Source organism: Sinorhizobium prairiense, from assembly GCF_029201645.2.
GTDB classification, from domain to species: domain Bacteria; phylum Pseudomonadota; class Alphaproteobacteria; order Rhizobiales; family Rhizobiaceae; genus Sinorhizobium; species Sinorhizobium meliloti_A.
In genome coordinates, this window is sequence record NZ_CP104133.1 from 911,113 (window position 1) to 1,025,419 (window position 114,307).

Below are 114,307 nucleotides of genomic sequence, written 5' to 3' on the forward strand. Positions count from 1 at the left end.
AACCGTTGCGCATGAAGGTGCCGCCGGCCTCCAGCAGGTTTTCGACCATCTGTCCGACGAAGGCCGGCTTGACATAGTTGTTGGCGCCGAGCCCGGTCACGTGGTTGCGAATGGTGCGCGAACCATCGAGCGCGAGCGCCTTGCCGTTGAGACGCGCGCCGAGGCCGAGTGCCGCCGCGTAGAGTTCACCGTGACATGGTGCGGCGATGACCCCCACCACCGGTATGCCGGCATGAACGAGAGCGATGGAGACGCACCAGTTGGGCATGCCGTTGACGAAGGGGCTCGTCCCGTCGATCGGATCGACCGCCCATGTGAAGCCTGAGCGGCCGGGAACGAGACCGTATTCTTCGCCGAGCACGCCGTCGTCCGGGTAGGCCTCCGCGATCCGATCGCGGATGAGATTTTCGACTTCGCGGTCAGCGATGGAAACCAGATCCTGCGGGTCGCGCTTCGTTTCGATGATCAGCGTTTCGCGGCGCGCGAAAAAATCGAGCGCCATGGCGCCGGCCTCGCGCCCGATGGTTTCGGCCAGTGCCAGGCGGGCTTCGAGCCCGGGACGACGTGAGATGTCATTACGGAATCCTTGGTTGCAAATTGCCGGGGCTAACCGTTGATGAGGGCAATGCCGCGCTCCTTGAAGGCGATTGCCACATTCGTTTGGGGCGCAAGTGCCCGCTCCACCGCCGGGTCGACCACGAAGAGCGTCCCGGCGGCCGTCTTGACCTCGTACTCCACGTGATCGCCGAGATACGCCGTATGGGTGATCTCGCCTGAAAAACTGCCGGCTGCGGACGGCTCAAGCGTGATCGCGTTCGGGCGCACCGCAAGCTTCGCCGGTCCGGGGCGCATTCCGCGGCCGCTCACGCGATGCGTCAGCCGTTCCACACGGATCGTGGCCTCGTGACCGTCGACGTCGATCACGTCGCAGGCAACGACATTGGCTTCGCCCATGAAGTCGGCGATGAAGGCGGAGGTCGGCGTTTCGTAGAGTTCGCGCGGGGCGCCCTCCTGGGCTATGCTCCCGTCCTTCATCACGATGATGCGGTCGGAGACGGCAAGGGCTTCGTCCTGATCGTGCGTGACATAGACCGCGGTGAAACCGAGCCGCTGCTGCAGTTCGCGGATTTCGGTCCGGACGCGGCGCCTCAGCCTTGCATCGAGATTTGACAGCGGCTCGTCGAGGAGAAGAACCTGGGGCTCCAGCACCAGTGCACGGGCGACCGCGACGCGCTGCTGCTGCCCGCCGGAGAGCTCGGCCGGCAGGCGCTGGCCCATGCCGGGCAGGCCGACCAGGGCCAGTCCTTCCTCGGCTCTTTCGCGCGCTTCCTTGCGCTTCATGCCTGACGACTCCAGGCCGTAGGCCACGTTGTCGAGGGCGTTCATGTGTGGGAAGAGAGCATAGGACTGGAAGACCATCGAGACGTCGCGCTCGTTTGCGGGCAGCATCGTCACGTCCTTGCCGCCGATCAGGATGCGGCCGGATGTCGGATGTTCGAGACCGGCCAGCATTCGAAGCGTCGTCGTCTTGCCGCAGCCGGAGGGTCCGAGCAAGGTGACGAGCGTGCCTGGTTCGATGGTCAGCGACAGGTCGGGAATGGCGGTGAAGGCACCGAACTTCTTGCATATGTTCCGGAAGACGACGGAACCGGGAGCCACGACGGTCATGCGGTTTTCTCCTGGGGAAGGGGTGCGGGCGCGCGGGCAACGGCCTGGATGCGGTTTTCGCGCCGAAGCCTGCGTTCGCCGACGACAAGCTGGAAGCCGGCGATGACCGATATCATCACCACGATCAGCATGGAGGAATAGGCGATCGCCACGCCGTATTCGCCGTTTTCGACCAGCCCGACGATATAGGCCGTCGCCATGTTGTACTCGGCGCTGACCAGAAAGATGACGGCGCTGATCGAAGTGATCGCGCGCACGAAGGAGTAGACGAGGGCGGCCGTGATCGCCGGCCGCAAAAGCGGCAGAATGACCTTGCGGATGGTGCGGAAGCTATTGGCCCGGAGCGTCAGAGATGCCTCGTCGAGGCTTCGGTCGAGCTGGCTCATCGCCGCCACCCCGCCGCGCACGCCGACGGGCATGTTGCGGAAGACGAAACAGGCAACGAGGATCAGAGCGCTGCCGGTCATTTCGAGCGGCGGCAGGTTGAAGGCCATGATGTAGCTGATGCCGATGACAGTCCCCGGAATGGCGAAGCTCATCATCAGGGCGAACTCGAAGAGTTCGCGGCCGGCGAACCTCTGGCGCACGATCAGATAGGCGGTCAGGAGCCCGACGGCTGCCGTGAGCGGTGCCGATATCAGGGCAATCTCCATCGTCGTCCAGAAGGAGTTCCACGCAACGCCCGTCCAGGCGATGCTGCCGTCGCGGAACTCGACGGAGAATGCCTTGACGTAGTGGGTGAGCGTCAGCGAGTTGTCCAGCCCCCAGGTCTTCACGAAGCCGCCGACGAGGATCATGCCGTAAACGACGAGCGTGAAGAGCGCCCAGGGGATGACCAGGGCATGGACCGCGATTGAAACAGTGCGCGGCAGGGCGGCGTGACTGCCGCTGTCGCCCTTTCCTGTAACCGTCGCGAAGCTCTTTCCCGAAAGCCAGAAGCGCTGCGCCAAAAAGGCCGTCAGCGTGAAACACAGGAGAATGATGGCGAGCACGGCGGCGCGGGAGGGATCGTTCTGCGAGCCGACGACGGCGAAGAAAATTTCCGTCGAAAGAACGCCATGGCTGCCGCCCAGCACCAGCGGATTTCCGAAATCGGCCATGCTTTCGATGAAGCCGATGAGGAATGCATTGGCAAGCCCCGGCTTCATCAGCGGCAGCGAGATGCGCCAGAAAGTGCGCCAGCGGTCCGCCCTCAGCGTCTGCGACGCCTCCTCCATTGACGGGCTGACGCCTTCGACGACTCCGATCAGCACAAGGAAGGAGATGGGCGTAAAGGAAAGGACCTGCGCAATCCAGATGCCGGTGAGGCCATAGAGCCAGCGGCCGGGCTCGACGCCGATCAGCGTGGACAGGGCTTCGGTGATGACGCCGGAACGACCGAAGAGCAGGGTGAGCGCGAGGCCGACCACGAAGGGCGGCGTGATGATCGGCAGCACCGTCAACAGCCGGAGGCTCCGTTTGTAACGGAAGCCGGTACGGGTCGCGACGAGGGCGAAGGCAAGGCCGAGGATGGTCGAGCCGCCCGCGGTCATCACCGCCAGCCAGAAAGTCCGCCAGGCGATCCCGCAGCGCCCGCGGCCGACGACGCAGTCGAGACTCCAGATCGACGGATCCACGATATTGCGGGTGAAGCCTTCCGGATTGAAGGAGCCGTCGAAATCCTGGAAGGCGCCGACCAGCATGCTCCCGACAGGATAGAAGACGAAGACGGCGACGAGAAAGACAAGCATCGAGATGGCCGAGACGACGAAGGCGTCGCCCTTCATCACGCCGCGTTCGGCCAGCCCGAAGGCGAAAAGGAGGACGAAGACGAGCGCCGCGAGCACCGCCCCCGCGCCCATCGAGGGCTGGCCGTCCGCAAGCGCGCCGAACAGCGCTTCGCTGATCGTCCAGTTCCAGCCGGAAAAGCCGATGGCGAGGCCCTGAAGGGCCAGAACGGCGATGCCGCCTGCGCCAGTCCAGGCAAGGAAGCTTCCTCGCCGCGCGGGATCGCCGATGAGGCGAGCAGCGGCGGCGACCATCATGGCCAGCGCCGGAAGTATCAGCCACCATTTACCGAAGGAAGCGATCTGAAGGAGACCCGGCGCTGCGGCCGGTTCTTCCGGAAAGGCGGAAAGCCAGCCGAAGCCGAAGAAACCGCCGTCGATCCTGTACCAGGGAAGGAGGACGAAGGCGGCAAGCCCGAGAGCCAGCGCGATATCCAGTCTGCGGTTGTGGGTTTTCATGGATGGGCTGTCCGTGCCGCCGTGTCACGATGAGTTGTTCCGAATACAAGCGACATCGCTGCCGTTAGAAAAGAACGCGATGCGAGCGGAACAGCTCATCTGGCCGAGATTGCCGGAGTCGAGCCGACGGTTTCCCGACGGCTCGAATCCGTTTGAAAGGCGCGTTGCGCGATCAGTTCGCGGCTGCGCCGATCTCCCGGTCCCAGCGCTCCAGGAGCTCTTTGCGTTTGGCCGGATCGCCGTAGGTCTTGAAGTCGTAATCGATCAGCTTGATGTCCTCGAACTTAGGCGCCTCTTCCGGCACCTTGGCCGTCTTGTTGGAAGGAAGCTGGAACGATTTTGCCTCCTTCATACTAGACTGCACGTCGGCGGAGAGCGCCCAGTCATACCACTTTTTGGCGCTCTCGAGGTTCTTTGCGCCCTTGATGATCGACATCGAGCCGATTTCATAGCCGGTGCCTTCGCAGGGCGCCACGGACTTCACCGGGAAGCCTTCCACCGTCTGCGCCACCGCATCGTGCATGAACACGATGCCGATTGCCGTTTCCCCCCGCGCCGCGGCCTTCACCGGTGCGGACCCGGACTTCGTGTATTGCGACACGTTTGCGTTCAGCTTCTTCAGATAGTCGAAAGCCTCGTCCTCGCCCATGATCTGAACGAGCGTTGCGAGCGCGGTATAGGCGGTGCCGGAAGAATTGGGATTGGCAATCTGGACTTCACCCTTGAAGGACGGATCGAGCAGGTCCGCCCAGCACTTCGGCTCCTTCAGGTTCTTCTGCTTGAAGATCTCCGTGTTGTAGCCCCAGCCAAGCGCGCCGGCATAGACGCCGACCGTGCGGTAGTCGGCACTCTCGGCCTGCTTGACGGCCCATTCGTGCAATTCGCCGAGCATCGGCGACTTGTATTCGAGCGTCAGTCCCTCGGAGGCGGCCTGCAGATGCGGGTCGCCGGTGCCCGCCCACCAGATGTCCGTCTTGGGGTTGCGCGCCTCGGCCCGGATCTTCGCATAGGTTTCGCCGGAAGACAGACGAACCATGTTGACGGAGATGCCGGTCTTCTTTTCGAAGGCGCCCTTCATCTGCTCGCAGATCACCACGTCGGCCGAGCAGATCAGATTGAGATTTCCGTCGGCCTGCGCGGAAAAGGCAAAGAACGTCGCACCCGCGGCGAGCGCTGCCGCGGCCAGTTTAACCAAACCCATCGGTTTCCTCCCAGATTGTGCCGGCGCCTCCGTGCCGGACGCCTTTTGCAAGCGCGTGCAAATGCTGCACGAGGATACAGGGAGTGTCAATAAATTTGTTCGATGTTGCCCAATATGACGGCGTTGCACGCAATTGCAAAATAGTGCAATTCTGCGTGCAGGAGCGAGGAGAGGTCGTGAATGCCGCCGAAGCCGTTTGTCAGCGCCCAGGAAGTCGCAGAGCGGGCGGGCGTCTCACGCTCAGCCGTCTCCCGTACGTTTACGCCGGGCGCGAGCGTCTCGCCCGAAACCCGGCGAAGGGTGGTGGAGGCGGCGGAAGCGCTCGGCTATCACGTCAACCATCTCGCGCGCGGACTGATGCGCAACGAGAGTGGCATCGTCTGCCTTATCGTATCCGAGATGAGCACGCCCTACCGCGCCAACCTGATCCGGGCGATGACGCAGCAATTGCAGAACGCCGGCAAGGTCGCCATGCTGATCAACACGGACCGCTCGGACGGCAGTGTCGATCTCGCGTTGCGGCAGGCAATCCGGTACCGCGCAGATGCATCGATCATCCTGTCCGGAATGCCCGACCGGTCGATTACCCAGCTCTGCCTCAAGAACGGCCAGCGCCTCGTCCTCATCAACCGCGACGACGACCAGCAGGGCCCTCTTCGTATCAATCTCGATGACGCGGAGGCGGCGGGGCGGGTCGTCACCGCTTTCGTGCGCGCCGGTTGCCGGCGTCTTGCCTTCGCGAATTCGCAAGCCGGCACCCCGAGCCTGATGGCGCGCGAACACGGCTTCGTGGCGGCGGCAAAAGCATCGGGCCTCCCGGTTCTGGTCGAGCGTCACGGGCCGACAAATTACGAAAGCGGCCGCGTTCTGGCGCAGCGGCTGCTGACACTCGGCGAGCGTCCCGATGCGGTCTTCTGTGCCACGGATCTCCTTGCATGCGGCTTCATGGATGCCGCGCGCCACCAGTTCCGTGTCTCTATCCCCGATCAGCTCTGTGTCGCGGGTTTCGACGACATTGAACAGGCCGCCTGGTCCTCCTATGACCTGACCACTTTCGCGCAACCCGTGGACAGGATAGCCCAGGAGGCGGTTGCTTGGCTCGTCAACGAGAGGCAGGAGCCGGTCGACCAATCGGTTCGCTTCCGGCCTGACCTCATTTGGCGCTCATCCGTCCGGGGAGGGTAACTCCGGTTCGACTCAGCACAGATGGTATTCACGAGCCGATTTAATGCGAATACCCCCAATTTGTTACTGGTTATAGTAATACGTTTGTGTAATATCCCACTTGCACCGACACATCTTCTTGCATCGCTATGGCTTGTAATGGGCTGTGCTGGAGACCGTATTGCCGTGTCCGTGCTCTCTTATTGAGCTGGTGGGAAATGAATGGGGCCCTGGCCGATAACGGTCAGGGCCTTTCGCTCGGGTAAGCCCTGATTCCGCCAGGACGTCGAGCTTCGAACCCATCCGGATTGCCGGCGTGCTGTGCCCCAGCCCCCGGCGAGGCCAGTCGCTGAAGCGCCAGGCCTCTGACCGTCTTCCCCCGTCCGAGACGGCTGACGAAGGACTAGCACGCATAATGCTTCGGCTCCACTGACCCATCAGGGCTATCGCCGGTGAATATCGGGGATATCCGGAGCACTTCCAGGAAAAGTGCGCAGCGGTTTTCCGTCCGGAAGTGCGAAGCTTAAAGGGGTTAGCGCACTTCCAGCAAAAGTGCGCAGCGGTTTTCCGTCCGGAAGTGCGAAGCTTCAAGGATTAGCGCACTTCCAGGAAAAGTGCGCAGCGGTTTTCCGTCCGGAAGTATGCGGCTTCAAGGAGCTAGACGGAAGCTTTCAGAAATGCGCGCGAAAAGCCCGGTTCCGTTACTTCGATCGTCCCCTCGGGGATCTTCAGCAATCTTTCGACAGCCATCCCGTAGGTGCGCATCCAGCCATCCAGCGTCCGCGCCGCGCCGTCCAGGTCGCCGGCTTCGGTCTGCTGCAGCGCCCGATGCATCGTCTTGGCGACGCCAAGCCGCAAATACAACAGCATCGGCGCGAGGGCTTCAGGATCGGGTGCGTCGAGGCTCCCCTCCTTGTGACCGCGCCTCAGAAGTTCGGTAAGAAAGGGGAGTGTCACAGCGCTGACCGCGACGTCGATGCGATGATAGAGGACGACGTTCTCCGGCTTGAAAAGTGCGTTGAATGTATTCTTCAATTGCGGCGCCATGTCCACTTTCAGGCGGCGCGAACCCGCGAAAAGGGCATTCAGCTGGCCGACCGCGTCGAGGGAGGGATCCTCGAATACCGTTTGCAGTTCCTTCAGGCTTTGGCGGGCCATGCGCGCGGCGACCGCCTCCAGCAGTGCCTCCTTCGAAACGAAGTAGTGATAGAACGCCCCCTTGGAAACATTCGCTTCCCGGATCACGTCGTTAACGGTCGTGTTTTCGTATCCCTGCTCGAAGAACAGGCGTTCAGCGCAGCCGATGATCTCATTCGTTCTGACGTCAGGCGATTTCTTGATTCGTGGCATAGACTTGTCCTGAACCGGAGAACTACGTTCTACACGTGTTACCAGGATGCGCGAAGTCCTGTGTGCGATTATAGACCGACGGTCGGTCTAATGCTATCCTGACAGTCTATACGGGTGAGTTTCAGGAGTGGTTCGTGCAGCTTATGCGGCAGATGAGGCGCTACGCGGCGGGTATTGCGATAGCCGCCGCAGTCGGTGCCGTTGCCTTCTGGTATGCGACCCGGGCGGTGCCCGTTTCGGTCGTGACGCCGAAGCGCGGTGATGCGGCGGAGATCGTCTATGCCAGCGGCGTCGTGGAGCCGCGCGTTTGGGCAAAGGTCACTTCGACAGTGCGCGAGCGGATCGTCGAGCAGTGCAACTGCGAGGGCGAACGAGTGGAAAAGGGTGCCGCGCTCGCGCGCCTGGACGATACGGAGGCGCGGGCGATTTCTGAGCGAGCTGCAGGCGCGCCTGTCGCTTGCCCAGGAAGAATACCGCCGCAAGCTCGCCTTGGCCGAAAGAAATACGATAAGCGAGCAGACTGTGGACAGGGCCCGCACCGACGTCGCTCAATTGGAGGCATTGATCGCGGGGCAGGAGGCGCGCCTTGCGGCCTATGTGCTGCGCGCGCCCAGCGACGGGCGGGTGCTTCGGCAGGATGGAGAGATCGGCGAGGTGGCCGAGCCGGGGACCGTGCTCTTCTGGGTCGGAGAGCCGCGACCGCTGATCGTGGAGGCGGAGGTGAACGAAGAGGACATTCCGCGGGTCGAAGTGGGCCAGAATGCCTACCTTCGGTCGGATGCGTTTCCAGAGCGCGCGCTCGAGGCGGTTGTCGACAGCATCACGCCGAAGGGCGATCCCGTTACGAAAACTTACCGCGTTCGCCTTCGGCTGCCGGAGGACACGCCGCTCAGAATCGGCATGTCCACAGACGTGAACATCGTGGTCCGCGTGTCGCGCAACGCCCTGGTCATTCCCGCGGCAGCGGTCAGCGGGACTAGAGTTCGCGGTGGTTGAAGGCGGGACGGCGAAACTGCGCAAGATCAAGACCGGCATCCGCGGCGCGAACGGTGTAGAGGTCCTTTCCGGCCTGGAGGAAACCGCACGCATAATCTCGCCCTTGCCCCCCGATCTAACGGACGGGACCCGGGTGGATGTGGTTGAAACAACGACGAATTGAACGCCATGCGCCTGATCCTCGACATCGCCCTAACGCATGTCGCCGGCCGGGGCCGCCAGACCCTCGTCGCGGTCGTCGGTGTCGCTGTCGGCGTCGGCTTCTCGATCGCCATGGCGGCGCTGATGCAGGGCGGGCAGGACGACTTCGTTCGCCAGCTCGTCGACACGATGCCGCATGTCGATGTGACCGATGAGCAGCGCTCGGCGCGGCGGCAGCCGCCGGAAGACCTCTTCGAAGCCGTCGCCATATCCGGGCTGAGGCCGCGGGACGACCGGCGCGGCATCATCAATCCGACCAAGGCGGTCTCCTGGCTGGAAGAATGGATGCCCGGCAGGCTTGCCGCGGTTCTGAACGTTCAAGGCGTGATCCGCTACTCGGGCCGCGAAGTCGGCGCCGTGGTGATCGGGATCGAGCCGGTGAAGGAGGTGAGGGTCTCGCCCATCGTAGAGGACTTCGAGTCCGGCAGCTTCGGCGCGCTTGCGGCCGGCGGCAACAACGTCGTGATAGGCGATACCATGGCGTCGAGGCTGGGTGCCGGGCTCGGCGATACAATTACCGCCGTGTCTTCGGAAGGCCTTGCCCGCAACTTCAAGATCGTCGGCCTGTTTCATACCGGCACCACGGCGCGTGACGAAGGCGAAGCCTATGTGCTGCTGAAGAACGCCCAGATCCTGTCCAACAGGCCGAATGCAATCAACGAGATCCGCATCAAGCTCGACGACCCGAACGCCGCGCCCACCGTGGCGCGTCGCGTGGAGGCCGAACTCGGCTACAAGGCGGTCGCGTGGCAGGAGGCGAACGAGTCCATTCTCGAAGCGCTCGTCGTGCGCAACGTCATCATGTACACGGTCGTCGCCGCGATCATGCTGGTAGCGGGTTTCGGCATCTTCAACATCGTTTCCACCATCACGCACGAGAAGGCGCGCGACATCGCCATCATGAAGTCGCTGGGCTTTTCGCAAGCCGACATGCGCCGTCTGTTCGTGATCGAGGGGCTGGCGATCGGCATAGCGGGTTCCCTTCTCGGCTGGGCGCTCGGTTTTGCGATCACCTACGCCCTTTCCCGGGTACGGTTCGAAATTGCCGCGACCGGCCAGGAAATGACCAGGCTGCCGATCGCGTGGAGCATTCTTCACTATGCCGTAGCGACAGCCTTCGCCCTGTCCTCGGCAGCGGTCGCCGGTTATCTGCCTGCCCGCCGGGCAGCACGCGTCAATCCGGTGGACATCATAAGGGGTGCGACATGAGCCCGCTGATCGAGGCGCGCGGCCTCACGCGTATATTGCATGAGACCGTTCCGGTAACGCTGGTGAAGGACATCGACCTCATCATCGACGAGGGCGAGTTCGTGGCCGTTACCGGCCCCTCGGGATCGGGAAAGTCGTCGCTGCTCTATCTGCTGGGGCTGCTCGACCAGCCGACGCAAGGCATGCTCCGCGTCCGCGGACGCGATACGGAGCCCATGAGTGAGAAGGAGCGGGCGGAGACCCGCCTCGCCACAATGGGGTTCGTCTTCCAGTTCCATTTCCTCCTGCCGGAATTTACCGCGCGTGAGAACGTCGAAATCCCGATGCGCAAGCTTGCCCGCCTCGGCCGCGACGCGATGCGGGCCCGGGCGACCGAATTGCTGTCCTCGCTCGGCCTCGCCGATCATCTCGACAAGCGGCCGGATCAGCTCTCGGGCGGCCAGCGCCAGCGCGTGGCGGTCGCACGGGCGCTTGCCAACGATCCGCCGCTGATCCTGGCCGACGAGCCGACCGGAAGCCTCGACAGCAGGAGTTCGGAGCAGGTATTCGCAATTCTCGACGGACTTGTCCGCGAGCGCGGCAAGACGGTCGTCGCGGTGACGCACGACCTGGGCATGGCTGCCCGCATGGATCGTCGCATCCACCTCGTGGATGGCGAGGTCAGCAAGGAAGAATAGATGCGCGAGTTTCGCCGAACGGCGCGGAGCCGGCCGGCGAATGCTCAGCGCTGCTCGTCCATTTCGGCGAGCTTGCGCACCCGGCGCCGGAAATCCTCGTCGGTGGAGAATTCGGCGGCGAGGTAGGCTGCAACGAGATCCCTTGCCAACCATGCGCCGACGATCTGGGCGCCGATGCACATGACGTTGACGTCGTCATGCTCCACCGACTGATGGGCGGAATGCACGTCATGGCAGACCGCGGCGCGGATGCCCTTCACCTTGTTGGCCGCGATCGAGGCGCCGACGCCGGTGCCGCAGACCATCAGCCCGCGATCCGCCTTGCCCTCGATGATCGAGGAAGTGACCGTCTTTGCGATGTCGGGGAAGTCTACCGGGTTCGCATCGTACGAGCCTGCGTCATACACCTCGTGGCCGAGCGAGGTGACGTGGTCGATGATCGTGGCCTTGAGGTGAAAGCCAGCATGGTCGGAACCGATGACGATACGCATATTGGTGTCTCCTGGAGAAAAGATTACTGGGCGATCAGGCGGGGCAGCCACAGCGTGAAGTCCTTCGCTAAAGTGAGGATGACAAGCGTGGAAACCAGCGGAATGTAAAAGGGCACAAGCGCTCGCAGGAGCTGCCGGATGGACACCTTGGCGATGTCCGACACGAGGAACAGCGACAAACCCATCGGCGGCGTCAGCAGTCCGAGCATCAGGTTGAAGATCGTCACGATGCCGAGTTGAACGGGGTCGACACCGGCCATCACGAGTGGCGGGGCGATGATGGGAACGAGAAGCAGCGTTGCGGTCGTCGAGTCGAGGAACATGCCGGCGACGAAGAAGATCAGGTTTGCGATGATCAGCAGCATCAGCGGGTCCTTCGACCAGCCGAGCAGCGTCGCCGCAAAGGTCTGAGGCACCTGCTCGACCGCCAGAATCCAGCCGAAAAGCGCGGCCGAGGCGACGATGATGAGGATCGCGCTGGAGCTGCGGGCCGTCAGAACCGCCGAATGCCACAGATGCGCCAGCGTCAGTTCACGGTACAGGACGCCGCTGATGAAGATGACATAGACGGCCGTTATCGCGGCCGCCTCGGTCGGTGTGAAGGCGCCGGCCGTCATGCCGCCGACCATGAGCGCCGGAGCAAGAATGGCCGGTAGCGCCGGCACCAGCGTGCCGACCAGCTCGCCTGCCGTCGGCCAGCGCTCCGCGCGCGCATGGCCGTGTCGGATGGCCACGACCAGCACCGTGAGCATCAGCAGGGCGGTACACAGCACGGCGGGCATGATGCCGGCTACGAGGAGCTGGACGATCGAGACGCTCGTGACCGAGCCGTAGACGATGAGCGGGATGGAAGGCGGGAAAATCGGCCCGAGCGTCGCGGAAGCGGCAGTTACCGCGCCGGCGAAGGATGGATCGAAGCCGCGCTTCTTCATGGCGTCGATCTCGATGCGCCCCAGACCCCCGATGTCAGCCAGCGCCGCCCCGGACATTCCGGAAAAGATCAGGCTTCCGAAGACGTTGACCTGCGCCAGGCCACCCGGCATTCGCCCGACGAGCGTATAGGCGAAGCGGAAGATGCGATCGGTGATGCCGGAAAGGTTCATGAGGTTGCCGACGAAGATGAAGAGAGGCACGGCCACCAGCGGAAACGAATCCAGCGCGTAGGTGATACGCTGGGCAAGCAGCCCGAACGGCAAGCCCTCGACAAGTACGTAGAGAATTGACGGCAGCAGGATGGCGTAGACCACCGGGAAGCCAAGCATGAACAGACCGAGGAAGGCCGCAACGACCAGAAAACCCATGAACCAACCTTTCAGACTGCGACGTTCTTATCCGCCTGCGGCGGCTTGCGCAGATGCAGAAGATGGACGAGCGCCGCACCCGCGAAACCGAAGAGCGTGGCACCCAGAAATATCCAGAACGGGATGCCGAGGGTCGGCGTGGCGTTGGTCAGGTTCCGGGTGATGTTCATGGCCGTGACCCAGCCGATGAACCCCGTTACGCCGATCGCACAGGCCGAGATCGCGACATTCACGATCGCGCGCGCCCTCCTCGACATTGCCGCCTTGAACTCGCCCATGACGATATTTTCGCCGTGCCCGACCACGAGTGGATAGGCGAGGAACACCAGGCAGATGAGCAGGAAGCGGGTCAGTTCCTCCGCACCGATGAAAGGCAGGCCGAAGACGCTGCGCATGACGACCTGAGCCGTCGGAACGATGACCAGTCCCGCCATCACGGCAACCACGACAATCGTCAGGACACGTTCGGGCAGATGCATCTTCTCCCCTCCCATTCTGGCTGAAAAATACGGGCGCTGCAGGGACAAGGGACATTGGCTTGCCCCTGCAGCTGCTCGGTCTATTTCACCGCTTCGATCTGCTCGATGAGCGGTGCGAAATTCGGGAAGTCCTGCCGGATCTGGGCGCCGACCTTTTCACGGAATGCCGCGACGTCCAGCCCTTCGGCCTCTGTGATGACGGTCATGCCGCGGCCCTTGAGTTCCTTCACCAGATCGGCCTCGGATTCGGTCGCCATCTTCAGCGATTTCTGAGCCTCCTCGTCGAGGACTTTCGTCAGAGCCGTCCGCTGCTCTTCGCTCAATCCCTGCCAGACGTCCTCATTGATGAAGACGGCGAGCACGGCGCGCATGTGACCCGTCATCGACAGATGCGATTGCACCTCGTTGAGATTGTTGGAGGCGATCATGGTGAGCGGATTTTCCTGGCCGACGACCACGCCCGTCATCAGCGCTGTCGGGAGTTCGGCAACCTCGACCGGGGTGGGAATGGCGCCGAAGCCCTTGACCATGGAAACCCATAGCTCCAGCGGGACCGCTCGGAAAGGCTTGCCGGCAAGGTCCGCCGGCGTCTTTACCGGGAAGTTGGAGGAGATGTGGCGGTCGCCGCGATAGATGCGCCCGATGATCCGCACGCCCTGTGCGATGAGCTTTTCGTTGATCGCCTGGAGGGCGGGCGACGACTGCGGGTCCGTCGCAGCGAGCGCATGGGCGCCGTCGCGGTAGATGAAAGGCGCGTTGAAGACGGCGACCTCAGGCACCAGTCGTGCGAGGGAAGCGAAATCATGATGGCCCATGGAGATCGAACCCATGCGCACGCCGTCCACCATTTCCGCAACCCCGCCGAGCTGGCTGGCGGGATAGACAGTGACGGTGATTTCGCCGCCGGTCGCGGCCGCAATGCCCTCCGCCGCCTGTGCCGCATAGACCGTTTGGATGTCCCCTTCTGCGCCGACATGCGCATAGCGCAATTCGGTTGCGGAAGCGGCTCCGGCAAACAATGCGGCTCCCAGCACGGCGCCGGCCATCCGGCCATGTTTCAGAAAGTTCAGCATGCTCTCCTCCTCCCTGGATAAAACTAGCTGTCTGCTTCTTTTTCCTCTTCTTGCGGCGCGCCCTTCCTGGTGAAGGCAGCTATGTAGCTTTTGCGCCGAAGCTCGTCGCCGATGGCGAAATGTTCGCGCAGCATCCTGTCGGCCTTGTCCGGATCGCGCGCGAGAATGGACAGAAAGACCTCCCGATGGGCCTCCACGAGATAGTCGGTGATGCCGGGCGCGTCGCTTGTCTCGGCGCGCCGCTGGACATGGCTGCGCTTCAGAAGGTCGGATATCGAGCGGTAAACCGTGACGAGCGCGGGACTGCGGCTGGCCTCGACGATCGCCATGTGAAAGGCGAAGTCCGCAGCGCCCCCGTCTTCGGCGTCGTGAAGTGTGTCCATCAGCCGTGTCAGCAGGCCGCCGATGCGTGAGAGGTCGCTATCCGTCGCGCGGATGCAGGCAAGACGGATAGCCTGGCATTCGATCGCGACACGAGCCTGCATGATGTCGTCGAGCATATCGGGCTGCTGGGCGAGGCAGAACGTCAGGAAATCGCCGAAGACGCCCACGTCGGCCTTGCGCACGAAGGCGCCCTTGCCATGGCGGATATCGAGGAAGCCCAGATTGGCGAGCGACCGCAAAGCCTCCCTCAGCACCGGCCGCGATACGCCGAGAGCGAGGCAAAGCTCCCTCTCGCCCAACAGCCTGTCGCCCGCCTTGAGCGCACCGGACAACAGCTGCTCCCGGAAGAAGGAGAGCACCTTTTCCGTTCCCGCAAGTTCGTCGGCGCCTTCGGATAGCACAGGGTTCATGGAAATGGTCCCAACTGGTATTACCAGTAAGCACCACATGCGCCTGCCGGTCAAGTCGCGCTGCTTGAATTCTCGGAAATTTGTTGAGAATGGCCCGCCTGCCCGCCCGACCAGGCCGCGAGGTCGCAAGAATCTCAAATGCGGCGAAGGACTCCGTTGCAGCAGCAACGCGTGCAGCGGGCTTGACCTGTCGCTTGAACTGCTCAATCCGGGGAGCAGACCGCAGTGGCGAGGATTTCCAGGCGGATGCCGGGTGAAAGGAGCTCCGTGACGACTGTCGCCCGCACGGGAAAGGGAGGCGCGAAGAATTCGCGGTATATCTTGTTCATGCCCGGGGCATCGGCTCGGTCGACCAGATAGACCTGTATCTGCACGACAGCGGCAAGCGTGCTTCCGGCGGCTTCAAGCGCCTGCCGGAGGTTGGAGAATACCTGTCGCGCCTGGTACTCGATGTCCCCGGTGACGAGTTCGCCGGTCGCCGGGTTCTTTGCTATGTGAGCCGATCTCACGATCCGGCCCGCCTTCACGGTACCGCTCAAGGGAGCGCGGGATGCGGCAATTCCGGTTTCGACTTTCTCGAACATTCGTGTTTCTCACGCCTTGCTGAATTCGGGCCGTGCGCTGCGATCAAGCACCCTCGAGCACCGCATGGGCAAGGACCTCGATGCGCAGGCCCGGGGTGATGAGCTCCTTGACGACCACGGTCGCGCGCACCGGATAGGGCTCCCTGAAGAACTCGGTATAGACCCTGTTCATGCCGGGAGCGTCGGCTCTTTCAGTGAGGAACACCTGCATCTGCACGACATTTGCGACGGAGCCGCCGGCGGCCTTGATCGCGATTTCCAGATTCTGCAGCGTGCGGCGCGCCTGCGTTTCGATGTCGCCAAAGACCGGCTCGCCGGTGACCGGGTCCTCCGAGATGTGCACCGACCAGAAAAGATCGCCGGCGCGAACCGCTTCGCTGACCGGAACATCCGACGGATCGGCGCCGGTATCGATGACTTCAAACATGCTCTTCTCGCTCGTTTCGTCTGTCGGATAGGTTCACTGCGGGACTTGGTCGAAACGGGTGACGAACTTCGCATTCAGATAGCCGTCGAAAGTCTCCAAGCCTCCCTCGCTGCCGTAGCCGCTGTCGTTGATTCCTCCGAAGGGGGTCTCCGGCAGCGCCAGGCCGAAATGGTTGATGCTCACCATTCCAGCTGCAAGGGCGCGTGCGGCATGCCGTGCGCGGCTGCTCGAGCCGGTGAACACATAGGACGCAAGACCGAAGGGCAGGCTGTTGGCGCGACGGATCACCTCGTCGAACTCGCCGAAGGGCGTAACGACGGCGATCGGTCCGAAGGGCTCCTCCTTCATCAGGCGCAGTTCGTCGGTGCCGCCGGCGACCACGGTTGGCGCGTAGAAAAATCCCGCATTCCCAACGCGCTCGCCGCCGGTGACGATCTCGGCACCCTGCTCGCGCGCGTCCTGAACGAAACCCTCCATGGCAGCGACGCGTCGGGCGTGGCAGAGCGGTCCCATCTGTACGCTCTCCTCGAAACCGTTGCCGACCCTTGTCGAAGCGATCTTCTCGGCAAAGCGTGCCAGGAAACGGTCGTGCCCTTTCGCCTGCACGTAAAACCGTGTCGGAGAGATGCAGACCTGGCCCGCATTACGCACCTTCTGGCCGGCAAGCGCGTCGGCTGCCGCATCGATGTCGGCGTCGTCGAAGACGATCACCGGCGCATGACCCCCGAGCTCCATCGTGGATCGCTTCATGTACCTGCCCGCAAGGCTCGCGAGATGCTTCCCGACCTCGACCGAACCCGTGAAGGAGATCTTTCTGACTTCCGGCGCCGCCAGCAGCGTCTCCGACAGGTGGGCCGGGTCGCCCCAGAGAATGTTGAGACAGCCGTCCGGCAGTCCGGCCTCCTGCATCAGCCGGCCGATCGCGACCGTGGAGGAGGGGATTCTCCAGGTCCCTTGAGGATCACGGTGCAGCCGCTTGCAAGCGCCGCCACCACCTTGCGCAGCGCCTGGCTGAAGGGGAAATTCCAAGGGGTGAAGGCGATACAGACCCCCACCGGTTCGCGAAGGACCATCTGCTGTACGCGCGGATCGCGCGCGGGAATGACCCGTCCGTAGATGCGGCGCGCTTCCTCTGCGTGCCAATCGGCATGGTCGGCGGCGAAACGGACTTCGCCGATCGCCTCGCCGAGCGGCTTGCCCTGGTCGCGCGTCATGTTGCGGGCGATCTCGTCGGCATGCTTGCGGGCGAGGTCCGCGAAGCGGCGCAGGATCTGGCCCCGCTCGAGCGGGGAGCGATCCTTCCAGCTCTCGAATGCGCGCTGCGAGGAGGCGACGGCTTCGGCAATCTCGCCATCGGTCGCCAAAGGCAGCTGAGCAATCGTCTGGCCCGTGGCGGGATCCACCACGTCGGTGCTCCGCTCCGTCTCGTAGATCCAGCGGCCATCGATCAGCATGCCGAGGCGCTCATAGGGGACTGCAGTGGTTTCCGGATTCATGATCTTCCCTCAGGCGACATGTCCCTCGGCGCGTGCCCAGGCCAGCGTATCGTCAAGCGCCAGCCCCATGCGCGTCATCAGGTCGTAGATCTGCTCGTCATCGATGATCATCGCGGGGCAGAGGCTCACCATGTCGCCGAGGCCGCGTGTCAGGACGCCGCGGGCGGTCGCGAACTTGCCGGCCTGGTTTGCCACCTGCAGGGCGGGCGCAAAATTCTCCTTGGTCGCTTTGTCCTTGACGAATTCGAGACCGGCAACGAGACCGACGCCGCGCGCTTCTCCGATCAGCGGGTGCTCGCCGAGCTTACGCACACGTTCCTGGAAGGCGGGGGCGACGGAGCGCACATGGCCGACGATGTCGATTTCCTCGTAGATCGTCAGCGCTTCCAGCGCCACGGCGGCTGCAACCGGATGGCCGCCATAGGTGAAACCGTGCGAGAAGGTGCCGATCTTCCGGCTCTGGTCCACCAGTGCGTCCGCGATCGTCTCGTTGATCATCAGGGCGGAGATCGGCATATAGGCCGCCGACAGCTGCTTGGCGCAGCTGATCATGTCCGGCTTGAGCCCGTAGGTTTCCGAGCCGAACATGTTGCCCGTGCGGCCAAAGCCGCAGATCACCTCGTCGGCGACGAGCAGGATATCGTATTTGCGGAGGACCGCCTGGACCTTTTCGAAATAGCCTTTCGGCGGGGTGATGACGCCGCCCGAGACCATGACGGGCTCGGCGAAGAAGGCGGCGATCGTTTCCGGACCCTCTTCGAGGATCATCGCTTCGAGGTTGTCGGCCATGCGCGTGGCGAAGTCTTCCTCCGTCTCCCCGATCTCGGCGAAGCGCCAGTAGTGCGGGCAATCGGTATGGAGAATGTTGGCGATCGGCAGGTCGAAATCGCGGTGATTGAACGGCAGACCGGTGAGGCTCGCGGTTGCTACGGTGACGCCGTGATAGGCCTTGCGGCGCGAGATGATCTTCTTCTTCCCGGGACGCCCGAGAGCGTTGTTGTAGTACCAGATGAGCTTGATCGCCGTGTCGTTCGCTTCCGACCCGGAGCCGGCGAAGAACACCTTCGACATCGGGACCGGCGCGATCGCCACGAGCTTCTCCGCCAGCCTGATGCCCGGCTCCGTCGATTTGTGCGCGAAGGAGTGATAGAAGGGCATCGTCTTGAGCTGTCGCGTCGCGGCCTCCACGAGGCGCTGCTCGCTGAAGCCGAGACCGGCGCAGAACAGGCCCGCCAATCCCTCGATGTAGCGTTTTCCTTCGTCGTCGACGACATAGATGCCGTCGCCGCCGGTGATCACGTGCGGCCCGGTTTCCTGATGCACGGCCAGGTTCGTGTAGGGGTGGACGAGGCTCTGCTTGTCGAGAGCGTGGAGGGAATTCGGACGGTCGTTCATGTGCGGCTCCATCGGCAACCGGAGTTCGGATCAGGCGATGACGTGGACATCCTCGGCGCGCCAGGTCACGTGGCATTCGGAAATGCCCTCGATCCTGCGCGCATCGGCGCCGGGGACCCGCATGCGGATTGGCTGCGTGCCGAGCTTCCCGATGACGAGCAGGTTGTCGCCGTAGTTGATCGTGCTGTCGATCTTCAGCGGCTGGCGTCCGCCCTGTGAGGTTTCGGCGATGCGGATCATTTCAGGTCTGAGCAGCAGATCGGCCCGCCGGTTGCGCTCCGCTTGCCTGCTCCGCGCCTCGACAATGCCGACCGGCGTGTCGAATCTTCCGTCGCCGAGCGACGAGCCCTCGATGAGGTTGCTGTCACCGATGAAGGATGCGACGAAGCGGGTCTTCGGCGCGCGGTAGATCTCGTTCGGCGTGCCGACCTGTTCGATCCGGCCCTGATTGAAGACGGCGATCCGGTCTGACATGGTCATGGCCTCCGACTGGTCGTGGGTGACGTAGACCATGGTGACGCCGAGGTCCTTGTGGATGCGCTTCAATTCCACCTGCATATGTTCGCGCAGTGCCTTGTCGAGCGCGCCGAGCGGCTCGTCGAGCAGAATGATGTCCGGTTCGAAGACAAGAGCACGGGCAAGCGCCACGCGCTGCTGTTGGCCGCCGGAAAGCTCGGAGGGCTCTCGCGTTTCGAAACCCTGAAGCCCGACCTTGGCCAGTGCCTCGCGGGAACGGCGCTCCTTGTCTTGCTTGGCGACGCCGCGCATGCGCAGGGGGAAGCCCACATTGTCGGCGACCGTCATGTGCGGGAAGAGCGCATAGTTCTGGAACACCATGCCGATATTGCGCCTGTGCGGCGGCAGGTTGTCGATTGCGCGCTCGCCGAGCCGGATCTCGCCGCTGGTCGGACGCTGGAAACCGGCGATCATCATCAGCGTCGTCGTCTTGCCGGAGCCGGACGGGCCGAGGAAGGAGACGAACTCGCCGGCCTTGATGTCGAGCGAAACGTCGTCGGCAGCCATATGCCTGCCGTCATAGGACTTTGTAACGTTGCGAAGGGTGAGGGAACGGGCATTCATGGCTTTGCTCCAAAATCAGGATGCTGCGGCGGCCGGCTCGACGGCGCCGTTGCCGTCCGTCTGGTCCAGCACGCGGGTGCGGCGGCGCACGAGTTGCGGCGCAAGCCAGATGCAGACGCCGGCGAGAACGAGCAGGAACAGGAAGGACGAGGCGGCCGAAATTGTCGGATCCGCCTCCTGGCGGACGGCGTTGAACATCTGGCGCGGCAAGGTCGCCTTGTCGCGGCCGGAGATGAAGAGGGCGATGACGGCCTCATCGAAGGATGCGATGAAGGCGAAGAGCCCGGCGACGGTGAAGGCCGGCCGCAGGATCGGAAAGGTGATAAGCCGGAAGGTCGTGAGCGGCGAAGCCCCCAGATTCATCGCGGCGCGTTCCACCGAGCGGTCGAAGCCCTTGAGCGCCGCCGTCAGGATCAGCGTCGACATCGGCAGGGCGATGCAGCTATGGGCGAGGATCACGCCGAGATAGCTCTGAACCAGCCGGAGCTGCCCGAAATAGATGTAGTAGCCGAGCGCCATGACGATGGTGGGCACGATCATCGGCAGCATGATCAGAAGGTTGAAGACCGTGCGCCCGATGAACACGTGCCGCACCAGGGCGAAAGAGGCCGGAACGGCGACGAGCATCGTCACGCAGACCGTGCCGAGGCCGATCAGCAGGCTGTTGGTCAGCGGCTGCGTCCAGTTCGGGTCGGAGAAGAAGTTGACGTAGTTCTGAAGCGTATAGCCGGGCGGCGGGAAGGCGAGCGATGCCGCCGAGCTGAAGGACATCGGAATGACGATGAACATCGGCGCCGCGACGAAGGCGGCGATCAGAATTGCCAGAGAACGTACCCAGAGGCTCATCGGTCACCTCCTGCCCAAAGGCGGTCGAGACCGAAGAAGCGGTTGTAGAGCGCATAGACCGCGAGCGTCAGCGCCAACAGCACGATCGAAATCGCCGAGCCGAGGCCGAAGTCGAGGGTCTGCTCGATCTGGTCTCCGATGATGCCGGCGATCATCTGGTCGCGTGGGCTCCCGAGCAGGACGGGCATGACGTAGAAGCCGAGGCAGGTGATGAAGACGAGGGTGCAGCCGTTGACGATGCCGGGCGCGCTCAGCGGCAGATAGACGGAGACGAAGGCGCGAAGCGGGTGCGCGCCGAGGTTTTCCGCAGCGCGGACATAGAGCGGGTCGATCCGTTTCATCACGGCGAAGAGCGACATGGTCATGAAGGGAATAAGGGCGTGGGTCATGGCGAGCGTTGCGCTGAAGGTGGTGAACAGGATCTTCGGCGCGGGTCCCAACCGAACCATGAGAGGAGCGCCGTCACCGGCCCCTGATTGCCGAGGATGACCATCCAGGCATAGGTGCGCACCAGATAGCTGGTCCAGAACGAGAGGGCGACGACCGTCAACAGGAAAGTCGCAAAGCGCTTCGAGCCGTTCGCCGCGGCATAGGCGAGCGGATAGGCGAAGAGAAGGCTCAGCAGCGTTACCAGGAGCGCCGTCTTGAACGTGTTGTAGAGGACCGAGGCGAACAGACTGGAATTCAGCAGCCGGCCGAAATTCTGCAATCCGATCACGGGCTGCGACACGCTCATCCAGACCACATAGCCAAGCGGAACGAGAAAGAAGAGCGCAAGGAAGATCACCGCCGGAGCCATCAGCGGCATGGGCCCTTCCACGAGGATCGGGGACGTCCGGAGTTTCATGACATTGCTCCTTTACCCTCGGATAGGGTCTCCGTCGCGGACGGCGGGTACCGGCGCAGGCATCGCCGGCACCCTATCCGATGCATTGCATTTTCCGGCCGCACTTACCGGGACCGGAAGCGCAGCTTAGATGCCGACCCAGCTTTCGAAGCGGGTGGACAGCTCGTCGAGTTGGGGCAGCAGCTTCGCCCCGTCCAGCATGACGGCCCGGGCCAGATGCTCCGGATGGGTCGGCATTCTGGCCGCGACCTCGGTGGGAATGAAATCGAAGGATTTCGGGTTCATCGGGCCGTTCTGGTCGGCGATGCAGAACTTCGCGAGCCCCTCCGCGTTCTGGCCGATATGGCTGATCAGCTTGAAGCCGTTTTCGGCGCGCGGGCTGTCCTTGGCGACGATCCAGCAGGCCTTGTCGACGACGGCCTGGTCCCAGACGATCTCGATCGGATCCTTCGATGCCTCCTTGGCGCCGAAGGCGTCGCTGTCCCAGAGGCCTGCCATGTCCACCTCGCCGTCGGTCAGTATCTGTCGCGCCTGTGGCCCGGCGGTCCACCAGACGCGGACGTGGTCCTTGATCCGGTCGAGCGAGGCGAAAGCGCGGTCGAGGTCATAGGGAAAGAGCTGGTCGGCCGGAACGCCGTCGGCTAGCAGCGCGATCGCCAGGACGCGGGCGGCGTGACGCTGCAGACTGCGGTTGCCCGGAAACTTCTCGGCATTGAAGAAGTCGGACCAGCTCTTCAACCCTTCCGGGAATTTCGCGGCATTGTAGGCCATCTGCGTGGCAAAGCCATGCGTCGACAGCCCGTTTTGGTAGATGGCGCCCTCCCAAAGCTTGGAGGTGTCGACGTGACCTTCCAGCGCCTCGAGGAGGCCAGCGCCATTGGCGCGCGCGACATCGGCGACGCCGAGCGTGGTCACGTCGAATTCGTAGACGCCCGTGGTCTTCTGCGCAGCGAGCTTGGCGAAGGATATCGGCGAGACGGTCCGGATCTCTATTCCCGTATCCGCCGTGAAGGGTTCGAACAGGAACTTTTTGACCGATGCCTCCCAGTCGCCGCCCCAGGTGTTTACGTAGAGGACGTTTTCCTCCGCGCTGGCGCGCCGGATGTAGGGGGAGGCCAGCATTGCGGCCCCGAAAAGACCGGCGCCGAGAACGGTACGTCGCGACAGCGGCGTGGCTGATGCTTTCTTGAACATTTCCATTCGTGGTTCTCCTTGATGTCGAATGGTCGTCTGTCTGCTATTCCCGTGGCCGCTCGCCCAAAGCGGCGGCTCTTCTTGTTCTTTGAATCGGTTTTTGGATCCGGTCAGTCCGGGCGGAAGACCTCCGCGTAGAGGCGGAGCCAGTTGCCGCGGAGGATCTTGTTCGCCTCCTCCTGATTGAAACCGGCGCGCAGCAGGGCCGGGGCGACGTCCTGCAGGTTCTGCGGCTTGAGCAGCCATTCCGGTTTCGCCACGGCTCCGGGCCGCTGAGGCGAGCCGGCACCGTACTGGACCGAGCGGGTCCAGCGGCCCTTGCGCATCCAGTCGTAGTCGCGTGGGGTGTGGTTATGCGAAATGTCGGTGCCGATGCCGACATGGTCGATGCCGGCGATGTCGACGGTGCGGGCAACCATCTCGCACCAGCCGTCGACGGTGGCGCAGGCAGCGTCGGGCGTGATGTTGCGATAGGCGACGCAGCCGATGACGCCGCCGCGCTCGGAAAGGGCTTTGATCACCTTGTCGGACTTATTGCGCTTATGCGCGAAGAGCGAAGCGGCATTGGCATGGGTGATCGCCACGGGCTTCTCCGACCACTCGATCGTGTCGAGGGTGGTCCGGTCGCCGACATGGGAAAGATCGACCAGCATGCCGACGCGGTTCATTTCCCGCACGACATCGCGGCCGAAGCGGGCAAGCCCGCTGTCGTTTTCCTCGTAGCAGGAGCCGCCGAGCTCGTTCTGGTTATTGTAGGTCAGTTGCACGACGCGCACGCCGAGTTCGGCGAAAAACTCGACGAATGCGATGCGGTCCTCGAAGAGGTTGGAATTCTGGTAGCCGAGCACCACCGCCAGCTTTCCCTCCCTTTCGGCGCGCTCGATATCGGCGGCCGTTCTGGCGATAAGGATGAGGTCGGCGTTGTCACGCTCCAGGTCTCGCCAGCGGGCAAGCGAGTCGAGAGACTCCATCGTCCCTTCCCAGAAACCGAGCGTCGGCGTCACCGCGCTGTAGCCGCCCTGCCTCAGCGCCTCGAAGGACTCGCGGTTGAAATGACCGCATTGAAGTGCATCGATGATCATGGTCGTTCCATCTCAGTTATTGATTGCCGTCGTGCCGTGGTCCGCGGCGCCGGCGATGAGCAGGGACAGGTCCGTCTCGTCCTCGTCCTGCCGACCGATGACCTTGCCGTCGGCCTCGACGATGATCGGCCCGGCGTGGCGGCGCGACAGGTAGGAATCGGGCGCGAGCGCTTCGGCGGACCGGTGGAACAGCTGCCACCAGAGAGCCGCATCGACGGTCAGCCCGTCGCGCCTGATTCTTCGAGAACCGTGGCATCCATTGCCTTCGGGGCGGGCGAGACGACGATCTCGGCAGAGCCGGCGGTCTCGTCGATCGCGACCTCGGCCTGCAGTCCAAAACGCTGCGCAAGAGCCTCGACGATCCTCAGTTCGCCGATCTCGGTGGCGTTACGGACCTCGACCGCCCCCGAGCCCTGCGTGCGCAGACGCTCCGCTGCGAGATCGAGCACCGCATCGGCGGCGATCCATGTGTGCTGCCCGCCGCAGTCGACAATGAGGCGCTCGGCGTCCGCTGTTAGGCTCAGCGCATGCGGATTTGCCGATCGCACCGCCTCGAGGTTGTGAGCCAGCCGGGCGAAGCCGCCGAGGCCGAGCGCTGCGGAATAAAGTGCGCAATCCCTTAGCGAGGGTACGAGACCCGCATCGAGCCGCGTGACCTGTATCAGCCGCTCGAAGACCATTCGCAGTTCGCGAAGGCTTACGGTGAGGGTCGAAGGAAGGTTGGACTGGCGGGAACTCATAGGCACGGCTCCGAAGGGTAGAACCACAGGTCGTCGGCGCTGCCGGCAGCAATGTCCTCCGGAACGGGCGCGCCGTGGAACAGAACGCCGCGCAGGTTGCGGTCGAGAAAATCGCGGGTCTTGTCGATGCCGTGGATGCCGACATTGAGAAGGCGGGTGATATGGGCGGGGGTGAAGGCCCCGCTCATGATGTCGGCATGCGGCGAGTGGAGGCCGGTGCCGGCAAGCGCCTGCACGCGCGTGGCGATCGCCCGGTGTTCGGGATGCGCAAGCAGGAAGCGGGCCGTGCTGAGGGTCAGATCGGCGGCAGCGAGGTCGCGGTCGAGGGCAACCACGAGCCGTGGCAGGTCGAGGCCGAGATTGACGACATTCTCGCCGACTTCCGCAGCGGGGCCGCGGCGCGGCTCCTCGGCGGAAACCGATTTGTACCAGACGTATCGCTTTCCGGGCTCGATATCGAGATCGAGTCCGAAAGCCCAGGCGTAGTCATTTCTCAGGATCTCGCGCAGCCGGGCGACCGGCATTTCCGGCCGGCCCGTCAGCTCTTCATCGATGACCAGACCTTCCACAAGCTGGTCGGCCTCTTCGCCAACGAGCTCTATGAGGAGGGAATGGAGGGTTTCCATGGCTTCCGCATGGACGCGGCACTCGAGGGATGCAGCAAGCTCGGCAAAGGGCTCGCTTTCGAAGCGGCTGCCGCTCTGCCAGCGGGTAAGCAAATTCGCAACGGCGTCGCGGATCACGCCGAGTTCCCGCGCCACGACCTCGGAGCGCGTGACGTTCTCGTACTGCACGCGGTCCTCGGACCGGAAGGTGATCGCTTTATCGACAAGGCTCAGCAGCTTGGCGATCTCCGAGCCTGCTTCGTCCGGCGTGAGCGCCTTGGCGCGCGCGATCGCCTCCTCGCGGATGAAGAGCCAGCGCTCGATCAGGCGCGGGTGGTTGTTGACGAAGAGCATCAGGCCAAGCGCCGAGCCGTTGCCGACCCCGAGGAAGCGGCGGAGCTCGATCGCCATCTGCGGGGCTGCAGGGGCTTCAAGCCGGACGAGATGGGCAAGGAGATCCTGGGCAAAGACGCGCATCATATAGGCGCAGAGCATCTGGGCGGCGAGCGACCAGCGGAGCGGGTGATCGCCCCCATAGGCGAGGAAGGACTTGGTCCCGAAGGTACCGTTGCCGTCGAGGCCGGTATTGCGCATCAGATAGCAGGTCTGAGCGAGCTCGGCGACGTTGGGCTGGCGGCCGGCCTGGAGCGCAGCCTTCGCGCCTTCGAAGAACCGGCCGCTGCGGTTGGAGCGGCACCAGATCAGCGTTCCTGGCGTGGCGCGGCCCTCATAGAGCTTCGGAAGCTCGGTTCGGGTCGTTTCGAAATCCCGCTCGCTCATGTCGCCTTCGACCAGAGCGCCCATCATATCCCAGGCCCGGCCGATGATGCGGCCCGTACGGCCGTGCGGCGAGGGCTCGAATGAATAGACGGGAAAGCTGAAGCGCCAGCCGCCGATGTCGATGCGGTATTCGGCGACGCCGTTGCCCTTGGCGTCGATGTCGAAGCGCTTGCACAGGATCTGCCAGCGCTGACCGACGGCGCGGCTCATCAGCGCGCGCGATGCGCTGATGCGCGACGGCTGGATGGCGGCGAGCCTTTCCGGCTTCATGATGTCGGCCGGCGAACGCATCAGCCGCGCGATGCGGTGAGCCTCCGACTCCGGCGCGGGTTTCTTCAGGGCGCTCATTTCATTGTTCTCCTCGCAGGCGCGCGGCGCTTGCCGCCGCGGCTGCGACGACGATCCGGGCGCACTTGTCAGTGTCGAAACCTGTGAACGGGCCGGAAAGCGCGAGCGCGCCGATGCATTCGTTCTGCGCATCGATGATCGGGGCGGCGACGGCCGATACGGTCCGTGGCCCTTCGACCTCCGAAATGGCGTAGCCGCACCGGCGCACCTCGGCGACGATCTGGTCATCCGGCAGTTCGACGCCCTGCGCCCGTAGCCGGTCGACTATTTCCGGACGCGAGAACGATACGAGCACCCGGCCGAAGGCGGTGCGATCGAGACGGAGCTGCGTTCCGATCCGAAGGTCCGCGCGAAGAACGCCTCGCGACTCCACCCGCCGAACGATGACCGCGGATTTTCCGTCGAGAACGGCGAGCGAGGCGGTCTCACCACTCTGAGTGACCATCTCTTCCAGAACGCCTGCAAAGCGCGCGCCGAGATTGGATTGTTCGAGCGCCATTGCCGCATGCCCGACGATGCGAAGCGTCAAACGATACCGGCCGTCGGGCGTCTGCTCGATCCATCCGGCTTCCACGAGGGTAACGAGGCGCTGATGGGCCGCACCCCGCGCTTCGCCAAGTTGGCGCGCGATATCGACGAGGCGCAGCGGCTCCGGTGCAGCGGCGATGCACTCGAACGCTGCGAGGGTCTTGAGCACCGATGATAAGGGTCGAACCGACATTTTAAAAAATTCCACAGAGCCTATTGTCTTCTAATAGAAGACAGCGTATATATATGTTGGACATAGATTCGCCCTCTGTCAACTTCGTTCTGCGCGATCGACGTGGATTTTTTCCGCGCCGAGTCGGCGCTCGCTTCCTGAAAAGAAAAACCGAAGGACTTCAGCGGCTTGCAGCGTCAGGCTTGCATCGCCACCGACGAAGCCATGTCGCGCCCGTGCTCGATTGCCGGGCCGCGAACTCAATGCGCCACATTTTCAGGAATTGCAGGCGAGAGGCTTTTAGAACACTTCCACGATTGTACGTGTGAGCCGAACGGTTCGAACGTCGGCCCCGATACGGACGCACCACCCGGCCTCCGGGGCCGCGGTTTTCATCGGGCCTTGCCGCGGCCTACCGAGCGAGAGAAACGACGACGTTGCCGACCGGTTTCCCGCTCTCGACCGCCTCGTGGGCTGCGGCGATGTCGTCCAGCGCGAATGTTTCGGCGATATGATGTCTGAGAAGCCCGGATGCCAGCTGCCCTTGCAGCGCGCCGACGGTCTGCTCGCGCACTTCCGGCGACATCTCATAGACGATGAAGAACCGCGCCGCAGCGCCGGCGAGGATCATCGGAAAGAACTCGAATGAGATTTCCGGCTTGCTGGAGCCGTATATTACGCAAAGCCCGTCCCGCGCTATGATGCCTGGCAGCATCTCGACATTCGTGGCGGCGTCCACCTCTATGACTCGGTCGACGCCGCGCCCGTTGGTGATGCCCCCTATCCGGTCGACGACATCTTCCGTTTTATAGTTGATCGTGTGGTCGGCTCCCAGCCGCGTGCAGATTTCGGCCTTTCCCGACGAACTGACGGTCGTGACGATGCGCGCCGCGCCATAAAGCCTGGCGAACTGAACGGCGTAAGCGCCGACTGCGCCCGCACCGCCGGTGACCAGCACGGTTTTTCCAAATACGGCTCCGTCCGTGGTCACCGCGCGAAGTGCCGTCAGCGCTGGAATGCCGAGGCAGGCGCCCTCCTCGAAAGATACGTTATCGGGCAGGTGAACCGCCTGATCCTGCGGAAGGACCACATATTCGGCAGCCGTACCGTTCGAACGCCGCCAGGCGGCATTCCAGGTCCATACCCGCTCGCCGATGCGCTCGCCTGCGACGCCCGTTCCCACGGCGTCGATAAAGCCCGCGCCATCACTGTGCGGGATCATTCTCCCGGCAATGAGGGGCCGTCCCGCCCTGGCCTTCACGTCGGACGGATTGACGCCGGACGCATGTATGCGGACGCGGACCTCTCCGGGGCCGGGGATAGGCTCGGGAAGGCTGCCAACCTCCAGGACATCGCGGGCGGCGCCATTCTTCTCGTACCATGCAGCTCTCATTGTCGTTGCCTTTCCGTCAGGCGTCGAGGACGACGAAACGGTCGCGACCGTCACGCTTTGCCGCGTAGAGAGCCCTGTCGCAGCTGTTCAGCAGCTCCGCTCGTTGCTGCCCGTTCGACGGGGCGAGGGCGCCGCCGATGCTGATGCGTGCGAGGACCGCCTTGCCGTCTACCTGGAAGGGTTCGCGAAAGGCTGCGACCAGCCGCTGCGAAACCGCTGCGAGCGCCGGCGCATTGGGCGGATTTGGAATGAAAACGGCGAATTCGTCGCCGCCCATGCGGATCGCGATGTCGCCTGCTCTGATGACCGAGCGAATCCGGTTGGCGGCCTCGTACAGAACCTCGTCGCCGGCGTGATGGCCAAGCTCGTCGTTGATCGCCTTGAATCCATCCATGTCGAGATAAAGAGCCCCGAAGGTCTGACCCGCCGCAATCGCGTGGTGGAGAGCCCCGTCGACGATAGACGAGAGGGCCGAGCGGTTGAACAGGCCCGTCAACGGATCGGTGATGGCCGCATTCTGTAATTGGTTATGGGCGAGGCCCATGACGAGATTCGCCTTCTGCAGGCTCAAAAGCGCACTGGCGACCGCCGCAAATCGGCGCAGGTTCTGCGCCTGCTCGTCGGAAAGATCCCTGGGCCGGCCATCGAGGATGCAGAAGCTGCCGACGGGCAGGTTCTCGAGATAGACGGGCGCGCCGGCGTAAAACCGGAAGTGCGGGCTTCCGACCACATACGGTCTCGTTTTCAGTTCACGGTCTTCCGCCAGATCCGGGATAATGAGGAGTTCGTCCGCGAAGACGACCCGCGTGCATATGGACATCTCGCGCGAGCATTCGCCGATCCTCAAGCCCGCCTGACCGGCGATCCGCTGCCAGTCTTCGTCGATGATGTTTATGGCGGCGTAGGAAACGTCGAAGATGCCCTTGGCAAGCTCGGCCAGGGTTGCGAGTTCGGGCGTGGGAGCGCTGCCGATTGAATTGAGCGAACGGACTGCGAGCAACCTTTGACGCTCGTTCGTGGGGATTCGTACGGCTTGTCCCATTTCTGTCTCCGTCGTTCGTGAAAGAAGGCGATCCGGGCGACCCGTCCCTTGTTAGGGGAAGCCCGGCGGCGTTCCGACCTATCGCAAAAAAACGTCGGCGCGCTATCCTTAAACCTTAGAGTAATGCGGGCACTCTCCGTCACTCGCCGAAGTTTTGCGCAGTTCACCACGGAAACATGCAAATTTGAGGGTTGCTCAGCAAAGAATACCATTCAATCGTGACGGGATGCGGCGAGGCGGACTTGAGTTCGGGCGCGGCGTCGCGAGAAGAGTTGCAGCAGCGTATCAGCCGAACCGGCTGACCCCAGTGAGTAATTTGACATGATCCTCAATCATCGGCTCACACGTATTACCGTCGGCATCCTCCTCCTGGCGCTTGCAATTGCCGTCCTGCTGCCCGGGTTGACTGGCTACAGCAGCCTGGATGGGACGGTAAACGCACGCCTTGCCGTGATAAATGCGCCGATCGACGGCGAGATCGAGAAACCGGCGCCTCGGATCGGAACGCCGGTGGCAGAGGGTGAAACGCTCGCGACGATCCGTAACCAGCGTGTCAACAGAGCGATCCTGGCGTCGCTGCGCACCGATCATCGAACCGCCGTCGAGCGCGTTGCGGCGCTGCGGCGGGAGCGGGATGAACTCGCGCGATTGCGGGATGATCTTGCCGGGCGGCTCGACATCTTCAGGAACGCGACCATCGCCAGCCTGGAGCGCGAGGTTCAGATCCTGCAGAAGAGGGTCGAAGTGTCGCGCGCGCAGGACGTCGTGGCGAGGGTCGACCTCGTCCGGCGGCAGGACCTCGAGGCCAAGGGGATATTCACCCGCAAGATGGTGGAGGCGGCGGAAGCCGCCGGTGCGGCCGCCGGCGGCGAACTCGAGATCAGCAATTTGACCGTGGAATTGCTGCAGCAACGCCTCAAAGCCGTGCGTCAGGGCATATTCATCGTCGGCGACGGCCAGAACGACGTGCCTTATTCCAGGCAGCGCCAGGACGAGGTGATCGTCCGCATCCACGATCTCAATACGCGGATCGCGGAGAACGAGGCACGGGCAAAACAGACGGACCAGCAGATAGCCGAGGAGGAGAGGCGGGTTCTCAGTCTCGAAGCCGCGACGATTCCGTCGCCCTTCGATGGCGTCGTGTGGAGCCGCAACGTGGTCAGCGGTTCCAATGTCGTTCTGAACAACGAGATGATGCGCATCCTCGACTGCCGCGAGCTGTTCGTCGACATTCTGGTTCCTGAAGTCGATTATGACGAGATCTATCCCGGCCGCGAGGCGGAGGTCCGGCTCTTCGGTCGCGGAGATGTCTTCCAAGGCCGCGTGCAGGCAGTCAAGGGATCGTCCGCGGTCGCGGAAAAGGACACGCTGGCCGCCAACGAGCCGGAGACAGAGGAGCGAAATGCCCGCATCCGCGTCACGCTCGCTCCGTCGGCACTCAACACCGATTTCGCGAATTTCTGTCAGGTCGGGCGAACGGCCCAGGTCCGTTTCTCCAAGCGCAGCCTTCACCTGGCCCAGTGGGTTCAAAGCTTGTGGTTCAGTCTCTTCTAGCGCTGGCGCCGACCTTACTCGTCATCGCCTTTTTTCTCCTCGGGCCTTTCAACTGGCCGCGCCACAGGAGCTGGTCGCGCGCGGTCACCTGCGCGGTCGTCGCTGCCTTCGCGCTGCGTTACCTGATCTGGCGGTTCACCGAAACCGTTCTGCCCTATCCGAACGACGGTGCCAATTTCTATTGGGTCTGGTTCGTCTTCATCGTCGAGTTCCTCGCCTTTGCGGAGGTGGTGCTCTTCCTCATCCTGATGAGCCGCTACGTCGACCGCAGTGCCGAGGGGGATCGGCTGGAGCGGCAGTTTTTTGAGCGGGATGAACGGGAACTTCCCACGGTCGACGTCTTCATACCAACCTATAATGAGCCGCTCGACGTACTGGAACGGACGATCGTCGGGGCGCTTGCGCTCGATCATCCCAAGGACAAGCTGAAGGTTTATGTGCTCGATGACGGCCGGCGCGACTGGCTCAGGACGTTCTGCGAGGGGCGCGGGGCGATCCATGTCACGCGCAGCGACAACGCGCATGCCAAGGCCGGCAACATGAACAACGGATTGCGCGTCAGCTCAGGCGATTTCATCGCCGTCTTCGATGCCGATTTCGTGCCCTATCGCAGTTTCCTCCGGCGCACCTTGCCTTTCTTCATGGACGACACGATCGGCATCGTGCAGACGCCGCAGCACTTCTTCAACGTCGATCCGATCCAGTCCAATCTCGGACTGGAGAACCTATGGCCCGATGAGCAACGCTTGTTTTTCGACGAGATCGCCCCCAGCCGCGACGGCTGGGACGTCAGCTTCTGCTGCGGCTCCTGTTCGATCGCAAGGCGCAAGGCCGTAGACGCCATCGGCGGATTTCCGACCGAGTCGATCACCGAGGACCTGCTAACGACGTTGTCGATGCTCAACAGGGGTTTCAAGACGCGCTATCTCAACGAGCGCCTTTCGATGGGTCTGGCGGCCGAGAATCTCACCGGCTATTTCGTCCAGCGCGAGCGCTGGTGCCAAGGCGGTATCCAGACGCTCTACCTGCACAACGGCCCCTTGCGCGGGCCGGGTCTCTCGCTCTTTCAGCGCGTCATGTTCCTGCCCATGTCGTGGCTGGTGCAATATCTGGTCCGCTTCATCGTGCTTCTCATTCCCATAATCTATCTGTGGTTCGGCGCCCTGCCGCTCTATTTCACGGATGTCGCCGACTATGTCTCGAACCAGGTGCCCCTGCTCGCGGCCTATTTCCTGCTGATGTTCTGGCTCACGCCGACGCGCTACCTTCCGGTGGTTTCCACCGCCGTCGGCACCTTCTCGACCTTCCGCATGCTGCCGACCGTCCTTTCGAGCCTGGTCAGGCCCTTCGGCAAGCCATTCAAGGTGACGCCGAAGGGCAGCAGCAACGAGGAGAACGTTTTCGACGCCTATACTTTCACCTGGATCGCCGCGTTCATCGTGGTTACCGCGCTGGGCCTCCTGATCAACATCGTTCCGGAGACGGCGCGGGTAGAGGGTTCGTTCTCGGCGATTGCTGCGCTTTGGTCGGGCATCAACATCGTGGTGCTGATCATCGCCTCGCTTATCTGCTTCGAGAAGCCGCGGCGCCTGCTGCAGGCGTTCAAGCTCGACGAGCCGGTGGATGTGGATGGCGTCGAAGGACGCCTCGTGAGCCTATCGCTCGACAAGGCGGTGGTGGCGGTTTCGACGGAAACGCGGTTCAAATCGACCAAGGTCAGGTTGAACATCGAAGGCTTCGCGCCGCTCGAAGCGGATCTGAAGCAGGTAACGCAGCGGCGCGGGGACATCACCCGCACCGGCGACAAGCAGCGTTACTACCTTCATCTTCACTACGACCTGCGTGGATTCGAGCGGGACAAGATGATCATCAAGCTCTACACCGGGCGCTACTCCCGGGACGTTCCGGATATCGACAAGATCGCGGTTTCGGTGAATTTGCTGTTGCGCGCTTTCGGTCGCACGCGAACCGCCTGATCAGCGGTTCTGCAGCCGGGCGAGAAGCTTTCGGTCCTACCTGCCCTTCGGGGCATAGAGCGTGCGGGAGCGCTCGAGGTGTCTGATCATCGCCTGCTCGGCTTCGTCCGGATTTCCGCGGCGGATACAATCGATGATTTCCTCGTGTTCCGTGAGGGTCACGTTCTCCCGGCCGGTCCAGATCAGCATTTCCGTATGATACTCTTTGAGCCAGCCGAGCATCGCCTCGCTGACGGCGGTATATATCGGATTGCCGGAAATCTGGGCAATGCGGGTGTGGAACGCCATGTCCGCGGCAATGAAGGCATCGGGATCTTCGAGTGCCGCCTGCTGCCGCTTCAAGGTCTCCTCCAGCGCCGCGATATCGCCGGCTTCGGCCCTGCTTGCCGCCTCCCGCGCCATGCCGCGTTCGAAGAAGATGCGCGCGCTCTTCAGGTGTTCCAGCGAATCCGAGGAGGCCGCAAGCATGATCTTGGCCGCGGCATCCACCTGCCGAAGCAGCGACCGCGCCGTCGGCTGCAGCACCTTGGCCCGCTCGCCATGCGAAATCTCGATCAGCCCCATATTGGCAAGCGCCTGCAGAGCCTCGCGAATGGCCGGGCGTCCCACCTGGAAGCGCTCCATCAGCATCCGCTCGGAGGGCATTTCGTCTCCCGGTTGCAGCTCGCCGGTTTCGATCAACGCCTTCAGCCGGGCAAACACCTCGTCGGAAAGTTTCCTGCGGATGATGGGCTCGGATTGCATGACCATGTGAACTCCAGCAGCTTGCGGATCATTCTCTATAGGCAGGTTTCTTCCGGCAGGCGAGATTTCTCTTGCCTAACTCAGATACTCATTATACCAGTTGCGCGAGAGAAGCTACTGAATCCAATGCAAAGAGCGCTGCCGTGATACGCATCACCTACCGCATCGAGACCCCGGGGATGTCGAAGTCCTGGCGAGAAAGATCGCAAGCGACCAGTCGACCGGAACGTTCGTGCCGGTGCCGGGCGAAAGCGAAGAGCTGAAGGCGCGGGCGGCCGCGCGCGTAGTGGCTATCCGCCACCTCGAACCCGCCGATCGAGCCTCATGGCCGGACGAGGCGGGAGGTGCCACGCGCTTCAACCGGGCCGATGCGGAGATTGCCTTCCCGCTCGATGCGGTGGGAACGGATCTTTCCGCCTTGATGACCATTGCGATCGGCGGCGTCTATTCCATCAAGGGAATGACCGGCATCCGCATCGTGGATATGAAGCTGCCGCCGGAGTTCGCGGCGGCGCATCCGGGGCCGCAGTTCGGTGTTGCCGGCAGCCGGCGCCTGACCGGTGTCGAAGGCCGTCCGATCATCGGGACGATCGTCAAGCCGGCGCTGGGTTTGCGGCCGAGGAAACGGCGATGCTCGTCGGCGACCTGCTTTCCTCCGGGGTGGATTTCATCAAGGATGACGAGAAGCTGATGAGCCCGGCCTATTCGCCGCTGAGCGCGCGCATTGCAGCCATCATGCCGCGAATCCTCGACCACGAGCAGAAGACCGGCAAGAAGGTGATGTATGCCTTCGGCATATCCCATACCGATCCGGATGAGATGATGCGAAACCACGATCTGGTGGTCGCGGCCGGCGGCAATGCGGCGGTCGTCAACATCAATTCCGTCGGAATGGGCGGCGTCGCTTTCCTGCGCAAGCGCTCCGGCCTCGTTCTCCACGCCCATCGCAACGGCTGGGACATTCTCACGCGTCATGTCGGCCTGGGAATGGAGTTTTCGGTCTGGCAGCAATTCTGGCGCCTCCTCGGGGTGGACCAGTTCCAGATCAACGGCATCCGCATCAAATACTGGGAACCTGACGAGAGCTTCGTGAGGTCCTTCGAGGCCGTGAGCACGCCGCTCTTTTCCAAGGAGGATTGTCCGCTGCCGGTCGTAGCGTCGGGTCAATGGGGCGGACAGGCGCCCGAGACCTATGCACGGACCGGGCGTACGACCGATCTGCTCTATCTCTGCGGCGGCGGCATAGTCAGCCATCCGGGCGGACCCGGCGCCGGCGTCAGGGCCGTATGCCAGGCCTGGGAGGCGGCAGTCGCCGGGATCCCGTTGGCAGATTATGCCAGGGATCACCCCGAATTGGCGCAATCGCTCGAGAAATTCGCCGACGGCAAGGGCGCCTGACTTCCGCGCGACCGGAGACCCCAATGCACATTCCCTTGCTCAGCTACTACGGCGACGATCTGACCGGCTCGACCGACGTGATGGAGGCACTCTCCTCGCACGGGGTCGAAACCGCGTTGTTTCTCAAGGTGCCTGAGCCTTCGCTCTTCGAGCGCTTCGGCCATTGCCGGGCCTTTGGGCTCGCGGGCACCAGCCGCAGCCAGACGCCGGGCTGGATGGCGGAAAACCTTGCTCCGGCCTTTCTGTGGCTGAAGGCGCTGAAGGCGGAGATCGCCCATTACAAGGTTTGCTCGACCTTCGATTCGAGCCCCAATGTCGGCAACATAGGCAAGGCGATCGAGATCGGGCGGGATGTCTTCGGCGCAGCGCCGGTACCGCTGGTCATCGGCGCACCGCAGATCCGCCGTTACACCGCCTTCGGCAATCTGTTCGCCGCCTTTCGCGGCGAAACCTACCGCATAGACCGCCATCCGGTGATGAGCAGGCATCCGGTAACCCCGATGAACGAGGCGGATATCCGCCTTCACCTTTCGCGTCAGACATCGCTCAGCGCGGCTCTTGTGGACCTCGTGCAACTCGCATCGCCGGACGTGGACGCGTTCGCCGACAGGGCTTTCGCGGATCACCAACTCGTCCTTCTCGATGTCGCGGATGAGGGGAGCCAGGCCGTCGTCGGGCGCCAGCTCTGGCGGACGCGAGCGGCGGAAGGGCAATTCGTCTGCGGCTCGTCCGGCATCGAATATGCGCTCGTTCGCGAATGGCGTCGCCTTGGCCTGCTCGGCGAAGCGCCGGCATTCGCGCCGCCCGGACCGGTCGACCGGATCGCGGTGGTTTCGGGCAGCGTCTCTCCGACCACGGAGCGGCAAATCCGTCATGCGATGGAGAACGGTTTCGAGGGGATAGGGCTCGATGCAGTCGCACTCGCGGCGACGGATGCCGGCTCGGCATTCGAGGATGCCGTTGCGCGGGGGCTTGCCTGTCTGGAGAAGGGCCGGAGTATCATTCTCTATACCGCACTCGGCCCCTCTGCCGATCGGGGCGAAGCCATTCCTCTGGAGGATGGCTCGCGTCACCGGATCGGCGAACGGCTCGGATCGCTGCTGAGAGAACTGGTGACGCGGGCCGGGCTCCGCCGCGCTGTGATCGCCGGGGGCGATACGTCGAGCCACGCCCTTGGCCAGCTTTCTGTCAACGCGCTTACATTGCGGCTGCCGCTTCCGCAGTCGCCGGGATCGCCTCTCTGCACCGCGCATAGCGCCGATCCGAGGGTGGACGGCATGGAGGTCGCTCTGAAGGGCGGCCAGGTCGGGTTCGACGACTATTTTTCGATGATCCGGGATGGACGGGGCTAAGGCTCTTCCGAGGAAAAGTGCGTCGTTCCGAAAGCGCTCTCATAGCAGCTTGTCGAGCGTTATCGGCAGATCGCGAATGCGTTTTCCCGTCGCGTGAAAGATGGCATTCGCAATTGCCGCAGCTGCGCCCGTTATGCCGATTTCGCCGACCCCGTGTGCGCCAAGCGGCGTATGTTCGTCGGGAATGTCGTTGTAGATGACCTCGATATGCGGCACGTCGAGATGCACCGGAACATGATATTCGGCGAGTGACGGATTCATGATCCGCCCGCGGCGCGTGTCGAGCAAGGTTTCCTCCGCGAGAGCCATGCCGATCCCCATGACGATCCCGCCGCGAAGCTGGCTGACGGCCGTTTTCGGATTGAGGATCCGGCCGCAATCGAAGGAGCCGAGCCAGCGCGAGATCCGCACTTCGCCAGTTTCCCGGTTGACGCGAGCTTCGCAGAATTGCGCGCCGTAGGAGGCCATGGAGTACTTCATCACCTCGAACGGCATTCCCGACGTCTCTTGCACTTCAATGAAATCACGGCCGGCGCGCTTCAGGATCGAGGCATAGGTCTCGCCCTTGCTTCCCTCGCCGGACAGGAAAAGCCCGCCGTCGCGTGCCTCTATCTCTACGTTTGCACCTGCCAACGGCGAGCCGTTACCGGCGAGCTTGATGAGTTCGCGATGGATCTTTTCGACGGCCACCTGCACCGCCGCGGCGATGCTGCCGGTCTGGCTCGAGCCGCCGGCGATGATCGGCGAGTCCGGCAGGGCGGAGTCTCCATAGCGGAATGAAACCATCTCCAGCGGCAGGCCGAGACGGTCGGCTGCGTGCTGAATCTGCACCGTCGCGGTTCCCATGCCCATTTCGTTCGCCGCCGCTTGCACGAGTGCGCTGCCATCGGCGGAAATGCGAAGGCGAACTGCGGCGGGAAAGCGGAAGACCGGGTAATAGGCCGTCGCCACGCCTTGTCCGATCAGCCAATTTCCATCGCGCTGCGAACACGGCTCGGCCGGCCGCCGGCTCCAGCCGAACCTTTCCGCGCCGCGCCGATAGGCCTCGACGAGATGACGGCTCGAAAATTCCGTGCCTTTCGTGGGATCCTTTTCGGGCTCGTTCAAGCGGCGAAGTTCGACCGGATCGATCTTCATCGCGTAGGCGAGTTCGTCTATGGCCGATTCCAGAGCGAAAGTGCCGATCGATTCCCCCGGCGCGCGCATCCATGTGTTGGCGACGGTATCGAGATCGACGACCTTCTGACCGACGGACATTGTCTGCGAGGCGTAGAGATGCCGCGGAGTCAATGAAAATTGTTCGGGATACTTGGCGTGGGTCGTCGTCGCCGTCACCCCGGTGTGAATGATCGCCGCGAATTTTCCATCCTCATCGGCGCCGAGCGCGACGCGCTGTTCCGAAGGCGTGCGGCCGCCGATGAGGCGGAAAACGTCTTCGCGAGCGAGCGCCATTTTGACGGGGCGATTGGCGACTTTGGCCGCCGCCGCACAGAGCGCGGTGTGATTCCACAAGGCGGCCTTGCCGCCGAAGCCCCCGCCGACGAATGGCGCGATGACGCGCACGTCGTCCCCCTTGAGGCCAAACATGCCGGCGAGTGCGTGCTTGCAGCCGTTTACGAATTGGGTCGAATCGAAAACCGTCAACCGGCCGTCTTCGTCCCAGGCGGCGATCGTCGCATGCGGCTCTATGGCGTTGTGGTTGTAGTGCGGTGTCCGGTAGAGATTGTCGACCTTGAATGCCGCCGCCGCGAAAGCCTTCTCAGGGTCGCCGATCTCGAGTTCGGGATCTTCGCCCAGGACGGCGGACGGCACGGTCGCTTCCGCCTTGAGGTCCGCGAACGAAACCCGCGCTGCTTTCTCATCATAGTCGACGCGCACGAGCGAAGCCGCATGCTCCGCCTGTTCGAGCGTTTCGGCAACGACAACCGCGACGGGCTGCCCATTCCAACTGATCTCGTCGTCCTGCAGAACAGCGAGATCACTGGCCGCGAACCCCTTGTCCATGTGCCTTACGTCCATGAGTGGCGGTCGTTTCATCTTCGGGGCGTTTTCGGCGGTGACGATCGTTATGACGCCTGGACTCCTCTCGGCATCGGAGGCGTCGATTCCGACAATCCGCCCCTTGGCGATCGTGCTGCAGACCGGAACGGCATAAGCCAGATTTTCGATCTCGAATTCCGCGGCGAAGCGCGCTTCACCCTTCACCTTCCGTTGCCCGTCAACGCGGCTGACGGGCGTGCCGAGGTAACCGTGTTTGTGGATGAGCGGGTCCGGCGCCTTGTCGGGCATGAACTGGACGACGGTTTCCATAAGCTTCTGCAGGACGCTCATCTTACCCTCCGGCCAATTCGCCCAACACGCCGACGATCGTGCGCTTCGCCAATTCGACCTTGAAGGCGTTATGGGCGAGGCCTCTTGCCGGCGCGAGTTCGGCTTCCGCCGCCTGTCTGAAGCTCTCGGCACCAGCGTTCGCTCCCGCCAGGACGCGCTCGGCTTCGGTAGCCCGCCACGGCTTGTGCGCCACGCCCCCGAGCGCCAGGCGGACGTTCCTGACCTTGCCGCTGTCGATCTCCAGAGCTGCGGCCACGCTGACCAGGGCAAAAGCATAGCTCGCGCGGTCCCGGACCTTCCGGTAGAGCGAGCGCCTGGCGAAGCCGAGCGGCGGGATCTCGATGCCGGTGATAAGTTCGCCGGGCTGCAGGTCGGTCTCGATATGGGGGGTATGCTCCGGCAAACGGTGGAAGTCCTCGAAGGCAATCGTGCGCGCGCCGCTGGGCCCGACGACGTTCACCTTCGCATCGAGAGCCGCCAGGGCGACGCACATATCGGACGGATGCGTGGCGATGCAGCTGTCCGAGGCTCCGAGGATCGCGTGCATCCGATTGAAGCCCCCGATCGCATCGCATCCCGCTCCCGGTGCACGCTTGTTGCAGCGCGCCGCGTGGTCGTAGAAATAGAGGCAACGCGTTCGCTGCATGAGGTTGCCCGCAACGGTCGCCATGTTGCGGATCTGGCCCGATGCTCCGAACACGATCGCCTGGGCCAGAAACGGATAGCGGTCCCGCACGACCGGATGACCGGCGACCGCCGTGTTCCGCACCGTCGCACCGATAGCAAGGCTGCCATCCGGCCGCTCCTCGATCCGGTCCAGAGGCAGCCCGGTCACATCCACCAGCGCGTCCGGCTGTTCGATGTTCTCGCGCATCAGGTCCACAAGGTTGGTGCCGCCGCCGAGCAACTTCGCATTCGGGGTCTTGGAGAGGAGCTGCACGGCGGTTTCCAGATCAGTCGCTCTCGCATAGGCGAAGCTCTTCATTTCGCCACCTCGCGGTCAAATGCGCCGTGGATCGCCTCGCAGATGCCGACATAAGCCCCGCAACGACAGAGGTTTCCGCTCATGCGTTCCTTGATCTCGGCGTCCGAGAATTCGATCGTAGCCGCGGCCATGTCCCCGGTCACGGCGCTCGGCAAGCCGCTTTGAAATTCTTGGAACATTCCGATCGCCGAACAGATCTGCCCGGGGTGCAATAACCGCATTGGAAACCGTCATGCTCTATGAATGCGGCCTGAAGCGGGTGAAGCTCGCCATTGGCAATGCCTTCGATCGTGGTGATCTCCCGGCCTTCAAGCTGAAGCGCCAGCGACAGGCAGGACAGGACGCGCTGACCGTCCACCAAAACCGTGCAGGCGCCGCAGGCGCCCTGGTTGCATCCCTTCTTGGGGCCGGTAACGCTCAAATGCTCGCGCAGAACGTCCAGCAGAGAGGTGCGTGGGTCGATCGACAGGGAATGGTCGACGCCGTTGATCTTCAGCAGGATCAGCGCTGAGCCGGCAGGCGGGATGGGTGCCGCCTTAGGCGTTCGGTGGGGCGATGGCATGAGCACACCCTCTCGATTTGCATCAGCCGCGGCATCTCGCGCCGGAGCGGGGCAGGTCAGTCGCGCGAGGCGGCAGGGGTTGCCAGAACCCGGCAATCGGATGAATGTTCCGAAGATTGTTCGCATGCGGCGCGACCGCGGCGGCCGGGCAGGGACAGCGATTGGCGAGATGATCTATTTCACGGGCGACACGCATTACGACGATCCGCGTGTGCTTCGCATCGACCGCCGCCCGTTTTCCAATATGGCCGAACATGATGCCGCCCTGATCGCCAATTGGAACGAAACCGTCTCGCCGCAGGACGACGTCTGGCACCTTGGCGACTTCGCGGCAAAGAGAACCGGGCTTGCCGAAGATCTGCTGTCCCATCTGAACGGCCGCAAGCACCTCATCGTAGGCAACAACGACCCGATCGACACGACCGGGGCGAGCGGCTGGCACAGCGTGCAGCATTACGCGGAGCTGATGGTCGATGGGCGGCTGCTCGTCCTTTGCCATTATCCGTTCCGGACATGGAACCAGATGGGAAAGAAGTCGATCAATCTGCACGGGCACTCCCATGGCAGGCTGAAGCCGATCCCGCGGCAGTTCGATGTGGGCGTGGATGCGAGAGGCCTGCGTCCGGTCCGGCTGGTTGATATTTTCCCCAGGCCGGGCGGTAAACTCCCGCTTGGCGCTTCGGGGAACGTGCGAGCCTTCCGAATGTTCTCCAATATCGGTGGCAGGCTTGCGTCCCGAATGCGAGGTGCTTCAATGCAAGGAGACCTATTCGGAAACCCGCCCGGCAATCTGCCCGAGGGCTTCCGCTACCAGGCGGGTATCGTTCCGCAGAAGCTCCAGGAGGTACTTTTGAAGGCGCTGCCGGCGCTTCCCTTCAAGCCTTTCGACTTTCACGGCTACGAGGGCAGGCGGCGTGTGGTTTCATTCGGCTGGAAGTACGACTTCGACACCGAGGCGGTCCGGAAGATCGATGCCATTCCCCCGCTGCTTCTGCCGCTCAGGCAGCTGGCGGCCGACTTTTCCGGACTGCCGGCGGAGGGACTCCAGCAGGCACTGGTCACCGAATATGATGTCGGGGCCCCGATCGGCTGGCACAGGGACAAGGCGGTGTTCGGCGATGTCGTCGGGATATCGCTGCTGGCTTCCTGCACATTCAGGTTGCGCCGAAAGCGGATCGGCAAATGGGAGCGGGCTTCCGTCATTCTCGAGCCGGGCTCGGCATATCTCCTCTCCGGCAGTGCGAGATCCGAATGGGAGCATTCCATCCCGCCGGTAGAGCGCCTGCGCTATTCGATCACCTTCCGGGAGCTGCGCTCAGGGATTACCGCCGGCGGCCGTGCGTGACTCTGTCGATATCAGCCGATCAACGTGCCCCAGGACGGGTCCCATTCGACGTCCTCCACGAGCTCGACATAGATCGGGGCCGACGCTTCGCTGTGGCTTGCCGCCAACCTGAAGGCCGACTCGGCCTCCATTTCTTCTCCGGGAAAGATGACGTCATCCTCGGCGGGGTCGGTGACCTTTCGCACATATCCCCGCACGGCGTCGCCGGAGTGGTAGAGTTTCACGACCATGGCGCCCGGCACGGGTCTTTCCGGAAGCCGCTGATAGACGGACATCGGGACCTCCCTCAGTCGCGGCAAAAGCTAATTCCGGCCATCGTTCGGCCTTGCCTTGTCGCCCCTCTTCTTCACCGTCGTCGCTGTCTTGGCATCCGGCTCCTGTCCGTAATAGGTGCCACCCAAATGGCCCCCGGCGCTCGTCTTCTCGGCCTGTTTTCGTGCGTCCTTCTGGGCTTGCTCGACATTGGTCTTGCTCATCTTGGGAACTCCTCTGATTGCGGCTGTGTAACCACAGGCGAGCGCTTCTGTTCCGGGGCAGCGTTTACGTCGGGCAAACGTCAAAGCCGCTTGGAACCCATCGGCAATTGCGGCGTTTCCCCCAATCGGCGGAGATTCCCGATGCGAGCTTTGAGGGTGGCGATCGGCATCGCGGCGGTCATCTTTGTGGCTGTTGCTGGTTTCCTTTTATTTGCGTGGCGTTCGGAGTTACCCGAAGACACCGCGGCAGCGGAGGCGCGCTTTGCTTCGGAGCTAGTTGCCAAGGGCGCGCAACTGGCGGCGCTCGGCAATTGCATCGCCTGCCACACCGTGCCTGGGAGACCGGCATTTGCCGGCGGCCTTGCATTGCCCACCCCCTTCGGCACGATCTACTCAACCAACATCACCCCTGATCGCGAAACGGGCATCGGCGGCTGGAGCGAGGCGGCCTTCGAGCGCGCCATGAGGGAAGGTGTCGACCGGGAGGGAAGTCACCTCTATCCGGCGTTCCCCTATGAGCACTTCACGCGTGTTTCGGCAGACGACAATCGCGCCCTCTACGCATTCCTCATGACGCGTGTCGCGGTGAAAGCCGAGGCGCCGGAAAACGACCTTCCGCTTCCCCTGCAGTTCCGGCCCCTGCTTGCCGGCTGGAAGCTGCTTTTCCTCGACGGCGGCGAGCGGGAGCCGGATCCCGGCCAGAGCGAGGCCTGGAACCGCGGGCGTTATCTTGTCGAGGGCCTCGGCCACTGTGGGGCCTGCCATACGCCGCGCAACCCATTTGGCGCCGAAGACCGCGACCGGCATTTCGGCGGCGGCGAAGCGGAAGGCTGGCAGGCCTATGCGATCAACACGGAGTCGAAGGCGCCGATCCCCTGGGACGAGCAAAGCCTCGCCTTCTATCTTCGCAACGGCTGGCACGAATTCCATGGCGTTTCGCGCGGGCCCATGGCCGAGGTGACGGGCAATCTCGCTTTCCTGCCGGACAGCGATATCGCGGCGATCGCCACCTATTTAATGTCGATCATGGGCGCCCCAACGCCGGAACGCGAGCAGAGGGCGGCACAGTTGCGCGAGGCTTTTGGAGGGCAGCGCCCGGAGCAGGCGGCGGACAGCCAGCGTTCACCGGCCAGTGGGGCAGGCGGCCAGCCCGGCGAAGCAATTTATCTTGCCGCCTGTGCAAGCTGTCACGAGAGCGAGCGGCGTCAGCCCTTCGGGGGGCTGAATTTCCAACTCAGCACCGCCGTCAATGCGCCGAACCCGCAAAACATCGTCAACGTGGTGCTGTTCGGCCTTCCGCCGGCCGATGGCGAAGCGAGCGCAGTGATGCCGGCTTTCCGCCATCTGCTCAACGATCAGCAGGTGGCCGATCTCCTTGCCTACATGCGCGAGCGGTTCTCGCAGGAGCCACCCTGGGCCGGGCTCGTCGAGCAGACGGCCAGAACCCGTTCCGGGACCTACAAGGTGGCAATCCGGCCCTCTGACGGCATTGAAAGGGCGCCGCACCATGTCGGCGCCGAGGAGGATTGAAGATGGTATCGCTGACAGTCAACGGCAGCCCGCATCAGATCGAGGCAGATCCGGCGACGCCGCTGCTTTACGTCCTGCGTGACGAGCTGGCGCTCAACGGGGCCAAATACGGCTGCGGACTTGGGCAGTGCGGCTCCTGCACCGTCGTCGTCGATGGCGAGGCGGTGCTTTCCTGCATGGTGCCTATCATGCTGCTGGACGGGCGGGAGATCACCACCATCGAGGGCTTGGGAACGATCGACGCGCCGGGGCCGCTGCAGGAGGCGTTCATCGAGCTGCAGGCGGCGCAATGCGGCTATTGCATCCCGGGCATGATGATGAGCGCGCATGCGCTCTTGCGCCGCAACGCGCAGCCGAGCGAAGAGGACATCCGCGAGGCGCTTGCGACCAATCTTTGTCGTTGCGGCACCCATATGCGGATTCTCGCGGCGATCCGGCGCGCCGGCGAACTGATGCAGGCCGCCTCGCTGCGTGCCACTGATCAGGGGAGGGCCGGCTGATGGGCCTGCTTCAGGAAGAAATCACCCGCCGCAGCGTCATCGCAGGCGCCGGCGGGCTCGTCGTCGGTTTCTCGCTCGGCCATGCATTTGCCCAGGAGCTTCCGCCGGCAATGCCGCCGGCTGCGCCGGTGTCCCTGCCGGGCAGCCTTGACGACGAGCGTTTCCTCGATTCATGGATACGCATCGATCCCGACAATTCGGTCACGGTCTTCACCGGCAAGGCGGAACTCGGGCAGGGCATTCGAACGGCCCTGTTGCAGGTTGCCGCCGAGGAGCTCGAAGTCGACCCCGCGGAGATCCGGCTGATAACGGCCGACACCGGCCGAACCCCGAATGAAGGGTTCACGGCCGGCAGCCAGTCGATGCAAAACAGCGGTACCGCCATCAGGAACGCTGCAGCGCAGGTGCGGGCCCTGCTTCTGGCCGAAGCTGCCAGGCGCTTCGGCATGGCGGCGACGGAACTCAGGGCGGAAAACAAGGCGGTGCTGGCAAAAGACGGACGGCGGGCGACCTACGGCGAACTCGTTTCCGGACAGATGCTGCACGTGGAAGCCCAGCCGCAATCGGCATTGAAGCCGCCTGGCACTTTCCGCGTGATCGGCAAAACACTGCCGCGCGTCGACATCCCGGGCAAGGTGACGGGCGAGGCGGCCTATGTTCATGATCTTCGCCTGGAGGGCATGCTGCATGCGCGCGTCGTGCGCCCGCCGAGCCCGGCTGCCAGACTATCGGAGGTGGATGCGAGCGCCGCCGAGGCGCTGCCGGGAGTCGTGTCGGTCGTGCGCGACGGCAATTTCCTGGCGGTGGTGGCCTCGAAAGAGTTCCAGGCGGTGAACGCCATGCGGGCGCTGGCGGCGGCCGCGCGGTGGCAGGAAAGCGAGACGCTCCCCGACCAGACCGACCTGCCGGCGGAATTGCAAAGACTCGAGAGCGAGGTGGGGACGGTCGCCGAGGCCGGCTTGCTTTCGTCGGATGGCAAGATCTTCGAGGCGACGTTTAGCCGGCCCTATCAGATCCACGGCTCGATCGGCCCGTCTTGCGCCGTCGCGCGGATGAACGCGGACGGGGCGTTGGAGGTCTGGTCCCACACGCAGGGTGTCTTTCCCGATCGGGCGGCGATCGCCGAGATGCTGGCCATGCCGGAAGACAAGGTCCACGTCGTCCATATGGAAGGATCGGGCTGTTACGGCCACAATGGCGCCGATGACGCGGCTGCGGATGCGGCCCTCATCGCCAGCAAACTGCCGGGCAAGCCGATCCGGGTCCAGTGGATGCGGGAGCAGGAGCACAGCTGGGAGCCCTATGGTCCTGCAATGCTCATGAAGATCAGTGCAGCACTGGACGACCAGGGCAGGATCGCCAGCTGGGCCTATGACCTTTGGAGCAATACCCACTCCACCCGTCCGGGCGGAGCCGGTGCGCTCCTGGCGGCGCGCCACAAGGCCGAAGCCTTCCAGCCGAAGGCTGCCAAGCTCAATATCAGCCCGTCCGGCAACGGCGACCGAAATGCCAATCCGCTCTATGTGATCCCGAACAAGCGCGTGCTCTGGCATTTCCTGGCCGAAATGCCGCTTCGCGTGTCTGCGCTTCGCGCGCTTGGGGCCTATGCCAACATCTTCGCGATCGAAAGCACGATCGATGAGCTGGCGCTGATCGCCGAAGCGGATCCGGTCCAATTCCGGCTTCGCCACATGGAGGACCCGCGAGCCCGTGCCGTGATCGAGCTGGCGGCGCAGCGCTTCGGCTGGGACAAGGCGCAAATGCCCCGCAACCGCGGACGCGGCTTCGGCTTCGCCCGCTACAAGAACCTTGCCGCCTATCTGGCGGTGGCCATGGAGGTGGATGTCGAACCCGAAACGGGCCGTGTTCATGTGGTCCGCGCCGTTTCGGCCATCGACAGCGGCGAGATCGTCAATCCGGACGGCATCCGCAATCAGACCGAAGGCGGAATTTTGCAGGCGATCAGCTGGACGCTCTACGAGGCCGTCGCCTTTGACCGGACCAGGATCACCAGCACCGATTGGTCCAGCTATCCGATCCTGCGTTTCGCCAGTGTACCGGAAAGCGTGGAGGTCCACATCGTCGAGCGTCCCGGGGAACCTTTCCTCGGCACCGGGGAGGCGGCCCAGGGCCCGGCCGCCGCAGCCGTCGCCAACGCGATCAGGGATGCGACCGGCAAGCGCCTTTACGATCTGCCTTTTACCAGGGATCGAATTCGAAGCGCCGTCGGGCGCGCGTGATCCAACGGCAGGTCCTCACGACAGCCGGTATTGCTGGAAGACCTGCAGGAAGAGTTCGCGCTCCGTCGTGATGTCGAGCTTTTCATAGATGTGCGCCCGGTGGTTCTTGACTGTGCCCGGGGCGATCCCGAGCTTGGACGCGATGGTCGCGTTAGGGTGTCCCTGCAGAATGAGGGCGACGAGTTCGCGCTCCCGTGCCGTCAGATCCGGCCACAGGATCAACGAGGCCTGGACGGCACTCACCGGTGCTTCCCCCATGGCTTCGGGCGTGCTGGTTCGCCTCAGATCGGGGTCGCGCGTGCGGGTATCGGTTGCGTGCAGTGCTTCGAAAACCGGAAAACGGCTGCGCAGAGCCGCGACCTCGCCATCGCTGAACATCGATGTGGAGCGGTCGAGAAAAATACCTAGGCACCAGTCGTCTCCGTCTTCCAGCAGGATGCCGACCTCGTCGCAGATTTCGGATTGCGCCAGGAACTCCGCTATGTAGCGGCCGCGCTTGGGGGCGTCGTCCGCCAGGCTCTTGAGAGGCACGATCCCTGCGCGCCTGTTCAGGCGCCAATAGGCATAGAAGGGATCGAATACATAATAGGTATCGAGATAACGAGCCACCATCTCGTCGGAGTATCCGCGGTGCTTGACGAATTCGGGCTTGCGGGTGGCGGAATAACGGGTGACCGTGATCAGATTCTGCGGCACCACGGCTCCGATCATGTCGATCAGCCGGTCGACATGCCTGTCGGTACCGGTGGCGCCGATCGCTTGCGCCAAGATCTTCCAGAACCCATCGCCGCTCATAAGTTCGTCTAGCACTGTTCCCCCGCCGGTCATTGTGCCTTTTGGCACATTTCCCGGCCGAAAATTCCCACCTAGGTTTCCTCCATCAGCAAAGCCATGGAGGTAAGACCTTGGAAAACCCAATCGTGATCGGCATCGACGCGGGCGGCACGATGACCGACACCATCCTTGTCGATCAAAACGGGCACTTCAAGATCGGCAAGGCCGCGACCACGCCGAAAAACGAGGCCGAAGGCTTCATTTCGTCCGCTGTCGATGCGGCGGACGCCTGGGGTATCTCCCTCGACAGTCTTTTTTCCGGTCTCGACGTGGTGCTCTATTCCGGTACCGGCATGCTCAACACCTTGCTCTCCCGCACCGGTCGTAAACTTGGCCTGATCACCACCAAAGGCATGGAGGACATGGTGCTGATGGGCCGCGGCCTGCAGGCCTGGGCGGATTATTCCTATGCCGACCGGCTCCATGCGGTCACCCACGCCCACCCCGATCCGCTGGTGCCGCGCCGCCGCACCCATGGCGTTACCGAACGCATCGACCATTTCGGCGATATCGTGCTGCCGCTTTACGAGCACGAGGTAACGGCCGCGGCCCGTGCGCTGATCCGCGACAAGGTCGACGCGATCTGCATCATGACGATCTTCAGCCACGTCAATCCGGTGCATGAGAAGCGCATCGCCGAGATCTGCCGCGAGGAGGTTGCCGCCGCCGGTGTCGAGATCAATGTCTATACCAGCCACGAGGTGCGCCCGGTGATCCGGGAACAGTCGCGGCTGAACTCGGTGCTGATCGAAGCCTATGCGACGTCGCGCGGCCGCCAGCAGCTCAAGGGAATCGAGGAGGCCTCGCACAAATACGGCTTCAAATACGGCGTGCAGACGCTGCTCTCTTTCGGAGGCTTGACGTCGATCAACCATCCGCGCCTCCACGAGACGATGATTTCCGGGCCGATCGGCGGCATTCTCGGGGCAGCCTATGTCGGCAAGCTCATAGGCAATGACTCGCTGATCTGCTCGGACATGGGGGGAACCTCCTTCGACATGGGCGTCATCTCGCGCGGCCAGACCCGCATCGAGAACGAGCCGCTGATGGACCGCTTCAAGCTCAATGTGCCGACACTCCATCTCGACACGATAGGGGCGGGTGCCGGCATGATCCTCAAGGTCGACCCGCTGACCAGGAAGGTGTCGCTCGGACCTGAAAGCGCCGGCGCAGATCCCGGTCCGATCTGCTTCGCGAAGGGCGGCACGGAGCCGACCATCGCAGATTGCGATGCGATCCTCGGCCGGTTGAACCCGTATTACTTCCTCGGGGGCAAGGTGGTGCTCGAGGTCGAGAAGGCACGCGCGGCCTTCAAGGAAAAATGCGCGGACGTGCTCGGGGTCGGTGTAGAGGAAGCGGCTGAAGGCATGATCGAGATGCTGGAGCAGGACGCCAATAACGCGCTGCGACGCGTTATCTCGGGCCAGGGCATCCATCCTTCCGAGTTCACGCTTCTTTCCTACGGCGGCTCGGGCCCGCTGCATCTTGCCGGCTGCTCGAGGGGCATCGGCTTCAAGGACATCATCACGTTCCAGTTCGCCGCCGCTTTCTCCGCCTTCGGCTGTACGACGGCCGATTATATGCGCCGGCATTCGGTGTCGACCCAGATCGATATCGGCGCCCGCGCCTCGGACGACAGGCTCGCTGCAGCCGGCGCGCAGGTCACCCGGGTGTGGCAAGACCTCGAAAAGGCCGCCGTCGACGAGATGCTGACCGACGGCCATGCGCGGGAAAAGATCAGGACCGTCCCCTTCTTCATGGCCCGTTACACCGGCCAGCTGGAGGACGTCGAAGTGATTGCGCCGCTTGCGTCCATCAACGGCCCCGACGACATGCGCGCGGTGCTGGCGCAGTTCGAAGAGGTCTATGCCAAGGCCAATCACCGCGTTTCGAAATACGGCGAGGCGGGCTTCTCCCTGATGGAACTCGGCGTCATCGCCACTGCCGAAAAGATCAAGCCGGTGCTTGTCAGGCGGCCTCTCGGGAGCGCCGATCCGCAATCCGCCCACAAGGGCGTGCGCGAAGCCTATATCGGCGGCCGCTGGCACAGGGCAGATCTCTACGAGATGGATCTGCTTGAGCCCGGCCACGAGGTGATCGGCCCCGCAATCATCGAGCACCCGGCAACGACGCTGGTGGTGCATCCGAACGATCGCGTCTTTATCGATGAATGGACGCTGCTTCATTACAACCATGCCTGAGCTGAAGGATGACAGACATGCTGGACAAAACGGCAAATCCCCTGCAGCGGCGGCTGCTCGAATCCGAACGGCTGATGGAGGAGACCGGCTGCTATGACGGCATCACCGAACTTCGGCTGCGCAGGCAGGATCCGCTGAAATTCGAGACCCTGCACACGAAGCTGCGCGCCTATTGCGTCTCGGCCAGGGAAATGGCCCGTCGCATCTCCGCCTCGCCGGGAGTGCGGGAAGTCGGCGAAATGGTGGTGGCGATCTACACGCCGGAGGGCGACGCGATCGCGCTTTCGAACGGCATCATGGTGCATGTGCACACGATGAGCCGCTTCATCAAGTGGATGATCAGAAACGGCTACGAGCAGAATCCATGCATCCGCGACGGCGACATCTTCGCCAATAACGACGCCTTCATCGGGACGGTGCAGGTGCCCGACGTCATGGACGTGGTGCCGATCTTCCACGAGGGCACGCTGGTCGGCTGGGCGGGCGCCGTCTGCCATGAACTCGAGGCGGGTGGCATCACGCCCGGCGGCGATGTGTGTCTTGCGCAGGAACGCTTCACCGAGGGGCTTTTCGTCTGTGCCGAAAAGATCGGCGAGAATGACGAGATCCGCCGGGATTACGTAATCCGTTGCGAGCGCAATCTGCGCATGCCTATCTACTGGGTGCTGGACGAAAAAGCCAAGGTCGCCGCCTGCATCGACATGCGCGAGAGCGTAAAGCAGCTCATCGACGAGGTCGGCCTCGAATATTGGCAGCGGCTTTCCAAGGAATTCATCGAAGAGGGCAGAAGAGCACAGCTTGCCCGCACACGGCAGTTGACCGTGCCCGGCATCTATCGCGGCCACACCTTCTACGGTCACGTGACCGAGGGCAAGCCGGGTTTTCAGCCGCTCGCCGACCCGAACTGGCTCTACAATATCCCGATCGAGATGGAGATCACCAGCGAGGGCAAGATCAGGCTCGACTTCGACGGCACGCAGCCCTGGGGCTATCACTCGATGAACTGCACCCCGGCCGGCATGGACGGCGGCATGTTCGTGACGCTCACCCAGCACATGAACTTCGAGGGGCTCGTCAATGACGGCGCCTGGATGGCGACCGAGATCAATATTCCCCACGGCACCTGGACCAACCCGGACAACGAGATGGCGGCGACAGCCACCTCCTGGGCCTTGCTGCTCCCGGCTTACGGCGTGTTCCAGCGGCTGCTCTCACGCGGTTTCATCGCCCGGGGCTTTGTCGAAGAAGCTTTTGTCGGTCAGGTGAATTCCCCGATGATCGAGATGGGAGGCACCAGCCAATACGGCACGGGCTTCGGCATGGCCCATTTCGAATGCGCAGCCGCGGGCTCCGGAGCGCTGGCGATCAAAGACGGGCTCGACACCGCCTATGTCGGCTGGAACCCCGAATCCGACATGGGCAATATCGAGATCTGGGAACAGAACATGCCGATGGTCTATATCGGCCGCTCGATCGTGCCGAATTCCGGCGGTGCTGGAAAGTACCGCGGCGGCTGCGCCTTCATCTCGACCTGGCTCATCAACAAGACCGATCACCTGCGCCTCGTGACGTCGGAGCATTCCTCGCGCGTGTTCGACAATGGCGGCCTGTGCGGCGGCTATCCGGCACCGACCTGCGAGAAACATCACGCGGTCAGGAACTCCGATATTCACGAGCGCGCCGAACGCCGGGAGCCGCTCGCGCATGCGCCGGGCACCGACCCGCTGGTCTCGGATTTCGAGCGCACCTACAAAGGCGAGCAGGTCTGGGAGGAGGGTCCCTACATCACCCGGCCCCACAAGGCCGGCGACATTTTCAGCCATGCCTATAATGGCGGCGGCGGCTTCGGCGACGTGTTGGAACGCGACCCGATCAAGACGGCATGGGACGTGGAAAACGGCTTCCTGACGCGCGAAGCCGCCGAGAAGGTATTCGGCATCATCCTCAAGGAGGATGCCGAAGGTTATCCGCAGGCCGACATCGACGCGACCGTCGCCCGCCGCGCGGAACTGCGCAAGAAGCGGCTGAAGCAAGCCATTCCGGTATCGGAATGGATCGCCAGGGAGCAACGGCGAGTGGAGGCTTCGGACTTCGCGCCGGAAGTCGCCAAAATGTACCGGAGCGCGATGAAGCTCTCGCCGCGCTTTTCCAGAGATTTCAAGGAATTCTGGGGCCTTGCCTCCGATTTCGTTATCGCCGGGGAGAATTGAGCCATGACCGAATATTCGAAGGAAGTCATCAACGACCTCGTCAACGGCACGCTCCCCTGGGCGCAGACGCGGCGGATCATGAGCGGCTATAAGGACGACGACCGCTTCTTCAAATATCTGGCCGTGCTGCAGGACCGCGTTGTCTGGAGCGATCCGATCCTGCTCCCGGTCGGCGACCGGCTCTTCATCTGCGACAGCGCCGACGGTCGGGTCACCCGCTGCGAATGCGGCCACTCCTTCGGGGACTACCGCAGGAACTGGAAGCTGAACGCGGTGATCAACGTGCGCGACACCGAGGAGAGCTTGCGGGAAATCTACCCGAACAGCGATATCCCGGATCCGAAATGGATGGAGATCCGCGAGTTCTTCTGCCCCGAATGTGCGCATCTGCACGAAGTCGAAGCGGCGGCCCCCGGCTATCCGATCGTCCATGATTTCGAGCCGGACTTGGAAGGCTTCTATCGCGAATGGCTCGGCAAGCCTTTGAAGGATCTGTCATGACGGGCAGGCTCAAAGGCCGCAGCGCGGTCATCACCGGCGGATTGACGGGGCAGGGGCTGGCCATTGCGGAGGCGCTCGCTGCCGAGGGCGCCAACGTCGCCGTCGGCTCCTTCGTCCGCGAGGCGGCCGAGCGGCAGAGCGATGCCGCGGCCTATCCCGATCCGCAGGAGATCGTCGAGGTCCGGAAGCGGCTTGCCGTTGGCGGCACGGCTGTTTACGCCGGCCATCTGGACGTTCGCGACAGCGAGGGGATCGAGCTATTCGTGTCGGCGGCGGAAGCCGCATGCGGCCCGGCCGACATTCTCGTCAATGCCGCAGGGACGACCGCCGAGCAGCCGGTGTCGGGCCATTCCGACGAATTATGGTTGAAGATCATCGACACCAATCTGAACGGCGCATTCCGAATGACGCGCCGGCTGCTGCCCGGGATGATCGGGCGCAAATGGGGCCGCATCATCAATATAGGTTCGACGGCTGCCACGGTCGGCTGGAAGGACAACCCGGCCTATTGCGCCTCGAAGGCGGGGCTCCTCGGCCTCACCCGCTGCGTAGCCCTCGAAGGGGCGCCGCATGGCGTGACCTGCGTGATGATCAGCCCGACCTGGGTTGAAACGGAACTGATGCGCCGCAACGTTCAGCAGGTCGTCGAAAGGGAGGGCAGGGGGCGGACGATAGAGGAGGCGATGTCGGATATCGCCGCCCAGAACCCGCAGAACCGCATCATTCAGCCCGACGAGATAGCGGCCCTGGCCGCCTTTCTCTGCGGCGAGGGCGCCAGGGGCATCACCATGGAGAACATACAGATCACGGGCGGCGCACTTTGGTGAGCCGCCTTTCTGGTCTTTTGACGTGAGTTTCGCAGTGCATACAGAACCTAAGAAGAGGGAACATGACAATGCTGAAACAGATCACTGCAATGACCGCCGGGCTGCTCATGACGATCGGCGTCGCCGCTGCCGCTGAGCCGGAGAGCTGCAAGACCGTCCGTTTCTCCGATGTCGGCTGGACCGACATCACGTCGACGACGGCTGTCGCCTCGACCATTCTCGAAGCGCTCGGCTACGCGCCGCAGAGCAAGCTCCTATCTATCCCCGTCACCTATGCGAGCATGAAGAACAAGGACATCGACGTCTATCTCGGGGATTGGCAGCCGAGCATGGAAGCCGACCGCAAGCCGTTCCTGGAGGACAAGTCGATCGAAGTGATCGGTCCGAACCTCACCGGCGCGAAATATACGTTCGCCGTACCGAAATACGTCGCCGATGCAGGCGTCAAGGACATTTCCGACCTCCAGAAGTTCTCCGACAGATTCGGCCGCAAGATCTACGGGATCGAGCCCGGCAACAACGGCAACCGCATGATCCTCGACATGATCGAAAAGGGCGACTTCGGGCTGACCGGCTGGGAGCTCGTGGAGTCATCCGAGCAGGGCATGCTCGCCGAGGTCGAAAGAGCGACAAAGGACGACCAGTGGATCGTCTTTCTCGGATGGGCTCCGCATCCGATGAACTCGCGCTACCAGATCGATTACCTTTCGGGCGCGGACGCCTATTTCGGGCCGAACTACGGCGGTGCCGATATCTATACCAACATCCGGGCGGGTTATGCGCAGGAATGCCCGAATGTCGCGAAATTCGTGACGAACCTGCGCTTCACCCTGGAGATGGAAAACGAGATCATGAACGGGATATTGAACGACGGCAAAGACCCGAAGGAAGCCGCTGCCGATTGGCTGAAGGCTCATCCCGAGGCAGTCGCTCCGTGGCTTGAAGGGGTGACGACGTTTAACGGAGCACCGGCAAAGGAAGCGGTTGAAAGCGCGTTGAAAAGCTAGGCTCCAGTGAGGAACTCACGACCTGTTCGTCGCGGGCGGTGCGTCCGGACCAGGCGACAGGAGAGGACCCGATCACTTTGCCGGCGGCCACGGTCGAAAACACATTTTCCAATCGGCGGGAGAACCGCGAGGGCTCCGGTTCAGATCTGGTCAACCCGCCCTCGATACTACCAGTCGAGTATCGGCCGCGTGATCATGAGCCAGAAGATTGCGACGACGGCGCCGAAGGCCGGGAAGCCGAAGGCGAACCATAGGCGGAAAAGTTGATGATAGCGCTTCGGCAGCGGCTCGCCGGACTTGCGTGCCGTTTCGGCGAGCCGGCGCATTTCCATCTGCATCCACACCACCGGCAGCCAGAATGCACCTGTGATCACGTAGAGGAGAAGCGAGAGCAGGATCCATCCTTCCGTGAGCGAATAGCCGACGTTCCAGGCAAGGGCGATCCCCGTGACGGGCTGCAACACCACGGCGGTGGCGGTGAAAAGAAAATCGGCGACGACGACCATGCGGGCCACGGCCGCGACCGTTTCCGTGCGGCCGGTCCGATGCGCCAGAAGCATGAAGAACGCGATCCCGGCGCCTGTGCCGAGGAGGACGGAGGCGCCGATGAGGTGCAGGAACTTGAGAACGAAGTACAGCATCAACGCTCCTCCAGGATTGCGAGGGCAGCGAGATGCAGTACCAGGATGGGCCAGATCTTCAGAAGCGGCCCAAGCGGCTCGTTCCACAATTCCGGGAGCAGGACCGTTCCGGCGATGGCGTAGAAAAGCGACAGGCCGACCGCGCCATAAAGGCCGATGCGGCTGGTGCGGCGAAACGCAATTGCCATGCCGATCAGGATATCGGCGAGGGCTCCGGCGATGACGCTCGGCCCGGCAAGAACGCCGGCGCCTCCCCGTTCCATCAGATCAACGCCGATCTCGTACCCCGATGTGAGCGAGATGACGCCCGTCGTGATCCAGAAGAGCGGCAGGACGACGAAGATGACGGGCTTGAGCAGATAGAGCTTGGCGAACCAGCGCTCCTGGACGGAGACCGGCGTTCTCGCCAGTGCGTCTGCGAGCGCCACCGGTTCTATCCCGGTCGTCTCGGCCCACGCCCGGACGTCGCCGACGGCGCCGCGCACGATCTCCTTCTGCGCGGTGCTCCGGGTCGGCGGTCGCCAGCCCAGTGCCCCGGCGATATCGCTGAGCTTGTAGGTGAGGTTCGCGAGCGGCGTTGGCATGTTCACGACGCGAGCGGCGGGCCATCCGAACCAGCGCCTGTAGGCGCCTACCACGTCTTTGAACGAGAGGGCCTCGGGTCCCGCGACCTCGAGGATAAGCCGCGAAGGAGCATTCCGGTCGACGAATATCTCGACCGTGCGCACTACGTCTTCAAGGCGCACGACCTGAAGCAAGCCGGTATTCGGCATGACCGGCAGCCAGGGCAGAGCGGCGAGGCCCCTGAAAAGAGCGCTGGCGCCGTAGGCTCCAGGGCCGAGCACAACGGATGGGCGCAGGATGATCCAGTCGAGATCGCATGCCATCAGCGCTTCGTCGCCCTGAAGCTTGGTGCGTGAAAAGGGCGACGGCTGGGCCCTGTCGACCCCCATTGCCGAAAAGTGGATGACGCGGCGCACCCCCGCCTGCTCGCAGGCTTTAAAGAGGGAGGCGGGACCGCGGGCATGGACTGCCGTCGTATCCTCTCCCGGACCGTCCTGGAGCGTTCCCGCGCAGTTTACCACGGCGTCGATACCTGAGAGATGCGGCAGCCAGTCCTCAGGGCCGACGGACCGAAGGTCGAGTTCAAGGGCCCTGCCGGCCGTGCGGGGGCTTGGTGCCGAGCCGGGCCGGACCACGCGGACGATCTCGCTTCCGCGGCCATGGAGCCCCGCGCACACGGCGGAGCCGATCAGGCCGGAGGCGCCGACCACAAGCACTCTCGTCATTCGTCCTCACAATCTTCCCGGGCGGGCCGCTATTCGCACTCGGCTATGTCCGACGCCAAACAATTGCGGCAAGGAAGATGTTCCTTTTGACTTGACCTGCGCTTTTTATGCGGCACTCTCCCGGTGGAAGAGTCTTAAGACCCTCTCCGCGAGGGCTCTCGACAATGGCCAGCTCTGCTCTATTTGGATCGAGGCGGTGCTGGATGCGAAAAGGTGGCTGTAGCACTTTGATTTACTGCATGTTTTTGTCTTGGAATCATCGGGATTCAAGGGAAGACGCAGTGGAGAGGAAGACGAGTGGTTCGCTTGACATCGGGAGTGTCTGCGAGCGTCTCGGGTGTGGTTGAGTACAAGGGAGGAGAATATTATGCGGTTGATTTCCATTTCCACGACCATTGCCTTCGGTTTCGCTTTTCAGGCGCAGGCCGCCACGGAACTGCAGTGGTGGCACGCAATGACGGGTGCGAACAACGAAATGATCGAGGAACTCACCAAGGAGTTCAACGAGAGCCAGAGCACCTACAAGGTGGTGCCTGTGTTCAAGGGCACCTATCCCGAGACGCTGAATGCCGGGATCGCGGCTTTCCGGTCGAAGCAGCCGCCGGCGATCATTCAGGTGTTCGATGCCGGCAGCGGCACGATGATGGCCGCCGAGGGTGCGATCGTGCCGGCAGCGGAGATCCTCCAGAAGGGCGGCTTCACCTTCGACAAGTCGCAATATCTGCCCGGGATCGTCGCTTATTATTCGAAGCCGGACGGAACCATGCTGTCCTTTCCGTACAACTCCTCCTCGCCAATCCTTTATTACAACAAGGACGCTTTTCAGAAGGCGGGCCTGAACGTCGACAACCCGCCGAAGACCTGGCCGGAAGTCTTCGAAGCGGCGAAGAAGATCAAGACGAGCGGTGCGGCGCCTTGCGGAATGACGTCGACCTGGTTGACGTGGATCCAGACGGAGAACTTCGCGGCCTGGAACAACGTGCCCTACGGAACCAATGAAAACGGCCTCGGCGGCACCGACGTGAAGCTGCAGATCAATGCGCCGCTTTACGTGGAGCATTTCCAGGCCATTGCGGATCTCGCCAAGGAGGGCGCCTTCCGCTATGGCGGGCGCACCTCGGAGGCCAAGCAACTCTTCACCTCAGGTGAATGTGCCATCCTGACGGAGTCTTCGGGCGGTCTCGGCGACATCGCCAAGAGCGGCGTGAACTACGGTATCGGTCAACTCCCCTATTACGAGGGTCACGGTCCGCAGAACACGATCCCCGGCGGAGCGAGCCTCTGGGTATTCGCCGGCAAGTCCGACGAGGAATACAAGGGCGTAGCGGAGTTCTTCAACTTCCTTTCTCAGACCGAGATTCAGGCCAAGCTGCACCAGGTCTCGGGCTATATGCCGGTCACGATGGCCGCCTACGAGGAAACGAAGAAGTCGGGCTTCTACGAGAAGAACCCCGGGCGCGAAACGCCGCTCCTGCAGATGATGGGCAAGGCGCCGACCGAAAACTCGAAGGGCGTCCGGCTGGTCAACCTGCCCCAGGTTCGGGACATCCTCAACGAGGAGTTCGAAGCGATGCTGTCCGGGCAACAGGATGCCAAGACGGCCCTCGACAAGGCGGTCGAGCGCGGCGACGCCGCAATCGCAGCAGCAATCAGCAATTGATCGAAGCAGGTGCCCGGCGCCGTCGTTCGACGGCGTCGTGCTTTCTGCGGTCATGCCACCCTGACGTGATCTCGGGCCGATCCGGCCCCAGATCATCGTGATCCAGGAGATTGCTCGTGCAGCGTGTCGTCTTTCCGAATAAAATCCTCCCTTATCTGCTCGTCGCTCCGCAGATCGTGTTGACGATCGTCTTCTTCTTCTGGCCGGCAAGCCAGGCGCTCTACCAATCGGTGATCCGTGAAGACCCGTTCGGCCTCAAAAGCGGCTTCGTCGGATTTGCAAACTTCAGCGCCGTGCTTTCGGAGGCGAATTATCTCAACTCGCTGAAGGTCACGGTGATCTTCAGCATTCTCACCGCGCTGCTGGCGATGGGCGTCGCCCTGCTTCTCGCCACGGCCGCCGACCGTGTCGTGCGCGGCAAGACCTTCTATCGCACCCTGCTGATCTGGCCCTATGCCGTGGCACCGGCCGTCGCGGGCATGCTGTGGCTCTTCATGTTCAATCCGGCAATGGGCACCTTCGCCTACATGCTGAGGCGCAACGGCATTCATTGGGATCCGTTGCTGAACGGCAATCACGCCATGATCCTGATCGTCGTTGCCGCGGCCTGGAAACAGATCAGCTACAATTTTCTCTTCTTCGTCGCCGGGCTCCAGGCCATACCCAAGTCGCTCATCGAAGCGGCGGCGATCGACGGAGCGCGCGGCACCCGGCGTTTCTGGACGATCATCTTCCCGCTGCTGGCGCCGACGACCTTTTTCCTGCTGGTGGTCAACACCGTCTACGCCTTCTTCGATACGTTCGGCATCATCCACTCGGTGACGGGCGGCGGGCCGGCGAGGGCGACGGAAACGCTGGTCTACAAGGTCTATAACGACGGCTTCGTCAATCTGAACCTCGGCTCGTCCGCGGCCCAGTCCGTGATCCTCATGGCGATCGTCATAGGCCTTACCGCCTTTCAGTTCCGGTTCGTCGAAAGGCGTGTCCACTATGGTTGAAATCGCCAATGATTGAAAAACGCCCCATATCCAACCTGATCGGGCACCTGATGCTGATCATCGGCATCATCATCGTGGTCTTCCCGATCTATTACACCTTCGTCGCCTCGAGCATGAGTTCGGTCGAGATCATCCGGCCGCCGATGCCGCTCGTTCCCGGCACGCGGCTTGCCGAGAATTATGGCGAAGCGCTTTCCGGTGGCGTCGAACGCGTGGTCGGCGTCAGCCTTGAACGCTTGCTGTTCAACACATTCGTGGTGGCGATCGCGATCGCCGTCGGCAAGATCGTCATTTCCTTCCTCTCGGCCTTCGCCATCGTATTCTTCCGCTTCCCGCTGCGCATGGCCTTCTTCTGGATGATCTTCATCACGCTGATGCTCCCGGTGGAAGTGCGGATCCTGCCGACCTACAAGGTGATCGTCGATCTCGGGCTGATCGACACCTATGCGGGGCTGACGCTTCCCCTGATGGCCTCGGCGACGGCCACCTTTCTTTTCCGGCAGTTCTTTCTCACCATACCGGGCGAGCTCGTTGAAGCGGCCCGCATCGACAATGCCGGGCCGTTCCGCTTCATGCGGGATATTCTGCTGCCGCTTTCAAAGACGAATATCGCGGCACTTTTCGTGATCCTCTTCATCTACGGCTGGACGCAATATCTCTGGCCGCTGCTGGTCACGAATGACAGCCGGATGAACACGATCATCATCGCCCTGAGAAAGATGGTCGATTTCACGGATGCGTCGACCCCGTGGAACTACGTCATGGTGACCGCCATCCTCGCGATCATCCCGCCTGTCGCTGTGGTCGTCCTGATGCAGCGCTGGTTCGTCAAGGGCCTCGTCGAAACGGAGAAGTAATGGCAACGATCACTCTCAAGGATGTCCACAAGACCTATCACGGCGACATCGCCGCGATCCGCGGCGTTTCGCTTGCGATTGCCGACGGCGAATTCATCGTGCTCGTCGGCCCTTCCGGCTGCGGAAAATCGACACTGCTGAGGATGATCGCGGGGCTCGAGAGCATCACGTCAGGCGAGATCTCCATCGGCGACCGCGTCGTCAACGGGCTGGAGCCATCCGAGCGCGACATTGCGATGGTCTTTCAGAACTACGCGCTCTATCCGCATATGACGGTGCGTCAGAATCTCAGCTATGGCCTGAAGAACCGCAACACGCCGAAGGAAGAAATCGAACGCCGGATAGCCAAGGCGGCGAAGTCCTTGGAGATAGAGCCCTTCCTGGATCGAAAGCCCCGTCAGCTTTCAGGCGGGCAGCGCCAGCGCGTGGCCATGGGGCGCGCCATCGTCCGGGAGCCTGCGGCCTTCCTGTTCGACGAGCCGCTCTCGAACCTCGACGCCAAACTCAGGGTCCAGATGCGTGTCGAAATCAAGCGCCTTCAACGGGCGCTAGGCACGACCAGCGTCTACGTCACCCACGATCAGCTTGAAGCGATGACGCTCGCCGACCGCCTGGTGGTTTTGAATGGGGGCAGGATCGAGCAGGTCGGTACGCCGATCGAGCTGTACGAGAAGCCGGCGACGGCTTTCGTCGCAACTTTCATCGGCTCGCCGTCGATGAACCTTCTCGATGTCGATACCGGCAATGCTGCCTGGTCCGCTCCGGCGGCGCTCGTCGGGAAGCCGGGGCTTGCGACAATTGGGATCCGACCTGAGGACATTACCCTCGCCGGTGCCACGGACGCCGGCGACCGCTTCAGAGCCCGCGTGCGCGTCGGCGCCGTGGAACTCGTCGGCGCGGAAAGCTATGTGCACGGTACCCTGGCGAACGGCGAGCCGCTCGTCTTCAGGGTCGCCGGCCGTTCCCGCATAGCCATTGACGAGGAGGTCGAAGTCGCCGCGGCGCCGGAAAGCCTGCATTGGTTCGACGCCGCCGGGCGGCGTTCATAGCGCGAAAGGGGTAAGGGCGCGCCCCGCTCGCCAGGTTTTTTGCAATCCCTTGTCGGCACGACCTTTCCTCCGACGTCCTTGTGGGTAGCCATGTCGACGATGGCGAAAAATCAGGAGACCCGAGATGTTGAAATTATATGGATTAGGTCCGACGCGCTCGCTTCGCGCGCTTTGGGCGCTTCAGGAACTGGATGCGGAGTTCGAGTTCGTGCGCGTCAACATTCTGGCCGGCGAGAACCTTCACCCGGATTTCCTGCGCCTCAACCCGGCGGGCAAGCTTCCGGTGCTGGTCGACGGCGACTTCGTCCTCACGGAATCCGCCGCGATCGTCATGTATCTGGCGGAAAAGTATGGTGACAAAGGGCTTATGCCAGCGGACCTGAAGGAAAGGGCGCAGGCATATCGATGGTCTCTGTTCGCGGTTACCGAACTCGAACAGCCGCTATGGCGGATAGCCAAGCACACATTTCTTTATCCCGAAGACAAGCGCCTGCCTGAAGATATCGCTCTCGCCAGAGAGGAGTTCGCGGCCATGGCAGCAGTGCTTGACCGGCACATGGACGGGCGCGCGTTCATCGTCGGCGACAACATAACCGTGGCCGACTGCGTCACAGCCTATGTCCTGGACTGGGGCAACGAAAACGGGCTGATCGACAGCTTTCCAAATCTAAAAGCATATCTGGAACGGATGTATGCGCGTCCCAGGGCGCCGCAGCGCATTGCGGAGGCCGTTGCGAGCCTCCAGAACTAGAACGGGATCAGGAATGATCCAGAGCGCTGATCCCCTCTGCCCTGCCGGCCACCGGCAGGGCAGAGGCGGGCGTACTTGGTCGGCTCTGCCGCTCCGCGCCGTTGTGCCCTTAATCAGGCACGACGACGAGCTTGCCGACGAAGTTCTTCGCCATGAAGTCCGTCTGTGCCCGATGGAATTCCGATAGCGGATAGACGCCGCCGACGAGCGGCCGGATCTTTCTCTCCTCGATATAACCGACGAGGCGGCGGAAATCGGCGCGGCTGCCCTGGCTCGATCCGTGCAGCTCCAACTGCTTCAGATACATCGTCCTGAGATCGAGCTGCACGACCGGCCCGGCGATTGCGCCGGCGGTGGTGTAGCGGCCTTCCGGGCGCAGGATCTTCAGGAGGTCGTTGAAGAGGGGACCGCCGACGAGATCGGCGACCACATCGATCGGCCGGCCGCCGCTTGCCGCCTCCACCGCTTCGGCGAGGTCGCCTTGACCGCGGGTGACGACGGCCTGCGCGCCGATGTCGAGCATCGCCGCTTCCTTGCCCGGACCGGCAACGGCGATCGGAACGGCGCCACGCGCGCGGGCGAGCTGGACGATCGCGGAGCCGACGCCACCCGAGGCGCCGGTCACGAGCACGGTTTCGCCGGCGGCAAGCCGCGCCCGTTCCAGCATTCGCTCGCCGGTGAGATAGGCGCAGCAGAAGGTGGCGAGCTCGACATCGGTCAGGTCGGTCGCGACCACATGGGCGTTTTCGGCCGGAAGCGCCATATATTCGGCATAGCCGCCATCGCGGCCATGACCCATGTAATCGATGTCGGCAAGACTGTCGTCGTCGCGGTTGTAGATCGAGAAATCGACCATGACGCGTTCGCCGATGCGCGCCCGGTCGACGCCTTCGCCGACGGCAACGATATGGCCGACCGTGTCCGTACCCTGAATGCGCGGGAAGGTCAGGGTGTTGCCGTGGCGGCGCCAGGTCGAGACGGCGGACGGATCGTCCTCCGTCCCATAGGCGCCTTCGCGCACCCAGACGTCGGTATTGTTCATGCCGCAGGCAGTGACCTTGATCAGCACCTCGCCCGCAGCCGGAGCCGGGACGGGTACGTCCCGGCTGTAGACCAGCTTCTCCAAGCCGCCGTGCCCCGTCAGGAGCACCGCGGTCATGGTCTTCGGAACAGAATGCATCATACGCATTTTCCTCAGCGGCCGAGTACGGACTGGATGGCTTCGGCTGCCGCCTTGACGACGATGTCGGCTTCGTCTCGCGTCAGGCAGAGCGGCGGCGCGAAGCCGAGAATGTCGCCCTGCGGCATGGCGCGGCCGATGACGCCGCGTTCGAGGAGCGCTGCCGCGACCTGCGGTCCGACCTTGCGGCCCGGATCGAAGAAGGCGCGATCATCGCGGTCCTCGACGAACTCGATCGCCGCCATCAGGCCGTCGCCGCGCACTTCGCCGACATGGCGATGATCGCCCACGGCCTTTTCCAGTTCGGTCCGGAAATAGGCACCCGTCGAACCGGCATTCTCAACGATGCCGAGTTCGTCGATCAGTTCCAGGTTCGCGATGCCGGCGGCAGCGCAGATCGGATGGGCCGAATAGGTCCAGCCATGGCCGATGGCGCCGAGCTCGTCCGAGCCCTTCACCAGCACCTGCCAGAGCTTGTCGGAGACGATCGTGCCGGAAAGCGGCGCATAGGCGGAGGTCAGCCCCTTGGCGATGGTGATCAGGTCCGGCTTGATGCCGTAATGGTCGGAACCGAACATGGTGCCGAGACGGCCGAAGCCGGTGACCACCTCGTCGGCCACTAGCAGGATATCGTATTTCTGGAGGACGGCCTGGATCTTCTCCCAATAGCCCTTCGGCGGCGGCACGATGCCACCGGTGCCGAGGATCGGCTCGCCGATGAAGGCGGCAACGGTGTCGGGACCTTCGGCGAGGATCATCTCTTCCAGCTTGTCTGCGCAATACTGCGAGAATTGCTCTTCGCCCATCGAGCGATCGGGACGGCGGAAGTAGTAGGGCGCTTCCGTGTGCAGGATCGGCGCCCGCGGCAGGTCGAAGGCGTTGTGGAAGAGATGAAGGCCGGTCAGTGAGCCGGTCATCACGCCCGAGCCGTGATAGCCGCGCCAACGCGAAATGATCTTCTTCTTCTCCGGGCGGCCGAGAATGTTGTTGTAGTACCAGATCAGCTTGATGTTGGTCTCGTTGGCGTCGGAGCCCGAAAGTCCGAAATAGACGCGGCTCATGCCTTCCGGCGCCCGGTCGATGATCATCTTGGAAAGCCGGATCGACGCTTCGGTGCCGTGGCCCACATAGGAATGGTAGTAGGCGAGGTTCTTAGCCTGTTCGGCAATCGCGTCGGCGATCTTCTGGCGGCCGTAGCCGACATTGACGCAATAGAGGCCGGCAAAGGCATCGAGGCTGCGCTTGCCGGATATATCGGTGATGTAGACGCCTTCGCCGCCGCCAATCACGCGGGTCGGGGTTTCGCCGCGCGCATGCATCCCCATATGGGTCGAGGGATGGAAGAAGTGGTCGCGGTCCCAGGCGGTGAGTTCGTTGCTTCTTTCGAGCATGGTCTTTCCTTTCATGAAATCCGGAGCATTTCGGCCGAACCGCGAAAACGCCCTATCCTGTTGTTTTTACCCAATTCCGGACGCAAAATCGCTACGCAGTTTTGCTGGAAACAGCCCAGGTCAGGCAGCGGTGTCGATGCAGAGATATTTGAGCTCGGTGAAGGCCTCCATGCCATGGCGGGAGCCTTCCCGGCCGAGGCCCGATTGTTTCCAGCCGCCGAAGGGGATCGGGCCGCCGGTGATCTTCACCCGATTGATTGCCACCATACCGTATTCGAGGGCGCGGGCGAGCCGCATCTGGCGGGCGCCGTTTTCGGTTACGACATAGGCAACGAGCCCGTATTCCGTGTCGTTCGCCCGCGCGACCACTTCGTCTTCGCTGTCGAAGGCGGTTACGGCCGCCACGGGGCCGAAGGTCTCATCGCGCATGATGAGCGCGTCGTCGGGCACATCCGTTAGAAGGGTGGGCTGGAAAAAGAGCGGCCCGGCGGCGTGGCGCTTGCCGCCGACGGCAAGCCTGGCGCCCAGCTTCACTGCGTCCGCGACCTGTTCCTCGACCTTGGCGACGGCGCGTTCGTGCATCAGCGGACCGATATCCGTGTTTGGCTCCATCCCGGAGCCGACTTTCAGGCCGGAAATTCGTGCGGCAAAAGCTTCCTGGAATGCCTTGAGAACAGGCCGCTCGACGTAAATCCGATTGGCGGCAAGGCAATCTTGTCCAGATGTCGCGAACTTCGCGGCGATCGCAATATCGGCGGCTTTTTCGACATTCGCGTCCGCAAAGACGATCAGGGGGCGTGCCCGCCGAGCTCCATTACCAGCCGCTTCATCGTCGGCGCACATTGGGAGGCGATCAGGCGGCCGATCTCGGTAGAGCCGGTGAAGCTCATGGCGCGTACCCGTGCGTCTTCGCACATTCGTCCGACGATCGTTGCGGCTTTGCCGGTGACGACATTGAATACGCCTGCGGGAAGACCGGCGCGCTCGCCGAGCTCGGCCAGGGCGAGCGCCGAAAGAGGGGTTTCGGAGGAAGGATGCGCCACCACGGTGCAGCCTGCGGCAAGGGCGGCGGCCGCCTTCCGGGTGATCATCGCGGAAGGGAAGTTCCAGGGCGTGACGATGCCGACGACGCCGAGTGCTTCGCGACGCACGATCATTTCGGCCCCGGCAAGATGGCTCGTCACGCTTTCGGCATTGAGGCGTTTGCCTTCCTCGGCATACCACTCGATGAAGGATGCCGCGTAATCGATCTCGCCGCGCGAACTCGGCAAGCGGCTTGCCCTGTTCAAGGGTCATCAACAAGGCGAGGTCATCGCGGGCTTCGAGCATCAGGTCGTGCCATTTGCGCAGGATGGCGGCGCGCGCCTGCGGCAGCATGTTGCGCCAGGACCTGAATGCCTTTTCCGCCGCGTCGATCGCCTCGGAGGTTTGGGCAGCGTCGAGCGAGGCGACGAAGGCGAGGGCGGCGCCGCTGGCCGGGTCGCTCACCTCCAGGCATGTGCCGTCCCGGCCGGCAACCCAGCGGCCGCCGACATAGGCCAGCTCCCGCAGCAATTGCCGGTCGTTCAGGTTTTTCAACGCGTCGTGAAAGGCTGTGCGCGCAAAGACGGCGGTCATATCGGTTCTCCTCGACTGTTGCGGGAAGAGTGCCATGCTTGTCGAGATAGATTGTCCAATCGGCGGTGGCGGAGGAGAGAGTTTGACCAAAGTGCGGGCAATGGGGAGAGAGATTGTCTATGCGGCGTGGCGGTGGGGTGGCTACACCCGCTGCCGACTATTCCTGCCCTGCCGGCGCGTGCGGTAGCAGCGAGCCGAACGGCAGCACCGTTTCTTCCTTTACCGTCTTCGTGACGATGTAGGTGAAATAGCGGTCGATGCCGAGTTCGCGTTCGAGCAGGCCGTCGACCAGCCGTTGATAGGCATCGATGTCCGCGGTCATGACCTTGAGGATATAGTCGACCCCGCCGCCGACCGACCAGCAGGCGACGATCTCGGGGATCGCGGCGATGGCGCGCTCGAACCGGTCGAAATCGGCCTGGCGGTGATTGCCGAGCGTCACCTCCATCATGACGCTGGCGACCGGCGCCACCCGGCGCAGCGCAACGCGGGCGTGATAGCCGGTGACGATGCCGGCTTTCTCCAGCTTTCTGAGCCGCATCCAGCAGGGCGTCGGCGACAGGCCGGCCTTCTCGGCCAGCGCCAGCTTGGTGATACGCCCGTCGGCCTGGATCGCTTCGAGGATCCGCAGATCGATCGCATCGAGCTTCATAAAGAGGTCCTTCCGTCGGTGTTGGTCACGTCAAAGCCGGGAAATGACATTGGGTGCTCACTTTTACATTGTCAATTGAGCTGATTTTGATCACTGTTCAAATCATGACAAATTGGACGCCCGACACGACACTTCTGCGCCGCCCCGCCTATCTCTCTCTGGCGGACCAGTTCGCCCGCGCCATCCAGGAGGGGAGGCTCCAGAACGGCACGCGGCTGCCGACGCATCGCAAGCTCGCCGACGATCTGAAGCTCTCGGTGCAGACGGTGAGTCGCGCCTATGACGAGCTCATACGGCGCGGCTTGATCTCCGGCGAGGTCGGACGCGGCAGCTTCGTACAGACGCGGCCGCGCGAGCCGGAGCCGCCCTATCTGCCGGAACGCCTTGGCGAATTGATCGATCTTTCGATCTTGAAGCCCGTCTGCGAGCAGTACCATCTGGAAAAGATGCGGCAGGGTTTTGCCTGGCTTGCCGAGAACCTGCCGCCGAGTTCCGCGCTTTCCTTCCGCCCGAACATGGTGTTCCCGCGTCACCGCAATGTCGCGGCCGAATGGCTCTTGCGCTGCGGGCTCGATGTTTCGCCGCTCAACATCAACCTGACGAACGGCGCCACCTCGGCCATGACGGTGGCGCTGATGAGTGTGGCACCGCCCGGTTCGACGGTCGCGACGGAGGCCGTCAGCCATCATACGCTCGTGCCGCTTTCGACCTATCTCGGCATCCACCTTCAGGGTCTCGCGATAGACCGCGACGGCATGATCCCGGATGCGCTGGACGAAGCCTGCCGCAAGGGCGTGATCCGCGCGGTCTTTCTGCAGCCCTCGGTCATCAACCCGACCGCGACCCTGATGAGCGCCGAGCGGCGGGCAGCGCTGGCGGAGGTGGCGCGCCGGCATGACATCGCCATCATAGAGAACGACATTCTCGGACCCTTGGTGGAAGAACGCCTGCCCCCGGTCGCCGCACTGGCGCCCGAGCGCACGCTCTATGTGACGAGCTTCACCAAGATCACCGTGCCGGGACTCAGGATCGGCTATCTGGTGGCGCCTGACCGCTACGTGGCCGCCGTCGCCAACCGGCATCTGGTTTCCAACTGGATGGCGACCCCCGCGATTGCAGAGATCGCAACGCAATGGGTGAGCGACGGAACGGCGATCGAGCTGGTGAACTGGCAGCGCCGGGCGCTCGCCGCTCGCCATGCGATCGCCAAGGAAGTTCTGGCAAGCCTTGCCCATCACACCCATCCGCAGAGCCTGCATGTCTGGCTGACGCTGCCCGAGGGGCACCAGGAGGATGCCTTCGTTTCCCAGGCGCGCTTGCGCGGCGTGGCGATCGCGCCGGGCGCGTCCTTCCGAACGGCTGACAGCGGCTGGCGTCCGGCGGTCAGGATATCGCTCGGCTCGACGACCGAGCTGGAGCTGAGGTCCGGGCTCGGCATCGTCGCCTCTCTGGCGCTCGGTGAGCCCGAGGCGCTGCTCCTCGTCATTTGAGGCGAATGCTCAGCTTTTGAGCATGTTTCAAATAATTGTCATGATATTATTATTCAGATTGACATGATTTTGGAACCGGATCATCGTTAGGACATTAACGCATGGCGCCCAGAAGTATGCAGCGGTCTGGAGCGACGTCATGCGCTTCAGTCTCAAAGGGAGAGGCGTGAATGTCCCAGCCGATCATTCGCATCGACAACATCGTCAAGCGATACGGTTCCCTCACCGTGCTCGACGGCCTGTCGATGGAGGTGATGCCGGGCGAGAAGCTGGCTCTCATCGGGCCGTCCGGTTCGGGTAAGACGACCATCCTCCGCATTCTGATGACGCTCGAGACCATCAGCGACGGCTTCATCCAGGTCGACGGCGAGCATCTCTATCACATGAAGAAGGCCGGCAACCTCGTCCCTGCCGACGAGCGGCATCTTCATAAGATGCGCGAGAAGATCGGCATGGTCTTCCAGCACTTCAACCTGTTTCCTCATAAATGCGTTCTCGACAACGTTACGCTGGCGCCGATGCTGACCAAGGGCATGGCGCGCGCTGCGGCGGAAAAGCGCGCGATGGAACTGCTCGACATGGTGGGCTTGGCCGATAAGGCCAAGAGCATGCCGGCACAGCTTTCCGGCGGGCAGAAGCAGCGTGTTGCGATCGCCCGGGCGTTGGCGCTCTCACCCAAGATCATGCTTTTCGACGAGGTCACCTCCGCGCTCGATCCCGAGCTCGTGGAGGAAGTCCTGAACGTCATGCGCAAGCTCGCATCCGAGACGGACATGACCATGCTGCTCGTCACCCACGAGATGGGCTTTGCTCATGATTTCGCAGACCGGGTGCTTTTCTTCGACCGCGGCAAGATCGTGGAGGAGGGAAAACCCGAGGACATTTTCCGGCATCCCAAGCAGGAGCGCACACAGACTTTCCTGCGCAAGATCATTGCGGCAGGGCACCGCGTCTAAGCCTTACGGCCGACATTGCCTCAAGGAAAACATCGAGAGAACAGAGGAGTTGGGAACGATGAAACTGAGAGATATCATGCTAATGGCGGCAGGCGCCACCGCGTTGATGGCAGTTGCTGCGGCGACGCCAGCCGCCGCGGACGAGAACAAGCTCGAGGAGTTGAAAGAGCAGGGCTTCGCGCGCATCGCCATCGCCAACGAGCCGCCCTTTACCGCCGTCGGAGCCGACGGCAAGGTCTCCGGTGCAGCACCGGATGTCGCCCGCGAGATCTTCAAGCGGCTCGGCGTTGCCGACGTCGTCGCCTCCATTTCCGAATACGGCGCGATGATCCCGGGCCTGCAGGCCGGGCGCCATGACGCAATCACCGCCGGTCTGTTCATGAAGCCGGAACGCTGCGCCGCCGTCGCCTATTCGCAGCCGATCCTCTGCGACGCCGAGGCCTTCGCGCTGAAAAAAGGCAACCCGCTCGGACTTAAGAGCTACAAGGACATCGCCGACAATCCGGACGCCAAGATCGGCGCACCGGGGGGCGGTACCGAGGAGAAGCTGGCGCTCGAAGCCGGCGTGCCGCGCGACCGCGTCATCGTGGTTCCGGATGGCCAGAGCGGATTGAAGATGTTGCAGGACGGCCGCATCGACGTCTACTCGCTGCCGGTCCTTTCGATAAACGATCTCGTCTCCAAGGCGAACGACCCGAACGTCGAGGTGCTGGCCCCCGTCGAGGGTGCGCCGGTCTATTGCGACGGCGCCGCCTTCAGAAAGGGCGACGAGGCGCTCCGCGACGCCTTCGATGTCGAGCTCGCCAAGCTGAAGGAGTCGGGCGAATTCGCGAAGATCATCGAGCCCTATGGCTTCTCGGCCAAGGCTGCGATGTCGACCACCCGCGAAAAGCTCTGCGCCGCGAAATAAGCCCCGGGCTGGGGCTTCCCGCCGCCTTCCGTTCGCACAATGCGGAGGAAGGCGGTGTGGGCGGCGACGACCAAGCCGAAACTCTGACTGGAACAACGAAACGATGATCGACTGGTCCGGCTATATCGGATTGATCCTGCAGGGCGCCTGGGTGACCGTGCAACTGACCCTCATGGGTTCCGCGCTCGCCGTCGTGGTTGCCTTCGCTGCCGGCCTCGGGCGCCTCAGCCGGTTCATGGCCGTGCGCGCGCTTGCCACGACTTATATCGAATTCTTCCGCGGCACTTCCATTTTCGTGCAGCTCTTCTGGGTCTATTTCGTATTGCCGTTCGCCGGCATAACGCTGACGCCGCTGCAGGCGGGCGTCCTCGCGCTCGGCCTCAATGTCGGCGCCTATGGAGCGGAGGTCGTGCGGGGCGCGGTAAAGGCGATCGGCCGCGAGCAGCGCGAGGCCTGCATCGCGCTCAACCTCACGCGGTTCCAGGCGATGCGCCACATCGTCCTGCCCCAGGCGCTGCCCCTGATGCTGCCGACCTTCGGCAATAACGCCATCGAGCTCCTGAAGGGAACGGCGGTCGTGTCGCTGATCTCGCTCAGCGACATGACGTTTCAGGCCCAGGTGGTCCGCGCCCAGACCGGCAGCACGCTGATCCCGTTCGCGACCATCCTGCTGCTTTATTTCGTCATGGCCTGGCTGATCTCGCTCGGCATGCGGTGGCTCGAGAGGCGCGTTTCGCGCGGCCTCGACGGTGTGAGGGTCTGACCATGGAATGGGACTGGGAATTCGTCCGCCAGATCATGCCGACCCTCATCGAGGGGCTGAAGATCACGATCCTCGCGACGGCGCTCGGCTCGGTGGTCGCAGCGGTGATCGGCCTTGTCTTCGCCATCCTGCGGATGACCGCACCGGCTCCGATAGCGCGTGTCACGAGCTTTGCCGTCGAGTTCATCCGCGGAACGCCGCTGCTCGTGCAACTCTACTTCATCTTCTATGTGCTTCCGGACATCGGAATCCGCCTGCCTGCGCTGGTCGCCGGCGTCATCGGTCTCGGCATCCACTACGGCACCTATGCCGCCGAGGTCTATCGTGCCGGCATCGAGAACGTGCCGCGCGGACAATGGGAAGCGGCCAAGGCGGCGAACCTCACGACCCGGCAAACCTGGATACACGTGATCCTGCCGCAGGCGATCCCGCCGATGATACCGGCGCTCGCCAATTACCTGATTGCCATGTTCAAGGAGACACCCCTGCTTTCGGCAATCACGGTGCTCGAACTGATGAACCAGGCAAAGAGCATCGCCAACAGCAATTATCGCTACATCGAGCCGATGACGCTGGTCGGCGTGTTCTTCCTGATCATGAGCCTGATCTCGGTCTTCTTCCTGCGCTGGCTCGAAGAGCGCTATTCCCGGGTGGAGGAGCGCTGATGAGAACCCCTGTCGCCCTCTCGCTTGCGGCGCGCAGGCCGCGTCTCGACGAGCGGCCGCTCGACAAGCGGATCGGCCTCGTCATCCTCGCCACCGACCATACGACGGAAGTCGATTTCCAGCGCATGGTCGCGTCGGACCGGATCGGGGTCTATGTCACCCGTATCCCCTATGCCAATCCGGTGACGCCGGAGAATCTGCGGGCGATGCAGCCGTCGCTCACAGAAGCGGCAGCCTTGATCCTGCCGGACGAGACCCTGGACGTCGTCATGTATTCCTGCACCTCGGCCTCCGTGGTCATCGGCGACAGGGAGGTGGCTGCGGCGATCAAGGCCGCAAAGCCGGAGGCGGCCGTCGTGACGCCGACGGCCGCTTCGGTCCAAGGCTTGCGTGCATTGGGTGCAAACAGGATTTCGGTGCTCACCCCTTACACGATCGAGACCAGCCGGCCCATGGCCGACTATTTCGCCGAGCGCGGCTTCGCAATCGACAGGTTTACCTGCCTGGGTCTCACCGACGACCGTGAGATGGCGCGGATCAGCCCGAAGGAGATCGTGGCCTTCGCAAAGGACGCGGCAGCGCCGGAATCGGATGCGCTCTTCATTTCCTGTACTGCCGTTCGCGCGGCAGGCGTCATCGCCGAAATCGAGCAGGCGATCGGCAAGCCGGTCGTCAGCAGCAATTACGCCACCGCCTGGGCTTGCCTCCGCCTTTGCGGCGATCGGGAAGCACGCCCGCAACTCGGACGGCTGATGGAGCTGCCACTCGAGGGGAAAGGCCGTGAGCGCTTCTCTCCCGTGACGATCGACGACATCGAGGTGGCGGCACGACGCATTTCCGGCCGTGTACTTACGACGCCGCTGGCAATGTCGGGCTCGTTGAGCGAGCTCTGCGGCGTGCCTGTCGGCTTGAAGCTCGAGCACCACCAGACGACCGGAAGCTTCAAGCTGCGCGGCGCGACCAATGCGGTGCTTTCGCTTTCTGCCGGCGACCGAGCGCTCGGCGTGATCGCGGCCTCGACCGGCAATCATGGCCGGGCACTTGCCCATGCGGCAAAGGCGGAAGGCTCGGTCGCCACGATCTGCATGTCGCACCTGGTGCCCGTGAACAAGGTCTCCGAAATCAGACGCCTCGGCGCCAATGTGCGGATTGTCGGCAATTCCCAGGACGAGGCGCAGGAAGAAGTCGAACGGCTCGTTGCGGAAAATGGTCTCGTAATGGTGCCGCCCTTCGACCATCCGGCGATCGTCGCAGGGCAGGGGACGCTCGGACTCGAGGTCGTGGCGCAGATGCCCGACGTTGCCATGGTGCTTGTACCCGTCTCGGGTGGTGGGCTGGCGGCCGGGGTGGCGGCAGCCGTCAAGGCGCGAAGACCGGCGACGCGTGTCGTAGGCCTGACGATGGAGCGCGGCGCGGCGATGAAGGCGAGCTTCGCCGCCGGCACACCCGTGCTCGTCGACGAACAGCCGAGCCTTGCGGATTCGCTCGGCGGCGGCATCGGCCTCGACAATCGCGTCACGTTCCGCATGTGCCGGGACCTCCTCGACGACGTCATCCTTCTGACGGAAGCCGAAATCGCCGCCGGCATGCGCCACGCCTATGCCGAGGAGCGCGAGATCGTCGAAGGGGCGGGCGCCGTCGGCATTGCGGCGCTTCTCGCCGGCAAGATCAAGGACGTCGACGGTCCCATCGCGGTCATTCTCTCGGGGCGCAACGTCGACATGGACCTGCACCTGCGCGTGATGAACGGCGAAACGGATCCATTCCGCGAGGAGACGGCATGACACGGATGAAAATACTGACCGAGGCGGAACTGCGGCGCATCGTGCCGCTCGATCGCGAAGCGGTTGCCTGCGTCGAGGATGCGTTTCGCGCTCTCGCCACCAAGGCGGTGGCGATGCCGCCCATCCTGAGGCTCGATATTCCGGAGCATCGCGGCGAGGTGGACGTCAAGACGGCCTATGTGCCGGGGCTCGACGGTTTTGCGATCAAGATCAGCCCGGGCTTCTTCGACAATCCGAAGATCGGCCTGCCGAGCACCAACGGCCTGATGGTGCTTCTGTCCAGCAAAACCGGGCTGGTGCAGGCACTGCTGCTCGACAACGGCTATCTGACCGACGTGCGTACGGCGGCGGCAGGGGCGGTCGCGGCGAAACATCTGTCGCGGGAAGATTCCTCGGTGGCCGCGGTCTTCGGCGCCGGCATGCAGGCAAGGCTTCAGCTCGAAGCGCTCGCGCTCGTGCGCCCGATCCGGGAAGCACGCATCTGGGCCCGCGATGCGGCCAAGGCTGAAACCGCGGCCGCTGCTTTTGCCGGGAAGTTCGGCTTTCCGATCAAAGCCGAAACCGATCCGAGAGCGGCCATCGCAGGTGCCGACATCATCGTCACCACGACGCCGTCGGAGACGCCGGTCCTCAAGGCCGAATGGCTCGAGCCGGGGCAGCACGTCACGGCCATGGGTTCGGACGCCGAACACAAGAACGAACTGGACCCGCATGCGATCGCCCGCGCGACTTACGTCGCCGACAGCCTCAAACAGACACGCAGGCTCGGCGAGCTGCATCACACGATTGCCGCTCATCTCGTGTCGGCGGAGGCCGAGTTCCCTGAACTCGGCCAGGTGATCGCCGGCCTGAAACCCGGACGCACGCGCGCCGACGAGATCACCATTGCCGATCTGACCGGCACCGGCATCCAGGACACGGCCATCGCCACGCTCGCCTTCGCGCGGGCCAACGCGGCGGACGCAGGTACCACATTGGAAAGTTGAGACCGGCACCCTGCAAGAACGGGGCCGGAAGAACGAGGGAAGAGACATGACCCAACCCAACCTCAAATTCTCCCTTGGAGAATATGAAGCGCGGCTTGCGAAGACCCGAAAGGCGATGGAGGCGAAAGGCGTCGACCTCCTGATCGTGAGCGATCCTTCCAACATGGCCTGGCTCACCGGCTATGACGGCTGGTCCTTCTACGTGCATCAGGCGGTCATCGTGCCGCCTACGGGCGAACCGATCTGGTTCGGCCGCGGCCAGGATGCGAATGGCGCGAAGCTGACTGCCTATCTCGATCACAAGAATATCGTCGGCTATCCCGACCACTACGTGCAGTCGACCGAACGCCACCCGATGGACTATCTCTCGGGCATTCTCGCCGATCGCGGCTTTGGTTCGCTCAGCATCGGCGTCGAAATGGACAACTACTGGTTCTCGGCGGCCGCCTTCGCCTCGCTGCAGAGACACCTGCCCAATGCGCGTTTCAGCGACGCCACGGCGCTGGTGAACTGGCAGCGTGCGGTCAAGAGCGAGACCGAGATCAAATACATGCGCAACGCGGCGCGGATCGTCGAAGCCATGCATCAGCGCATCTTCGACAAGATCGAAGTGGGTATGCGCAAGTGCGACCTGGTGGCGGAAATCTACGATGCGGGTACGCGCGGCGTCGACGGCATCGGCGGCGACTATCCGGCGATCGTGCCGCTTCTTCCTTCCGGCGTCGAGGCATCAGCGCCGCATCTCACCTGGGACGACCGGCCGATGAAGCGGGGCGAGGGCACCTTCTTCGAAATCGCCGGCTGCTACAACCGCTATCATGTGCCGCTGTCGCGCACGGTGTTCCTGGGTAAGCCGACCCAGGCCTTTCTGGACGCCGAGAAGGCGACGATCGAGGGCATGGAGGCAGGGCTCGCCGTCGCCAAGCCGGGCAACACCTGCGAGGACATCGCGAACGCCTTCTTCGCCGTGCTGAAGAAATACGGGATCGTCAAGGACAACCGCACGGGCTACCCGATCGGTCTTTCCTATCCGCCGGATTGGGGCGAGCGCACGATGAGCCTGCGTCCGGGCGACAAGACGGAACTGAAGCCGGGGATGACATTCCACTTCATGACGGGGCTCTGGCTCGAGGATATGGGGTTCGAAACCACCGAGAGCATTCTCATCACCGAGAGCGGTGTCGAGTGCCTCGCCTCCGTGCCGCGCAAGCTGATGGTCAAGGACTGAGAGCATGAGGGAGCACCACTTGCGGCCGTCGCCGATCAGCGCGACGGTCGATTTCGAGGCCGATGGCGTCCAGCACGGCTTCCTGCGCCTTCCCTATAGTCGCGATGATTCCGCGTGGGGTTCGGTGATGATTCCGATTACCGTGGTCAAGAACGGGCAGGGCCCGACTGCCCTACTCACGGGCGGCAATCACGGCGATGAATACGAGGGGCCGATCGCGCTCTTCGATCTCGCCCGCAAGCTGGATGCGGCCGACGTCGAGGGAAGGGTGATCATCGTTCCGGCGATGAATTACCCGGCCTTCCAGGCGCAGACGCGGACGTCGCCGATCGACAAGGGCAACATGAACCGCAGCTTCCCGGGGAGGCCGGATGGAACGGTCACCGAGAAAATCGCGGATTACTTCCAGCGTGTCCTACTGCCGCTCGCCGACATCGTGCTCGATTTCCATTCGGGCGGAAAGACGCTCGACTTCTTGCCCTTCTGCGCGGCGCACATCCTGCCCGACAAGGCCCAGGAAGCGAAAGCTTTCGACTTCGTCCGGGCGTTCGGGGCGCCCTATTCCATGAAGATGCTGGAGATCGACGCGGTCGGAATGTACGACACCGCGGCCGAGGAGATGGGCAAGATCTTCATCACGACGGAGCTCGGCGGTGGCGGTTCGGCGACTGCCAGGACCGCTTCAGTTGCAAAGCGCGGCGTCGCGAACGTGCTGAGGCATGCCGGGATACTCAAGGGCGAGATCGAGGCGGGACCCACCAAATGGCTGGACATGCCCAGCGACGATTGTTTCGCTTTCGCGGAGGATGGCGGTCTCGTCGAGTTCCTCATCGACCTTGGCGAAGCGGTCGACCGCGGCGCAGTGATCGCGTGCATCTATCCGATCGGACGCACCGGTGTCGCACCGATCGAGGTTCGAGCCAAGATGGATGGCGTTCTGGTGGCCCGACATAACCCCGGGCTGATCAAGTCGGGCGACTGCTGCGCAGTCCTGGGTGTCGAGGTATAGATCTAGTCCAGCCCGGAGTCGTAGGACTTCTTGCAAGGGACCCGCCTCCGGACTTGCTCCGGACGGCGGGTCTTTGCCTGTCTGCCAAGCGCAGGTGCGGCCTGCACGATAATTGGGCATGACGTGGCGGGCGGCCCAATATTTGGCCATGCCGGCAAAGTGCATGAAACGCGGGCCGGCTAATCTTTTGAATTCTCTCCCGCCTTCCGCGGATTTCGGTTTGGCACGCTGCTTGCATCCAATGTTTTGAGCCCGAGCAAGCCACCGGTGGCGCCCAATGTCGCGCGCCATGAGCAAGGTTGCCGGAGAGGATCGACGCGCCCCTGTGGGTGAGTGCGATGCCTGTTCGCGGCTATTCCCATGATCAACGACGCGTATCGCGCGAGCTATCGCGCAGGGAGATATCATGTCCGCTCTTCACCAGACGCAGTCGACCTATAAGGGCGCATCAGGACGCGCCTTGTGGGTCTCAACGGGTGCATTTACGGTCTGTTTCGCCATATGGACCATTTTTTCGATCATCGGCGTGCGCATAAAGGATGAACTCGGCCTGAGCGAAGCCGAGTTCGGGCTCCTGATCGGCATGCCGATCCTGACCGGTTCGCTCGTCCGCATCGTGCTGGGCATCTGGACCAGCCGCTATGGCGGCCGCCTCGTCTACACGATCACCATGCTGGCGGCCGCACTCGCCACCTTCCTGCTCGCTCATGCCGCGACCTATCCGCAGATGCTCCTTGCAGGGCTCGGCGTCGGACTGGCGGGAGGCTCCTTCGCCGTTGGGGTCGCCTATGTCTCGCCTTTCTTTCCGCCGGAAAAACAGGGCACGGCTCTCGGGATATTCGGTGCCGGCAACGTCGGAGCCGCTGTCACGAAATTTCTGGCGCCATTCGTTCTCGTCGCCTTCGGCTGGCAGGCGGTCGCGCAGGTCTGGGCGGCCGCGCTTTTCGTCACGGCGGTTGTCTTCTGGCTCTCGACGGAAGACGATCCGCAATTCCGCGCCCGCCGCGATGTTGGTGCGCCCAGGAAGAGCTTCTTTAGCGAATTCGAGCCACTCAAGAACGTTCAGGTCTGGCGCTTCTCGCTCTACTACTTCTTTTCCTTCGGTGGTTTCGTGGCGCTCGCGCTCTGGCTGCCGCGCTATCTCGTCGGCGTCTACGGATTCGACATCGAGACCGCCGGCATGATCGCCGCCGCCTATTCCATTCCCGGCAGCATCTTCCGCGCCTATGGCGGCGCTTTGTCGGACAAGCTCGGGGCCCGCAAGATCATGTATGCGATGTTCGCCGTGTCTGCCGTCGCGACGGCCATTCTGTCGATACCCGCAGGTGGGGCCGGCGGTGCGATGCCGATCCTGGTGACCCCGGTGGTCTTCGTCGTCGTGACCTTCGTGCTCGGCTTCGTCATGAGCCTCGGCAAGGCGGCGGTCTACAAGCACATACCCGTCTATTATCCCTCCCATGTGGGCGCCGTCGGCGGCATCGTCGGTATGATGGGCGGGCTCGGTGGCTTCGTCCTGCCGATCGCCTTCGGCTTCCTTAAGGATGTGACCGGCCTTTGGTCCAGCTGCTTCATGCTGCTCTTCGTCATCGTCGCCGTTTCCATGGTCTGGATGAATGTCTCGATCCGGCAGATCAAGCGCGAGGCCGACCAAGGTGTCCCGGCCGGCGCGCTTGCACAATAGCCCGTTCGGATCGACGCTCCGCCGGGCCGTCGTGGTCCGCGGATCCGTGCGTCGCGAGATCCACTTCCCCTGCAGGGATAGCCAATTCCCTGCCGACTGCCCGGCAATCTGCCGGGCATTTTTGTTGGAGACGGTACTTGTCGGGAGGCGGCGGTCACCGTTGACACGAACGCAAGCACGAGTAATGTGTATCGATTGGTATGACCACTTGGCCACTTGGCCGCAGGTCGCCTCAACGGGGATCATGATGTTCTCTGCCGTGGAATCGCGTCGCCTCTATCGCCAGGTGGCGGATCAGATGCGAGCCCTGATCGAACGGGGCGAACTGGCGCACGGGTCGCGGCTTCCGGCGGAGCGCGAACTGGCGCAGATGTTCGGCGTTTCGCGACCAACCATCCGAGAAGCGCTGATAGTGCTCGAAGTGGAAGGCTTCATCGACATCCGCATGGGTTCGGGCATCTATGTGACGGCGCGTCCGGCGCCGGCGGCCGATGCGCCGCCCGAGGATTTCGAAGGCCCTTTCGAACTGCTGCGGGCCAGGGCCGTGGTCGAATGCGCCATCGCCGAGGAAGCGGCGCGGCTGGCACGCCCGGAGCATATTTCCGTTCTCGACGACAATCTTGCCCGGATGGCCGCCACACTCGAGGATCGCCGCCTCGCGCTTGCGATCGATCGCGAGTTTCACGTCATCGTTTCGAGCATTATCGCGAATGCGACTCTGAACCGCTTCGTCGGCAGCATCCACGACATGCGCATGACGCCCTATTTCGAAAAGCTGGCGAGCTATTTCGAAAACACCGAGACCTGGCGGGCTGCGATGGAGGAGCATCGCGTCATCCGCGACGCGATCGCGCTCGGGGATCCCGCCGCCGCGCGCGCAGCCATGCGGGCGCATCTCGACCAGTCTCAGCTTCGCCTGTCCGCGAGCTTCGATGAGGAGCCGTCAGACAGCACGATACCCGCCGCGTGGAGGCGCGTCGGGCGGTAATCCACACAGCGACGATTTCACCTTGGGAGGAAAAAGATGACGATCAGACTGTTGACGCTACTCGGTGCCACCGCGACCATCCTGGCATCGGCCCTATCGGCTCATGCCCAAACGGCGCTCAAATGGGCCCATGTCTACGAAACGTCGGAGCCGTTCCATACCGAGTCCGTCTGGGCGGCGGAAGAGATCGCCAAACGCACCGAGGGGCGTTACAAGATCGACGTGTTCCCGGCGTCGCAGCTCGGCAAGGAAGCGGATATCAATCAGGGCCTGAAGCTCGGCACGGTCGATATCATCATTTCAGGCTCGAGCTTCGCCGCGCGCGATTATGCGCCGATCGGCGTCACCTATTTTCCCTATATCTTCCGCGACCCCGCCCATATGATCGCCTATACCAAGAGCGACGTATTCAAGCGTCTGGCCGCGGGATATGAAGAGGCCTCGGGCAACCACATCACCGCCGTCACCTATTACGGTACGCGCCACACCACATCGAACAGGCCGATTGCCAAATGCGCCGACATGCAGGGCCTGAAGATGCGTGTGCCGGACGTTCCGGCCTATCTCGCCATGCCGCGCGCCTGCGGTGCCAACACCACCCCGATCGCCTTTGCCGAGGTCTATCTCGCGCTCCAGAACGGCACCGTCGAGGCTCAGGAAAATCCGCTGACGACGATCGAGGCGAAGAAGTTCTTCGAAGTGCAGAAACATATCGTTCTGACGGGCCACATCGTCGATCATCTGAACACGGTCGTTTCGAAGAACCTCTGGTCGCAGCTCTCCGATGCCGACAAGCAGATCTTCACCGAGGTGATGCAGGAGGCGGCCGTGCGTGCCACCAAGATCATCGAAGAGCGCGAGAAGGAGCTCGTGGCCACCTTCAAGGAGCGTGGCATCGAAGTGACCGAGGTCGACAGGGCCGACTTCGAGAAGACCGTCAATGAAAAGGTGAAGCTCGAAGACTTCGGCTACAACAAGGAAGACTGGGAGGCCATCCGCGCCATCAAGTGAACCACTCTCGCCGGCTCGCCCTCAATGGCGGGCCGGCGTTTCGTTTTTCCAGACGCCGGATGATGCCATGTCCCAGGAAGTCCATTTGCAAACGACGCCCGAAGAAATCGCCCATGCCTTCGACGAGGCTCCGCCAGCCGCGGATCTCTCCAACTATGCCTTCGAGGATTGGGTGACGCTCGCCGTCTTCTGGCTGATGGCCGGATGCGTGTTCCTGCAGTTCTTCACGCGTTACGTGCTCAACGACTCCTATGCCTGGACGGAGGAGATCGCCACGAACTGCCTGATCGGCGTCGTGTTTCTGGGCTCCGTCATGTGCGTGCGGCTGTCACGCCACATCCAGGTCGACGTGCTCTACCATTATCTGCCGCCGACCGTCGCCCGTACCCTGGCGATCTTCGTAGATCTGGTGCGTATCGTCTTCTTCGCCTATGCCTGCTGGCTGATGTGGCGCTACGTGGCGATCGTCGCCCACGAACGCATGGTCACCGTCGACCTGCCGCGCAACATCGTCTTCTATAGCGTGATGGCCGGTTTCGTGCTGATGCTGATCCGCTCCATCCAGGTCTTCGTGGCCAATCAGCGCCGCGGCTATTCGGTTCTCGAAAAGCCCGAAGAATTCCACAAGGTCGAGGACTGATCCCCATGCTCCTGCTCGTCGGTTCCTTTCTCGTCCTCATGCTGGTCGGCGTTCCCGTCGCCATTTCCATGGCTGCGGCGTCGGTTCTCTATCTGGTTTCCTACAATGTCGCGCCCGACATCATCGCGGCGCAGCGGATGATTGCGGGCGTCGAAAGCTTTCCGCTGCTTGCGGTGCCCTTTTTCATCCTGGCCGGCAACCTCATGAACTCCGCCGGCGTCACCGGCCGCATCTATTCCTTCGCGGTCGCCCTCGTCGGCTGGATGAAGGGCGGGCTGGCACAGGTCAACATCGTCGGCTCGGTGATTTTCTCGGGCATGTCGGGCACCGCGCTTGCGGACGCCGCCGGCATCGGGACGATCGAGATCAAGGCGATGAAGGATCACGGCTATCCGGTCGATGCGGCGGTCGGCGTTACCGCCGCTTCGGCGACGCTTGGCCCGATCTTCCCGCCGTCGCTGCCCTTCGTCATCTACGGCATGATGGCGAACGTCTCCATCGGGGCGCTGTTCATGGCCGGTGTCGTGCCGGGCGTGGTGATGACGGTGCTGATGATGCTGACGGTGGCGATCTTCGCCTATAAACGCGGCTGGGGCTCAGATACGCCTTTCGAAATGAAGCGGCTGCTTGCGGCTTCGCTCGAGGTCGTGGTCGTGCTTGCCGTTCCGCTTCTCATCTATGTTCTGATGGCGGCCGGACTGTCGATGAACCTTGCGGTCGGCATCGCACTCGTGGTGCTGCTGGCCCTCGACTGGTATTTCGACTTTTCCGCCGTCATGGCGCTGATGACGCCCATCATTCTGATCGGCGGCATGACCATGGGGTGGTTCACGCCGACGGAAGCGGCCGTCGCCGCCGTGATCTGGTCGCTGTTCCTGGGTCTGGTACGCTATCGCACGATGACGATGTCGACGCTCGCCCGTGCGACCTTCGACACGATCGAGACGACGGCATCGGTGCTCTTCATCGTCACGGCGGCGTCGATCTTCGCATGGCTCCTGACGGTCAGTCAGGCCGCGCAGATGCTCTCCGGCGCGATCCTGACGATCACCGACAACAAATGGGTTTTCCTCATCCTGGTGAACCTTCTGATGCTCTTCGTCGGCTGTTTTCTCGATACGATCGCGGCAATCACCATATTGGTGCCCATCCTTCTGCCATTGACCGCCCAGTTCGGAATCGATCCCGTGCATTTCGGCCTGATCATGACGCTCAACCTGATGATCGGCCTGCTTCACCCGCCGCTCGGCATGGTGCTTTTCGTACTGTCGCGGGTGGCGAAGCTCTCGGTCGAGCGGACGACGATGGCGATCCTGCCATGGCTTGTGCCGCTGTTCATCGCTCTCATTCTGATCACCTTCGTTCCGGCTGTGGTATTGTGGCTGCCGCAGTCCGTGGGACTGATCCGCTGATGTCGGGAGCACCCATGCACACACGCCTTGCCCGGCTTTACGGCCCACGCGATCTTCGGCTGGAAGTCGCCGACGTTCCTGCGCCGGGAGATGGCGAGGTGCTGTTGAAGATGGCTGCAGGCGGCATTTGCGGCTCGGATCTTCACTATTACCAGGACGGGGATTCGGGCCCGTCCGGGTTCGTGAGCCGATCATACCCGGCCACGAGGCCTCGGGCCGCGTCGCGGCGCTCGGGGCCGGCGTCTCCGGCCTTGCTATCGGTGATCTGGTGGCGGTAAATCCGAGTCAGCCTTGCGGGACCTGCCGCTTTTGCGGCGAAGGCCTCCCGGTCCACTGCCTCGATATGCGCTTCCTGGGCAGTGCAATGCGTCTCCCCCACACGCAGGGCATGTTCCGCGACTGGCTGGTGGTTCCGGCCGTCCAATGTCATCCCGCGGGCTCGCTGGTCAGCCCCGGCGAGGCAGCCTGCGCCGAGCCGCTGGCGGTCTGTCTTCACGCGGTCGCCCAGGCCGGCGAAATCAGGGGAAAGAAGGTACTCGTCACCGGAGCGGGGCCGATCGGCGCGCTCGTGGTGGCGGCGGCGCGCCATGCGGGAGCCGATGAGATCGTCGTGACGGATCTGGCCGAAGCGGCACTCGACAGGGCGAAGGCCATGGGCGCGACCCGCACCGTCAATGTCCGTCGCGATCCGGCTGGGCTTGCCGCCTACGAGGCCGACAAGGGCCAGTTCCACCTGGCCTTCGAGTGCTCGGCCGCCGAACCGGCACTGCGCAGCGCGGTCGCGGCAGTTCGGCCGCGCGGCACGATCGTGCAGGTCGGCGTGACGGGCGAAATCAATCTGCCGCTCCATTCGCTTGTCGGCAAGGAGTTGCGGCTCGTCGGATCGCAGCGGTTCGACCGAGAATTCGCCATTGCCATCGCGCTCATCTCTAATCGCCGGATCGACGTGCGGCCGATCATTTCCCATGCGTTTCCGGTCGACGAGGCGGTTCGGGCCTTCGAGCAGGCCGGCGATCGATCCGCTGCCTGCAAGGTGCAGCTGACATTTCTTTCCTGAGGAGTTCACATGCGACATACATGGCGTTGGTTCGGGCCGGTGGACCGGGTAAGCGTTCAAGATGCAGCGCAAGCCGGTGCGCACGGGATCGTCAGCGCGCTGCACCATATTCCCACCGGCGACGTCTGGCCCGTTGAAGAGATCGGCAAGCGGCAGGAGGAGGTGCGCGCAGGCGGGTTGGAGTGGGAGGTTGTGGAAAGCGTGCCCGTTTCCGAGTCCATCAAGACTCAGACCGGTCCCTGGCGCGAGCACATCGCCAATTGGCAGGAAACGCTGCGCCGTCTTTCATCCGCCGGCATCCACACGGTTTGCTACAATTTCATGCCGGTCCTCGACTGGACCCGCACCGATCTGCGCTGGACCGCGCGCCACGGCGCCAAGGCGATGCGCTTCGACCGCATCGACTTTGCGGCCTTCGACCTCCATCTCCTTGAGCGGCCGGGCGCTTACGAGGACTATGACGCGCCGACGGTGGAGGCGGCCGAGCGGCGGTTTCGTGAAATGACCGAGGAGCGGCGGCTCGCCCTCTCCCGCAATATCGGCGCGGGGCTTCCCGGCTCCGCCGACGGTTACAGTCTGCCGCAGCTTCGAGAGCACCTGCGCACCTATGACGGCGTCAGTCGCGAAAAACTGCAGCGTCACCTGGTAGAGTTCCTCGCGGAAGTGACGCCGGTGGCGGAACGGGCGGGCATCAACATCTGTGCCCATCCCGACGATCCGCCCTGGGCGCTGCTCGGCCTGCCGCGCATTCTCTCGAACGCCGAAGATTACGCCTTCATGCTGCGGGAGGTCGACAGCCCGGCCAATGGCGTCACCCTCTGCACGGGTTCTCTCGGCGCCCTTGCCGCCAACGATCTGCCGGCCATGGCCCGCCAGTTCGCGTCCCGAATTCATTTCGTCCACCTGCGCAACGTCCATCGCGAGGAGGAACGGACACCCTGTTCCTTCTACGAGGACGAGCATCTGGAGGGCGACACGGACATGGTGGCCGTCATTGGCGAACTGCTCAAGGAAGAGCAGCGGCGACGCGCCGCCGGACGGTCGGACCACCAGATTCCGATGCGGCCGGATCACGGGCAGGAGATTCTCGACGACCTCTCCCGTGGGGCGCAACCCGGCTATCCGGCGATCGGCCGATTGAAAGGGCTCGCAGAATTGCGCGGCATAGAGCGGGCTCTCTCGCACGCGACCTATGGTCTGCCTGCCGCGATAAGTTGATCCTCGTCCCGTTCTAAGGCCTGTCGAGATGCGGGCACCCGCCGCCACTTGTTTGATTTCCTCATTCCTGTGCTAGTCACGGGAATCCAGCCAGACCAAGTCCTTGGGCTGAAAGAACGTTTCCCGCGCCGCAGACGCGGCGCTGCTGGATCTCTGAGACAAGCACAGAGAGAGATGAGGATGAGGAGATTGCAGTCCTCCGCTGTAGCCCTTTGAGCGACTGCGTGTTTTTGTCCTTTGATCGGCTACGATCAAAGGCCATCATAAACTCAAAATGAATCTCAACAAGCCTTAGCCATCCATTCGCCGGAATCACGCAAATTAACTCTCTGCAGTCGTGCGCCATTGACCGCGACACGTTCCGCGATAATTTTTCTGACAATGGGGTTGGGAACGGCAATTGGCATGCATCGAAGATAGCGAACTGTAGCCTCAGGGGCTTGCTCGGGCGACACGGAACGGAAGGAAAGGCGAGGATGCCGGACGGCGACACGACACTGCCTGCTTCATCTTCCGTCGAGTCCGACTTTTTCGCCGGTTCCGACGAACTTGTCTCGCTTTACGACGCGAGTTTTCAGCTCGTCGAATGCACGCCGCGGCACAGACAAACCTATGCCGTCGATTCTCTCGTCGAGGCGTCCCTTTGGCACATCTATCCGGAACTGCTGGCGCCCGGACCGAAGTCCGCCGTGGAATTCGTCGTCGCAAGCGGATTGCCGCGAACCGTCGAGATCGCCCATGCATCGACCGGGAGCCGACGCACGCTCGTCATTTTCCGCAGTGCGCGCGGCATCGGGGTGGTCGAAGCTGAAAGCAGTTCCACCTACCGCGAAGCGTTCAGCCAGGGCGAGAGCGATCGTGCTCTTCTCCTGCATCAGGCGACCCACGACGTTCTCACCGGGTTGCCCAACCGGCGGCAGTTCAGCGATCAGCTGCGGGGCGCGTTGCCTGTGCCCAACGGCGTCCGATTGGCGCTCATGCAGATCGACCTCGACGATTTCAAGCCGATCAACGACACATTGGGACACGGGGCAGGCGACGCCGTTCTCAAGATGGCGGCGGACCGGATCAGGAGCGTCCTGAGGGATCGGGAATTCGCCTACCGTCTGGCCGGGGACGAGTTCGCGGTCATTCAGTGGAGGGCCGATCAGCCGAGCGAGGCAGAACGCCTGGCAGACGCACTGATCAACGCCTTCAAGGAACCGTTCACGGTCGAGGGCATCAACGTCTTCGTCGGAGCAAGCGTCGGAATTGCCGTCGCGCCGGCGGACGGCAACGAGGTCGAGCAGCTGATGAAAGCTGCCGATATCGCGCTTTATGCTGCGAAGAAAGACGGTCGGGGCCGGTCAAGTACGTTCAGCCGCTCGATGCTCGTCGTGCTGGAACAAAGGGAAATGTTGCGCCGAAGCCTGCGCACCGCCCTTCAGGAGGGGCAGTTCTTCCTTGAATATCAGCCCTTGGTGAAGCCCTCCTCGGCGGTCGTCGGCTTCGAAGCCCTTTTGCGCTGGCGTCACCCGCTGGTCGGCATCATCCCTCCGAGTGTCTTCATTCCGATGGCGGAAGCCGACGGTCTGATGAGCGACATCGGGCGATGGCTGCTGGAGCGGGCGTGCCGGGCTGCCATGGACTGGCCGTCCCACTTCACGATCGCTGTCAATCTCTCTCCCGCCGAATTCCTTCACGAGGGGCTTACGGACCGCGTGGCCCAGACGCTCGACCTGGTCGGCATGCGCGCAGACCGCCTCGAGCTTGAAATCACCGAGTCGGTGCTTCTGGAGCGCACGATCAACAACCTCGATACGCTCAATACCTTGAATGTGTTGGGTGTGCAGATTTCGCTCGATGATTTCGGTACCTTCTATTCGTCGCTGAGCTACCTGAAGAATTTCCCGTTCGACACGATCAAGATCGACCAATATTTCATCAGGGACCTGGAAAGGGACGAGAAGAGCCAGACGATCGTGCGCTCCATCATCGCACTCGCCCACGGTCTCGGCATGGATGTTACCGCCGAAGGAGTGGAGACCGCGGAGCAGGCAGCCTGGCTCAGGAATGAAGGTTGCGATCGCCTGCAGGGATATTTTCTGGGCATGCCGATGCGCGCGGAAGCGATAGCCGACTTTATCCGCAAAACCCCGGCCATCCCTGCGGCAGGTTTTCAACGAAGATGAGGGGGGTCAATGCCGGGAATTATTTCGGGCAGCCATTGAATTTCGCGTCGCTTTTTTGCGTAACGGAGGAAGCCGCATGCACGGAGCCGAGAACCAGCCAAGGGAAGCCGCTTTCGAGCCCTTGCTCCAGTTCGAGATGGAGATGGGCGCCTTTCTTTCCGATTGGAACCATTGCGATCAGCTGTCGACCTTCATGGCGCGAATGATAAGTCACAATCGCACTGATCCCGTTCGCCACTCGAATTTCTTCTCCTCCGCCTTGAACGAACTCCTCGAGGTCTCGTTTCGCAGCGGCTCCCCCGACGGCCGGATCGGGTGTGCGGTTTATCGATGGGGGCCGACGGAGCGGGTGGAGCTTACGTTCCCGTGCCCGCCCGGTCAGAGGCAGTTTTATCGCGAGGCGGTGTCGAAGACCCGCGACGGCGACGCCTATGCGCGCTACCTTGATTCCATCTCCACCGATCTCGCACCGAGTTCGCGAGGCCGTTCTTCTGGACTTGTCGATCAATTTCGATGCCGACGTCCGGCTCGACGAAAGCGATCCGCCATCGATCACGCTTGTCGTGGATCTACCTCTTGAAGGAGTGGTGAGGTGAGTACGACAGCGTTTGCAGTTCCCTTCAAGGTGGAATTCGACCCGAACAGCCAGGAATTCGCTCTTTCCGGGGTGATGCGACCGCGCTCGGCCGACGAGATTGCCGCAAGCATATCGATGCTCAGAGGCGCAATCGAAGAGGTGCGGGGCGTTCTCTACATCAACGTCAAGCGCCTGGTACAGATGAACAACACGGCCTATCACGCCTTCGCGCGCGTCCTTCTCGATGCCTGTCGCACGCGGTCGGACATTCGCTTCGTCGTCGTGACCTCGAGCGTCGTGGGCTGGACCGAGCGCATGTTCGCCCATTTGAACAAGATCGAGCCGCAAGTGACCGTCGAGGTCTACGACTCGAAGTTCTATCCCGGGCAGAGCTTCGTGGAAAATACGAGCTTCATCCCGATCCTGCGCACACAGACGAAAATGACCTGGCGCCACGAGCGTACGATCCTCCCGCGTCACGGCCTGCGCCCGGGTATGACGATGGCGGACATATGTTGCGGCATCGGCGACTTCGCCATGCTGGCCCGAAAGGAGTTCCAGCCGGCACGCATCGTCGCGCTCGACCATTCGAAGGCGAGCCTCGCCTATGCGCGCGACGTGGCGTCCGGTTTCGGCGTCACGGATATCGAATATACCTATGGCGATGCCTCCGAGATGCTGCTGGAGGATAACCAGTTCGATTTCGTCACTTGCCGCCATTCGCTGCAGATATTCAACCAGCCGGACGTGCTCCTGAAGGAACTCTTCCGCATCTGCAAGCCGGGCGGGCGCGTCTATATAACCAACGAAAAAAATTCGCACTGTCTCGGCGAGCCGCGCGCACAGAGCATTCAGTGGACCTACAACGAGGTCGCGAGGTTGTTCAGCCATTTCGAGATGGATGTGGAGCTCGGACCGAAGAGCAAGCGCTATCTTGTCGATGCCGGCTTTGACGATATCATCGTCGAATCGTTCATGGTCACCAATCTCGACGGAGACCCTCAAGACTTCGCCGATATCATCGCCGCCTGGGAGAACGTCTATGCCGGTGAAATGGCCGTAAAGCGCGGCGACCCGCCCGAGTTCATCGAACGTTTCCGGCAGGGTTTCCGGGACCATATTTTTGCGGCTCTCCATCCCAAGGGTTATGCCGGCTGGCCGATCTGGGCGGCCTCGGGGCGCAAGCCGCTATGAGTCTGCCCGGGAAAACACCTCCCGTTTGGGCCTCCGCTCCTTCCGCGCCAAGTTCGTGCTGGTCGTCGGAAGCGCGGTGCTCTTCGATCTGCTCGTCACCGGCGGTCTTGCGCTCTGGAACGTGCAGAGACTTTCCCGCGACGCGGCGGCGGAAGTCGGCCGCGGCCTGGAGGAGGCCAACCAGGACTATATCCGCTCCTATGCGGCAACCACGGCTGCCCGGGTCAACCTGCTGCTCAACCAGGTCCACTCCGATGTGGGCACATTGGCGGGCGTTCTCCAGGAGCAGATCGATCGGCCGGTGAGAAAATCGGAAATCGGGGAGGCGATGGCGCGCGGTGCGCCGGGAACCGTGACGGTCGCCTACGATCAGAAAGGGGGATGGGCTCAGAACCTGCCGGGCCCTCCCTCGGTCGTCAGCGTCTGGGGCTATCTCCTCGACCAGAACCATGTTCCGCTTCCCGACGTGCAGACGGACATCGAGAACAGCGCGGTTCTGGACCTTGTCGCGCCGAGCCTGCTCGCAAACGGTCAGTCGAAGCTGCAGATGTACTATATCGGCCCGAAAGAGCGACCGATATTCAGGACGGCGCCCTACACTGACCAGGCCCAGACCTTCGATAAGCTCTACCCGGGGCACAATTCGGCGGAGTTCTGGTCTTTCTTCTTTCCCGGGCTCTACGAATCCTGGGAACAATGGGCGCATGATCCGAAGTCACGTCCGGTGAATGGCGACGTCACTCAGACGGCGCCCTATACCGACGCGATAACCGGTAAGCTCATCGTGAGTTTCTTCCAGCCGCTGTGGTCGCGCGACCGCAGCCGTGTGCTGGGCGCTGCCGGCACGGATATCACGCTCGACCAGCTGGCCGAGATCGTCGAGAACGTTAAGGTTGCCGAGACCGGTTTCGGCTTTCTGACGATGTCCGACGGCAACGTCGTTGCCATCAATCCGGTTGGAGAAAAGATCATTGGCCTTCGGGCGTCGAACGCGGCCGCCAGCGGAGGTGTGACGGGTCTCGATCGCTCTCTCCGTCGCAGCGCCCAGCCGGAAATTGCACAATTGCCTTTGGGCGAGGATGGCCTGCTCAAGCATATTTTCCTTGAGGAGAACGGCGAGAGGGTACCCTATCTGGTCGTCCTGAAACAGTTGCAGCCGACCAACCTTTGGGCATCCGGCCCGGTCCGCCGTGAAGCGATGCTGCTCGGCATCGCCGTGCCCGAGCGGGAAATCTACGCTTCGCTGTTTGCCGCCCAGGCCGGGATCTCGGAGGCGACCAACAGGATCTTGATTTATCAGGTCCTGGCGCTCCTCGTATCCCTGCTTTTCGTCATTGCCGCCGTATTTGCCATATCCAAGCGGATCACCGGCGGCATAAGCGCGCTCGCCAATGCCGCCAAGCGCATCGAGGCCAAGGACTATTCGGTGCGGGTCGACATTCCGACGCGTGACGAGGTCGGCGACGCCGGCGCCGCCTTCAATCGTATGGCGGAAGAGATCAGCTTCCACACCGAGAACCTCGAACAGCTGGTCGAGGATCGGACGAAAGAGATCGAGGAGGCGAACCTCCAGATATCAGCGCTGAACCAGCAGTTGCGCAGCGAGAACCTGCGTCTCGGCGCTGAACTCGCCGTTGCCCGCCATATCCAGATGATGGTCCTGCCGAAGGCCGGCGAGCTCGAGGAAATCGCCGAACTGGAGATCGCCGCCTATATGCGGCCCGCCGACGAGGTCGGCGGCGACTATTACGACGTTCTGAAGGACGGAAAGCGGCTGAAGATCGGCATCGGCGACGTGACGGGGCATGGTCTCGAGAGCGGCGTGCTGATGCTGATGGTCCAATCCGTAGCCCGCGCCTTGCAGGAAATGGGCGAGATGGAGCCGGCGCAATTCCTCAATCGCGTGAACCGGGCGATCTACAAGAATCTCGTCAGGACCAGGACCAACAAGCATCTCTCCCTGGCATTTCTCGACTATGACGGCGCAAGGCTGACGCTCTCCGGGCAGCACGAGGAGCTGATCGTCATCAGAGATCTGGAAAGGGTGGAGCGGATCGACACTCTGGATCTCGGTCTGCCCATCGGTTTGGAGCCGGATATTTCCGCCTTTGTCGCAACGCGCGAAATCTCCTTCGGTCGCGGCGACATGATCATCCTCCATACCGATGGCGTGACGGAGGCGGAGAGCGGAACCGGCGAACTCTTCGGCATCGAAAGGCTCTGCGAAAGCGCGCGATGCCGCTATGGCAGCAGCGCCGAGGACGTCAAGGCCGGTATCATCGAGGATTTGATGGCACATATCGGCACCCAGAAAATTCATGACGATATCACTCTGGTGGTGATGAGGCACAGGTGAGCGGATGACGAGCTTATATGGACTGGAGGACCTTGCCGTCGGCACGGGCGAGAATTCGACGAAACTACGTCTCTTCGACGGCCCGCTCGATCTCGGCTGGAAGCATTGCGCGATGACGTCCGACTTCGTCGCCGAGTTCGCGGCTCTGCGCTACAAGACGTCCCGCGGCCTCTACAAGGAAGTCCGGCACAATGTCGGCTATCTGACCAATGAGCTGATAGAGAACGCCGTGAAATTCCGTGCAGGCGGCGAGATCGTCGTGGAGGCGGCGATCGCCTCCAACACGTTCCGAACCAAGATTTCCAATCTTGTCGACGAGGGCACGGCCGACAAGTTCCGCCATCTGCTTTCTGAAATAACGATAGGAGATCCGTCCGACCTTCTGATTGAGCGGATAGAGGCGAACGCAACAGGATCCGGCTCCGGTTCCGGCCTTGGACTTTTGACGCTCATGAGCGATTATGGTGCACACTTCGCCTGGATATTCGGATCCGGCGAAGCGGATGGCAAGATCCCGCTGGAAACCTATGCTTCTATCGCCATCCCCGACCTCTCGAATTGACGGACAACGAAAACATGGAAATCAAGGAAGACGAATATCGCGTTTGGTCGGAAGACAAGGACATCTTTTTCGACGGGACGATGCGCTTGCCGAGCACCGAAGCCTACGCCCCGATTTTCTCCCTCGTAATGGATATGCTCGAAGCCGAGCCGGAGCGCATGACCGTGGATCTCACGGGGCTGCAGTTCCTCAATTCCTCCGGAATCAACCTGCTCGCGAAGCTCACCATCGAAGCGCGCAAGCGGCCGAACATCCAGTTTACCGTTCGCGGAAGCTCCGAGTTCCCCTGGCAGACGAAGTCCCTGCCGAACCTCAAGAAACTCCACCCCGGCGTCGATCTGAGGCTAAGCTGAAGGGCGCTCCCAAGTTCGAAGGCGTGCTGAGGGCATCACGGATACTGCACGCCGTTCGTTGCCGTGTAGATGGAATAGAGCGACCGGGTGGCCGTAATGAAGAGGCGGTTCTTCTTGGGACCGCCGAAGGTGAGGTTCGATACCGTCTGCGGCACGAGGATCTTGCCGAGCAGGGTGCCGTCGGTGTCGAAGCAATGCACTCCGTCGGCAGCACTGCACCAAAGATTTCCCGCCACGTCAAAACGGAAGCCGTCCGGATTGCCGTTGTCGATGGAACAGAAATAGCGGCCGTTTGCGAGAACGCCGCCAGCGGCGACGTCGAATACGCGAATATGGCGAGGAACCTCGTGCTTTGCAGATCCCGAGTCGGCAATAAAGAGCCGCGCCTCGTCCGGTGAGAAGGCGAGCCCGTTCGGCTGGATGAAATCGCTGACGACGGCCCTGATAGAGCCGGATAGAGGGTCGATGCGGTAGACGTTGCGTGTCGGCTGTTCCGGTTCCGCTTTGTGGCCCTCATAGTCAGATATGATGCCGTAGGTTGGATCGGTAAACCAGATCGAGCCGTCGGAGTGCACCACGGCATCGTTCGGCGAATTGAGCCGCTTTCCTTCATAACTGTCGGCGAGCACGGTGATGCGGCCGTCATGTTCCGTGCGGGTCACGCGCCGGCCGCCGTGCTCGCAGGAGATCAGGCGGCCCTGGCGGTCGCGCGTGTTGCCGTTTACGTAGTTCGAGGGGGAGCGGAAGACGGAAGCGCCGCCGTGCGGCGTCCACCGCATCATGCGTTGGTTCGGAATATCGCTCCAGATCAGGCAGTCGAGGTCGGAAAACCAGACCGGTCCTTCCGCCCAGCGGCAGCCGCGATAAAGTTCTTCGAGCGCTGCGCTGCCAACGATCAGCGAACGGAAACGTTCGTCGCGAATGTCGTAGAGCGGATTGTCGGCCAATGCTGTTCCTCCATTTCCCGAGAGCCTTCGGCGTGCGTGCGGGCAAATATCTCCGGCTGTAGGTTTCACTTATAGTGCGACACCGGCCTAAGGGAACCGGCGACACCCCATCGCCTGCATGGATTTCCTCCAGCAAGGCATTGAGGCGATTTCGCCAGCTCGCTGCGTGACGCATTCCGCCAAGCCACGGAACAACTCCTGAGCCCAACGGGTTGTTTGGCGGAAGGGACGCATTTCGCATAACGGGAGAATGCCTGATGAAAAATCTGATCGTCAAAGGTGCGCTTGTTCTGGGTCTCGGGCTCGGCTGCTTTGCTGCTCCAGCAGCAGCGCAGAGCACGACCAAGAACAGCACCGTAACCGGCGCAGCCGGCGGAGCTGCTGCAGGTGCAGTCATAGGAGGCCCTGTCGGGGCTGCCGTTGGTGGCGTTGCAGGAGCGGTCGCGGGTGCGGCGCTCGATCCGCCGCCGCCGAAGGTAATCGAGTATGTCGAGGCGCAGCCGCTTCCGGCAGAGCCGGTCGTCGTTCAACAGGAGATCGTAGTCGGAAAGCCGCTGCCTGAGACGGTGGTGGTCACGCCGATCCCGGACGATACGCGCTATGCCTATGCGGTTGTCAACGAGAAGCGCGTCATCGTCGAGCCGAAGAGCCGCACGGTGGTGCAGGTCGTTCAGTAAATCATGGATCTTAGACGCGTTCGAGCGGGAGAAGCCGCGTAGCCTTTCTTCTCCTGCTGTGTACCTCAAGCTTGCCCGGCGAGTATCCGAAGCCCGCCGGGCATTCCTATGACGAGGCGTTTTGCGTCAACACGCCCCAGGCGGCCATTGCGCCGTCGGCGACGTTTTTCAGCGCTTCATAGCTGCCGCCATCGCGCGCGAGGATCGACATTCCATGTTGTACCGTCGCATAAAAGGTCGCTACGGCCCCGGCATCCACCCCGTCGGGCAACTCGCCTCCGGCAATTGCAGCCTCCAGCCGGTGGCGTAGCTTATCGATGTTTTCCGTGCGGTGACGGGTCAACGCTTCGCAGACCGCTTTGGGAATCGCTGCCTGGTGAAGTCCTCCGAGCGCTATAAGGCAGCCGTTCGGGGTATCCGGCTGAGAATAGGCTTCGGCTGTCGCGAGAAGGAATCTCTTGACCGCTTCCCTTGCCGTCGGCGCTGTCTCCAGCGGCTCCCAGATTTCAGTGCCGACCGTTTGCGCGTAGAGCTCCATTGCCTCCAGGTAGAGCGCTTCCTTGCAGCCGAATGCGGCATAAAGGCTGGGCGCATTGATGCCCATGGCGGCGGTCAGCGCTGTCAGCGACGCGCCCTCGTATCCTTTCTCCCAAAACACCTGCATGGCGCGCATGAGCGCATCGGCACGATCGAAGCTGCGGGGCCGGCCTTTGTCGGACATCGATCAACTCTTTTCTGTAACGATCGATAAATATATCGCTTGACAGGCATTGGCAAGCTCGGGCAACATTTATGTATCGATCATTACAAAATGGAGTTTTCCGATGACATCGATCAGTTTGGGTGGAAAGACCGCTTTCGTTACCGGCGGCAGCAGGGGTATCGGCGCGGCTATCGCCAAGAGGCTTGCTCTGGAGGGGGCGGCGGTTGCGCTGACTTATGTGAATGCGGCCGACCAGGCGCAGGCGGTCGTGTCCGAGATCGAGCAGGCAGGCGGTCGCGCGGTAGCAATCCGCGCCGACAACCGCGACGCCGAAGCCATCGAGCAGGCCATTCGCCAGACAGTGGAAACCTTGGGCGGGCTGGACATACTGGTCAACAGCGCGGGCATCTGGCACTCGGCTCCTCTGGAGGAGACGACTGTCGCCGATTTCGACGAGGTGATGGCCGTCAATTTCCGTGCGCCCTTCGTGGCCATTCGTTCCGCGTCAAGGCATCTCGGTGACGGCGGCAGGATAATCACGATCGGCAGCAACCTGGCCGAACTCGTTCCCTGGCCGGGGATCAGCCTCTATTCGGCCAGCAAGGCTGCTCTGGCCGGCCTGACGAAAGGCCTGGCCCGTGACCTCGGACCGCGCGGGATCACCGTCAACATCGTTCATCCAGGCTCGACCAACACCGATATGAACCCGGCCGATGGCGACCATGCCGAAGCGCAACGGGAACGTATCGCCACCGGCAGCTACGGTGAGCCGCAGGACATTGCCGGACTCGTCGCCTGGCTGGCGGGGCCGCAAGGCAAGTTTGTCACCGGTGCTTCGCTGGTCATAGACGGCGGCGCCAACGCTTGATGCCGGAAACCCCGGCGATCATGACGGTGTCGATAGTCCATGACGCCCGAACATGTGCCACGGGTGCGCTGCTCATCCCTCATCCTTGAACCGACTTGAGCCAGTCGCCGATCGTCGCCCCGCGGTCCCGCTCCGGCGGGGCAACGGGCGTGGCGAGGCGTTCGGCGGCCGCAGCCTTACGGATTTCGCGCGGGCTCGCTCCGAATTCGTGGCTGAAGGCACGTGTGAAATTGGCGGCGAGGTCGAAACCGGCCGCTTCGGCGATCTCCGCGATGGGCCGGTTGTTCGTCGGATCGCTGAGCTCCGCGTGCGCCTGCAGGAGCCGACGTCTGCGGATATAGTTCAGCACGCCGCCGCTCGGCTCGAATAGCTGATAGAGACGGGTTCTGGAAATGCCCAGCTCCCGGCAGATGGCTTCGGGCGTCAGGTCGGCCGAGTGCAGGTTCAGGTGGATATATCGATGCGCCCGCTCCATCACTCCCATTTTCGCCTGGGAGCCTCCCGCATCCGGTCTCACCGCCGCCACGCAGGCGACCACCATGTCGCGTATCGTGCGAACGATGCGCGGCACTTCTTCCACGGTGATGTTGCCGAGGTTTTCTTCCATGCCGTTGATATAGTTCGCGAGCAGGTCGGCGAGGCTGCCGGACAAGACCGAATTGTTTGCACCCTCGAGCTTGCCCGCATCGTCCGCGAGCAGTTCATAGGGCATGAAGAGAAGGATAGATGCGGCATCCGTCATGCGCCCGCGATAGGGATAGCCGAGCGACCGGAAGAAGAACTCCCCCGGCCCCGTCTCGGTGACGCGGCGGTCGGCTTCTGTCCATGACCGGCCGCTGCGAAAGAGACCGACGTTCCAATGATCGATGGGGCTCGAGCGCAACATGGCCTGGGAGCGCTCGTAACTATGTGCCGGCGTCACCTGTTGAACGATCAGCAAATCGCCCAGATGCCAACCGGTCAGTTCGGCCGCAAAGCCGTCCTCTTCGGACACCCCATCGGGCAGGCGCACGTCCACGAGGGGCGCCATATGCGCCCGCCAGGATCTAAATTGCTCATGGGGCGGCAATTCACGGGTCGAGAATCGCGAAGGTACGAGCGCCGGCGACCTTTCGGCTGAACGGTCCTTTCGGGCTGCCGGATCGCGCGGCCATCGGCGCCGCTCCATATGGGCGGGCCAAGCAGGAACTTCGACGGGGTCATCTCCTGATCCGGAGTCCTTCGTCATGCAACCCTCCAGCGAAATGGATTGCCCGTCCGGGTGAGCCCGAAAGAGCGATTTACCCGAGCGGCGAGTCTGTCCCACCCTGACACAACTCGCCCCAGGGTGGAATCGAATCGTCGAGGTACACCTGCCAGTTTCCAGTTTATACCCCGTTATATGTAGAAATGCACGGCGGGATAACAATCGGGATTGGGTGATAACGACAATCCCCATCTGCTGCTTGTATTAAATACCTACAGTTGTTCCAAGCATTGCCCGAAAGTAATTAAGGTAGTTTCGAACGGTAAAGTTTCGATCACCAATTTATTGTGCCTGCTGTGGATGAATTTTAGAAGTTAGCAGATAGTGTGAGGATTATTCCGTGAACTATTTCACAAATGACTTCAGGGGTTCTGTCTTCGGTGCGAATGACGATATAGATTCATTGCGTCGCCGAAGCCTTCAAAAGAGAATACTTGTTACGGGCGGTGCCGGCTTTCTGGGCTCGCATCTTTGTGAGCTGCTTCTCGGCGCCGGGCACGAGGTCATTTGCCTCGACAACTTCTCGACGGGCCTGAGGCGCAATATCGCGCCGCTCAAGCGCTTCGATACCTTCCGCGTCATCGCCCACGACGTCGTGGAGCCGATCGACCTCGAGGTCGACGAGATCTACAACCTCGCATGCCCGGCATCGCCGCCGCATTACCAGGCAGACCCGATCCAGACGACGAAAACCTGCGTGATCGGCTCGCTCAACCTCCTCGATCTGGCCGCGCGTCGTGGCGCGCGCATCTTCCAGGCGTCCACATCGGAAATCTACGGCGACCCGCACGTCCACCCGCAGGTGGAAAGCTATTGGGGCAACGTCAATCCCTTCGGCCCGCGCTCCTGCTATGACGAGGGCAAGCGTTGCGCAGAGACCCTGTTCTTCGACTTCCACAAGTCCCATGGGGTCGAAATCAAGATCGTCCGTATCTTCAACACCTACGGCCCGCGGATGCGTCCGGATGACGGCCGTGTCGTTTCCAATTTTATCGTCCAGGCCCTTAAGGGTGAGGACATCACGATCTACGGCGACGGCTCGCAGACCCGTTCCTTCTGTTTCGTCGACGAGCTGATCGACGGCTTCGTCCGCCTCATGGCATCGCCGCCGTCCCTTACCGGACCGGTCAATCTCGGCAATCCGGCGGAATTCACGATCGGCGAACTCGCCGAAGAGGTGGTCCGATTGACCGGCTCGCGCTCGAAGATCGTCCGTCGGCCTCTGCCTGTCGACGATCCCCGCCAGCGCCGCCCGAACATCTCGCTCGCGACGGGAGAGCTCGGTTGGCGTCCGAAGGTCGATCTGGCCGAGGGTCTTGCGCACACGATCCGCTATTTCGACGACCTTCTCTCCCGGTCGATACGGGAAAGCGCGGAGCTGGTCTGATGGTTGCGCCACGTATCCTCGTCACCGGTGGTGCCGGCTATATCGGCAGTCACACCGCGAAGCTTCTGCGCCTGGAGGGCATGGAGCCCGTCGTCTACGACAATCTGTCGACCGGAAACCGTTCCGCCGTGCGCTGGGGACCATTCATTCAGGGAGATATCCTGGAGGGCCGCCACCTGATCGAGGCCATCGAGGCCTATCAGCCGGACGCCGTCATCCACTTCGCCGCATCCGCCTATGTCGGCGAATCCGTCGCCGATCCTGCGAAATACTACAACAACAATGTCGGCGGCACGCTGTCGCTCCTCGATGCATGCCGCCAGACGGGTGTCGACAAGGTGATCTTCTCATCGAGCTGCGCCACCTATGGCGTACCGGCGTTGCTGCCTATCGATGAAGCGACGCCGCAGGCACCGATCAACCCCTATGGCAAGACGAAACTGATGGCCGAGCACATGCTCGCCGACTATGCGGCCGCCTTTGCGCTGAATTACGTCTCGTTGCGCTATTTCAACGCATGTGGCGCTGATCCTGAGGGCGACCTCGGCGAATGGCACGACCCGGAAACGCACCTCATTCCGCGGGCTCTGATGGCCGCGGCAGGCCGCATTCCGCATCTGGAGATTTTCGGCGAGGACTACGACACCCCGGACGGAACCTGCGTGCGTGACTATATTCACGTGGCCGATCTTGCGAGCGCCCATGTGCTGGCATACCGGCATCTCGCCAAAGGCGGCGGCAACCTCGCGCTCAACGTCGGTTCCGGCCGCGGCTTCTCGATAAAGGAAGTCCTGCGGACGATCGGCGAAATTACCGGGCATAACGTCCCGGTCGTATTTCGCCGGCGTCGTGCCGGAGATCCGCCGGCGCTTTATGCGGATGCCGGGCTTGCCTGCCGGACGCTCGGCTTCCTGCCGCGATATTCCGATCTCGAGACGATCGTGCGAACCGCCGCCCCGTTCTTCGGGCTGGAGGTGCGGTCATGACCGTCCTTTCCGCCAACGAGCCGACGCGCATTTCCGAAGACGGTGAGCCGCGGCTTGTGCCTGTGCTCACGCGCGGACGCCGGATGGAGTTTCTGCTCGGCGCGGGGCTCTGGGTCGCGGCGCTCGTCCATTTCTGGTCCTGGTGGCTGGAGCCGCGCCATCACGTTGACGCTTTGGGCAGTGCCATCGTGACTTCGGTCCTTGCCTGGGTCACCCTGCTGCCGGCCTATTTCATTGCCGTCTTTTATGGCGCGTTGAAACCGAACGGGCCGTTGCGGCTCCCGGCCGCCAGTCGCATTGCCATGGTCGTCACCAAGGCACCGTCGGAACCCTTTTCCGTCGTCGCCGAGACATTGGAGGCGATGCTTGCGCAGGACGTGCCGCACGACACCTGGCTTGCAGACGAGGATCCGTCCGAAGCGACGCTCGACTGGTGCCGCAGCCATGGCGTCCTCGTCTCCACCCGCAAGGGCCGGGCAGATTATCACCGGGCCACATGGCCACGGCGCACCCGCTGCAAGGAAGGCAATCTCGCCTTCTTCTACGATCACTACGGTTATGACCGGTACGATTTCGTGGCCCAGCTCGATGCCGACCACGTCCCCGCACCCGGGTACCTCTTCGAAATGCTGCGCCCATTTGCCGACCCGGAAGTGGGTTACGTCTCCGCGCCGAGCATCTGCGACCGCAATGCTTCAGAAAGCTGGTCGGCGCGCGGCCGCCTCCATGCGGAGGCGAGCATGCACGGTGCTCTCCAGGCCGGATACAATGGCGGGCTCGCGCCGCTCTGCATCGGCTCTCACTACGCGGTGCGCACGGCTGCCCTCAAGGAGATCGGCGGTCTCGGCCCGGAGCTTGCCGAAGACCATTCGACGACATTGATGATGAATGCGGCAGGCTGGCGCGGCATTCACGCGCTCGACGCGATCGCGCATGGCGACGGGCCGCGCACCTTTGCCGACCTGGTGACCCAGGAGTTCCAGTGGTCGCGCAGTCTCGTGATGCTCCTGCTGCAGTATTCGCCGCGTCTCGTCGGCCGGCTGCCGCTGCGACTGAAGTTCCAGTTCCTCTTCTCGCAGCTCTGGTATCCGCTCTTCGCGTGCTTCATGGCGCTGATGTTTGCAATGCCGATCGTCGCCCTTGCGCGCGGCGAGACCTTTGTCGCCGTGACCTATCCGGAGTTTCTGGCCTATTTCGCGCCGCTCTCGATCATCCTCGTCCTGCTGGCCTATCGCTGGCGGGCAACCGGCGCCTTCAGGCCTTACGACGCGAAGATCCTGAGCTGGGAGTGCATGCTCTTCCTGTTTGCGCGCTGGCCCTGGGCGCTTGCCGGTACGCTGGCCGCTCTGCGCGATTGGCTGACCGGGTCCTTCGTGGATTTCCGTGTCACGCCGAAGGGATCATCCGAGGTCGATCCGCTGCCCCTTCGCGTGCTCGCGCCCTACTTTTTCCTGGCGGTCGCGGCCGCCCTACCGGTCCTGCTCGTCGAAGATGCCGCGAAGGCCAAGGGATTCTACCTCTTCGCGATCCTCAATGCGGCAATTTACTGCCTGCTTCTGCTGGTCATCGTCCTGCGGCATTCGAGAGAAAACGCCGTTGGCACCGCCTCCCGTTTCTATCGTCCCGCAATAGCGGCCGGGCTCCTGGCGGTCGTCGCACTGCCCGGCATTGCGACTGCCGAACACGGGAAGGACGGGCTCGAGGCGCTTGCATGGGGCAGTGGGCACCTGCGCATCTTCGAGGAGCGTTATGCGGTGGCCGGAGCCGGGCAGGGCGGTACGGCATTGCGCAAGATCGTCTTCCGGCCACGCTGGATTTCCGCCCCTGCGGAACAGCGGGACGGCAACTCTAAGAGGGGATAGGAACATGAAAGTGAAAGTCCCATTCTTCGGGAGAGAGGGCCGCGGCACCCGACATGCGCTGCCCGGCCGGCGCTTCGCCCTTGGCATGTTGGCCGTCCTTGCCCTCTGCCAATCACCGGCGTCCGCGGAAGTTGCCGTTCCCGAAAAGGCCCGCACCATGACGGGCGTCGAGCTCTACATGATCTTCCAGGACAAGACCTGGAAATGGGAGAGCGGCGCCGGCCGGATGGACCGTGAAGGCCGCGCCTTCCGGGCCTGGGCGCAATCACCCACGGGGGAGAGCTGGGCCGAAGGCCGCTGGAGTGTGAATGACCGCGGCCAACTCTGCCTGACGGCCGTGTGGCACAGCCAGGGTGCCGCCGCCCGCGACAAGACCTGCTTCAGCCACCGTACGCTCGACGGAACCATCTACCAGAAGAGGGAGCCGTCCGGCGACTGGTACGTCTTCAGACATGCCAGGACGCAGGCAGACGACGAGTTCAACCGGCTGGTCAGAGAGGATCTGGTCGCCGCCAAGCTCACAGCCTTCAAGGAGCGTATCGAGGGCCAAGTGAAGGAAACAAAGAATAGCGTTGGCCGGCAAGCCGGGATGAACGCGGTTGGAGGTGTTCGATGAACAGGAAATCCAAGGCCATTACCTTTGCATCTCTCGGTCTGTTGCTGTCGGGTACCGTGCTCGCGGCCAACATGCCGCGGGGCATCCCCGAACCGAACTCGCCGACGATGGCGACACCATCGGACAAGCGGCCCGTCCTGACGGAGAACTCGATCGATTTCGGCGCTTACGATCCCCACGGCGACTTCGGCGCGCCGGGCAGCTCGAAGATCGAGCATCTCTTCCTGCCCTGGGAAGACGTCGATCTGTCGACACTGACGCTTGCCGACGACTATGCCCAAGCCCGCGGCCGTTCGCTCATGATCACAGTCGAACCCTGGTCATGGTCGCCCGAGTGGCGCGTGACCGAAGGGGAGCTCCTGCGTTCGATCCTGAGCGGCGAACGCGACGAGAACATGGCGCAGGTCTGCTCCGCCGCCGCTGCCCTCAAGAGTCCCGTGATCATCCGCTGGGGCCAGGAAATGGACGAAACCGACAACCAGTTCTCCTGGTCCCATTGGGGGGCGACGACTTCAAGGCAGCCTATCGCCGCGTGGTGACTGTTTGCCGCAGCCACCTGAAGCACGCGAAGTTCATGTGGTCGCCCAAAGGCAACGAGGGTCTGGAAGCCTTCTATCCGGGTGACGATGTCGTCGATATCGTCGGGCTTTCGGTATTCGGTTACCAGCCCTACGATCGGGGCACGACCGGGCGCGATCAGACATTCGCGGAGCGGCTGGCGCCCGGATACGGCCGGGTGATGAACTTCGGCAAGCCGATCATGGTCGCCGAGCTCGGCTATGAGGGCGATGGTACATACGCAGCAAGCTGGGCGGCGTCGGTCGCCGAGCGGCACGCCGAATTCCCGCAGCTGACAGCCGTAGTCTATTTCAACGATCGCGAGATCTATGACTGGCCGCAGGGCTACGGCCGCCCCGATTGGCGGGTGGTCCGCGAAACCATTAGCGGGCAGGTGCCCGATGGAGGCATGTGATGAAATCGATATCCCGAGGAATACCTTTGGCAATCGCGCTGGCTGCCAGCATAGCCGGTGCTTCGTTCGCCGAGGCCGCCACTGCGCGCCCGGAGAGGAAGGCAACTCCGCTGACGCACGCGGAACTGCTCCAACTCTACGGCCAGAAATCCTGGATATGGAAAGAGGGAGCGGGCTATTTCTCGGTGCAGGCGCGCCGGTTTACCGCCTGGTCCAAGGAGAACGGCAAACCGTCCTATGGGGTCGGCCGCTGGTTCATCACCGGCCCGGGGAAACTCTGCTTCCGCGCCGAATGGCACGCCAGGGATGGCTCGGCGCCGGCGACGACCTGCTTCAGCCACGCCAAGCGGGGTGGCGTGATCTATCAAAGGCGAGAGCCGGACGGCACCTGGTACGTCTTCAAGAACGCACGGGTGAGGCCAGATGACGAATTCGCCAAGCTTCGACGCGGCAATTACGTGGGCGCGAGCCTGAGCCGCATCGAGGCGAGACTCGGCCGGGTCGAGTAACCCCGGCCGGGAAGGGGTTGCGCGGCTGGCCGATGTCAGCAGTTCAAACCGGCTCCGCAGATGAGCCCGGCGTCGAAAGGCCCGCAACCCCGCCCCACGCTTTTTCGGAAAACGCTCAGCGAAGGAAACAGCGCGAGGTGCTGCCGAAGCCGCTGGGCGTGCAGACATAGGGAGCCCGCCCGAGATAGGCCGAGCGCACGAGTTTGGGCGTTTTTTGCGTGACCGCTTGCTTGCCCGGCGCGGGCTTTCTTTCCGGCAAAGGATAGCCGACTTCCCTGGCGATCGAAGCGGTCGTTTCCTGGCTGACCGTCGAGGAGCAGCCCCAGGTGGTCACGGCGAGCATGACGGCAAGGGTGCTGCGGGCGACGGTTTTGCGGGCTTCGAACAGTCCGGCCAATGCTTTCGACTTTACCTTCACAATCGGAACTCCCCGTTTTTTGCTTGTGAAGGAAGGTTAGCCGAAAGCCTTTAACTCACGGTCGAGGAAAAGCCGACAATTCGCCGGGATTGCGCATCAGGCGCTTAACCATTCGGGCACTCACGGCGGCCCGGAAGCTGCCGCGCGGCTGCTCAATTTTCGGCCTTGTTGCTGAAATGCGCGTTGCCGAGGCCGGTCCCGATCGTTAGGATCCCCCAGCTCGATGCATTCTGCACGAACGGTATCTGAGACAGACCTTGCACGACGGCGTCGTTGTGCATGATCACGAAGGTCTCGTGATCGCCGATCTGCGGAATGGCGTCCTTGAGCGCGGCAGGCAGGTTGAAATGCTCGCTTTCCCAGTTGCCGCCCGGGAGGTTCTGGCCGCCGCGAAGGATCGAGCCGTCTTCGTTGATCAAGCCGGGGCAGGCCACGCCGATGACCGGCGCCGGCGCAAGGTCCGCCTTGTCCGCCTTGGCTATAAGCTTCTCGATCATGCCGATGAGCTCCTCGATGGTCGTGCTCCTGTTGGGCTTGTCATCCGCATGTCGCCAGATATCCGATTTCCAGACCTTTGCCTTGGAGAGGTCGGTTTCATCCTTCAGGTGCAGCTCGACTATGCCCACGCGAATATTGGTGCCGCCGATGTCGATGGCCAGGATCGCCTTGTGGCCCTTCAGCATCCAGGCGGGCATGAGATGCGCGGCGCCGATGAGCCCGGCATCATCCGGATGGTGAACGATGGGGGAGAGTTCGATCTTGATGCCTTCAGCCTTCAGCAGCACCATTGCGCGGGCAATGGCCAATTCGCCCGCTGCGCTTCCCCGGAAGCCTCCGCCGATGACGACGCGCTGCGTATTTTTCCAGTTCTTTTGTTGGAGGAACCGTTCGAGAACGCTGGCGAGCTCGCCGGCGAATTCGTCGACCGCACCCATGATCAGCGCGGCCGCCTCCTTGTCGTCGCCGCGCAGAAGGGCATCGACCTGCTTTTTGGACAGATCCTGGGTCAGGGCCTGGCCCAGCGGATCGTCGCCGCCCTTGCGCACGCGTTTGCGCCAGGCGTCGAGCTTTTCCTGGAAGGCAAATTTGTTGGCCCTGTCGCCAAGGAAGCCGTCGCCGTCACGCAGCTCCAGATTATAATCGTCGACCGTCACCGACGGCAGATTGCTGGCGCCATGAATGAGCGGGACGCCGTTTCGTTTTTCGTTCGCGGATTTGCCCACGCAACCTCCCGAGTGACGCCTGGCCTGGCCTTGCCGAATAGCTGAGTACCTTACAACGTGGCGGGCGGTGCGATGTTCCCGTCCGCGATTTTCGAGACGCGCGTGACGATCTGCGGGAGCGCGCGTCGCTTCGGCAACATTGTTGACGCAGGCATCCATGATTGCGACAACGCATTCATGCAGACACCGATCAATATAGACCCGGACTATCTCACCAGCCGGCTGAAAGCTCTGCTCGACATTGCGAGCCCGACCGGTTTCACCGACGAGGCGGTGCGCTACACGGCGCGCGAACTCGAGCGTCTCGGCCTGGAAGTCAAGCTGACCCGCCGGGGTGCGATCCGCGCTCTTCGGCCGGGGGCCGCCGAGCGCCCGGCCCGCGGGATCGTCTCGCACCTGGACACCCTCGGCGCGCAGGTGAAGGCGCTGAAGGAAAACGGCCGCCTCGAACTGGTATCGATCGGGCACTGGTCCGCACGGTTCGCGGAGGGGGCCCGCGCCTCGATCTTTTCCGGCAAGGGCACCTATCGCGGTTCAATTCTCCCGCTGAAAGCCTCCGGTCACACTTTCAACGAGGAGGTCGACACGCAGCCGACGGGCTGGCGTCATATCGAGCTGCGCGTCGATGCGCTCGCACGCGACCGGAACGACCTGGTGCAGCTCGGAATAGACGTCGGCGACATCGTCGCCATCGATCCGCAGCCCGAATTCCTCGAGAACGGGTTCATCGTTTCGCGGCATCTCGACGACAAGGCGGGGGTCGCCATCATGCTTGCGGCGCTCGAGGCCATGCAGCGCGAGAAGGTGGAAACGCCGGTCGATACCTATTGGCTCTTCACCATCGGCGAGGAAGTGGGTGTGGGCGCGTCAGCGGCAATCGTCCCGGAAATCGCCTCGCTGGTGGCGATAGACAACGGCACGACCGCGCCAGGCCAGAATTCGGACGAGTTCGGCGTGACGCTCGCGATGGCGGACCAGACGGGACCTTTCGACTATCACCTTTCGAAAAAACTTTACGAGCTTTGCGGCGAACATGGCATCCGCGTCCAGAAGGACGTCTTCCGCTACTATCGTTCCGATGCCGCTTCGGCCGTCGAGGCGGGGCACGACGTCCGCACGGCGCTTCTCACCTTCGGTGTCGACGCGTCGCACGGCTACGAGCGTATCCATCTCCATGCGCTGATGTCCGTCGCGAAGCTTGCGGTGTATTATGCGGCAAGCGAGGTCCAGATCGAGCGCGACGCAGAGGAGGTCTCCGGCCTTCGGGGCTTTACCCGGCAGAAGGTACGACAGGCCGAGCAGGATTTGAAGGCGGACGAGCCGGACGTATCCTGAGCGCCATCCACACGGCAACGGCAACCATCATCAGGCTTTCGGTCAGCGAGACGCTCGATCCACCTTGGCTGCCAGGCCTGCCGGTAGCGCGGACAGCAGCTGCCGATTGCCGGATTATTTTGCCTCTGCGACCGGCAAACCTATCGCAAGTCGACAGTTCCAAATTCACCGTGGAACAGGAGTCTCGTCTTCCACGAGAGTGTACGCGACGATCGCATTTGCATGGCCGTGGCCAATTCCGTGTTCGCTCTTCAGCATAGCGACGAGTTCCATGTGCTTCGCTGGATAGTGCATCCGCACGAGCGCTTGCCAATCACTGATCGGACGGCCGTATGTCTTCTCGATCGATGGAAAATAGGAAGCCGGTCCTTTGATCTTGTCGGCGGTCATAGCGTGTCAGCCCCTTTTCGTGCCGCATCGATCGCAGCTACGTCGATTTTCCTCATCGACATCATCGCGTCGAATGCGCGTTTTGCCTGTTCGCCACCAGCCGTAAGCGCGTCCATTAGAGTGCGAGGTGTGATCTGCCAGGATACGCCCCACTTATCCTTGCACCAGCCGCATTCGCTTTCCTGACCGCCATTGCCGACGATGGCGTTCCAATAGCGGTCTGTTTCTTCCTGATCCTCGGTGCTGATCTGGAATGAGAAAGCTTCGCTGTGCTTGAATGTGGGGCCGCCGTTCAATCCGACGCATGCGACACCTGCCACCGTGAACTCGACGACCAACACGTCTCCCTCTTCTCCGTCGGGGTATTTGCCGGGCGCGCGGATGATGGCTCCGATCTTGCTGTCTGGGAAGGTGTCCGCATAGAAGCGGGCGGCTTCCTCGGCGTCCTTGTCGTACCATAGACAAATGGTGTTCTTAGACATCGCGTCGTCCTCCTGGTCGTTGTGCTTCAGATCGAAATCCCGACCTGATGATACGAAGACGCACCAGCCGCCGCCGATCCGACATCATCGTCAAAAAAATCGCTACGCTCTTTTGACCGACCTCGTTTGGCGGGCCGAACGCCTCGGGAAGTCGGGGCGCCGTGTTCGAAAAGGGTGTTCAAAACTATCAAAACTTGATAGTATCGAAGCCGAAAGGGAAGTTCCAATGCCAGCCAGTTACAGCATCGGCCAATACTACGAAGACCTGGTACGCGATCTAGTCGAGAGTGGCCGCTATGCCAGCGCGAGCGAGGTCGTGCGCGACGGTTTGCGCCTTCTTGAGGAACGCGAGGAACAGCGCCAAACACGCCTCCAAGCCCTTCGGGCGGAAATTGCCAAGGGCGCCGAGAGCGGCTCCGGCATTCCTGCCGATGAAGTCTTTGATCGCCTTGAAGTAAAATACCGTGAAAGCCGTTCCTAGTGGCTGTTACATTTGCCCCTGCCGCCGCGCAGGATTTGCAAGAGATCGCAGACTACATTCACATCGACAATCCGGCCGCGGCCTATCGGTTCGTCACCGAGTTGCGCGCCCGTTGCAACGGATTGGCCATTGCTCCGCGTAGTGGAGCACCCCGGCCGGAATTGCGCGTGGGCCTGCGTTCGGTTCCGTTTCGCCGTTACGTTGTGTTTTACACTGCTACCGGCGACGATGTGCGGATAGAACGCATCTTGCACAGTGCCCGCGACATTGGGGGCGTGTTGGGAGAGGGCGCGGACTGGTATTAGTCCTGCCATCCTCCTGGAATTCGCCGGATGCGATTGCTCGACCTGCTGAGCAAGTACGCGGACCTGGTCAATCTCTCGCTACCTCTGCCTTTGCCGGCTCCCCGGGAAGCCCGCGGTCGTCCACCGGAAGGCTTGCGGGACGTTCGGCCCTCCTGGAGGGCCAAAATTCAATCATGATAAATTATTGCAACGTGAAGATTTATCGTTATAAATACATCCTCGCGAACTGAAGCCAAATCGAAAGGATCTTCCCCATGAAGAGGCTGTTTCGGAGCGCCATCGCCTTGGCCGCTCTTGCTTTTGCAGGGGCTGCCGCCGCGCCGGCCGCAGCGCAGACTCCGCCCGACGTTCTCGTCGTCGGCCAGATTGCCGAGCCGCAGTCTCTGGACCCGCATACGGTGACCGCAACCAACGACTTCCGCATCCTGGTCAACGTCTATGACGGCCTCGTCCGTTTCAAGGACGGGACATTGGAGGTTGAGCCGGCGCTTGCGGAAAGCTGGAAAATCTCGGATGACGGCAAGGCTTATACGTTCAAGCTAAGACAGGGCGTGAAGTTCCACGACGGTTCCGATTTCGATGCCGAGGCGGTGAAGTTCAACTTCGACCGCATGCTGAAGAAGGACCATCCATTCTACGACACCGGGCCATTCCCGCTTTCCTTCAACTTCGCCTCCGTCGAAGCGGTCAATGTGCTGGATGAGCATACGGTCGAGTTCAGGCTCAGCGAAGCCTTTGCGCCGTTCCTTTCCAATCTTGCCTATCCCACGGGTCTGATCGTTTCCCCCGCCGCCGTGGAAAATCATGGCAAGGAATATGGCCGCAGCCCGTCGGGGACCGGCCCGTTCAAGTTCGTGGAGTGGCTGTCGAACCAGCGCGTCGTCGTAGAGCGCAATCCGGACTACTGGGATGGCGCCGCGAAGCTTCAGGCCGTCGTCTTCCGTCCCATCACCGACGCCAACACCCGTGTCGCCGAGATGATGGCCGGCGGTATCGACGTGATGGTGGAGGTGCCGCCGGACAATCTCGCTACCTTTGAGCAGGATGCCAATTTCGCCGTGGCCGAGCAGGCGGGGCCGCATGTCTGGTTCGCCATCCTGAACACAAAGGAGGGGCCTTTTGCGGATAAGCGCGTGCGCCAGGCGGCCAATTATGCGGTGAACAAGCAAACGCTGGTGGACGACGTGCTGCAGGGAACGGCGACGGTCGCGGCCGGCCCGATACCGCCGGCCTTCAACTGGGTGGAAAGCTCGGTGGAACCCTATGCCCATGATCCCGAAAAGGCCAAGGCACTGCTCGCGGAAGCCGGCGTCGAAAATCCGCAGGTGACGTTCTACGTTACCGAAGGCGGCTCGGGCATGCTCGATCCGATCACCATGGGTGCAGCGATCCAGGCGGATCTCCAGGCTGTGGGCTTCAAGGTCAAGATTGAGACCTACGAGTGGAACACCTTCCTTGGCCGCGTAAATCCCGGCCTCGAGGGCAAGGCGGACATGGCCGAGATGGCCTGGATGACAAACGATCCGGATACCGTTCCCTATCTGACGTTGCGCACCGATGCCATGCCCGACAAGGGAGGCTTCAACTCCGGCTACTATTCCAATCCGCAGCTGGACGAGCTTCTGGAAAAGGCGCGCAGGTCCACCGACCAGGCCGAACGGGGCAAGCTCTATGGCGAGGTCCAGTCGATCGTGCATGACGATGCGCCGTGGCTTTTCGTCGCCAACTGGAAGCAGAACGCGGTGACCACCGCCGCGGTCAAGGGGTTCAAGCTGCAGCCCTCCTTCCTCCTCGATCTCCATGACGTGACGAAAGAGTAGATCGCGCACCCGGAACGGCCACCGGCATGTTCGTTCTGCCGGTGGCGACCAACACGGACCTCCCGGGAGGGTTATCCATGCAGGCCTATATCCTGAAGCGGCTTGTTGCCGTGGTGCCCGTCCTGTTCGGGCTTTCCATCATCGTCTTTCTCGTCATGGCTCTGATCCCTGGCGACACGGCGACGGCCATTCTCGGCTCCTATGCGACGCCGGAAAACGTCGACCGCATCAATCGTGACCTCGGGCTCGATAAACCGGTGGTGCAGCAATACGCGATCTGGATCGGCAACGTGCTGCAGGGCGACTTCGGCCGGTCCTTCGCGCTGAACCGCCCCGTGCTCGACGAGGTGCTGGAACGGTTTCAGGCGACGCTGGTGCTGACCGGCGTATCGCTGGTCCTGTGCTCGGTGATCGGGCTTTTCGCGGGTGTGATTTCAGCCGTACGCCAGTTCGGCTGGGCCGACCGCATCATCACCTTCTTCGTACTGGCCGGCATCTCCACGCCGTCCTTCTGGCTCGGGCTGCTGCTCATCTACCTCTTCGCCGTTCATTGGCGCATCCTGCCGGCCTCCGGCATGTACGCCGTCTACGGCGGGGGTGACCTCAAGGATCTGCTGCTCCATCTGATCTTGCCGGCGGCCACGCTCGCCGTCGTTGCCGCAGGCGTCATAGCGAGGCTGACGCGTGGAGCGATGCTGGAGGTTCTGAGGCAGGACTATGTGCGCACGGCTCGCGCCAAGGGCCTGTCCGAGCGGCGTGTGATCTACGCCCATGCCTTCCGCGCGGCGCTGGTCAGCGTCGTTCCCGCGATCGGCATCCAGGCGGGCTTCGTGCTGGGCGGCGCCGTCTATGTCGAGACGGTGTTTCAGTGGCCCGGAATCGGCGCGATGCTCGTGAAGGCGATTTCGACGCGCGATATCCTGCTGGTGCAGGGCGGCGTGCTGGTCGTTGCGGCGAGCTACGTGCTGTTCAACCTTCTCGCCGACATCATCCAGTCCATGCTCGATCCGAGGATTCGTACATGAGCGCGCTGGTAGCATCGCCGGCTCCGCCGAGCGGGCCGGCACGGATCACCTCCTGGCACCTGTTGCTCAACAACCGGCTCGCAGCGGCGGGGCTCGTGCTGCTCGGACTGATCCTGTTGCTGATCGTTCTGGTCCCGGTCCTCCCGCTTCCGGACCCGGATGCGACGGCACCTGCCGACCGGTTGAAGCCTGTGCTGACCGCCGGGCATCTTCTCGGCACGGATCAGCTCGGCCGGGACATTCTGAGCCGCCTGCTTTGGGGCACGCGGGTCTCGATCGCGGTCGGTTTCGCCGCCACCCTCATTGCCGCCGGGATTGGATCGGCCATCGGTATCGTCGCCGGTTACGCCGGCGGGCGCACCGACAATGCGATGATGCGCGGCATCGACATGCTTATGGCTTTTCCCTACATCCTGCTGGCGCTCGCGATCGTCGCCGCCCTCGGGCCTGGACTGATGAACGCGCTTTATGCGATCGCTCTCGTAAATATCCCGTTCTTCGCCCGGAACGTGCGCGGCGTGACGCTCGGCTACGCCCATCGCGAATTCGTCGACGCGGCGCGGCTCTCCGGCAAGGGACATCTGTCGATCATTCTCACCGAGGTTCTGCCCAACGTTATGCCCGTCATCGTCATCACCATGTCGACGACGGCAGGCTGGATGATCCTCGAGACGGCCGGGCTCAGCTTCCTCGGCCTCGGCGCGCAGCCGCCGCAGGCCGATCTCGGCTCCATGCTGGGAGAGGGCCGAGCGCAGCTCTTCACGGCTCCGCATGTCTCGATCGTGCCGGGCGTGATGATTTTCCTGATCGTCATCAGCCTGAACGTTTTAGGTGATGGGATCCGCGACGTGTTGGACCCGCGGCTTCGCTCTGGCGCTCTTGCGCGGCCGGGGCCGGTGACCGAAGTTGCCCCCGGCCGCGCCGCGCCGGCAAACACGGCGGAGGGTGCTTCCCTCGCGATCCAGAAGCTGGAAACGGGTTTTCGGCGGGGAAAGGAGATAATCCCCGCAGTTCGAGACGTCTCGCTGCATGTGAAGCCCGGTGAATGCCTCGGGCTCATCGGCGAGAGCGGCTCGGGCAAGAGCGTCACCGCCTTGTCCGTCATGGGGCTCGTGGCCTCGCCGCCGGGTGTGATCCGCAACGGTGCGATCTATCTCGGAGACGACGATGTGCTTTCCATGCCTGAAGCCAGGCTGATCGCGAACCGCGGCAGCCGGGTCGCCTACGTGTTCCAGGACCCGCTCACGACGCTGCATCCGATGTATCCTGTCGGGCGGCAGGTGGAGGAGGCGATCGCAGCGCATCAGCCGGTCAGGGCGGCCGAGCGGCGGGAAAAAGCCGTCGCGCTCCTGGAAAAGGTGGGAATCCCGGACGCTCGCGAGCGGTCGGTGCATTATCCTCACCAGCTTTCCGGCGGTCAGCGTCAGCGAGTTGGCATCGCCATGGCGCTCGCCAACGATCCGGAGATCATCATTGCGGACGAGCCGACGACCGCGCTGGACGTGACCGTTCAGGCCCGCATTCTGGAGCTCCTGCGCGATCTCCAGCGCGAGCGGGGCATGGCGCTGCTGTTCATCACCCACGACTTCGGCATCGTTTCGGAATTCTGCGACCGCGTTGCCGTGATGAAGGATGGCGAAATCGTCGAAACCGGTAAGACGCGGGAGGTTCTCGACAATCCGCAGCATGCCTATACGAAGCGGCTGATCGCCTGCGTGCCCGAGCTCGGAACGGGCGAGCGTTTCCTGGATCGTGTCGGCGAACTTTTTGCCGGCAGCAAGGCGGAGGTGGCGCAATGACGGGTGCTGCCATTCAGGTTCGGGACCTTTCCAAGACCTTCGGCGGAGGCCGCAGCCTTTTCGGCAAGGCGAAGCATGAAACAAGGGCGGTAAAGGCGGTGTCGCTGGATGTCGCGCGGGGCGAGACGCTCGCCGTCGTCGGCGAAAGCGGGTCCGGCAAGAGCACGCTTGCGCGCATGCTCGTCGGCCTCGAGGAGCCGACATCCGGCAGCATGCTGATCGCAGGCAGGGATGCGGCGGCGCTGCGGCGATCCGGCCCGAGGGCCTTCGGCAAGACGATCCAATATGTCTTCCAGGATCCGGTCGCTTCGCTGAACCCGCGCAAGACGATTCACGATATCCTGGAGACGCCGCTGAAGCTTTTGTGCGGCTACGAAGCCCCCCGCCGTCGCGCCCGGATGCAGGAGCTGCTTCACGCGGTGCAGATGCCGGAGGATACGCTCTCGCGCTACCCGCACGAGTTTTCCGGCGGACAGGCACAGCGGATCGCGATCGCCCGGGCGCTGGCGACGGAGGCCGAGATCATCGTGCTCGACGAGCCGGTGAGCGCGCTCGACGTGTCCATCCAGGCGCAGGTCCTGCTTCTGTTGCGCGATTTGAAACAGCGCTTCGGCCTTTCCTATCTGTTCATCAGCCACGATCTGGCGGTGGTCGAGGCGATCTCCGACCGGGTGGCGGTGATGTATTTCGGCGAGGTGGTCGAGACGGCACCGGCCGCCCGCCTTTTTACCGACCCTGAGCACGCCTATACACGACAGCTTGTCGCCAGCGCGCCACGCATCAGGAAAGAGTGACGGTTCATGCCAGTGGTCATCGAAAAGAAAAAGGAAGCCGGTGGAGACGGCCAGCGTCTCTTCGTCCCGGCCGAGCGCACGAAACGCAGACCTGAGGCGATCGCCGACAGGATCAAGGATTACATCCGCCTGGAAGGATTGGGGCCGGGGGACCGGCTTCCGCAGGAGCGCGACCTGATCGACACCTTCAAGGCGGCCAAGGGGACCATACGCGAGGCGATGAAAGCGCTGGAGACGCAGGGCCTCGTCTTCACGCGCAGCGGTCCGGGAGGCGGGGCATTCGTCGCCAAGCCGTCGGCGCGGCACGCCATGGAGCTTCTGTCGACACATTTCTTTTTCGATCAGCCGAGCATTTCCGACATATACGCCATGCGCAAGATGCTGGAGCCGGAGGTGGCGGCGCTCGTTGCCGGCAGGGTGACGCGGGAGGAACTCATCGCCCTCGAAAATACGATCCGCATTTACGATCATCCCCCCGCCGATCTGGACGAGCAGTATCGTCAGCGCGTCGCCGAGCTCGATTTTCATTCGATGCTGGCGCAACTCTGCCCGAATCCGCTTCTCGGCTTCGTCTGCGGCCTCATGCACAATCTGCTGCGCGAACTCCCGGCCGCACGGGCGATCTATGCCGACCCGACGTCGCTTTCGCGCGAAACGGGCTTATCCTTCCAGTATCGGCTCATGGCCGCCCTTAAGGACGGGCGGTCGGAGGATGCGCGCGCGATCGCCGCCGAGCATATGGCTTTCGCCGAAAGCTACATGCTCGAACGTGCAGCCGCGACCAAGTGACGCCCATGGCGGAACTGTCGGCCCGGTGGGGCATTGGGTTTTCATAGCGACGTCAGGGCCGCGGATCGATCCGCGGCCCTGACGTCGCGTCTTGTATCAACAATGGAGGTTTCGACCCGGTTCATGTGTGGAATTTGTGGAGAAGTCAGGTTCGATGGCGGTTCGCCGTCGGTTACGGCAGTCTCGATCATGGCGGACGTCCTTGCCCCTCGCGGGCCGGATGCGTCGGGCGTGGTGGTGCGCGGGAATGTCGGGTTGGGACATCGGCGATTGCGTATCCTCGACCTCTCCGACAAGTCGCAGCAGCCCATGGTCGATCCTGACCTCGGCCTTTCGCTCGTCTTCAACGGCTGCATCTACAATTTCCGCGAATTGAGGTCGGCGCTTGAAGAGAAGGGTTACAGATTCTTTTCGTCAGGTGATACCGAGGTCATCCTGAAGGCATGGCATGCATGGGGCGAGGAATGCGTCTCGCGCTTCCATGGCATGTTCGCCTTCGTCATTCACGAGCGTGACAGCGGACGTGTCGTCATGGCGCGCGACCGTTTCGGCATCAAGCCGCTCTATATCGCCGAAGTCCAAGGCGCCTTGCGCTTCGCTTCCGCCTTGCCCGCGCTCGTCAAGGCGGGTGGCGTCGACACCTCGATCGACGTGGCTGCGCTCCACAATTACATGACCTTCCACGCGGTCGTGCCGCCGCCGCGCACGATCCTGAACGGCGTGCGCAAGCTGCCGCCTGCGACCCTTCGCGTCTATCAGCGCGACGGGAGCTTCAAGGACCGGCGCTATTGGGATCCGCCCTATCGCCGCCAGGCAGGCGACGCAGCCATTAGGCGCGAGGAATGGCAGGAGCAGCTTTTGGACGCGCTGCGCATTGCCGTCAAGCGACGCATGATCGCCGACGTGCCGGTCGGCGTGCTTCTTTCCGGCGGCGTCGATTCCAGCCTGATCGTCGGGCTGCTCGCGGAAGCGGGCCAGCGCGGCCTCATGAGCTTTTCCGTCGGCTTCGAGGAGGCGAACGGCGAAAAGGGCGACGAATTCGTCTATTCGGACCTGATCGCCGGCCACTTCGGTACGGATCATCGCAAGATATTCGTCCCGTCCGCCGATCTGATGGGGGCCTTGCCCGGGACCATCGCCGCAATGTCCGAACCGATGGTCTCCTATGACAATGTCGGCTTCTATCTGCTCTCGAAGGAAGTTTCGAAGCACGTCAAGGTCGTACAGTCTGGACAGGGTGCGGACGAGGTCTTCGGCGGTTACCACTGGTACCCGCCGCTGATGAACTCCAACGACGTCGTGGCGGATTACGGCAAGGCCTTCCGCGACCGTTCCCACGCGATCCTGGCCACCCAGTTGTCGGATTCCTGGATTGCCGACCACGACGTGAGCGGCGACCTGCTGAACGAGCATCTCCTGCGCGAGGGCGCCGATACGCCCGTCGATCAGGCGCTCCGCCTCGACAGCAACGTCATGCTCGTCGACGATCCCGTGAAGCGCGTCGACAATATGACCATGGCCTGGGGCCTGGAAGCGCGCGTGCCTTTCCTCGACCACGAGCTGGTGGAACTTGCCGCCCGCATGCCGCCGGAGGAAAAGCTGCGGGACGGCGGCA

Annotated in this window: 95 protein-coding genes and 12 pseudogenes (2 of these 107 running past the window's edge); 62 read left to right on the plus strand and 45 right to left on the minus strand. The window is 62.8% G+C overall.

The features are described from left to right. The 4 genes and pseudogenes from N0Q91_RS27570 to N0Q91_RS27585 form a co-directional block, all read right to left on the minus strand. Positions 1-576 (minus strand): annotated as a pseudogene (locus tag N0Q91_RS27570) (inositol monophosphatase family protein) (it extends 224 nt beyond the left edge of the window). Between the two features lie 30 nt (positions 577-606). After that, a complete protein-coding gene (locus N0Q91_RS27575) occupies positions 607-1,668 on the minus strand; it encodes an ABC transporter ATP-binding protein (RefSeq protein WP_275598738.1) in 1,062 nt (353 codons plus the stop codon). Beyond that, positions 1,665-3,893, minus strand: a complete 2,229-nt coding sequence (locus tag N0Q91_RS27580; protein ID WP_275598739.1) for an ABC transporter permease — start codon at positions 3,891-3,893, stop codon at positions 1,665-1,667. Before N0Q91_RS27580 ends, N0Q91_RS27575 begins: the two co-directional genes overlap by 4 nt. Positions 3,894-4,065: 172 nt before the next feature. After that, the gene (locus N0Q91_RS27585) at positions 4,066-5,094 is read right to left on the minus strand and encodes an ABC transporter substrate-binding protein (protein WP_018097884.1); all 1,029 of its coding nucleotides are present in this window, start codon (positions 5,092-5,094) and stop codon (positions 4,066-4,068) included. Between the two features lie 180 nt (positions 5,095-5,274). Here N0Q91_RS27585 and N0Q91_RS27590 point away from each other — a divergent pair, with 180 nt between their 5' ends. Next, a complete protein-coding gene (locus tag N0Q91_RS27590) occupies positions 5,275-6,279 on the plus strand; it encodes a LacI family DNA-binding transcriptional regulator (RefSeq protein ID WP_275598740.1) in 1,005 nt (334 codons plus the stop codon). A gap of 636 nt (positions 6,280-6,915) precedes the next feature. Here N0Q91_RS27590 and N0Q91_RS27595 read toward each other — a convergent pair. Next, positions 6,916-7,608: a TetR/AcrR family transcriptional regulator gene (locus N0Q91_RS27595; protein WP_275598741.1), complete on the minus strand. Its 693-nt coding sequence runs from the start codon at positions 7,606-7,608 to the stop codon at positions 6,916-6,918. Positions 7,609-7,742: 134 nt separating this feature from the next. Here N0Q91_RS27595 and N0Q91_RS27600 point away from each other — a divergent pair. The 3 genes and pseudogenes from N0Q91_RS27600 (at position 7,743) to N0Q91_RS27610 (ending at position 10,691) form a co-directional block, all read left to right on the plus strand. After that, positions 7,743-8,767: pseudogene (locus N0Q91_RS27600) on the plus strand (efflux RND transporter periplasmic adaptor subunit). 5 nt (positions 8,768-8,772) lie between these two features. Beyond that, a complete protein-coding gene (locus N0Q91_RS27605; protein ID WP_275598742.1) occupies positions 8,773-10,014 on the plus strand; it encodes an ABC transporter permease in 1,242 nt (413 codons plus the stop codon). Then, positions 10,011-10,691 (plus strand): ABC transporter ATP-binding protein, encoded by a 681-nt coding sequence (locus tag N0Q91_RS27610; protein ID WP_100672397.1) that lies wholly within the window; start codon positions 10,011-10,013, stop codon positions 10,689-10,691. The genes N0Q91_RS27605 and N0Q91_RS27610 overlap by 4 nt, the downstream gene beginning before the upstream one ends. A 44-nt stretch (positions 10,692-10,735) precedes the next feature. Here the strand turns inward: N0Q91_RS27610 and rpiB are convergent, their stop codons facing one another. From rpiB to N0Q91_RS27705, 19 genes and pseudogenes are all read right to left on the minus strand, one after another. Further along, on the minus strand, positions 10,736-11,182 hold the full coding sequence (gene rpiB, locus N0Q91_RS27615; protein ID WP_018097878.1) for a ribose 5-phosphate isomerase B: 447 nt from the start codon (positions 11,180-11,182) through the stop codon (positions 10,736-10,738). Between the two features lie 23 nt (positions 11,183-11,205). Beyond that, entirely contained in the window at positions 11,206-12,483 is a 1,278-nt protein-coding gene (locus N0Q91_RS27620) for a TRAP transporter large permease (protein ID WP_275598743.1), read from the minus strand. 11 nt (positions 12,484-12,494) lie between these two features. Further along, positions 12,495-12,962: a TRAP transporter small permease gene (locus N0Q91_RS27625; protein ID WP_275598744.1), complete on the minus strand. Its 468-nt coding sequence runs from the start codon at positions 12,960-12,962 to the stop codon at positions 12,495-12,497. A gap of 80 nt (positions 12,963-13,042) precedes the next feature. Next, complete coding sequence (locus N0Q91_RS27630; RefSeq protein WP_275598745.1) at positions 13,043-14,035, minus strand: TRAP transporter substrate-binding protein; 993 nt, start codon at positions 14,033-14,035, stop codon at positions 13,043-13,045. A gap of 23 nt (positions 14,036-14,058) precedes the next feature. Next, positions 14,059-14,829: a FadR/GntR family transcriptional regulator gene (locus tag N0Q91_RS27635; RefSeq protein WP_275598746.1), complete on the minus strand. Its 771-nt coding sequence runs from the start codon at positions 14,827-14,829 to the stop codon at positions 14,059-14,061. Between the two features lie 203 nt (positions 14,830-15,032). Beyond that, a complete protein-coding gene (locus N0Q91_RS27640) occupies positions 15,033-15,413 on the minus strand; it encodes a RidA family protein (RefSeq protein ID WP_275598747.1) in 381 nt (126 codons plus the stop codon). 43 nt (positions 15,414-15,456) lie between these two features. Next, entirely contained in the window at positions 15,457-15,840 is a 384-nt protein-coding gene (locus N0Q91_RS27645; RefSeq protein WP_275598748.1) for a RidA family protein, read from the minus strand. A gap of 33 nt (positions 15,841-15,873) precedes the next feature. Next, positions 15,874-17,336 (minus strand): annotated as a pseudogene (locus N0Q91_RS27650) (NAD-dependent succinate-semialdehyde dehydrogenase). 9 nt (positions 17,337-17,345) lie between these two features. Further along, a complete protein-coding gene (locus N0Q91_RS27655; RefSeq protein ID WP_275598749.1) occupies positions 17,346-18,731 on the minus strand; it encodes an aspartate aminotransferase family protein in 1,386 nt (461 codons plus the stop codon). Between the two features lie 30 nt (positions 18,732-18,761). Then, the gene (locus N0Q91_RS27660) at positions 18,762-19,811 is read right to left on the minus strand and encodes an ABC transporter ATP-binding protein (protein ID WP_275598750.1); all 1,050 of its coding nucleotides are present in this window, start codon (positions 19,809-19,811) and stop codon (positions 18,762-18,764) included. 15 nt (positions 19,812-19,826) lie between these two features. Beyond that, on the minus strand, positions 19,827-20,657 hold the full coding sequence (locus N0Q91_RS27665) for an ABC transporter permease (RefSeq protein ID WP_275598751.1): 831 nt from the start codon (positions 20,655-20,657) through the stop codon (positions 19,827-19,829). Further along, a pseudogene (locus N0Q91_RS27670) lies at positions 20,654-21,504 on the minus strand (ABC transporter permease). Before N0Q91_RS27670 ends, N0Q91_RS27665 begins: the two are co-directional and overlap by 4 nt. Before the next feature lie 126 nt (positions 21,505-21,630). Further along, positions 21,631-22,704, minus strand: coding sequence for an extracellular solute-binding protein (locus tag N0Q91_RS27675; protein ID WP_275598752.1), 1,074 nt, complete (start codon positions 22,702-22,704; stop codon positions 21,631-21,633). Positions 22,705-22,808: 104 nt separating this feature from the next. Beyond that, on the minus strand, positions 22,809-23,780 hold the full coding sequence (locus tag N0Q91_RS27680) for a membrane dipeptidase (protein ID WP_100672384.1): 972 nt from the start codon (positions 23,778-23,780) through the stop codon (positions 22,809-22,811). A 12-nt stretch (positions 23,781-23,792) separates the two neighbouring features. Continuing rightward, positions 23,793-24,520, minus strand: a pseudogene (locus N0Q91_RS27685) (hypothetical protein). Further along, the gene (locus tag N0Q91_RS27690) at positions 24,517-26,253 is read right to left on the minus strand and encodes a hypothetical protein (RefSeq protein WP_275598754.1); all 1,737 of its coding nucleotides are present in this window, start codon (positions 26,251-26,253) and stop codon (positions 24,517-24,519) included. Before N0Q91_RS27690 ends, N0Q91_RS27685 begins: the two are co-directional and overlap by 4 nt. A gap of 1 nt (position 26,254) precedes the next feature. Then, entirely contained in the window at positions 26,255-26,974 is a 720-nt protein-coding gene (locus N0Q91_RS27695; RefSeq protein WP_275598755.1) for an IclR family transcriptional regulator, read from the minus strand. A 391-nt stretch (positions 26,975-27,365) separates the two neighbouring features. Then, positions 27,366-28,346 carry an NADPH:quinone reductase gene (locus N0Q91_RS27700; RefSeq protein WP_275598756.1) on the minus strand — a complete coding sequence of 327 codons (981 nt, stop codon included), beginning with the start codon at positions 28,344-28,346 and terminating at the stop codon, positions 27,366-27,368. Between the two features lie 16 nt (positions 28,347-28,362). After that, the gene (locus N0Q91_RS27705; RefSeq protein WP_275598757.1) at positions 28,363-29,388 is read right to left on the minus strand and encodes a sensor domain-containing diguanylate cyclase; all 1,026 of its coding nucleotides are present in this window, start codon (positions 29,386-29,388) and stop codon (positions 28,363-28,365) included. 321 nt (positions 29,389-29,709) lie between these two features. On the opposite strand from N0Q91_RS27705, the gene N0Q91_RS27710 reads away from it, so the two are divergent. Beyond that, the gene (locus tag N0Q91_RS27710) at positions 29,710-30,942 is read left to right on the plus strand and encodes an HlyD family secretion protein (protein WP_275598758.1); all 1,233 of its coding nucleotides are present in this window, start codon (positions 29,710-29,712) and stop codon (positions 30,940-30,942) included. Further along, positions 30,924-32,918 (plus strand): glycosyltransferase, encoded by a 1,995-nt coding sequence (locus tag N0Q91_RS27715; RefSeq protein ID WP_275598759.1) that lies wholly within the window; start codon positions 30,924-30,926, stop codon positions 32,916-32,918. Before N0Q91_RS27710 ends, N0Q91_RS27715 begins: the two co-directional genes overlap by 19 nt. A gap of 36 nt (positions 32,919-32,954) precedes the next feature. Here N0Q91_RS27715 and N0Q91_RS27720 read toward each other — a convergent pair whose 3' ends face one another. Continuing rightward, complete coding sequence (locus tag N0Q91_RS27720; RefSeq protein ID WP_275598760.1) at positions 32,955-33,668, minus strand: transcriptional regulator NanR; 714 nt, start codon at positions 33,666-33,668, stop codon at positions 32,955-32,957. 137 nt (positions 33,669-33,805) lie between these two features. Between N0Q91_RS27720 and oiaX the strand changes: the two are divergent. Beyond that, positions 33,806-35,060: pseudogene (gene oiaX, locus N0Q91_RS27725) on the plus strand (3-oxo-isoapionate-4-phosphate decarboxylase OiaX). Positions 35,061-35,083: 23 nt separating this feature from the next. Next, positions 35,084-36,412 carry a four-carbon acid sugar kinase family protein gene (locus N0Q91_RS27730; RefSeq protein WP_275598761.1) on the plus strand — a complete coding sequence of 443 codons (1,329 nt, stop codon included), beginning with the start codon at positions 35,084-35,086 and terminating at the stop codon, positions 36,410-36,412. A gap of 39 nt (positions 36,413-36,451) precedes the next feature. Here N0Q91_RS27730 and N0Q91_RS27735 read toward each other — a convergent pair whose 3' ends face one another. The 3 genes and pseudogenes from N0Q91_RS27735 to N0Q91_RS27745 form a co-directional block, all read right to left on the minus strand. Continuing rightward, entirely contained in the window at positions 36,452-38,743 is a 2,292-nt protein-coding gene (locus N0Q91_RS27735; RefSeq protein WP_275598762.1) for a xanthine dehydrogenase family protein molybdopterin-binding subunit, read from the minus strand. A gap of 1 nt (position 38,744) precedes the next feature. Next, complete coding sequence (locus N0Q91_RS27740) at positions 38,745-39,728, minus strand: FAD binding domain-containing protein (protein ID WP_275598763.1); 984 nt, start codon at positions 39,726-39,728, stop codon at positions 38,745-38,747. Continuing rightward, positions 39,725-40,290: pseudogene (locus N0Q91_RS27745) on the minus strand ((2Fe-2S)-binding protein). The gene N0Q91_RS27740 and the pseudogene N0Q91_RS27745 overlap by 4 nt, the downstream one beginning before the upstream one ends. Before the next feature lie 754 nt (positions 40,291-41,044). Between N0Q91_RS27745 and N0Q91_RS27750 the strand changes: the two are divergent. Next, positions 41,045-41,635, plus strand: a complete 591-nt coding sequence (locus tag N0Q91_RS27750; RefSeq protein ID WP_275599742.1) for an alpha-ketoglutarate-dependent dioxygenase AlkB — start codon at positions 41,045-41,047, stop codon at positions 41,633-41,635. Positions 41,636-41,646: 11 nt separating this feature from the next. On the opposite strand, the gene N0Q91_RS27755 is transcribed toward N0Q91_RS27750, so the two are convergent. Together N0Q91_RS27755 and N0Q91_RS27760 are read right to left on the minus strand one after the other, a co-directional pair. Further along, entirely contained in the window at positions 41,647-41,910 is a 264-nt protein-coding gene (locus N0Q91_RS27755) for a hypothetical protein (protein ID WP_275598764.1), read from the minus strand. A gap of 27 nt (positions 41,911-41,937) precedes the next feature. Further along, positions 41,938-42,111: a hypothetical protein gene (locus N0Q91_RS27760; protein ID WP_275598765.1), complete on the minus strand. Its 174-nt coding sequence runs from the start codon at positions 42,109-42,111 to the stop codon at positions 41,938-41,940. A 141-nt stretch (positions 42,112-42,252) separates the two neighbouring features. Between N0Q91_RS27760 and N0Q91_RS27765 the strand changes: the two genes are divergently transcribed. The 3 genes from N0Q91_RS27765 to N0Q91_RS27775 are packed head-to-tail and all read left to right on the plus strand — an operon-like array spanning position 42,253 to position 46,381. Continuing rightward, entirely contained in the window at positions 42,253-43,641 is a 1,389-nt protein-coding gene (locus tag N0Q91_RS27765) for a c-type cytochrome (RefSeq protein ID WP_275598766.1), read from the plus strand. Positions 43,642-43,643: 2 nt separating this feature from the next. Further along, positions 43,644-44,141 carry a (2Fe-2S)-binding protein gene (locus N0Q91_RS27770; RefSeq protein ID WP_275598767.1) on the plus strand — a complete coding sequence of 166 codons (498 nt, stop codon included), beginning with the start codon at positions 43,644-43,646 and terminating at the stop codon, positions 44,139-44,141. After that, positions 44,141-46,381: a xanthine dehydrogenase family protein molybdopterin-binding subunit gene (locus N0Q91_RS27775; RefSeq protein WP_275598768.1), complete on the plus strand. Its 2,241-nt coding sequence runs from the start codon at positions 44,141-44,143 to the stop codon at positions 46,379-46,381. The genes N0Q91_RS27770 and N0Q91_RS27775 overlap by 1 nt, the downstream gene beginning before the upstream one ends. A 15-nt stretch (positions 46,382-46,396) precedes the next feature. Here the strand turns inward: N0Q91_RS27775 and N0Q91_RS27780 are convergent, their stop codons facing one another. Further along, complete coding sequence (locus N0Q91_RS27780) at positions 46,397-47,176, minus strand: helix-turn-helix transcriptional regulator (protein WP_275599743.1); 780 nt, start codon at positions 47,174-47,176, stop codon at positions 46,397-46,399. Between the two features lie 110 nt (positions 47,177-47,286). Between N0Q91_RS27780 and N0Q91_RS27785 the strand changes: the two genes are divergently transcribed. The 5 genes from N0Q91_RS27785 to N0Q91_RS27805 all read left to right on the plus strand — a co-directional run bounded on the left by N0Q91_RS27785 (position 47,287) and on the right by N0Q91_RS27805 (position 53,961). Beyond that, a complete protein-coding gene (locus N0Q91_RS27785; protein WP_275598769.1) occupies positions 47,287-49,416 on the plus strand; it encodes a hydantoinase/oxoprolinase family protein in 2,130 nt (709 codons plus the stop codon). Positions 49,417-49,433: 17 nt separating this feature from the next. Beyond that, complete coding sequence (locus tag N0Q91_RS27790) at positions 49,434-51,626, plus strand: hydantoinase B/oxoprolinase family protein (RefSeq protein WP_275598770.1); 2,193 nt, start codon at positions 49,434-49,436, stop codon at positions 51,624-51,626. Between the two features lie 3 nt (positions 51,627-51,629). Continuing rightward, entirely contained in the window at positions 51,630-52,127 is a 498-nt protein-coding gene (locus tag N0Q91_RS27795) for an acetone carboxylase subunit gamma (RefSeq protein ID WP_275598771.1), read from the plus strand. Beyond that, positions 52,124-52,954 (plus strand): SDR family NAD(P)-dependent oxidoreductase, encoded by an 831-nt coding sequence (locus tag N0Q91_RS27800; protein WP_275598772.1) that lies wholly within the window; start codon positions 52,124-52,126, stop codon positions 52,952-52,954. The genes N0Q91_RS27795 and N0Q91_RS27800 overlap by 4 nt, the downstream gene beginning before the upstream one ends. Positions 52,955-53,022: 68 nt before the next feature. Beyond that, positions 53,023-53,961 (plus strand): choline ABC transporter substrate-binding protein, encoded by a 939-nt coding sequence (locus tag N0Q91_RS27805; RefSeq protein WP_275599744.1) that lies wholly within the window; start codon positions 53,023-53,025, stop codon positions 53,959-53,961. 167 nt (positions 53,962-54,128) lie between these two features. On the opposite strand, the gene N0Q91_RS27810 is transcribed toward N0Q91_RS27805, so the two are convergent. Next, on the minus strand, positions 54,129-54,602 hold the full coding sequence (locus N0Q91_RS27810) for a DUF2269 family protein (protein ID WP_275598773.1): 474 nt from the start codon (positions 54,600-54,602) through the stop codon (positions 54,129-54,131). Next, positions 54,602-55,891 (minus strand): SDR family oxidoreductase, encoded by a 1,290-nt coding sequence (locus N0Q91_RS27815; RefSeq protein ID WP_275598774.1) that lies wholly within the window; start codon positions 55,889-55,891, stop codon positions 54,602-54,604. Before N0Q91_RS27815 ends, N0Q91_RS27810 begins: the two co-directional genes overlap by 1 nt. 367 nt (positions 55,892-56,258) lie before the next feature. On the opposite strand from N0Q91_RS27815, the gene ugpB reads away from it, so the two are divergent. From ugpB to N0Q91_RS27840, 5 genes are all read left to right on the plus strand, one after another. Next, positions 56,259-57,551: a sn-glycerol-3-phosphate ABC transporter substrate-binding protein UgpB gene (gene ugpB / locus N0Q91_RS27820; RefSeq protein WP_018098460.1), complete on the plus strand. Its 1,293-nt coding sequence runs from the start codon at positions 56,259-56,261 to the stop codon at positions 57,549-57,551. Between the two features lie 116 nt (positions 57,552-57,667). Beyond that, the gene (ugpA, locus tag N0Q91_RS27825; RefSeq protein WP_018098461.1) at positions 57,668-58,549 is read left to right on the plus strand and encodes a sn-glycerol-3-phosphate ABC transporter permease UgpA; all 882 of its coding nucleotides are present in this window, start codon (positions 57,668-57,670) and stop codon (positions 58,547-58,549) included. Between the two features lie 8 nt (positions 58,550-58,557). Continuing rightward, positions 58,558-59,406: a sn-glycerol-3-phosphate ABC transporter permease UgpE gene (ugpE, locus tag N0Q91_RS27830; RefSeq protein WP_018098462.1), complete on the plus strand. Its 849-nt coding sequence runs from the start codon at positions 58,558-58,560 to the stop codon at positions 59,404-59,406. Next, entirely contained in the window at positions 59,406-60,455 is a 1,050-nt protein-coding gene (locus N0Q91_RS27835; RefSeq protein WP_275598775.1) for a sn-glycerol-3-phosphate import ATP-binding protein UgpC, read from the plus strand. Before ugpE ends, N0Q91_RS27835 begins: the two co-directional genes overlap by 1 nt. 124 nt (positions 60,456-60,579) lie before the next feature. Beyond that, on the plus strand, positions 60,580-61,206 hold the full coding sequence (locus tag N0Q91_RS27840; RefSeq protein WP_275598776.1) for a glutathione S-transferase family protein: 627 nt from the start codon (positions 60,580-60,582) through the stop codon (positions 61,204-61,206). A 109-nt stretch (positions 61,207-61,315) separates the two neighbouring features. Here the strand turns inward: N0Q91_RS27840 and N0Q91_RS27845 are convergent, their stop codons facing one another. The 4 genes and pseudogenes from N0Q91_RS27845 to N0Q91_RS27860 form a co-directional block, all read right to left on the minus strand. Beyond that, complete coding sequence (locus tag N0Q91_RS27845) at positions 61,316-62,389, minus strand: alcohol dehydrogenase family protein (protein WP_275598777.1); 1,074 nt, start codon at positions 62,387-62,389, stop codon at positions 61,316-61,318. An 11-nt stretch (positions 62,390-62,400) separates the two neighbouring features. After that, on the minus strand, positions 62,401-63,777 hold the full coding sequence (locus tag N0Q91_RS27850; protein WP_275598778.1) for an aspartate aminotransferase family protein: 1,377 nt from the start codon (positions 63,775-63,777) through the stop codon (positions 62,401-62,403). Positions 63,778-63,897: 120 nt separating this feature from the next. Continuing rightward, positions 63,898-65,394: pseudogene (locus tag N0Q91_RS27855) on the minus strand (NAD-dependent succinate-semialdehyde dehydrogenase). A 157-nt stretch (positions 65,395-65,551) separates the two neighbouring features. Next, positions 65,552-66,046 carry an Lrp/AsnC family transcriptional regulator gene (locus N0Q91_RS27860; protein WP_100672351.1) on the minus strand — a complete coding sequence of 165 codons (495 nt, stop codon included), beginning with the start codon at positions 66,044-66,046 and terminating at the stop codon, positions 65,552-65,554. Positions 66,047-66,150: 104 nt separating this feature from the next. On the opposite strand from N0Q91_RS27860, the gene ehuR reads away from it, so the two are divergent. The 18 genes and pseudogenes from ehuR to N0Q91_RS27950 all read left to right on the plus strand — a co-directional run bounded on the left by ehuR (position 66,151) and on the right by N0Q91_RS27950 (position 86,015). Further along, complete coding sequence (gene ehuR, locus N0Q91_RS27865; RefSeq protein ID WP_275598779.1) at positions 66,151-67,536, plus strand: MocR-like ectoine utilization transcription factor EhuR; 1,386 nt, start codon at positions 66,151-66,153, stop codon at positions 67,534-67,536. A gap of 170 nt (positions 67,537-67,706) precedes the next feature. After that, the gene (gene ehuA, locus N0Q91_RS27870) at positions 67,707-68,492 is read left to right on the plus strand and encodes an ectoine/hydroxyectoine ABC transporter ATP-binding protein EhuA (RefSeq protein WP_018098470.1); all 786 of its coding nucleotides are present in this window, start codon (positions 67,707-67,709) and stop codon (positions 68,490-68,492) included. 58 nt (positions 68,493-68,550) lie between these two features. Beyond that, on the plus strand, positions 68,551-69,402 hold the full coding sequence (gene ehuB, locus N0Q91_RS27875) for an ectoine/hydroxyectoine ABC transporter substrate-binding protein EhuB (protein ID WP_275598780.1): 852 nt from the start codon (positions 68,551-68,553) through the stop codon (positions 69,400-69,402). A 103-nt stretch (positions 69,403-69,505) separates the two neighbouring features. Then, positions 69,506-70,165 (plus strand): ectoine/hydroxyectoine ABC transporter permease subunit EhuC, encoded by a 660-nt coding sequence (gene ehuC / locus N0Q91_RS27880; protein ID WP_003525889.1) that lies wholly within the window; start codon positions 69,506-69,508, stop codon positions 70,163-70,165. 2 nt (positions 70,166-70,167) lie between these two features. Continuing rightward, complete coding sequence (ehuD, locus tag N0Q91_RS27885; RefSeq protein ID WP_018098471.1) at positions 70,168-70,830, plus strand: ectoine/hydroxyectoine ABC transporter permease subunit EhuD; 663 nt, start codon at positions 70,168-70,170, stop codon at positions 70,828-70,830. Continuing rightward, a pseudogene (eutA, locus tag N0Q91_RS27890) lies at positions 70,830-71,606 on the plus strand (ectoine utilization protein EutA); the annotation flags it as partial. The gene ehuD and the pseudogene eutA, both read left to right, overlap by 1 nt. Beyond that, on the plus strand, positions 71,583-72,614 hold the full coding sequence (eutB, locus tag N0Q91_RS27895; protein ID WP_275599745.1) for a hydroxyectoine utilization dehydratase EutB: 1,032 nt from the start codon (positions 71,583-71,585) through the stop codon (positions 72,612-72,614). The pseudogene eutA and the gene eutB, both read left to right, overlap by 24 nt. After that, on the plus strand, positions 72,611-73,600 hold the full coding sequence (eutC, locus tag N0Q91_RS27900; protein ID WP_275598781.1) for an ectoine utilization protein EutC: 990 nt from the start codon (positions 72,611-72,613) through the stop codon (positions 73,598-73,600). The genes eutB and eutC overlap by 4 nt, the downstream gene beginning before the upstream one ends. A 46-nt stretch (positions 73,601-73,646) precedes the next feature. Continuing rightward, positions 73,647-74,828 (plus strand): ectoine hydrolase DoeA, encoded by a 1,182-nt coding sequence (gene doeA, locus N0Q91_RS27905; RefSeq protein ID WP_275598782.1) that lies wholly within the window; start codon positions 73,647-73,649, stop codon positions 74,826-74,828. Positions 74,829-74,832: 4 nt separating this feature from the next. Then, entirely contained in the window at positions 74,833-75,837 is a 1,005-nt protein-coding gene (gene doeB, locus N0Q91_RS27910; protein ID WP_275598783.1) for a N(2)-acetyl-L-2,4-diaminobutanoate deacetylase DoeB, read from the plus strand. 406 nt (positions 75,838-76,243) lie between these two features. Continuing rightward, complete coding sequence (locus tag N0Q91_RS27915; RefSeq protein WP_275598784.1) at positions 76,244-77,518, plus strand: MFS transporter; 1,275 nt, start codon at positions 76,244-76,246, stop codon at positions 77,516-77,518. Positions 77,519-77,765: 247 nt separating this feature from the next. Further along, complete coding sequence (locus tag N0Q91_RS27920; protein ID WP_050563214.1) at positions 77,766-78,506, plus strand: FadR/GntR family transcriptional regulator; 741 nt, start codon at positions 77,766-77,768, stop codon at positions 78,504-78,506. Between the two features lie 36 nt (positions 78,507-78,542). Beyond that, positions 78,543-79,517, plus strand: coding sequence for a sialic acid TRAP transporter substrate-binding protein SiaP (locus tag N0Q91_RS27925; RefSeq protein WP_100672345.1), 975 nt, complete (start codon positions 78,543-78,545; stop codon positions 79,515-79,517). A 67-nt stretch (positions 79,518-79,584) separates the two neighbouring features. Further along, the gene (locus tag N0Q91_RS27930; RefSeq protein WP_275598785.1) at positions 79,585-80,157 is read left to right on the plus strand and encodes a TRAP transporter small permease; all 573 of its coding nucleotides are present in this window, start codon (positions 79,585-79,587) and stop codon (positions 80,155-80,157) included. A 5-nt stretch (positions 80,158-80,162) separates the two neighbouring features. Next, positions 80,163-81,569, plus strand: a complete 1,407-nt coding sequence (locus N0Q91_RS27935; RefSeq protein WP_275598786.1) for a TRAP transporter large permease — start codon at positions 80,163-80,165, stop codon at positions 81,567-81,569. Further along, positions 81,569-82,626 (plus strand): annotated as a pseudogene (locus N0Q91_RS27940) (L-idonate 5-dehydrogenase). Before N0Q91_RS27935 ends, N0Q91_RS27940 begins: the two are co-directional and overlap by 1 nt. 9 nt (positions 82,627-82,635) lie before the next feature. Continuing rightward, positions 82,636-83,844 (plus strand): mannonate dehydratase, encoded by a 1,209-nt coding sequence (gene uxuA, locus N0Q91_RS27945; RefSeq protein WP_275598787.1) that lies wholly within the window; start codon positions 82,636-82,638, stop codon positions 83,842-83,844. 476 nt (positions 83,845-84,320) lie between these two features. Beyond that, positions 84,321-86,015: a putative bifunctional diguanylate cyclase/phosphodiesterase gene (locus N0Q91_RS27950; protein ID WP_275598788.1), complete on the plus strand. Its 1,695-nt coding sequence runs from the start codon at positions 84,321-84,323 to the stop codon at positions 86,013-86,015. A gap of 19 nt (positions 86,016-86,034) precedes the next feature. Here N0Q91_RS27950 and N0Q91_RS27955 read toward each other — a convergent pair whose 3' ends face one another. Beyond that, positions 86,035-86,253 (minus strand): hypothetical protein, encoded by a 219-nt coding sequence (locus N0Q91_RS27955; protein ID WP_275599769.1) that lies wholly within the window; start codon positions 86,251-86,253, stop codon positions 86,035-86,037. Here N0Q91_RS27955 and N0Q91_RS27960 point away from each other — a divergent pair. The 5 genes and pseudogenes from N0Q91_RS27960 (at position 86,152) to N0Q91_RS27980 (ending at position 91,057) form a co-directional block, all read left to right on the plus strand. Next, positions 86,152-86,611: pseudogene (locus N0Q91_RS27960) on the plus strand (ubiquinone biosynthesis methyltransferase UbiE). The gene N0Q91_RS27955 and the pseudogene N0Q91_RS27960 overlap by 102 nt on opposite strands. Further along, entirely contained in the window at positions 86,608-87,786 is a 1,179-nt protein-coding gene (locus N0Q91_RS27965; protein ID WP_275598789.1) for a class I SAM-dependent methyltransferase, read from the plus strand. Before N0Q91_RS27960 ends, N0Q91_RS27965 begins: the two are co-directional and overlap by 4 nt. Continuing rightward, a complete protein-coding gene (locus N0Q91_RS27970) occupies positions 87,740-90,142 on the plus strand; it encodes a SpoIIE family protein phosphatase (protein WP_275599746.1) in 2,403 nt (800 codons plus the stop codon). The genes N0Q91_RS27965 and N0Q91_RS27970 overlap by 47 nt, the downstream gene beginning before the upstream one ends. Positions 90,143-90,146: 4 nt before the next feature. Beyond that, positions 90,147-90,704: a slr1658 superfamily regulator gene (locus N0Q91_RS27975; protein WP_100672336.1), complete on the plus strand. Its 558-nt coding sequence runs from the start codon at positions 90,147-90,149 to the stop codon at positions 90,702-90,704. Between the two features lie 14 nt (positions 90,705-90,718). Continuing rightward, positions 90,719-91,057 carry a slr1659 superfamily regulator gene (locus N0Q91_RS27980; protein WP_100672571.1) on the plus strand — a complete coding sequence of 113 codons (339 nt, stop codon included), beginning with the start codon at positions 90,719-90,721 and terminating at the stop codon, positions 91,055-91,057. A gap of 35 nt (positions 91,058-91,092) precedes the next feature. On the opposite strand, the gene N0Q91_RS27985 is transcribed toward N0Q91_RS27980, so the two are convergent. Then, entirely contained in the window at positions 91,093-92,004 is a 912-nt protein-coding gene (locus N0Q91_RS27985; protein WP_275598790.1) for an SMP-30/gluconolactonase/LRE family protein, read from the minus strand. 257 nt (positions 92,005-92,261) lie between these two features. On the opposite strand from N0Q91_RS27985, the gene N0Q91_RS27990 reads away from it, so the two are divergent. Next, complete coding sequence (locus N0Q91_RS27990) at positions 92,262-92,681, plus strand: DUF1236 domain-containing protein (protein WP_275598791.1); 420 nt, start codon at positions 92,262-92,264, stop codon at positions 92,679-92,681. A gap of 106 nt (positions 92,682-92,787) precedes the next feature. Here the strand turns inward: N0Q91_RS27990 and N0Q91_RS27995 are convergent, their stop codons facing one another. Beyond that, positions 92,788-93,402, minus strand: a complete 615-nt coding sequence (locus N0Q91_RS27995; RefSeq protein WP_275598792.1) for a TetR/AcrR family transcriptional regulator — start codon at positions 93,400-93,402, stop codon at positions 92,788-92,790. Positions 93,403-93,505: 103 nt separating this feature from the next. On the opposite strand from N0Q91_RS27995, the gene N0Q91_RS28000 reads away from it, so the two are divergent. Beyond that, entirely contained in the window at positions 93,506-94,252 is a 747-nt protein-coding gene (locus N0Q91_RS28000) for an SDR family NAD(P)-dependent oxidoreductase (RefSeq protein WP_275598793.1), read from the plus strand. Positions 94,253-94,331: 79 nt separating this feature from the next. Here the strand turns inward: N0Q91_RS28000 and N0Q91_RS28005 are convergent, their stop codons facing one another. Next, positions 94,332-95,480 carry an AraC family transcriptional regulator gene (locus tag N0Q91_RS28005; protein ID WP_275598794.1) on the minus strand — a complete coding sequence of 383 codons (1,149 nt, stop codon included), beginning with the start codon at positions 95,478-95,480 and terminating at the stop codon, positions 94,332-94,334. A gap of 412 nt (positions 95,481-95,892) precedes the next feature. Here N0Q91_RS28005 and N0Q91_RS28010 point away from each other — a divergent pair, with 412 nt between their 5' ends. The 6 genes and pseudogenes from N0Q91_RS28010 (at position 95,893) to N0Q91_RS28035 (ending at position 101,831) form a co-directional block, all read left to right on the plus strand. Then, a complete protein-coding gene (locus tag N0Q91_RS28010) occupies positions 95,893-96,885 on the plus strand; it encodes a UDP-glucuronic acid decarboxylase family protein (RefSeq protein WP_275599747.1) in 993 nt (330 codons plus the stop codon). Further along, positions 96,885-97,871, plus strand: a complete 987-nt coding sequence (gene galE, locus N0Q91_RS28015) for a UDP-glucose 4-epimerase GalE (RefSeq protein WP_275598795.1) — start codon at positions 96,885-96,887, stop codon at positions 97,869-97,871. Before N0Q91_RS28010 ends, galE begins: the two co-directional genes overlap by 1 nt. Beyond that, entirely contained in the window at positions 97,868-99,733 is a 1,866-nt protein-coding gene (locus tag N0Q91_RS28020) for a glycosyltransferase family 2 protein (RefSeq protein WP_275598796.1), read from the plus strand. The genes galE and N0Q91_RS28020 overlap by 4 nt, the downstream gene beginning before the upstream one ends. A 4-nt stretch (positions 99,734-99,737) precedes the next feature. Next, a complete protein-coding gene (locus N0Q91_RS28025; RefSeq protein WP_275598797.1) occupies positions 99,738-100,349 on the plus strand; it encodes a DUF995 domain-containing protein in 612 nt (203 codons plus the stop codon). Further along, positions 100,346-101,322 (plus strand): annotated as a pseudogene (locus tag N0Q91_RS28030) (glycoside hydrolase family 26 protein). Before N0Q91_RS28025 ends, N0Q91_RS28030 begins: the two are co-directional and overlap by 4 nt. Next, positions 101,322-101,831, plus strand: coding sequence for a DUF995 domain-containing protein (locus N0Q91_RS28035; RefSeq protein ID WP_275598798.1), 510 nt, complete (start codon positions 101,322-101,324; stop codon positions 101,829-101,831). The pseudogene N0Q91_RS28030 and the gene N0Q91_RS28035 overlap by 1 nt, the downstream one beginning before the upstream one ends. Positions 101,832-101,946: 115 nt before the next feature. Here the strand turns inward: N0Q91_RS28035 and N0Q91_RS28040 are convergent, their stop codons facing one another. Both N0Q91_RS28040 and N0Q91_RS28045 read right to left on the minus strand, forming a co-directional pair. Further along, on the minus strand, positions 101,947-102,249 hold the full coding sequence (locus N0Q91_RS28040; protein ID WP_100672325.1) for a hypothetical protein: 303 nt from the start codon (positions 102,247-102,249) through the stop codon (positions 101,947-101,949). Positions 102,250-102,401: 152 nt separating this feature from the next. Continuing rightward, entirely contained in the window at positions 102,402-103,472 is a 1,071-nt protein-coding gene (locus tag N0Q91_RS28045; protein ID WP_275598799.1) for an ROK family protein, read from the minus strand. Between the two features lie 177 nt (positions 103,473-103,649). On the opposite strand from N0Q91_RS28045, the gene N0Q91_RS28050 reads away from it, so the two are divergent. Then, complete coding sequence (locus N0Q91_RS28050; RefSeq protein WP_275599748.1) at positions 103,650-104,807, plus strand: osmoprotectant NAGGN system M42 family peptidase; 1,158 nt, start codon at positions 103,650-103,652, stop codon at positions 104,805-104,807. A gap of 165 nt (positions 104,808-104,972) precedes the next feature. On the opposite strand, the gene N0Q91_RS28055 is transcribed toward N0Q91_RS28050, so the two are convergent. Together N0Q91_RS28055 and N0Q91_RS28060 are read right to left on the minus strand one after the other, a co-directional pair. Continuing rightward, positions 104,973-105,197: a DUF4287 domain-containing protein gene (locus N0Q91_RS28055; protein ID WP_275598800.1), complete on the minus strand. Its 225-nt coding sequence runs from the start codon at positions 105,195-105,197 to the stop codon at positions 104,973-104,975. Continuing rightward, on the minus strand, positions 105,194-105,679 hold the full coding sequence (locus N0Q91_RS28060) for a VOC family protein (protein WP_275598801.1): 486 nt from the start codon (positions 105,677-105,679) through the stop codon (positions 105,194-105,196). The genes N0Q91_RS28055 and N0Q91_RS28060 overlap by 4 nt, the downstream gene beginning before the upstream one ends. Positions 105,680-105,905: 226 nt before the next feature. Here N0Q91_RS28060 and N0Q91_RS28065 point away from each other — a divergent pair, with 226 nt between their 5' ends. The 8 genes from N0Q91_RS28065 to N0Q91_RS28100 all read left to right on the plus strand — a co-directional run. Then, positions 105,906-106,160 carry a type II toxin-antitoxin system ParD family antitoxin gene (locus tag N0Q91_RS28065; RefSeq protein ID WP_275598802.1) on the plus strand — a complete coding sequence of 85 codons (255 nt, stop codon included), beginning with the start codon at positions 105,906-105,908 and terminating at the stop codon, positions 106,158-106,160. After that, positions 106,160-106,465: a type II toxin-antitoxin system RelE/ParE family toxin gene (locus N0Q91_RS28070; RefSeq protein WP_275598803.1), complete on the plus strand. Its 306-nt coding sequence runs from the start codon at positions 106,160-106,162 to the stop codon at positions 106,463-106,465. The genes N0Q91_RS28065 and N0Q91_RS28070 overlap by 1 nt, the downstream gene beginning before the upstream one ends. A 254-nt stretch (positions 106,466-106,719) precedes the next feature. Next, on the plus strand, positions 106,720-108,285 hold the full coding sequence (locus N0Q91_RS28075; protein WP_275598804.1) for an ABC transporter substrate-binding protein: 1,566 nt from the start codon (positions 106,720-106,722) through the stop codon (positions 108,283-108,285). 77 nt (positions 108,286-108,362) lie between these two features. After that, positions 108,363-109,310: an ABC transporter permease gene (locus N0Q91_RS28080; protein WP_275598805.1), complete on the plus strand. Its 948-nt coding sequence runs from the start codon at positions 108,363-108,365 to the stop codon at positions 109,308-109,310. Further along, the gene (locus N0Q91_RS28085) at positions 109,307-111,109 is read left to right on the plus strand and encodes a dipeptide/oligopeptide/nickel ABC transporter permease/ATP-binding protein (RefSeq protein WP_275598806.1); all 1,803 of its coding nucleotides are present in this window, start codon (positions 109,307-109,309) and stop codon (positions 111,107-111,109) included. The genes N0Q91_RS28080 and N0Q91_RS28085 overlap by 4 nt, the downstream gene beginning before the upstream one ends. Beyond that, positions 111,106-111,903 (plus strand): ATP-binding cassette domain-containing protein, encoded by a 798-nt coding sequence (locus N0Q91_RS28090; RefSeq protein ID WP_127711384.1) that lies wholly within the window; start codon positions 111,106-111,108, stop codon positions 111,901-111,903. The genes N0Q91_RS28085 and N0Q91_RS28090 overlap by 4 nt, the downstream gene beginning before the upstream one ends. 6 nt (positions 111,904-111,909) lie before the next feature. Continuing rightward, positions 111,910-112,692, plus strand: coding sequence for a FadR/GntR family transcriptional regulator (locus N0Q91_RS28095; RefSeq protein ID WP_275598807.1), 783 nt, complete (start codon positions 111,910-111,912; stop codon positions 112,690-112,692). A gap of 123 nt (positions 112,693-112,815) precedes the next feature. Beyond that, positions 112,816-114,307 carry the 5' portion of an N-acetylglutaminylglutamine amidotransferase gene (locus N0Q91_RS28100; protein WP_275598808.1) on the plus strand. It continues 284 nt past the right edge of the window, so 1,492 of the gene's 1,776 nt are visible here — the first part of the coding sequence; the start codon lies at positions 112,816-112,818; its stop codon lies off the right edge, out of view.

Coding starts and splice junctions, on each gene's coding strand:
- N0Q91_RS27755 (WP_275598764.1), bottom strand. CDS start 41,910: ATGTCCGTCTATCAGCGGCTTCCGGAAAGACCCGTGCCGGGCGCCATG.
- N0Q91_RS27595 (WP_275598741.1), bottom strand. CDS start 7,608: ATGCCACGAATCAAGAAATCGCCTGACGTCAGAACGAATGAGATCATC.
- ehuR (WP_275598779.1), top strand. CDS start 66,151: ATGACAAATTGGACGCCCGACACGACACTTCTGCGCCGCCCCGCCTAT.
- N0Q91_RS27640 (WP_275598747.1), bottom strand. CDS start 15,413: ATGTTCGAGAAAGTCGAAACCGGAATTGCCGCATCCCGCGCTCCCTTG.
- N0Q91_RS27620 (WP_275598743.1), bottom strand. CDS start 12,483: ATGGGTTTTCTGGTCGTTGCGGCCTTCCTCGGTCTGTTCATGCTTGGC.
- N0Q91_RS27735 (WP_275598762.1), bottom strand. CDS start 38,743: ATGAGCGTCCTGCAGAAGCTTATGGAAACCGTCGTCCAGTTCATGCCC.
- N0Q91_RS27760 (WP_275598765.1), bottom strand. CDS start 42,111: ATGAGCAAGACCAATGTCGAGCAAGCCCAGAAGGACGCACGAAAACAG.
- N0Q91_RS27995 (WP_275598792.1), bottom strand. CDS start 93,402: ATGTCCGACAAAGGCCGGCCCCGCAGCTTCGATCGTGCCGATGCGCTC.
- ugpE (WP_018098462.1), top strand. CDS start 58,558: ATGATTGAAAAACGCCCCATATCCAACCTGATCGGGCACCTGATGCTG.
- N0Q91_RS27790 (WP_275598770.1), top strand. CDS start 49,434: ATGCTGGACAAAACGGCAAATCCCCTGCAGCGGCGGCTGCTCGAATCC.
- N0Q91_RS27990 (WP_275598791.1), top strand. CDS start 92,262: ATGAAAAATCTGATCGTCAAAGGTGCGCTTGTTCTGGGTCTCGGGCTC.
- N0Q91_RS27805 (WP_275599744.1), top strand. CDS start 53,023: ATGCTGAAACAGATCACTGCAATGACCGCCGGGCTGCTCATGACGATC.
- N0Q91_RS27635 (WP_275598746.1), bottom strand. CDS start 14,829: ATGAACCCTGTGCTATCCGAAGGCGCCGACGAACTTGCGGGAACGGAA.
- N0Q91_RS27925 (WP_100672345.1), top strand. CDS start 78,543: ATGACGATCAGACTGTTGACGCTACTCGGTGCCACCGCGACCATCCTG.
- ugpB (WP_018098460.1), top strand. CDS start 56,259: ATGCGGTTGATTTCCATTTCCACGACCATTGCCTTCGGTTTCGCTTTT.
- N0Q91_RS27720 (WP_275598760.1), bottom strand. CDS start 33,668: ATGGTCATGCAATCCGAGCCCATCATCCGCAGGAAACTTTCCGACGAG.
- N0Q91_RS27665 (WP_275598751.1), bottom strand. CDS start 20,657: ATGAGCCTCTGGGTACGTTCTCTGGCAATTCTGATCGCCGCCTTCGTC.
- N0Q91_RS28075 (WP_275598804.1), top strand. CDS start 106,720: ATGAAGAGGCTGTTTCGGAGCGCCATCGCCTTGGCCGCTCTTGCTTTT.
- N0Q91_RS27705 (WP_275598757.1), bottom strand. CDS start 29,388: ATGGGACAAGCCGTACGAATCCCCACGAACGAGCGTCAAAGGTTGCTC.
- N0Q91_RS27680 (WP_100672384.1), bottom strand. CDS start 23,780: ATGATCATCGATGCACTTCAATGCGGTCATTTCAACCGCGAGTCCTTC.
- N0Q91_RS27675 (WP_275598752.1), bottom strand. CDS start 22,704: ATGGAAATGTTCAAGAAAGCATCAGCCACGCCGCTGTCGCGACGTACC.
- N0Q91_RS28065 (WP_275598802.1), top strand. CDS start 105,906: ATGCCAGCCAGTTACAGCATCGGCCAATACTACGAAGACCTGGTACGC.
- N0Q91_RS28060 (WP_275598801.1), bottom strand. CDS start 105,679: ATGTCTAAGAACACCATTTGTCTATGGTACGACAAGGACGCCGAGGAA.
- uxuA (WP_275598787.1), top strand. CDS start 82,636: ATGCGACATACATGGCGTTGGTTCGGGCCGGTGGACCGGGTAAGCGTT.
- N0Q91_RS27605 (WP_275598742.1), top strand. CDS start 8,773: ATGCGCCTGATCCTCGACATCGCCCTAACGCATGTCGCCGGCCGGGGC.
- N0Q91_RS27840 (WP_275598776.1), top strand. CDS start 60,580: ATGTTGAAATTATATGGATTAGGTCCGACGCGCTCGCTTCGCGCGCTT.
- N0Q91_RS27810 (WP_275598773.1), bottom strand. CDS start 54,602: ATGCTGTACTTCGTTCTCAAGTTCCTGCACCTCATCGGCGCCTCCGTC.
- N0Q91_RS27700 (WP_275598756.1), bottom strand. CDS start 28,346: ATGAGAGCTGCATGGTACGAGAAGAATGGCGCCGCCCGCGATGTCCTG.
- ehuC (WP_003525889.1), top strand. CDS start 69,506: ATGATCGACTGGTCCGGCTATATCGGATTGATCCTGCAGGGCGCCTGG.
- N0Q91_RS27770 (WP_275598767.1), top strand. CDS start 43,644: ATGGTATCGCTGACAGTCAACGGCAGCCCGCATCAGATCGAGGCAGAT.
- N0Q91_RS27815 (WP_275598774.1), bottom strand. CDS start 55,891: ATGACGAGAGTGCTTGTGGTCGGCGCCTCCGGCCTGATCGGCTCCGCC.
- N0Q91_RS28000 (WP_275598793.1), top strand. CDS start 93,506: ATGACATCGATCAGTTTGGGTGGAAAGACCGCTTTCGTTACCGGCGGC.
- N0Q91_RS27970 (WP_275599746.1), top strand. CDS start 87,740: ATGCCGGCTGGCCGATCTGGGCGGCCTCGGGGCGCAAGCCGCTATGAG.
- N0Q91_RS28085 (WP_275598806.1), top strand. CDS start 109,307: ATGAGCGCGCTGGTAGCATCGCCGGCTCCGCCGAGCGGGCCGGCACGG.
- N0Q91_RS27740 (WP_275598763.1), bottom strand. CDS start 39,728: ATGAAGAGCTTCGCCTATGCGAGAGCGACTGATCTGGAAACCGCCGTG.
- N0Q91_RS27690 (WP_275598754.1), bottom strand. CDS start 26,253: ATGAGCGCCCTGAAGAAACCCGCGCCGGAGTCGGAGGCTCACCGCATC.
- N0Q91_RS27625 (WP_275598744.1), bottom strand. CDS start 12,962: ATGCATCTGCCCGAACGTGTCCTGACGATTGTCGTGGTTGCCGTGATG.
- N0Q91_RS27935 (WP_275598786.1), top strand. CDS start 80,163: ATGCTCCTGCTCGTCGGTTCCTTTCTCGTCCTCATGCTGGTCGGCGTT.
- N0Q91_RS27915 (WP_275598784.1), top strand. CDS start 76,244: ATGTCCGCTCTTCACCAGACGCAGTCGACCTATAAGGGCGCATCAGGA.
- N0Q91_RS27920 (WP_050563214.1), top strand. CDS start 77,766: ATGTTCTCTGCCGTGGAATCGCGTCGCCTCTATCGCCAGGTGGCGGAT.
- N0Q91_RS28090 (WP_127711384.1), top strand. CDS start 111,106: ATGACGGGTGCTGCCATTCAGGTTCGGGACCTTTCCAAGACCTTCGGC.
- N0Q91_RS27860 (WP_100672351.1), bottom strand. CDS start 66,046: ATGAAGCTCGATGCGATCGATCTGCGGATCCTCGAAGCGATCCAGGCC.
- eutB (WP_275599745.1), top strand. CDS start 71,583: ATGGAGCTGCCACTCGAGGGGAAAGGCCGTGAGCGCTTCTCTCCCGTG.
- N0Q91_RS27800 (WP_275598772.1), top strand. CDS start 52,124: ATGACGGGCAGGCTCAAAGGCCGCAGCGCGGTCATCACCGGCGGATTG.
- N0Q91_RS28020 (WP_275598796.1), top strand. CDS start 97,868: ATGACCGTCCTTTCCGCCAACGAGCCGACGCGCATTTCCGAAGACGGT.
- N0Q91_RS28050 (WP_275599748.1), top strand. CDS start 103,650: ATGCAGACACCGATCAATATAGACCCGGACTATCTCACCAGCCGGCTG.
- ehuD (WP_018098471.1), top strand. CDS start 70,168: ATGGAATGGGACTGGGAATTCGTCCGCCAGATCATGCCGACCCTCATC.
- rpiB (WP_018097878.1), bottom strand. CDS start 11,182: ATGCGTATCGTCATCGGTTCCGACCATGCTGGCTTTCACCTCAAGGCC.
- N0Q91_RS27575 (WP_275598738.1), bottom strand. CDS start 1,668: ATGACCGTCGTGGCTCCCGGTTCCGTCGTCTTCCGGAACATATGCAAG.
- galE (WP_275598795.1), top strand. CDS start 96,885: ATGGTTGCGCCACGTATCCTCGTCACCGGTGGTGCCGGCTATATCGGC.
- N0Q91_RS27780 (WP_275599743.1), bottom strand. CDS start 47,176: ATGAGCGGCGATGGGTTCTGGAAGATCTTGGCGCAAGCGATCGGCGCC.
- N0Q91_RS28025 (WP_275598797.1), top strand. CDS start 99,738: ATGAAAGTGAAAGTCCCATTCTTCGGGAGAGAGGGCCGCGGCACCCGA.
- N0Q91_RS27710 (WP_275598758.1), top strand. CDS start 29,710: ATGATCCTCAATCATCGGCTCACACGTATTACCGTCGGCATCCTCCTC.
- ehuA (WP_018098470.1), top strand. CDS start 67,707: ATGTCCCAGCCGATCATTCGCATCGACAACATCGTCAAGCGATACGGT.
- doeB (WP_275598783.1), top strand. CDS start 74,833: ATGAGGGAGCACCACTTGCGGCCGTCGCCGATCAGCGCGACGGTCGAT.
- doeA (WP_275598782.1), top strand. CDS start 73,647: ATGACCCAACCCAACCTCAAATTCTCCCTTGGAGAATATGAAGCGCGG.
- N0Q91_RS28005 (WP_275598794.1), bottom strand. CDS start 95,480: ATGACGAAGGACTCCGGATCAGGAGATGACCCCGTCGAAGTTCCTGCT.
- N0Q91_RS27850 (WP_275598778.1), bottom strand. CDS start 63,777: ATGCTCGAAAGAAGCAACGAACTCACCGCCTGGGACCGCGACCACTTC.
- N0Q91_RS27730 (WP_275598761.1), top strand. CDS start 35,084: ATGCACATTCCCTTGCTCAGCTACTACGGCGACGATCTGACCGGCTCG.
- N0Q91_RS27845 (WP_275598777.1), bottom strand. CDS start 62,389: ATGATGCATTCTGTTCCGAAGACCATGACCGCGGTGCTCCTGACGGGG.
- N0Q91_RS28080 (WP_275598805.1), top strand. CDS start 108,363: ATGCAGGCCTATATCCTGAAGCGGCTTGTTGCCGTGGTGCCCGTCCTG.
- N0Q91_RS27750 (WP_275599742.1), top strand. CDS start 41,045: ATGCAAGGAGACCTATTCGGAAACCCGCCCGGCAATCTGCCCGAGGGC.
- N0Q91_RS27645 (WP_275598748.1), bottom strand. CDS start 15,840: ATGTTTGAAGTCATCGATACCGGCGCCGATCCGTCGGATGTTCCGGTC.
- N0Q91_RS27835 (WP_275598775.1), top strand. CDS start 59,406: ATGGCAACGATCACTCTCAAGGATGTCCACAAGACCTATCACGGCGAC.
- N0Q91_RS27980 (WP_100672571.1), top strand. CDS start 90,719: ATGGAAATCAAGGAAGACGAATATCGCGTTTGGTCGGAAGACAAGGAC.
- N0Q91_RS27660 (WP_275598750.1), bottom strand. CDS start 19,811: ATGAATGCCCGTTCCCTCACCCTTCGCAACGTTACAAAGTCCTATGAC.
- N0Q91_RS28095 (WP_275598807.1), top strand. CDS start 111,910: ATGCCAGTGGTCATCGAAAAGAAAAAGGAAGCCGGTGGAGACGGCCAG.
- N0Q91_RS27950 (WP_275598788.1), top strand. CDS start 84,321: ATGCCGGACGGCGACACGACACTGCCTGCTTCATCTTCCGTCGAGTCC.
- N0Q91_RS27765 (WP_275598766.1), top strand. CDS start 42,253: ATGCGAGCTTTGAGGGTGGCGATCGGCATCGCGGCGGTCATCTTTGTG.
- N0Q91_RS28035 (WP_275598798.1), top strand. CDS start 101,322: ATGAAATCGATATCCCGAGGAATACCTTTGGCAATCGCGCTGGCTGCC.
- N0Q91_RS27585 (WP_018097884.1), bottom strand. CDS start 5,094: ATGGGTTTGGTTAAACTGGCCGCGGCAGCGCTCGCCGCGGGTGCGACG.
- N0Q91_RS27655 (WP_275598749.1), bottom strand. CDS start 18,731: ATGAACGACCGTCCGAATTCCCTCCACGCTCTCGACAAGCAGAGCCTC.
- N0Q91_RS27695 (WP_275598755.1), bottom strand. CDS start 26,974: ATGTCGGTTCGACCCTTATCATCGGTGCTCAAGACCCTCGCAGCGTTC.
- N0Q91_RS27775 (WP_275598768.1), top strand. CDS start 44,141: ATGGGCCTGCTTCAGGAAGAAATCACCCGCCGCAGCGTCATCGCAGGC.
- N0Q91_RS27590 (WP_275598740.1), top strand. CDS start 5,275: ATGCCGCCGAAGCCGTTTGTCAGCGCCCAGGAAGTCGCAGAGCGGGCG.
- N0Q91_RS27930 (WP_275598785.1), top strand. CDS start 79,585: ATGTCCCAGGAAGTCCATTTGCAAACGACGCCCGAAGAAATCGCCCAT.
- N0Q91_RS27580 (WP_275598739.1), bottom strand. CDS start 3,893: ATGAAAACCCACAACCGCAGACTGGATATCGCGCTGGCTCTCGGGCTT.
- ehuB (WP_275598780.1), top strand. CDS start 68,551: ATGAAACTGAGAGATATCATGCTAATGGCGGCAGGCGCCACCGCGTTG.
- N0Q91_RS27975 (WP_100672336.1), top strand. CDS start 90,147: ATGACGAGCTTATATGGACTGGAGGACCTTGCCGTCGGCACGGGCGAG.
- N0Q91_RS27630 (WP_275598745.1), bottom strand. CDS start 14,035: ATGCTGAACTTTCTGAAACATGGCCGGATGGCCGGCGCCGTGCTGGGA.
- eutC (WP_275598781.1), top strand. CDS start 72,611: ATGACACGGATGAAAATACTGACCGAGGCGGAACTGCGGCGCATCGTG.
- N0Q91_RS27795 (WP_275598771.1), top strand. CDS start 51,630: ATGACCGAATATTCGAAGGAAGTCATCAACGACCTCGTCAACGGCACG.
- N0Q91_RS27610 (WP_100672397.1), top strand. CDS start 10,011: ATGAGCCCGCTGATCGAGGCGCGCGGCCTCACGCGTATATTGCATGAG.
- N0Q91_RS28055 (WP_275598800.1), bottom strand. CDS start 105,197: ATGACCGCCGACAAGATCAAAGGACCGGCTTCCTATTTTCCATCGATC.